The following is a 115,343-nucleotide window of genomic DNA, read 5'->3' as shown; positions in this document are numbered from 1 at the left end:
GTGACGATTGCATATCCAATACTATTGTAAAGGTTCAATGAATTCTTTGAATCTTTCTGTTTTTTTTGTTATTTATTATAAAAAGGAATTCTTCAAAGAAAAAGTTCACGAATACTTCTGAGCTTCCTGTTGGGCAGTGTAAACGACTTTTTATTTTCTAATCTCCCTGTTATTCAAACTAAACCAATTTAACCAAGCAAATCGTTCACCAACAACACAAATGTTTATGAGCAAACATTTTGGGTGTCTGCTTTTGGTGATTTTTTCTACGCGTTAGCCCGCAAGAAAAGGGTGGTTATGATTGCTACTCTTCGTCAGTATCGTAGCCCATTGAAGCGGCATACGTTCTGAGTTTGTCTTTGAGGAGATTCCGAGCACGGTGCAGACGAGAACGAACTGTACCAATAGGAATATCCAGAATCTTAGCCATCTCTTCGTAGGTAAACCCTTCGATGTCACAAAGGATAATAACCGTACGAAAATCGACGGGCAACGAATTAAGGGCCGTAGCCACTTCGTCGCCAATCATGTCTTGGACAGTCTCGACGCGCAAGTCGGTCGTATGGTCAACTTCTGCGGCTTCTTCCGAGTTGTAGGTAGTCTCTACTTCTTGGTAATCGACTTTAGAAGGTTCCTTACTACGCTTACGGTAGTCGTTGATAAAACTGTTTTTCAGGATTCTGAACAACCACGCTTTGGCATTAGTTCCCCGCTCGAAGGAAGAAATAAAACGGAAAGCTTTTAAATAGGTATCTTGGACAAGGTCGTTGGCATCGTCCTCGTCCATGGTTAGCCTAAAGGCAAAGTTGTACATGGAGTTTATGTGGGGCATAAACTCGCGGTTGAAGATGTCGTTGCGCTCTGTGTCGCTGTACGACGTTTCGGAGGCGGCTAAAGGTATTTCTTCGATTTCTTCTGACATAATGACTGACATGGCTGCCGTAAATTTACGAATTTTAACAAACCATCACCCTTCTCCGCAAATCATCTTTCTTCAATCAACAAAAACAATCCATGAAAGGTTATTTTTTTGTGATTAATTGTTGATAAATGTTCCCAGATTAGTTCGTACTAATATACGTCAAAAACTATTCCAATGGTTTTGGAAAATGAAAAGTGGGACAAAATGTCAGTGAAAAATAAACGAGGGTTAACGAGAAAAAAGGCGCGTTAGAATAATCGTCATTGTGGTAAACACAAGGCTACACACGATTTTTAAGAAGGTATAGGGGAATAAACGGAGGCTACCTGCTTCAACCAAAAACAACACCATGTGGTGAATCGAAATCAGCATCAGGATGTACGACAAGAAAGTGGGGAAGCCCAACTCTTTAATGGATAGCTGAAGGCGGCCTTCTGTAAGCTTTTGCCCAAGTTGATATTTAATAATAATAGGACGAAGGTAGGCGATTAGTACGGAGGCTGAAGTATGCAGCCCCAGGGTGTTGTCGAAGGTGTCGATAATAACCCCAGTAAAAAAACCAATGAACAATAACGCAGTGAGGTTGATTTCAATCGGTAAGAATAAAATAGCGCCTACGTAAATAAAACAGAACGCGTAGTCGAACAGCACCAAGTGACGTGCAACAAAAATGTGGAGCAACACGTACACGAGCCATCTGACGACAGTGCGAATGATTTCGGTTGGGTTCATTTGCGTTTTGGAGTGAGGCTTTCTTGAAGCGACTGTTGTTGTTCCAATAATTTGTTTTCTACCAAATACACGTACGAAATCTTCGAAAAGTCGGTAGAAAGTTTGAGGTCGATGTCAAAAAATGCTTGGTCAGACGCTACACGAAACGATTTTACAATACCAACGGCGATTCCAGGTGGAAAAACAATGTTTTGGTCAGAAGTTACGGCTGTATCGCCCTTCATGATTGTAGTATAACGAGAAATGTCCTTCAGCTGAATGAGGGAAGGGGTGGTATTATTTTCCCACTTGGCCGTTCCTTGGTCACCACTGCGGAGCAGCTTGGTAGAAACCATAAACTGCGAGTGCAGAATGGACGTGATGACTGAGAATTTTTTTTTGCAAATCTTGACCTTACCCACGACGCCTGTCGCCGATACCACGCCCATGCCTTCTTTGATGCCGTCGGCATAGCCTTTGTCGATGGTCAAGTAATTGTCAGCTCGGTGTGTACTATTTTCAATTACTTTGGCAATCGTCACAAATTTATACCGATTGGCAAAGGCAGAGTCTGCTTGATAGCCTACGGGGGCATTGGCGGGTTTTTGCTGTTGAAGCTTGGTAATCAGCTCGTTGAGGCGACGGTTTTCTTCGGCCAAGGCTGCGTTCACATTCCGTAAGTTGGTGTATTCGCGCGCTGCGTTAGACAATTCAAGGCTCCTAGCACTCAGGGTATTAGCTGTATTAAAGTACTCAACACTCCAGTAGTTGTTGTTATTGACAAGCAACCAAAAGCTAAACACCTCTAACAACACAAAGAGGATAAAATTGCGGTTACGCCCAATAAACTCAAATAGTTGGAGCATTTTTTTATTACATAGTCCACGGGCGATAGTACATAGTCCATGGTCGATAGTTTATAGTCCACAGTCGGTGGTCCACAGTCCATAGTAAGCATACCGTGGACTATCGACCATTGACTATCGACTATAAACCATCCGAATAATTACTGAATCAATACCGATTTATACAATTCTAAATTTTTCAGGATTTCACCTGTTCCTTTTACAACGGCCTTGAGTGGGTCATCGGCAACGTGAATAGGAAGTTTGGTTTTGGCCGCAAGGCGTTTGTCCAAACCATGCAATAATGCTCCACCTCCCGTGAGGTGAATACCGTTGGTATAAATATCGGCAGAAAGTTCTGGCGGCGAAATTTCAAGGGCTTTCATCACCGCTTCTTCGATTTTAGAAATCGACTTGTCGAGGGCGTAAGCAATTTCGCTGTAGGTTACTTTGATTTCTTTTGGAATACCCGTCATAAGGTCACGTCCACGAATCTCGAAGTCAGCTGGAGGGCTGTCTAATTCTGGCAAGGCCGAACCTACTTCGATTTTGATTTGCTCTGCCGAACGCTCTCCGATGAGAAGGTTGTGCTCGCGGCGCATGTAATCCACGATGTCTTTGGTGAAAACATCACCCGCAATACGAATCGACTGCTCGCACACGATACCCGAAAGGGCAATCACGGCGATTTCGGTCGTTCCACCACCAATATCGACAATCATGGTACCGTTGGGTTGTGTGATGTCGATACCGATACCAATAGAAGCTGCAATAGGTTCATGCACCATATATACCTCTTTGGCACCTGCGTGTTCGGCCGAATCTTTTACGGCCCGTTTTTCTACTTCGGTAATACCCGAAGGAATACAAATAACCATTCGATGCGAAGGCGTAAAGAAGCGATTGTTTGGAGCAATCATCTTAATCATCCCTCTAATCATCAATTCCGCGGCGGTAAAGTCGGCAATTACACCGTCTTTTAACGGGCGGATGGTTTTTATATTTTCGTTGGTTTTTTCGTGCATCTGCATCGCTTTGTGACCAATCGCCAGCACCTTCCCGTTGTTCTTGTCCAAAGCAATGATGGAAGGCTCATCCACCACAATTTTATCCTTATGGATAATCAGGGTATTGGCCGTTCCTAAGTCAATTGCAATCTCGCTCGTTAAAAAATCAAATAATGCCATATTGTTTGCTTTCGCAGAGTGACTAAAGTTTTATAAGCCGCAAAATTAAAGGATTTTATCGGCTTTTTGACAGAATATAAAACAAGTAATTTTTTTGATTAAGGTCTTGAAAATGAGTCGAACGTTTTCTGACCTTTGACAAAATAGCCCCAAATCACACTCTTGGGCGCAATAGGCAGGGAATGAGCCTCTTTTGGCTGTCCGATTTCTCGAATAATTTTTTCTCGCTTCTGCGATAAATTGCGCCCAATCCACCCATAAAACGCAAAATGAGCCCGAATGATAGCCCAAATGTTTGCCCATTCACCTTTTGGTATAAATCGAATGGCTGAAATTCCATCCACTACCAATCTCCAAAAAATAATGCCAAAGCGATTTTTAGAAGGCAAGTTTTTGTAGAGCATCGCAAGGCTATTGCGGTAGTTGAGGTAGGTTTTGAAGGGGTTGGAGGGCGGTAACGTGCCGCCACCTACGTGATAGACCGTCGATTGAGGAAGACAATAAATTTCGTGACCGCCCGTGTGCAGACGCCAGCAGAGGTCGATTTCTTCCATGTGGGCAAAAAAGTCCTCGTCGAAGCCGCCAAGTTCGTGGAATAAATGCCCCCGAATAAACAAACATGCCCCCGACGCCCAAAAAATGGGCATTGGGGTATCGTACTGGCCTTTGTCGGTCTCGCAATGGTCAAATATTCGCCCACGGCAGTAAGGAAAACCCAGCCAATCCATAAATCCACCCGCAGCTCCTGCGTATTCAAACTGCGTTTTATCGTGGTAAGCCAGCAATTTGGGTTGGCACGCGCCCACGTTGGGATGAGTGTCCAAAAACTGCACCATTGGAGCGAGCCAGTTGGCAGTGACTTCGACGTCAGAATTGAGCAAAACGTAATATTCGGCCTCAATTTGGCCCAAAGCAGCATTATAGCCACCCGCATAGCCTCGGTTTTGTGGAAGTTCTATCAACCGAACGCTGGGATAGTGCGCGCGCGTCCAAGCCACCGAATCGTCTTTCGAGGCACTGTCGGCTACGTAAATCGGATAGGATTCCGAATGCGCAATAACAGACGGGAGAAACTTTTCTAGAAAGTTTCTCCCGTTGTAGTTCAAAATAACAATGGCGATTTTATCCATTGCGTATTATTTCATGAATTTACTCAAGTCCAACCCTGGAATGTTGGGCAAAACGCCTTCGGTTGATTCTTGGATACGGACTTTGATTTTTTCTTCGATGTTTTCCATCGCCCGATTGACCGCCGCAATGATGAGGTCTTGTACGACTTCGGCGTCTTCAGGTTTCATCAAATCGGGGTCAATCGTCAAGTTAGTGATTTGTTTGCGGCCGTTTACGGTGACTTTCACCATACCCGCACCTGCTTCTGCCGACTCACTCAATTGGCCAAGGCTTTCTTGGGCTTCTTTCATTTTGGCTTGGAATTCTTTTACCTTTCCAAGCATTCCCATCATATCTCCAAACATAGTTTTTTCTGATTTTTAAGTGCGCAAAGATACACAATGTCGGTTTACCTTTGGGCGATAACGCAACGTTCTTTTTCCAACAAATGAAGGTTTTCTTCCACACTCAAGCGCGTTTTTTCGTTGTCAAACTCGTCGGCGTAGAGGTTTTTTAGCTCGCGGCGTTTGATGGCTTCCAAAAACCGTCGAATGTCTTCTTTGGAGTCCAACAACAACGGCGGAACTGCTGTAGGTTTGCCGTCATCGTCTTTGGCCACCATCGTAAAATACGAGGTATTGGTATGTTTTTGGGTGCCTGAGCGGACGTTTTCGGCAATAACCCGAATCCCGATGACCATCGAACTACGCCCCACATAGTTGACCGAGGCGTGCAACGAAACCAGTTCGCCGACTTCAATGGCTTGGAGAAAATTGACCCCGTCCACCGACACTGTCACCACATAAGTCCCCGCGTGCTTAGACGCACAGGCATAAGCGACTTTGTCCATGAGCGAAAGCAAAATACCTCCGTGGATTTTGCCTCCAAAATTGGCGTACGACGGAATCATCAACTCCGTAATGGTTGTTTGCGAGCTTGCGACTGATTTGGGCGTCATTATTTTTTGGCGTCTTTTAAGCTTACGTTTCCTTTGGCCAATTTTTCGGCTTCGTCAAAAAGGGTTGCCGCTTTGCGAATGCCTTCGTCCGTGTTGGACATGACTTGGTAGAATTCGTTGTTGAGGCCCCCTTTGTCGCGTTTTTGGTAAGCATAACGGGCAATAAGCGCCTTGAGGTACGTACGGATGTAAGGCTTAGAACGGCTAAACTCTTTTTCGTTGAACTTGATGTTATCAGCGGTCGCGTTTTTAACCACGCCGTTCAAATCAGCATCGGTGACATTATAGCTTTTCAAAAACTCGGCAAAAGTTTGTTTTTCAAACTGTTTGCGATTTTGGTTGACGTAGTTGAGGGCGTAGTCGCGTACGGTATTTTTGGCAAACAACTCGTACAAATACGGCGACATCATGCTGGTATCGCGCGGTACAAATACGTCGGGCGTAATGCCACCGCCACCGTACACAATGCGTCCAGCGTCGGTACGGTACTGAAGTTTAGGATTATTTTTGATGCTGTCAGAAACAAACAACTCGCCGTGTTCGAACCGATTTTTGATGTCTTTTTCGTAACCTTCCAAGTCACCCATTTTGTACGGTTTTTGGATGCTACGGCCGCTCGGGGTGTAGTAGCGCGAAATCGTCAGACGTAATTCAGAGCCGTCTGAAAGATTGACGGGCATTTGCACTAAGCCTTTTCCAAACGAACGGCGTCCGACGATGAGCGCGCGGTCATGGTCTTGGAGCGCTCCTGCCACAATTTCAGAAGCCGAAGCGCTGCTTTCGTCGATGAGAACAACCACGCTGCCGTTTTCAAACATTCCTGCATTTTTGGCGCGGGTTTGGCGGTCGTAGCGGTCGTCTTTGCCGTCGGTATAAACAATCAATTTATCCCCCGCCAACAATTCGTCCACCATGTTGGTGGCTCTATCCATGTATCCGCCAGGGTTGCCACGGAGGTCGAGCATGAGTTTTTTCATGCCTTGGGTTTTAAGCGAACTCACGGCGTTTTTAAACTCATCGTAGGTCGATTCGGAGAAACGAGTAACTTTGACGTAGCCCACTTCTTTGTCCATCATATAAGCGGCATCGACCGAGAAGGTAGGGATGCGGTCGCGGCGAAGCAAGAACGATAGGGGTTTGGGTACGCCACGGCGCAAAATTTCGATTTTAACCTCGCTACCGCGCGGCCCGCGGAGTTTGGAGAAAATGAAGGCATTGTCCACTTTTTTACCCGTAAAAATATCGCTATTTACCTTTAAAATTTTGTCCCCGCTCTGAATACCAGCAGCTTCCGACGGCCCGCCGACCAAAGGCGTGACTACGTAAACGGTATCTTTGTAGAGGTTAAACTCAATACCGATGCCATCAAAACCACTTTCGAGTTGTGAGCGAGCAGCTACGGCATCTTTGGGGTTAAAATAATAAGTGTGAGGGTCGAGTTTTTCGAGCATTTTGGTGATGGAATAATCCACCAACTCGTCGGTGTTGACGGTATCAACGTAGTTATTATCAATGAGTTGTAGTACTTCCTTGAACTTGGTATGTCCTCGGGCTACATCAGCAATTCCCTTGCTGCCACCAAAAAAAGTAGCACCTAACAACATGCCTGCGGCAAGGGTAACACTCAATAAAATGGGTAAACGAACTGTCCAACGGTCGTTTTGTATGGGATTTTCCATTTGCTTATTTTATCTTAAAAAACACCTAAAGTAACGAACAAAGGCAAAAGGTAGTTTACAAACTTCAAAAATCTCTCCAAACTTTGCGTTATTTGTAGCTAATATACATTCAAACACCCCATGAAACCCGAAAAAAAATTATTTCTCTTAGACGCTTTTGCCCTGATTTACCGTGCTCACTTTGCGTTTGTTAAAAATCCTCGAATTTCTTCTAAAGGGTTAAATACCAGTGCTATTTTTGGTTTTGCCAATACCTTATTGGAAGTATTAAAAGACGAAAAACCTACCCACCTTGGAGTGGCTTTTGATACACCGAAGCCCACATTTCGGCACGTGCAATTTGAAGCCTACAAAGCGCAGCGTCAAGAACAACCCGAGGACATTACAACGGCGGTTCCGTACGTAAAACAGCTACTGAAGGCAATGTGTATTCCTATCTTGGAAATGGAAGGATATGAAGCCGACGACGTGGTAGGGACGCTCGCCAAAAAAGCCGCCCGCGAAGGATTTGAAGTGTTTATGATGACCCCCGACAAGGACTACGGGCAGTTGGTCGAAGAGCACGTATATCTTTACAAACCAGCCATATCGGGAAAGGGAGTGGAGATTATGGGGCCAAAAGAAGTCTGCGAGCGTTGGGGAATCAGTGATATTAGTCAGGTGGTGGACATGTTGGGACTGCAAGGTGATGCGTCCGATAACATTCCTGGGATTCCTGGGGTCGGAGAAAAAACGGCGCAAAAACTGGTCGCTGAGTTTGGTTCGATTGAAAACCTGATTGTCAATACCGATAAGCTCGCAGGTAAACTCAAAGAGAAGGTCATTGAAGGAAAAGACTTGGCGGTGTTGTCGAAGCAATTGGCGACGATTGATATTAACGTGCCGATTGCCTTTGAAGAGGAAGATTTGCGCATGTGTGAGCCCAACCGCGAGCTACTTTCGTCGTTGTTGGATGAACTAGAGTTTAAAACCCTTAAAAAACGCCTTTTGGGCGAAACAGAAGCCCCCGTTGCTATTCCTGCGGCCAATAAAACGGGCCAATTGAACCTGTTTGGTGAAGCCCCAACGGCAGCTCCTTCGGTGAGTAAACAAAGCGAAGTGACTTCGGTAAGCACAGGTACCGAATCAGAAACGAGCAATGAGCGCCGTACGGTGGCTACCACGGCTCACCGCTATCATTTGGTGAATACCCCTGAGCTTCGTCAATCGCTGGCGTATTACTTGAGTTTGCAAGAATCTTTTTGTTTTGATACTGAAACCACGTCGGTGGATGCCATTGATGCTGAATTGGTGGGTTTGGCATTTGCTTACCGCGACGGCGAGGCGTTTTACGTACCCGTGCCAGCCGACCGTGCCGAAGCGCAAGCTATCGTGGAAGATTTTCGAGAAGTGCTTGAAAACGAAAAGATTGAAAAGATAGCGCAGAACCTCAAATACGATATGTTGATTCTGCAAAATTACGGGGTAGAGGTGCGCGGGCCGTTGTACGATACCATGTTGGCGCATTATCTTATCGAACCCGATAAGCGTCATAACATGGATGCGTTAGCCAATGCCTATCTCAACTACGAACCCGTGGCGATTGAGGCGCTTATTGGTAAAAAAGGCCCTAAACAATTGACGATGCGGGATGTGGCCATTGAGAAAGTGGTAGAATATGCCGCCGAGGATGCCGACATTACCCTCCAACTCAAGCATAAACTACAACCACTTTTGGTCGAAAACCAAGCCGAGAAATTATTCAAAGGCGTAGAAGTGCCGTTGGTGCCCGTTTTGGCCGCCATGGAACGTGAGGGGATAAGGGTTGATACCAACGTTTTATCCGAAATGTCGGGGGTGTTGGAAATCGACATGAAACAAGTGGAGCAAGAAATTTTTGGGCTGGCGGGAGAGGAATTTAATATTGGTTCTCCGAAACAACTGGGGGTGATTTTGTTTGAAAAAATGAAGTTGGTCAAAAACCCTAAGAAAACAGCAACGGGACAATACGCTACGGGAGAAGATATTTTGTCGGATTTGGAATCGGAACACGAAATCGCGCGTAAGATTTTGGACTACCGCGAGTTGCAGAAGTTAAAATCGACCTACGTGGATGCGTTGCCACAGCTTATTAACCCATCAACGGGACGAATTCATACGTCGTTTAATCAGGCCGTGGCAGCGACGGGGCGTTTGAGCAGTACCAATCCTAACCTTCAGAACATCCCGATTCGTACGCCTCGTGGACGAGAGATTCGGAAAGCGTTTATTCCTAGAAATGAAGATTATGTGATTTTATCGGCCGACTACTCCCAAATCGAACTTCGCATCATGGCCGCTTTCAGTCAAGATGCCACCATGCTCGAAGCCTTCAATAAAGGCATTGATATTCACGCCAGTACGGCCAGTAAAGTATTTAACGTAGCCCTCGAAGAAGTAACGTCGGACATGCGCCGAAAAGCCAAAATGGTCAATTTTGGTATCATTTATGGTATTTCGGCCTTTGGTTTAGCCCAACGCTTGGGGATTGCGCGGGGAGAAGCAAGTGAAATCATTAAAGCCTATTTCCAAGAATTTCCTGCCGTAAAAAGCTACATGGACATGGTGATTAACAAAGCCCGTGAACAAAAGTACGTTGAAACAATTTTGGGACGTCGGCGTTATTTGGCCGATATCGATTCTCAAAACCAAACGACGCGTGGTTTTGCCGAACGAAACGCCATCAACGCGCCGATTCAAGGCTCTGCGGCGGATATGATTAAGATAGCTATGATCAACATCCACGATTTTCTGAAACGCGAAAAACTACAGTCACGTATGCTTTTGCAGGTACATGACGAATTGGTGTTTGACGCGCACCGCGATGAAATCGAATTGTTGAGCCACCACGTAAATGAGTTGATGGTGAATGCCATTCCGCTGCCCGTAAAAATGGAAACGGGGATTGGAAAGGGGCTTAATTGGCTGGAAGCGCACTAGAGAAGTCAGTTTGTAAATGTGGGAAAAAATCGCGTACTTACTTTGGCATCGTGAAGAGGGTTGCTGAGCATTGTGAAGAGGGTTGCTCACAACCCGATGTATTGAGTGCTGTGAAGAGGGTTGCTCACAACCCGATGTATTGAGCATTGTGAAGAGGGTTGCTCACAACCCGATGTATTGAGTATTGTGAAGAGGGTTGCTCACAACCCGATGTATTGAGTGTTGTGGAAAGGGTTGCTCACAACCCGACGTATTGAGTGTTGTGGAAAGGGTTGCTCACAACCCGATGTATTCAGCAGTAGAATTTTAATTTTGTAAGAATGAATGCAAAAGGCTGGATAGTGGGTATGTTGTTGGTGATGATACAAACGGTGGGGCAAGCGCAGCAAGTATCGATGGTAAAATGGGCGGCGATGGATAGTCTTTTTGCTCAAAAAAGCGATACTACCTATGTATTGAACTTCTGGGCGACTTGGTGCAAGCCTTGTGTGACAGAATTGCCATATTTTGAACAAACCCAGCAAAAATACCTGAATCAGAAGCTCAAAGTGATTTTAGTTAGCATGGATTTTGCTAGAGAATTGACAACGAGAGTCGTTCCTTTTGTGACCGAACGAAAGCTAACATCGCACGTGTGGTTGCTCAATGAACCCGACGCCAATAGCTGGATTGAGAAGGTGAGTAAAGAATGGTCAGGTGCCATTCCTGCTACCCTGATTTTCAACAATGCCAAGGGAAAAAAAGTGTTTTTTGAACAAAAAATTGATGCCCTCCGTTTGCAAAAGGAACTCTCTGATTTTCTGTGACTTTTTAACTTGATTTCGTCAGAATGGCAAACATACCAACGACCATGAAAAATAAGTTTTGGGCGACATTATTCGCAGCGTTGACAGTGAGTATCGCAACGACGTTGTTGTTTCAGCAGCAACGCGCGCAGGCTTCTTCGGTGGGGTATCCAATCGGCGGGTCGGTAGCTGAGTTTAAGCTTCAAAATGCTAAAGGAGGAACCGTAAGTTTGTCGGATTACAAAGACAAAAAAGGCGTGATTGTGGTGTTCACCTGCAACCACTGTCCTTTTGCCAAAGCCTACGAAGAGCGCATCATTGCTTTGGATAAAAAATACGCCGCGCTCAATTTTCCCGTTGTGGCAATTAACTCCAACGATGCTTCTGATTACGAAGACGAGTCGATGGACAATATGAAGAAGCGAGCGACGGAGAAAGGCTATACTTTCCCTTATTTACAAGATGCAACGCAAGCCGTGGCCAAAGCTTTTGGCGCAACGCGTACGCCGCATGTTTTTGTTTTACGAAATGAAAATGCTAAATTCACGGTACAATACATTGGAACAATAGATGATAATTACCAAGACCCCGCAGGCGTCACCAAACGCTACGTGGAAGATGCAGTCAACAACATTTTGGCGGGTAAACCCGTCGTAGTGACCCAAACCAAAGCCGTAGGATGTGCGATTGGTTGGAAAGACGCTTAAAAACAATTGGTAGTCTATATTTTACAGTCGACAGTGAACAAAAAGGACAGCCCCAAGCTGCCCTTTTTTGTTTTTCAGGAAAAAACGCGGTCGCAAATTTCTCTGGTTGTGAGCAACCAGAGACACTCCTAATTCGTCATTCAAAATTCGTTCTTCGTCATTCGTTCTCGCTTAATCTAGCAAATTCCATTTCCATAGTCCAATTTTTGCCAAAAAGTAGCGGCTTGATACTCCCAAAACGCCAAAGCCGTATTTCATGCTTCGTTGGAAATTGATTGATGACGCTTCTTCAAAGTATTTGGTAGGACAGGTTACTTCACCAATTTCGTAGCCTTTCCAGAAAATTTGGGCAATCATTTCGTTGTCAAAAACAAAGTCGTCATTGCATTTCTGGAAAGGAACGCTTCGCAAAACTTCCCCCGAAAACGCGCGGTAGCCCGTGTGGTATTCGGAGAGTTTTTGGTTCATCAAAATGTTTTGAGTCAACGTCAAAATGCGGTTGGCGATGTATTTGTACATAGGCATTCCGCCTTTGAGAGCGCCTTTTCCTAAGATACGTGAGCCAAACACGACCTGATACAACCCATTGCCAATGATGGAAATCATGGCTGTTAATAACAGCGGAGTGTATTGATAATCAGGGTGAAGCATGATGACAATATCGCCGCCCAGTTCGAGGGCTTTGGTGTAGCACGTTTTTTGATTGCCGCCGTAGCCTTTGTTTTTATCGTGGCGAATGACATGTTTGATGCCCAGTCGCTCGGCTACTTCGACGGTGTTGTCTGGACTAGCATCATCGACCAAAATAATATCATCTACCAAGTCAAAGGGGATTTCTCGGTAGGTTTTTTCTAACGTTAGCGACGCTTTGTAAGCGGGCATGACGATGATTACTTTTTTTCCTTTATACATTAAAGAAATCTGTTTTCAGTTCTATAGCTCTTTTGAAACCTATGAGGTTTACCAGTGTCGTTTCTTAGCAAACCTCATAGGTTTGGAGTAAATAAGGCCGCAAAGTTACGATTAAAATGTCTCGGAGGGCTGATTCTCTAATTTTAGAAACGATTTTAAGCGACGAAATTGTTTTACTCCGTAAATAATCTAGCTAAAAATGTGCCAGCAAATGAGCGTTTTACGGTTAGAAATGCAGATATTTAAGAAAGATTAATCGAGAAGAATATGACAACGTACCAAGATATTCTCTTTTCGCAAGAAGCAGGAGTGGCCAAAGTAACGCTCAATCGTCCGTCGGTGTTGAACGCCCTCAGCCCCAATCTTATCGCTGAATTGGCAGATGTAGCGCGGAAAGTGTCGTTGGACGAATCTATTAAGGTGTTTGTCGTTACGGGGGCTGGACGGGCATGGTCGGCAGGAGTTGACCTGAAAGCGTTGAACGAAAGCATTGAAGGGGGGCACTTTTCTAACTTTGAAGTAATGGAAATGGGCGCGGCTTTTATTCTGACCTTACAGGCAATGCCACAAGTAACAATTGCCCAAGTCAATGGCTACTGTTACACGGGCGCTACCGAATTGATGCTTGCCTTTGACTTAGTGTATGCGGCCGACGAAGCCCAAATCGGGGACACGCACACCAAGTGGGGAATTGCGCCCAAATGGGGAATGACTCAGCGTCTGCAACAAAAAGTAGGACTGATGAAAGCGATGGAACTTTCGTTTACGGCCCAACCCGTGTCGGGCAAGGAGGCGGAGCGGATAGGGTTGGTAAATAAGTCAGTGCCTTTGGCAGAGTTAGAATCGACAGTAAACCAAGTCATTGAAAAAATAAAAGGCAACTCGGCGCAGACCATCGCCGCCATGAAAAATATGTATTATTTTGGTGCGCAGCACGGCCTTCACCGAGGCTTAGAATACGAATGGCAAGCCGATTTTAAAATCACTGACCGCGAGGAGTTTTTGAGGAATTTTGAGAAGAATAAGTAGTCCCAATTCACCACTCCAACGTCACCAATCCCACTCCTTGACGCTCCAAGGAAGTGGTAATAATCAGCTGATTATTTTGAACGGTTTGGGTTTGAGGTGCGCCTAGCTTCGCTAACTGCCCCGCTTTCTCCAGTTCCTTGATTTGTTCGGGAGTTGGACTGGCAGGAGAACCCATTTTTTTCCACACTTCGTAGCTGTTGCTGTGTTGGCTGTCGATGCGGTAGTGGGTGATTTTAACCTTTTTGGCAGGAAGGTGGTCAAGCGTTAACTGCACCGAAGAGGCGGCGGCAGAGACATCGTCGTCGTGGTAATTCCAAAAAAGTACGGTAGCTTTTCGTTGGTCTTTGGCGGCCAATCCACCCACGTCGGGGGTTGTTTTTCGTACGCTCGAATCCCGAACCGTCAAGGCAGGATACATTAGGTTGCCTTTGACTTCTACGCGTTGACCGCTCATTTTACCAAACATCCGAAATACGTTCAGTACGGGTTTGTCCACGCCGTTGGTGGCCAAATCACGAAATCCATAAAACCAAGGTTGGTCTTCAAACTCAAATGACCACGATACAGCGCCTTTAAAATTGACCTGATGGAGGTCGGCCAAGGCATATTTTCGGGCAAAAGACGCAGCGGTGTAGCTTGAGTACATCGTGCCATTGCGGTAGGCGTTTTGCGGGTCGGTTTTCATGCCACAGGCTGCACAGCCTTCGGGGTCAGACTCTCCGATGACGATGGGCAAGTGCTTTAATTCGGGAAAAGAGGCGACTATCTGGAAACCCGTCGAAATATCACGAAGCTGCGTTCCCATGTTCATTTGTACGTGCCCGTTGACGAGTTTAGGCGCTCCTTTGGCATGAAACGCAATAAAATCAAGGGGAGTACCAATTTTACCTGTTACGTAATTGGTATCAGAAACACAGTGTTTGAGGAATTTTTTCAGAAAATCACCACCACGGCGTCCAGCAGGGCCTGTGACGTGAGGGCCGCCGATTTTGGCCGTTGGCAATGCGCGCCGAACAGCATCAACTGAATAATCGTACAACTTGCAATATTCCTGCACTGTGCCGCCCCAGTAAGGGCTATCGGGTTCGTTCCATAACTCCCAGTACCAGCTCTCTACTTCTTTTTTGCCGTAACGTTCTACCGAATGTTTTACCCACTGATAGACCAATTCGGCCCATTTGGCGTAATCTTTAGGAGGGTGCGTCCAACCCGTGTAAATCGAAGTATAGTGCTGACCAGGCGCCCATTGGTGGCGATAAGGCTGGGGTTTGGTTGAAAGTGCCTCGGGCATAAATCCAATTTGAGCCATTGGCTTCATCCCTCGTTCGACGTACGTATCAAAAATTTTATCCACAATTGTCCAGTCATACACAGGATTTCCTTGGGCATCTTCGGTGTAAGCGTTGGTAGAACCCCACTTGAGCGCGGGAGTGCCGTCGCCTGTGGTTAGTAGGTTGTGGGCACGAACGTAAACAGGTACGGGGCTAAGCGCCGAAAGTTCGGACAGCAATTTTTTGCCGTCTTTCATGTAGGTATAATTTGGCTCATCGTACCCAAACCACGCCCATGCAGGGTGCATGGGGCCAATTTCTTTGTTAAGGTCGATTTGCAAAGTAGCATTTTGAGAAAAGGCCACTTGGCAGTATAAACACAGGGAGGCGACTGTTGCGTAAAGTATATCCTTCATGAATTATTGGAAGATTTCTATTCTCTAATTGCTAAACAGGTTTGAAATTTAGATTTGTTGGATTCCAGAAAACCCGAATATGACTTGTATCAACCTTGGGCCGTACTCTAGCGAGGTCGTAGTTTTCTTGTACTTTCAACCAAAATTCAGCACTTGTGTTTGGAAAAGCAGTACCCAATCGAATGGCCATTTCAGGACTAATACTTTGTTTGCCATTGATAATTGCCGATAGTGTTTTACGTGTTGTTCCTAAGCCTTCGGCTACCTCGGCGATAGTTAGTTTTTGTCCTGTTTCTTCGCGTAAGCCTTCTAATGTTTCTCGGATTAGTTCGCCAGGGTGGGCGGGGTCAAATAAAGCCATGTCTTCTTTGTTTAATGATAGTCTAAGTAATCTACATCCACTGCATTTTCGCCTTCAAAACGAAAAATGATGCGCCAATTTCCAGATACTTTTACCGCATAAAAGCCTTTCAAGTCCCCTTTCAAGGCATGAAATCCATACCCAACTTGATTCATCTGTTCAGGACTACTTGCGGCATCCAGACGCGTTAAAATCAGTCGAATTTTTGGAATATGTGCAGCAAGCAACTTGGAACGGTCACCTTTGGTTGCGTACAATTCTAGCCCTTTATGTCGGTAATTGATAATCATAGAACACAAATGTAACGTGAAACGTTGCGTGTTGCAATGATTTTGTGAAATAGTCTCATCTTAACCACAAAAAGTAAAATAGGAAAACCAAAACGCAAACTTTACCCTTCAGTTTTTGTTTTTCCAAGAAAAGGGCGCAACAAAGACCCTTTTTTTTGACTAATTTTGCGAAATCTTACACACAATAGACCGCTCTGATAAATCGGATGAAAATCAGTCTTCACCAACAAGAATCCTTTGAGCGCCGTCACCACGGCCAACGTCCCGAAGAGTTACAAGAAATGCTAAAGACCATCGGAGTAAGCACTGTCGATGAGTTGATTGAGCAAACCGTTCCTGCTGCTATTCGTTTAGCAAGACCGCTAGAGTTGCCTGCCCCTAAGTCGGAGTTTGAGTACCTCAACGACTTGAAAAAAGTCGCCCGCCTCAATCGCATTTACCAGTCATACATCGGTACGGGTTACTACGATACGATTGTCCCCAACGTGATTTTGCGTAACATTCTGGAGAATCCTGCATGGTACACGGCTTACACGCCGTATCAGGCAGAGATTGCGCAGGGACGCTTGGAGATGCTGCTCAACTTCCAAACAGCGGTGATTGATTTGACGGGAATGGAGATTGCTAATGCTTCGCTTTTGGACGAAGCAACGGCCGCTGCCGAAGCAATGACGATGCTTCATAGCTTGCGTACAGGAGCCAAAAAGAAAGCAGAAACGTTTTTTGTGTCGGAGCGTTGCCACCCACAAACCATTGATTTGATTTATACCCGTGCTACTCCGTTGGATATCAACGTCGTAGTGGGCGACCACTCTAAGGTTGATTTGACTGATCCTGCCATCTTTGGGGTGTTGGTGCAATACCCAGCCACCGACGGAGAGGTCATTGATTATACTGATTTTATTGCCGCTGCCCACGAACTGAACGTTTTTGTGGCAGTCGCTGCTGATTTGTTGAGCCTTACGTTGTTGAAAGCGCCTGGTGAAATGGGGGCAGACGTAGTAGTCGGTTCGGCACAACGTTTTGGCGTTCCAATGGGCTACGGCGGGCCACACGCGGCGTTTTTTGCCACTAAAGATGCTTACAAACGTCAGATTCCTGGACGTATCATTGGGGTGTCGGTAGATACTGAAGGAAACCGTGCCTTGCGTATGGCACTTCAAACGCGTGAGCAGCACATTCGTCGTGAAAAAGCTACCTCAAATATTTGTACTGCCCAAGTATTACTTTCGGTGATGGCTGCTGCTTATGCAGTTTATCACGGGCCAGAAGGTTTAAAAAGCATTGCTTCAAAAATCCAAGGCTTAACGAAAGCATTTGCAGATGCTATTTCAGAAATGGGTTACGAAGTAGCGACGCAAAATTACTTCGATACCGTGACGGTCAATGTTCGTAATGCGCAACAGCTGGAAGAAGAGTCTCGTAAGCGCGGTATCAATTTGCGTCACAATGCCAATGGTTCGGTAGGAGTATCGTTTGATGAAGCGAAAACATTTGCCAACTTGATTGAATTGTTGGATTTGTTTGCAACTGCATCGGGTGAAGGTATCGAAATGAGCATTCCTGACGAAGTAGAAGTATCGTTACCTGCCAACTTAGCGCGCGAATCGGCGTATTTGACGCATCCTGTTTTCAACAACTATCATACAGAGCACGACATGCTTCGATACTTGAAGTCGTTGGAAAACAAAGATTTATCGTTGGTTCACTCGATGATTTCCTTGGGAAGCTGTACGATGAAACTCAACGCTACGGCCGAGATGATTCCAGTGACTTGGCCAGAGTTTGGTAAAATGCACCCATTTGCTCCTACTTTCCAAACGGAAGGGTACCAGTTGTTGTTCAAGCACTTAAATGATTGGCTTTGCGAAATTACAGGTTTTGCCGCCATGTCGCTTCAGCCAAACTCAGGAGCACAAGGTGAATACGCTGGTCTGTTGACGATTCGTGCCTATCACGAAGCGCGCGGAGAAAGTCACCGCAACGTGGCCTTGATTCCGTCGTCGGCGCATGGTACCAATCCAGCCTCGGCAGTAATGGCAGGAATGAAGGTAGTCGTGACGAAGTGCGACGAGCGCGGAAACATTGACGTTGAAGACTTGAAAGCAAAAGCGGAACAATACAGCAACGAACTCTCGTGTTTGATGGTGACGTATCCGTCAACCCACGGGGTGTTTGAAGAAAGTATTATTGATATTTGTTCACTTATCCACAGTCATGGTGGACAAGTGTATATGGATGGTGCAAACATGAACGCCCAAGTAGGACTTACGAGTCCTGCGACTATCGGGGCTGATGTTTGCCACCTCAACTTACACAAAACATTCTGTATCCCTCACGGTGGTGGTGGCCCAGGGATGGGGCCTATTGGCGTAGCAGCACACTTAGTGCCGCATTTGCCAGGGCATGTCAACCTGACCGAGGGCCAGGGAGGGGTTCACGGCGCCGTCTCAGCAGCACCTTATGGCTCGGCAAGCATTCTGACCATCTCGCACGCTTACATCGCCATGATGGGAGGTGAAGGGTTGACGAATGCGACCAAAATGGCCATTACAAACGCCAACTACATCAAGCAACGCTTATCGGGTGAAGGGCAATTTGAGATTTTATACACGGGAAGCAATGGACGTTGTGCCCACGAAATGATTGTGGATTGCCGTCCTTTCAAAGCCGTAGGTATCGAAGCCGAAGACCTTGCCAAACGTTTGATGGATTATGGTTTCCACTCACCAACCTTGTCGTTCCCTGTGGCAGGTACATTGATGATTGAGCCGACCGAATCCGAATCAAAAGCGGAATTAGATCGTTTCTGCGACGCATTGTTGAGTATCCGTGCCGAAATCCGTGAAGTGGAAGAAGGTGTGGCTGACAAAGCAAATAACGTACTGAAAAATGCACCACACACGGCTCGTATTGTGTTGACCGAAAACTGGGACCGCCCGTACAGTCGTGAGAAAGCAGTTTTCCCATTGCCTCACTTGCGTTTCAATAAGTTTTGGCCAAGTGTAAGCCGTATTGATTCGGCTTATGGCGACCGTAACTTGATTTGTGCCTGTATTCCTGTAGAGGAATACGCACAAGCGGAGGTGTAAGAATAGCTGCCAACTACTTGAAAAATAGGGCTTTCGACTTGTTCGAAAGCCCTATTTTTTTGTTTGTGCTTGTTTTTGTTTAATTTTTTTTGGAAAAGGTTAAACAATTTGCCTTATACAAAAAGTTATATGGGTGTTTTTAAACAATTATCTACCCATTCCATTTTTAAACTTTTTTCAAACTATGAACATCTATTGGAAAACACTCAAAACAGTTTCACTGGCATTGACAGTTTTAGCAAGCAGCCTCTTCTTAATGAGCTGTGAGAAAGATGAACCTACTTCCAACACCATTACTGACGTAGTTCTTCAAAACAATGACTTCACAATCTTACGGGCAGCTGTGAGCCGTGCTGGACTAGCCGATGCGTTGCGGGCAGGTAGCTTGACTGTTTTTGCACCAAACGATGCAGCTTTTACGGCGTCTGGATTAGACCTTGCCACGGTTAATGGTTTGGACGTAAATACGCTTAAGGCGGTGTTACAGTACCACGTTTTAGCAACAAAAAACCTTTCAACCGACCTCCCAACGGCGAGTAACACGGAAGTGACTACGTTGAGTGGAGGAAAAGCGTACATTACGAAAGGCACGAGTGGGGTGTCAATCAACGGAGCTCGAGTAGTAGCCGCTGATGTCGCTGCTGACAACGGGGTTATCCATGTAATCAACCGCGTTTTGTTGCCACCTGCGGGCAACCTGCTCCAAGTGGCGCAAGGAAATGCCAACTTTACGTTTTTGGTGGCGGCGCTCAACAAAGTGATTCAAGCCAATCCAGCAGTGGGTGCAACAGTTACAGCGGTGTTAACAGGTAGCTCACCTTACACCGTATTTGCTCCTACTAATGCGGCCTTCCAAGCTACTCCTTTCAACAGCATTGATGCGATTAATGCTGCTAGTGGTGCAACTTTGACTACTTTGACCAACGTATTGCTTGCCCACGTTGTAGCGGGCCGAGTTTTTTCTACCAACCTTGTAGCAGGTACAGTTGCGTCGGCAGGCCAAGCACCACTTACCGTGACATTGGGTTCGACAGTACAAGTGCGTGGAGCTGGAAACGGAACCAACAATGCCACAGTTACTTCGGCTGATGTTGTTGCTACCAACGGCGTTATTCACGTCATCGACCGTGTGATACTACCATAAGCGATTTTTCGGAAACATGATTAAAAGCAGGGTAAAACGGTAGCATTGGTCATAAAGGTTCTGCCAGAAAGAGGGTACTATTGCTCATCACAATCAATCAATCCTCCCAATGAAAAGAAGAGAACCAATTTCGCACATCATGACCAAAAACGTAGCCACTGTTCAAGTTTCCGACGATTTGCATGATGTTATTGACTTAGTAAAGAAAAATCACATTCGACACGTTCCTGTGCTGGAAGGACACGACGTAGTGGGAATCATCAGCAGTACCGACATCAATCGTTTGACCTTCAGTTCGTTGTTTGAAAATCAAGAAGGCGCCGACGAAGCCATTTTGGAGATGTTGAGTATTTCGCAAGTAATGACCCAAAAACCTCGTACGGTAGAGGCAACTTTGAGTATTAAAGAAGTAGCAGAGATTCTAGCTTCGGAAGAATACCACGCCTTGCCCGTTATCGAAAATGGGCAACTCGCTGGAATTGTGACTACTACGGATGTCATTAAGTACTTATTGGAACAATACTAGCAGTCAATAAAACATTCTTTCAATCGGAGCAGTTTGTCAAGAGACAAATTGCTCCGATTTTTTGTTATAACCCCAAAACTCACCTCAGCGATTGTTAGTATATCGGAGCCGTTTTCCCTACTTTTGTGAGTTTTGCAAACCAGCCCAATGAATCAAACGACAAGTAATCCGACTGTATCTTCTTCTGATTTTGAAGGACTAGACCCCAAAAAATTTATCCTCATCAAAGGGGCGCGAGTCAATAACCTCAAAAATATTGATGTGGCCATTCCACGAAACAAACTCGTTGTCGTAACGGGCGTATCGGGGTCGGGCAAATCATCGTTGGCCTTTGATACGCTTTTTGCCGAAGGCCAGCGCATGTACGTCGAAAGCTTGAGCAGCTACGCCCGTCAGTTTTTGGGGAGAATGGAAAAACCCGAAGTGGATTACATCAAGGGAATTTCGCCTGCGGTAGCCATCGAACAAAAAGTCAATACCCGAAATCCACGCTCAACGGTGGGGACGACCACCGAAATCTACGATTATTTGAAATTACTTTTTGCCCGCATTGGGGTAACTCACTCGCCTGTTTCGGGGGAAGTGGTTCGCAAAGACACGGTGACCGACGTGGTCAATTACCTCATGGGCCACGAGGAAGGGACGCGGGCAATGGTTTTAGCGCCGCTTATCATCAAAGAAAATCGTACGCTCGAACAAGAATTAACCATTCTACTTTCCAAAGGCTACACGCGAATCGTAGTAAATGACGAAACACGTTCGATTGAGGAATTATTGGAAGAAGGCAACGTTGAAGGAGCTTTGGAGGGAGCGGAGTTATTTGTTTTGGTGGACCGAGCGGCCATTAAGCACGAGGACGAAGATACGCTATTCCGTCTTTCGGATTCGGTACAAACGGCTTTTTTTGAAGGAGAAGGGTTGTGTTGGATAAAAGTAGTCGGTGGAGAAAAACGTTCGTTTTCTGATAAGTTTGAATTGGATGGGTTAAAATTTGAAGAGCCGAGCGTCAACCTTTTTAGCTTTAATAACCCTTACGGAGCTTGCAAACGCTGCGAAGGCTTTGGAAAAGTACTGGGTTTAGACCCTGAGTTGGTTATCCCCGATAAAAATCTTTCGGTATTTGAGGGTGCAATTGCCCCTTGGCGTTCCGAAAAAATGAGCGAATGGCAGGCACCGTTGTTGCGTCATGGCATTCGTTTTGATTTTCCGATTCACCGCGCCTATAAAGATTTGACCGAAGATCAGAAAACGTTACTCTGGACGGGGAATAGCTATTTTGAAGGTCTAACGGCCTTTTTCGAGCATTTAGAATCGCAGACACATAAAGTACAATACCGTGTGATGTTGTCGCGGTACCGAGGCCGAACCAACTGCCCCGAATGCCGTGGATCGCGTTTGCGTCAGGATGCGAGTTACGTAAAAATAAAAGGCACTTCCATTACTGATTTGGTTTTGATGCCCATCTCGGAAGTGTTACAATTTTTCCAAAACCTCACGCTACCCGATTTTCAATACGGCGTGGCCAAACGCATTTTGATTGAAATTGAAAACCGTTTGGAATACATGAACCGCGTGGGGCTGGGTTATTTGACCCTCAACCGCTTGACTAATTCACTTTCAGGGGGAGAATTTCAACGGATTAAGTTGGCGACTTCGCTGGGGAGTGCCTTGGTAGGTTCAATGTACATTTTGGACGAACCAAGCATTGGTCTTCACCCGCGTGATACCCGAAAGCTGGTAAGCGTGTTGGAGTCGTTGCGCGACATGGGCAATACCGTAATTGTGGTTGAGCACGAAGAAGAAGTCATGCGCGCCGCCGATCAAATCATCGACATCGGCCCAGATGCAGGAAATTTGGGTGGAGCAGTGGTTTGGCAGGGGAGCTGGGAGGAGATTAATAATGACGAATTACGAGGACAGAATGACGACCAAGCATCTGTATCCCACACCATCGACTTCCTCACGGGCCGCGACCAAGTACCCGTCCCCACCTTCCGTCGGAAAGCGACACATTGGCTGGAGTTGACGGGTGCCAAAGAAAATAACTTGAAAGACGTGGACGTGAAATTTCCGTTGGGAACGCTTACGGTGGTGACAGGGGTGTCGGGTTCAGGAAAATCGACACTGATTCGGAAGATTTTATTCCCCGCCTTGGCTCGCGTAAAAGGTGAGTACAACGAAGATGCGGGCAAATACGCCAATTTGACGGGAAGCGTTGAGCGCATCGACAACCTAGAAATGGTGGACCAAAATCCCATCGGGAAATCGTCTCGTTCTAATCCCGTTACGTACATCAAAGCCTATGATTACATTCGCCAAATGATGAGCGATGTGCCTTTGGCTAAAGCCAGAGGATACAAACCTTCTCATTTCTCTTTCAATGTCGAAGGCGGGCGCTGTGAAACCTGCCAAGGCGAAGGTCAAGTGAAAATTGAAATGCAGTTCATGGCTGATATTTACCTCAAATGTGAAGGCTGCGGCGGAAAGCGTTTCAAACAAGAAGTACTCGATGTCCGTTATCAACGCCCCGATGGAAACTCGGCCGATATTTCGGATATTTTAAACATGACGATTGACGAAGCCATTGATTTCTTCCAGCAAGAAGAGCCTAAATTGGCTGAGCGCCTTCAACCGTTGAAAGATGTGGGGCTGGGATACATCAAGCTGGGGCAATCTTCTAATACCCTTTCAGGAGGCGAAGCCCAACGGGTAAAACTGGCGTTCTTCTTGAGTAAATCGAATCCTAATCAGGGCAAATCGCTCTTTATTTTTGACGAGCCAACCACGGGACTCCATTTTCACGACATTCAAAAATTGTTAAAATCCATCAATGCGCTGGTTAATCAGGGAGATACGGTGATTGTCATTGAACACAATGTCGAAGTGATAAAATCGGCCGATTGGATTATTGATTTGGGGCCTGAAGGGGGCGATAAGGGCGGTTACATTACGTTTGCGGGGACGCCCGAGAGTATGTTGGCGCTAGAAAATAACTACACAGCTGAGTTTTTGAAGCTGAAAATGAACCCATAAAACGGGCTACGGTTGTTTTTTAGCTTCTAACTGCTGGTAAACGCCTTGAAAGTTGCGTCCTTCACGAAGATGCTTGACCAGAACGGGGATGGCAGGTTGTCCTGCGGCGGCTAGCCAACGAGATACTTCCATTCCCGAAGTCATGTAAGCCAACATAACACGGCCTTCGGGACCCGTAAAAAATCCGCGCATTGAGCTAATCTCGGTAAGCGCGAGGGTTACTTGTCCACCGCTCGAAATGTAATCACATTCGTCTTTGTAATCTATGTAGCGCTGGGCGGGAGGTTTGTTTTCTACAAAACGATAATCAACCATCAAAGCAAGCCCTTCGTTGAACCACTGCGGAATTTGTTGGGTGGTTTTCCACCAACCGAGCCGCGTGAAAAGTTCATCGTGACACATTTCGTGCGCGATGACGTCGGTATTGATACCGTCCAAATTGAGCACCACGTAAGAAGCGCCCCACGGTGTTCCGATGCTACAGCCTGCTCCTTCGTCGCTGTGGCAATATTTTGCATATTCGTGCGGATCGTAGCAAACAATGATTGTCGGCTTTCCTTGTCGGCCACCCCAAAAGCTTTGGATTCGTTTTTCTGCCTCAGCCACTACTTTTTGGGCGTATTGGTGGTGTTTGGGAGAGGATTTGGGGCTGACGTAAAAGTGAGTATTGAGCGCTTTAAAATCAGAAAAACCGACCCATTGGCAATACCAAACCTGCGGAAATAAGACAAAATAACTGATAAGGCCAGCGGCCAGTCCCCCAATAATCCAGAATAAGTATCGCTTGAGCATATTAGACGTGGTTAGGGAGACAGGCTGTTAGCCAAAAGCCGAAATATCAATAGCAAGTGCCGAAGCAGCCTCGCGGATGATGGCTTGCTGAAACGACGGGCCAATGTCGGTCAGTTTTAATTCTCCCCCAATAAGGGTACTAATGACCTCATTGCTGAGAATGTACGGGACAAAAAGCGATCCGTATTTTTCTTCAATCCAACGCTTCATCGGTAGAAAGGTTCCTTCACGCAGGGCGTTGCTTCGGGCAGCGCGTTGCTGCATTTCGGCAAATTCTTGCGGAGATGGCTTCACCCGTTCGTGCAAAAGCTGGCGCTTCGTTCCCTCGGCTTTTGCTTGGTGAATGACTTGTTTGAGTTGATCCACTGCCCAAGGAGTTTGCATACGTGGATTTACGCCTTTTAACTGTAGCCAGTTGTTGAGTGTTGTTGGGTCAATGAGAATTTCGTGTACTTGCGCATTGGTCAGTATTTGGTAAGTTGGCTTGCCAAAACGACGCGCTTGTTCATCACGAAAACGATACAATTCACTTAAAATATGTTGGTCAAACGGGCTAAAATCGCGCTGTTCTTTGGGGCTCAAAAACGTATTGCGTGTTTTGGGAACGTAGCTTTTGTTTTCCAAAAACGCCATACTTTGTTGAAACCATTCCCAGCGTTCTTGCTGCTGAAGGCGTTCCGTTAATTTGTCACGAAGTTCAAGGAGATAAATGACATCATTGGCTGCGTAGTCAAGCTGCATATCGGAGAGCGGGCGTTTCAGCCAATTGCTCTGCTGCTTCTTCTTACTCGACTCAATACCCAGTACTTCACCCAATACACTTGCTAAACCAATTTTTTCAAAACAAAGCAGCTTCGTGGCCACACTGGTATCGAAGATATTGCGGGGAGAGCATCCGTGAAGATAAAGCAGACGAAAATCCTCGCCACTGTCGTGGATTACTTTTTCGACCGCTGGGTTTTCAATCACGCGCCATAGCGCCGACAAGTCTTTTACCTCAAAGGGGTCAATCAAATAACACGCATCGGAGGTAGCTACTTGAAACAAACAAAGGGTAAAGCCATAGGCATAATGATTGTTATCAAATTCAGTATCAATCGCTATGGCTGGGAAGTGGTTCAATCGTTCAACGACACGCTCAAACTCCGCTTGTGTATGAATAAAAATGGGACTCGACATAGTGCCAAAATTACGAATAAATCCGCCATTTTGTCTATGATTTTTGATTTAACGGGCAAAATGATGCCAAAATTTCCGCTTTTAGGCATCGGCATGAGAATTTTAAAATCAGTGTTAACAAACCAATTAACCAACAGCAGAACCCGTGCATAAGCACCGAAGCCATGAACTTTAATCAATATACCATCAAAGCCCAAGAAATTGTTCAGCACGCTGTGCAAATTGCTCAGGGCAAGCAGCAGCAAGTTGTTGAAACGGGACACATTCTAAAAGCGATTTTGGAAGAAGATCCCAACACGTCGCAGTTTTTAGCCAAAAAGCTGAATGTCGCACTCCCAAATGTTAATACAAGACTTGAAACCATCATCAACGGTTATCCGCGCGTAGCAGGCTCGGCCAATACCGAATACCTTAGCAACGACCTCAACGCCACGTTTCAAAAGGCACAAAGCTATCTGAAAGAATTTAATGACGAATATGTAAGCGTAGAACTCCTCCTAGTGGGTTTATCGGCGGGCAAAGACAGCACCGCTCAGCTCATGAAAGAGGTGGGATTAAAAGAAAAAGAATTAGTAGCAGCTATCAAAGAATTAAGAGGGAAGAATAATCCAGTGAAAGACCAAAATGCCGAAGCTAAGTACCGTTCGTTGGAACGATACAGCAAAAACTTAAATCAATTGGCACGCTCGGGCAAGATTGACCCCGTTATTGGGCGCGACGACGAAATCCGTCGGGTGCTTCAAATCTTGGCGCGTCGTACCAAAAACAACCCCATGCTTTTGGGGGAACCAGGAGTAGGAAAAACGGCCATCGTAGAGGGCCTAGCGCAACGGATTGTACAAGGCGACGTACCCGAGCAGTTGAAAGAAAAAGAAATTGTCTCGCTCGACATGGGCTTGCTCATTGCGGGGGCCAAATACAAAGGCGAATTTGAGGAGCGTTTGAAGGCGGTAATCAAAGAGGTGACCGATTCTGAAGGCCAAATTATCTTATTTATTGACGAAATCCACACGCTCATCGGGGCGGGGGCGGGCGGTGAGGGCGCGATGGACGCTGCCAACTTACTCAAGCCTGCCCTCGCGCGGGGCGAACTCCATACCATCGGTGCTACTACCATCAAAGAGTACCAAAAGTACATTGAGAAAGACAAAGCGCTGGAGCGCCGTTTTCAGGTAGTGACCGTCGATGAACCCAACGAGGCTGATGCGATTAGTATCTTGCGGGGTATCAAAGACAAGTACGAACTCCACCACGGAGTACGGATTCAGGACGATGCGGTCATTGCGGCCGTGGAGTTGTCGAGCCGTTATATTTCTGATCGTTTTTTGCCCGATAAAGCCATTGACCTAATGGATGAGGCGGCGGCAAAATTACGCTTAGAAATGGATTCGGTTCCCGAAGAGCTCGACGATTTGAACCGCCGTATCATGCAGTTAGAGATTGAGAGAGAGGCGATTCGACGGGAGAATGACAAAGAAAAAGAAGCCAGACTTAACAAAGAGTTGGCGGATTTAAACGAAGAACGAAGCGCTTTTAAAGCCCAATGGGAGTTGGAAAAAGGGAAAATCAGCGAACTCCGCGCGTTAAAAGAGCAATTGGAACAACTACGCCTCGAAGCAGAACAAGCCGAACGGGCGGGGGATTATGGAAAAGTAGCGGAACTTCGTTACGGTAAAATCCCTGAAATTGAAAAACGTTTGGGAGAAAGCGGCCAACAATCAATTAGCGGTGAGCAGTTGATTCAAGAGGAAGTAACGGCCGAAAATATTGCGGAAGTAGTTGCCAAATGGACGGGTATTCCAGTAAGTAAAATGCTGCAAAGCGAGCGTGAAAAATTACTCAACTTGGAATCCGAACTCCAAAAACGCGTAGCGGGTCAAGAGGAGGCCATTGAAGCGGTAGCTGATGCGGTGCGTCGTTCGAGAGCAGGTTTGCAAGACCCCAAACGCCCGATTGGTAGTTTCCTATTCCTTGGGCCGACAGGGGTTGGTAAAACAGAGTTAGCCAAGACGCTGGCAAATTACTTGTTCAACGACGACAATGCCATGGTGCGCATCGACATGAGCGAATACCAAGAGCGCCACGCTGTAAGCCGTTTGGTGGGAGCGCCTCCAGGCTACGTTGGCTACGATGAAGGTGGGCAGTTGACCGAAGCCGTGCGCCGTAAACCATACAGTGTGATTTTGCTGGACGAAATCGAAAAAGCACACCCCGACGTTTGGAACGTAATGTTGCAGGTTTTGGACGATGGGCGGTTGACGGACAACAAAGGTCGCTTGGCGAACTTCAAAAATACCATCATCATCATGACGTCGAACATTGGTAGCGATATCATCATGGAGAAGTTCAAAGAAGCGGGCAATAAGATTGAAAAAGGCTGGAAGCTGTACTTCAAAGAAGAAGCTAAAAACGATGTTTTAGGCTTGTTGAAACAGTCAGTTAGGCCAGAGTTTCTGAACCGTATTGACGAAATTGTGCTCTTTGACCCACTTGGACGGGATAATTTGAAACAAATTGTTCGGATTCAGTTCAACCACATCAAAGACTTGTTGGCCGAACAAGGAGTGACCTTGGATGCTACTGACGAAGCTTTGGTGAAACTCTCAGAAGAAGGATATGACCCTGCGTTTGGGGCAAGGCCACTCAAAAGAGTCTTACAGCGCCGAATTTTGAATGAGTTATCGAAACAGATTCTCTCGGGAAAAATTCAAAAAGACGCCGTCATCATGATGGAACTCAATGAAGAAGGCGAAGTAGCTTTTGAGAATATTTCGGAGGCAAAAATAGAGGTTTGATAATGACAAGGTGTAAATAAGGGACCCCTACTGAATCATTCAGTAGGGGTTTTTGTATAACTTTGCTGTATGGAAATAGCGAATGACAACGGAAGATTTATTTCAATTCTCTCGGATTATGGTTTTAAAGTGACCTTTGGAAATGAAGTGGATACTACTTTTTTAAAGAAAGCGCTTCAGGCACTCATAAATTCCTCTGTCCCCATTAGAGAGGTCTCCTTTATTAAAAACGAACTCACTGCTATAACGATTGACAGCCGAAGTGGAATTTATGATGTAGCTTGCATAGACGAGAATGACAATCATTTTATTGTCGAAATGCAATTGAGTGAGTATCCTGAATTTATTCAGCGTATGAAATTCTATGCTTTGCATCGTTTTAATACGCTTGTCAAAAAAGGGGAATATCGTTTTGAAAATTTGTCAAAAATATATTGTATTGGTATTCTAGCAAGGGTGATATTTACACAAATATCTGATTATCATAATGTTTCCTTTTTGCGAAATGCAAAAAACGAAACTATTGACGATCAAATGGTGTTTGTCACGGTAGAGTTGGATAAGTTTTCCAAAGAAAAAAATCAAGTACAAACCGATTTAGATAAACTGGTTTATACAATGAAAAATTTACACACAGTGACCGAAACTTCTCAATTCCCTGAATTTTGGAGTGAAGAATGGCTTAAAAAAGCTATTGCAGAAGTTGACTTGCGTAATATGACGGCGGAGCAAAAACTGGCTTACGAAATGGTACTTTCAGCTAATGCTTTAGCAGTAAAAAACGAAAATAAGAAAATTAAAGAAGCGCGTTTAGAAGAGAAGAAAAATGCAGTTATAAAAGCCTTGAAGGCAGGAAAACTGAGCAACGAAGAAATTGCGGATTACAATGACACAACAATTGAATTTGTATTTGCAGTCCAACAAGATTTGGTAAATGTAAAGTAGATATTTTGCTAGAGAACGCATAAAAAAGGGGCTTTCAAGCCCCTTTTTTATGAATTAGTATGTTTATCTGGATTAGAAACGTGTCCTTCCGCGAGGGGAGTTTCTGAAGTAGGCTGAACTTCTTCAGCTGGCTCAGAAGGAGTCTCTTGAGTGGGATTTTCGTTTTCGGTTAAATTGCTACTTTCAGGCTCTGAGCCTTCGCTGACCTCTGTAAGTTGTTCCGTGGCAATGGCATCGGTAGTCGCTACGACTGCTTCGTTCGTAGGATTTTCCATTGCGATAGCTTCCGTGGTTTCGTCGCTTTCTATTTCATCTTGCGGTTCGTCCAAACGTGGAAAGAAGGTGCCTTGGAAAATAAGGATGATACACACGCCAACGAAAATACAAGCATCGGCGAAGTTAAAAATAGGCGTTGTATAATATTGACCACCCCACACAGGTACCCACTCTGGTACAAAACCTTCCCAGAAATCGACAAAAACCATGTCAATTACTTGTCCGTGAAACCAAGGAGTAGGAGAACCGTAAGGCGCATTGCCGATAAGCACGCCGTAAAAAATACTATCAATCAGGTTGCCGATGGCTCCTGCTAAAATCATGGCCATAGCCCACAATAAACCACTCGCAGCACCGCGTACCGAGAGCCGAACAATGTACCAAGCAATAAACACCATTGCCCCCAAACGGAAAGTGGTTAAAAATAACTTGCCGTATTCGTGGTCGATTTGCATTCCAAAAGCCATGCCTGGATTGGTGACGTAATAAAGCTTAAACCAATCGCCAATGAGACGGACTTGACCTGCAAAACCAGGTGCCATGTAATGATGGACGAGCAACTTAGACGCTTGATCTACCGCAATCAGTAGAAGGGCAAACAAAAAAAACTTTAGTGGGTTTCTGGCGGTATGACTCGTCATTCAGCTATCAATTATCTAGTGTAACCTGTGTTGGGCAAATGGGTTGCGCTTGCAATTTACTGAGAAATTCGTTGTTGATGACGTCTTTCTACTTCGCGCTTTACTAATAAATACTCACGACTACTTTGGCCAGCTATTGATTTATTTTCTTCGGCACGGCGGAACAAGTAAGGCATGACGGTTTCTACAGGGCCATAAGGTACGTATTTGGCGACATTATACCCTGCATTGGCCAAATTGTAAGAAATATTGTCGCTCATGCCTAGGAGTTGCGCAAACCAAACGTGTGGGTCATTGTGCGGAATATGGAGTTTTTCCATTGATTCGATGCAAAGTTGGCAGCTATGTTCGTTGTGCGTTCCCAAACAAATGGAAATAACATCACGGTTTTCAAGACAAAATTCGAGCGCTTTGTTGTAGTCGCGATCGGTGTCTTCTTTGGTGGCGTGGATAGGATCTTGGTACTCATTTTCGTATGCACGCAGACGTTCTTTCTCAAAGTACGCACCTCTTACGAGTTTTACCCCCAACAAATAGCCCGCTGCTTTGGCTTCACGCGTAGCTTTTTTGAGGTTTTCAAGCATATCGTGGCGGTACATCTGAAACGTATTGTAAACGATGGGGGTCTGGGTGTTGTATTTTTTCATGCCATCGTAAGCCAGTTGGTCAATGACATTTTGAATCCAACTTTCTTCCGCATCCACAAAAATCTTAACGTTCAAGTCGGCTGCTTTCTTGCACAACACATCAACGCGTTGCTTAATGCGTTCAAAAGCCTGTTGTTCTGAGGAATGAAGCTCTTCGCCCGCCTGAATTTTTTCCATAAGTGGGGTTGAACCAACGCCAGTTACCTTGAAAACCGAGAACGGAATGGCTTTGTTATTTGATGCTTTTTCGATAGTTAGCGAAATTTCGTTAGCAGTTTTGTCAAAACTCTTTTCATCGTCTTCTCCCTCGACAGAGTAGTCTAAAATTGTGCCTACGTTCGATTTTGCCAAATATTGTATTGTTTTTTCGCATTCTTTAATATCTTCTCCACCACAAAATTGGTTGAATAAAGTAGTTTTTATGAGACCCTTCACGGGCAATCTCAACAAAAGAGAGAGTTTTATAAAAAAAGTTCCTAATTTTACAAGCCAAACCTGATTCATCATCGAGAATAACCAATAGGTTTTCTTGAGTTGGCCGTTGGACTTGGACGAAAATGCGACCGAAGTGTCATCAAATGAAACACCCGTTTTGGGTGATACAACACTTAAAGGCATAGTTGTAGTGTTTTGTTGATAAATGAAATTGTACGTTCCGAATCGTCGGATTTTCAGGGGATTATCCCTATGACGCGGCGGACTGTCAAAACGGTTGCAAAATTACGAAGATTTAATCGCTTTCAAATTGTTACTATAGATTGTTGTACTAATTAATTTTTTTCTCAGTTATGGGTGCCACCTTAGACATTTTACCAATGAGCTCGTGGGTTGATACGGGAGGAAAGCCGCTCGTTATCGCAGGACCATGTAGTGCCGAAACAGAAGACCAAGTACGTGATACCGTTCGTCAAATCAAAGCAGAAGGATATGCCAACGTAATCAGAGCGGGGGTTTGGAAACCTCGTACTCGTCCGGGCAGCTTTGAAGGAATGGGCGAAGCCGCGTTGCCTTGGTTGGTAGATGCTAAACAAGAAACTGGATTGCCTATTGCCGTTGAAGTAGCAACGCCTCAGCACATTGAGCTTGCACTGAAATACGGCGTCGATATTTTGTGGGTGGGTGCTCGTACCACCGTTAACCCATTCAACGTTCAAGACTTGGCCGATGCGCTTCAAGGAGTGGATGTACCTGTGCTTATCAAAAACCCAGTAAACCCTGACCTAGCGTTGTGGATTGGTGCGTTTGAGCGTATCAACCGTGCTGGTATCAAGAAATTGGGTGCTATTCACCGTGGTTTCTCAAATGCGCAAGAAACGAAATACCGTAACTCGCCTATGTGGAACATCGCCATCGAACTCAAAACTATGTTCCCTGAGCTTCCGATGATTGGTGACCCAAGCCACATGGCAGGTAAGCGTGCGTATTTGTTTGAGTTGGCACAACGTGCCTTAGACTTGAACTACGATGGTTTGATTATCGAGTCTCACCGTGACCCAGACAAAGCGTGGTCGGATGCTTCTCAGCAATTGACGCCACATGCGTTGGGCGAAATGTTGCACGAATTGCACGTTCGTAAAGCGGAGTACGGCACAGATTATCAAAACCAATTGGATACGTTGCGTAGCAAATTGGATAACCTTGACCGCGAATTGCTCGAAGCTTTGGGCACGCGTATGTCATTGGTAGAACAACTTGGCGAATACAAGCGTGATAACAACGTAGCCGTTCTTCAAATGGATCGTTGGAGACAGCTTCGCAAAAACCGCGCTGATTTGGGTAAACAACTTAACTTGTACCCAGATTTCGTAGAAGAGTTGTTTGAGTTGATTCACATGGCTTCTATCCGTAAGCAAACTGAAGTAATGAACAACGAACCAGCTGCTTAATACAGCTAGGTAAATCGTATATTTAGAAGCCTCTTCCCAAACAGGAAGGGGCTTTTTTATGCCAAAATAAAATGATTCATCGGCAAATCTGTGTGTTAAGTAGCATTATCTTCGTCAAATTAGCCCCTTTTTTGTATTTTTGAATGAAAACCAATTTTACTTTCTCATGAGAAAAATTTCCTTCATCATCTCACTATTTTATGCAGGGCTGACGTGGGCACAAGCACCCACCATGCCCAACTACCACGCCAACGACCGTTTTGAACAATTGGGTACGGCGCTGCCTACGCCCAATACTTACCGAACTGCTTCGGGAGCGCCTGGAAAAGATTATTGGCAACAACGCGCCGATTATGACATCAAGGTGGAATTGGACGAGGCCAATAACAAAATCATTGGTACCGAAACCATTACGTATTTTAATCAGTCGCCCGATGCGCTTCCTTACGTGTGGATTCAGCTCGACCAAAATTTGTTTGCCAAAAATTCTCCTGGGCCAATAACTAGAACTGGAGACTTAGGAAATCAAACAACGATGACGAGTCTTTCGACTATTACCGATATGAATTACTCAAATGCGGATTATGGGTATAATATTCAGTCGGTGAAAGATGCAAAAACGGGGAAACCGCTTCGCTATACCATCAATCAAACGATGATGCGGATTGATTTGCCGCAGCCGCTTTTGCCTAAACAAAGCTATTCATTTTCCATTGATTGGAATTACCGCATCGTTGAGGTTGCCAAAGGTGGACGCCGAACAGGTTTTGAGGTTTTCAAAGATGGCAATAACGTCTATGAAATTGCGCAGTTTTATCCTCGCCTTTGTGTGTATGACGATGTAACGGGCTGGCAACATAAGCAATATTACAGTCAGGGAGAGTTTGCATTGTCGTTCGGAAATTTCAAATTGGCCATTACTGTACCCGATGACCACGTTTTGGGAGCAACGGGTGAGTTGCAAAACGCCCCACAAGTATTGACGCCAACGCAACTGAAAAACTACGAAAAAGCGAAGACTTCCGACAAAGTAGTGGTGATTGCGTCGCAAGAGGAGCGCGAGAAAGCCGAAAAAGGAAAACCTTCGGGTAAAAAAACCTGGATTTTCAAAGCCGATAACGTGCGTGACGTAGCCTTTGCGACGTCCAGAAAGTACATTTGGGATGGTAAAATGCAGGAAGTAGCGGGCAAAAAAGTGTTGTGCATGTCGTTTTATCCAAAAGAAGGAAATCCACTTTGGGGTAAATATTCGACCGAAGTCGTGGCTCATACTGTTAAAACGTATTCAAAGTTCTCGGTAGATTACCCGTATCCCGTAGCGATTTCTTGTCATGGCCCCATCGGAGGGATGGAATACCCTATGCTTTCTTTCAATGGCGGTCGCCCTGAAGCAGATGGTACGTATTCGGAAGCGACCAAATACGGCATGATTGGGGTGATTATCCACGAAGTAGGTCACAATTTCTTCCCGATGATTGTCAACAACGACGAACGTCAATGGATGTGGATGGATGAAGGTTTGAATACCTTTGTGCAATATTTGACCGAAAAAGAGTGGGACAAAGACTACCCAACGCGCCGTGGCGAGCCTCAAATGATTGTGGATTACATGAAGCAAGATCCCAAAAATTTGGTACCTATCATGACCATGTCTGACAACCTCATCAATGCAGGGGCAAGTGCGTACGCAAAGCCAGCTACCGCCCTCAATATTTTGCGCGAAACGGTCATGGGGCGCGAGTTGTTTGATTATGCCTTCAAAGAATATAGCCGTCGTTGGGCGTTTAAGTCGCCTACACCTGCCGACTTGTTCCGTACCTTGGAGGATGCTTCGGGCGTGGATTTGGATTGGTTCTGGAAAGGTTGGTTCTACGGCGTAGAGCCCGTTGACCAAGATTTGGTAGAAGTTGAATGGTTTGCCCTTGACACCCAAAATCCTGAAATTACGAAGGCCGAACAGCGGGCAGCAGCTAGCAGTAAGCGAGAAACCGTTGCTCGTCAGCGCGATAAAGACTTCATCAAAGAGTCGGTGGTAGAGAAAAATCCTGACATGAAGGATTTCTACAACTCGTATGATCCCTACAAAGTAACGGATGCCGACAAGAAAAAATACGAAACGTATTTGGCAAGTTTGACCCCCGATGAGCGTAAATTGGTCGAATCAGGGTTGAATTTCTATACCTTGAAAGTAAAAAACAAAGGTGGTTTGCCAATGCCCGTGATTGTAAAGATGCAATTTGAAGACGGTACTGATTCGGTGGCGCGCTTCCCCGCAGAAATCTGGCGTTTGAACGACCAACAAGTATCGAAAGTCGTAACGACGAAGAAGAAAGTGGTGCAGTGGACACTGGATCCATTCCGTGAGATTGCCGACATCGACGAAGAGAGCAACAGCTTCCCACGTCAGCCGACGAAACCAACACGCTTCCAATTGTTTAAAGGCGGAGGTTTCCAACGTGGCAGCAACCCAATGCGCGAAGCCCAGCAAAGCCAACAGCCAAAAGCAGGGCAACAGGGCGGGGCTAAGAATTAGTATTTTTTTACCACTAAGGTACTAAGAAAAGAATACTCTTAGTGCCTTAGTGGTTCAATAATAAACGTACATGACTTCCAAAGTAGCTTACCGTTTTTATCCTTCGTTGCTCAACACCTACTCACGGTTTTTGCAGGGGAAAATCAGTGAGCAGGAAGTGCTAGACCGCATTAATCGGGTGCCTATCCCACAAACCGAAGCCCAGTTTAGGGGAGTATCATTTGAAGATGCGGTATTGAAAAAAATCGGCGAAGAGCAATTTGACCCTCAAATTATTGCAACCGTTCGCCAAAAACTCCCTTCTCCCATTGTAAAAACCCAAGCCTACTGCCAATACCAAGTAGGCGATGTGATTATTTATGGCTTTGTGGATGTATTGGGACGTAAAGAAGCCGTTGACATCAAAACTACGTCACACTACGAAACCCAACGGTTTCTACAAGACCACCAAAACTTCTATTTACCAGCTCTTTACGGCCGTGGGGTTCGTCAAATGCGCTATTTGATAACCGATTTTGTCGGCGTTTATGAAGAAATCTATCCCGCTTCTGCCGATTTTGAAGGGCAGTTGGAGGAATTGTATTCGTTTAAAATGTTTCTGGAAGAACACCGCGAGCAAATAACGGATGCAAAGATTTTTGCCAAAAAGAAGTAATTTTGACCCTTCTGAAAAATAAAACCACTAAGGCACTAAGAAGCACTAAGTGATGATGACTAAAAAAGAGGTCAATCAATTAGCATACGAAATTGTGGGATGCGCAATTGAGGTTCATAGACAGATTGGGCCAGGGCTGTTGGAGTCTGTTTATGAGACTTGTCTAGTTTATGAATTACAACTCAAAGGTTTTAAGGTAATTAGACAACTTACCGTGCCTGTTGTCTATAAAGAGGTGCGCTTAGAGGCAGATTTACGGTTGGATTTACTGGTGAATGATTGTGTTGTAGTAGAACTAAAAGCGGTAGAAAACCTCATTCCCCTTTTTGAAGCACAGTTATTGACGTACATGAAATTGTTGCAAAAACCTAAGGGGTTACTTATAAATTTTCATACAGAAAACATCACAAAAAGCATTAAGCCAATGGTAAATGAGCATTTTGCGGCATTGCCTTAGTGAAACTTAGTGCCTTAGTGGTTAAATATAATTCTCTCACAGAAAACATCACAAAAAGCATTAAGCCGACGGGAAACGAGTAGTTTGAGTCATTACCTTAGTGAAACTTAGTGTCTTAGTGGTAAAAAAAATGAAACTCTGGCAAAAAGAAACGACTTCCATCTCCGAAAAAATTGAGAAATTCACCGTCGGGCGTGACCGTGAAATGGACTTGTATTTGGCTCCTTACGATGTGCAAGGAAACATCGCACACGCTACCATGCTCGAAAGCGTAGGACTTCTGACGAATGACGAATTACGAATGTTGAATGACGAATTACGAATTATTTACCAAGAGATTCAACAGGGTAAATTTGAGATTGAGGAGGGGGTAGAGGATGTACACTCGCAAGTAGAGCTAATGCTCACGCGGAAATTGGGCGATGTCGGCAAAAAAATCCACAGCGGCCGCTCTCGTAATGACCAAGTATTGGTGGACATGAAGCTCTTTACGCGCAGTCGGTTAGAAGAAGTAGCGCTAGCTTCTAAAAAACTGTTTGATTTGCTTATCAAACGCTCAAATCAGCACAAAAACGACCTTTTGCCAGGTTATACGCACCTCCAAATCGCGATGCCATCGTCGTTTGGCCTTTGGTTTGGTGCTTACGGCGAAGCATTGGTGGACGACATGAGCATGATTCAAACGGCTTATAAGTTAGCCAATAAAAATCCACTTGGTTCGGGAGCTGGTTATGGTTCTTCATTTCCACTGAACCGCACGATGACCACCGAATTATTAGGTTTTGAAACCTTGCATTACAACGTGGTTTACGCCCAAATGTCACGCGGTAAAACCGAACAAACGGCTCTGACGGCTATTGCGGCGTTGTCGGCAACGTTGTCTCGGTTGGCAATGGACGTGTGCCTGTACAATAGCCAAAACTTTGCCTTTGTCACCCTGCCTGACGATTTAACAACGGGAAGCAGTATCATGCCGCACAAAAAGAACCCCGACGTAGCAGAGCTATTACGGGCAAAAACGAACCGTTTGAAGGCGCTGCCAACCGAACTCACGATGGTTATGAGCAACTTACCATCGGGTTATCACCGCGATATGCAGTTGTTGAAAGAATTGTTGATGCCTGCTTTTGAAGAAATTTTGGATTGTTTGGACATCACGCATTTTATGTTGGAACACTTGCAAGTAAAACCCAATTTGTTGGTCGATGCCAAATACGATTTGTTGTTTAGTGTAGAACGGGTCAACGAATTGGTGGTACAAGGAGTGCCTTTCCGCGATGCGTACCGTCAAGTGGGCAAAGAAATCAACGAAAATACGTACCACGCTTCCCGCGACCTCAAACACACTCACGAAGGAAGCATTGGAAATCTATGCAATGATCAAATTGTAGGCTTGATGGAAAACGAAATGCACCGATTTGGGTTTGAAAAAGTGCACGGAGCTGTGGAGAAGTTGTTGAAATAAAAACCTGCCGAAATAACTTTAAAACTCTTCAGGTTTTTGACGGGTATTGCGAATTGTGATGATTTCGATGCTTGTATCAAGCACACGATAGTAAAATACGACGTGCTTGTTCATCACACATTCGCGTATGTTAGCTTGTTTTTGAGAAACTTTATAGAGGTAGGGCATTTTGCTGATAAGTTTCATCTGATCGGTTAACGTCAACAAAAATTCTATTTTGCTGCGTTCTGACCAGGTTTTGGCTAAATAATCAGCAATTTGTTCTATGTCTCGGCGGGCGCGTTCTGAAAGTTCAACGGTTAATTCCATACTGCGACTTCATAAAATCAAAGAAATCGGTTTTACGCCCAGCGTTCAAGTCTTGAAGCCCTTCTTGGATTGCCGCTTGAGTAGGAGTATCCAGATTATCCCAAAAATCAGGCACTCCTTCAGCTTCGCGTGATAATAAAACAACATACGCCTGTAAGATGGCGTCATCATTAATCCGTTCGATGAGCGTATGAAGGGTAGATTTTAACTCTGTTGTATTCATTTTAAGTGAAGGCTTAATCTTTATGCACTTACATAAAAGTTATTCTACAAGTTTACTGTGTAAATTTTGTAAAATCAAGAATCGGTATTTATCATTTTCAATAATTCCCACACAATATCACTTTCAAAACCTCTACTGAGGGCAAAACGCACCAATTTTTGTTTGGTCGCCGTTGGCTCGCCTTTGAGGGTACGCGCCTTTTTGATGAGCAAGTCTTGTAAAACAGCTTCGTACTCATCGCCATCTATTTCGGTAATCCCCTTTTGAATCAAGTCATTCGACAAGCCACGAAGCTTCATTTCTTGGCGAATTTTCAAGCGTCCCCATTTTTTTACCCGAAATTTTCCCCTGGCAAAAGCCCGCGCAAACCGTTCTTCGTTGAGGTAATTTTGGGCAATCAACTCGTGAAGAATAGGTTCCATCTCATCGTCAATGATTTCGAGCTCGTGCAGCCGTTGTTTTACTTCTTTGGTACTACGTTCTTGGTAAGCACAAAAGGCCGCGGCTTTGACGAGGGCTTGTTTTTGGCGTTCAGTCATTTATGAATTGTTTTGGCAAAAATAACAATAGAACTTTTAGAACATAGTCCGTAAATTGCAGCGTTTTTCCAAACCCCTCTAACACCTTTTAAAATGCCTCCCCATAACTTCCGTTGGCGGATAGTGTTTCTTCTTTTCTTGATTACGACAATCAACTACGTTGACCGAAACGTTTTGTCGTTTTCGATGCTCGACGATGCGTTTCGGAAAGAGATGTTGGGGGTGCCGCTTTCATATACCCTCACCCAAGCCGATTTAGATGCGTTTAAGATTCAATATGGTTGGGTTGATACGGCCTTCAAATTGGCTTATGCGTTGGGTTTTATTATGATTGGTTGGCTCATCGACCGTCTCGGAACCCGCAAAGGTTTGTCGTTTGCCATTGGTTTGTGGAGCTTGGCGGGCGTAGCCACTGCTTACGTAGGCAGTTTTCGGGGTTTGTTGGGAGCGCGTTTTGCGCTTGGGATTGGAGAAGCGGGAAATTTTCCTTCGAGCATCAAGTCGATTGCCGAGTGGTTTCCCAAAAAAGAACGGGCGTTTGCCACTGGCTTGTTTAATGCAGGAACCAACGTTGGAATTATTCTAACAGCCGCCCTAATTCCATGGATGACCCTCAAGTACGGGTGGAGAATGTCGTTCATGACGACAGGGGTTTTGGGTTTTGTGGTGTTGGTATTTTGGTGGCTCAACTATCAAAAACCCGAAGACCATCCCAAGGTATCGACGCGAGAATTGCGGTACATCAAACAAGATAACCAGCCCGAAGAAATAGAAGGCCGAGTCACTTGGTGGCGATTGTTACGCTTTCGTCAAACGTGGGCGTTGATTGTCGGGAAGTTGATGGCGGACCCCATTTGGTGGTTTTATCTGACGTGGTTACCCGACTTTTTCAATTCTAGTGAAGCACTCACCCAGCGCCTTGACTTACAAAACATTGGTTTCCCTTTCATGGTTATTTATATTATTTCGGACGGCGGGAGCATATTTTTTGGGTGGCTTTCGTCACGATTAATGAAAATGGGCTGGTCGCTGAACCGCGCGCGTAAAACGACGATGCTTTTGTGCGCGCTTTGTGTTGTTCCGATTTTCTTTGCTGCCCAAACCCAAAATGTCTATATCGCAACGGTCTTGATAGCGATTGCCGCAGCGGGGCATTTAGGGTGGTCGGCCAATGTCTATACAATTGCCTCAGACCTCTACCCCAAAAGTGCGGTGGCGATGGTAACGGGGATTGGGGGATTTTCTGGGGCGGTAGGCGGCGCACTTTTAGCGGCGGTAATCGGGCCAATACGCGTTCAATGGGGCTATTTGCCATTATTTTTATTGGCGAGTTCCACTTATTTGATAGCGTTGCTCTTTATCCATTTGTTGATTCCTAAAATGAAACCCGTTGAGATGTAAAAAATAATCTTTTGTCTTTTTAACACAATTTCTTTATCAAAACGTTATAGCTTTGCATTTGCGTAAGATTCCTTTATTTTTCATTTTAAAAGTCCAACCTAGGCATGAAACGATTCACAAAAATGTTAGTAGCAGCGGGAGCTTTCTTGGCAGTATCGACTGCGGCAAACGCGCAAGTTAAAATTCCTGCAGACATTGAAGCTTTATTGACTAAAAATACGTGTTTGGCTTGCCACAAAGCCGATCAGAGATTGGTAGGCCCAGGCTACAAAGAAGTAATGGCGAAGAAAAAATATAAGCCAGAGCAAATCGTAGAGTTGATTGCTAACCCAAAACCAGCTAACTGGCCAGGGTATCCTCCAATGGCGCCACTTAATGTACCAAAGGACGAAGCTATGAAAATTGCTAAGTGGATTGTGTCTTTGGGTAAGAAATAATCCTGAGTAAAATACCACTCCCTAAAAGCCGATGTACTTGCATCGGCTTTTTTTGTAATTCTGTTGGCTTTTTTGCAACTTGGCCAAGCGTTATTCGTTTGTTTTCTATGTTTCTAAAAAGACTTTGTTTTGTTCTCTTGCTCTTGGGGCTTGGTTTGTTGGCAAATGCCCAAGAAGAGGGCAAATCCACGCCAAAAGACACGGTTAGCTTACCTGCGGCGCTGGACAATGCCACGATGACGCCTCGTTTGCCTTCTGACAAGCGTCTCGACGATTACCTTGCTAGTCGTGATTATAATTACGAACGCGACGCCCCTCCGCCCGATAATCCGCTCGCCCGTATTTGGAATTGGTTGAGCCAAAAAATCAATGATTTTTTGAGTAGTAGTGCTTACGAAAACTTTTGGCAGTACGTATTTTTGGTGGGTATTGCAGGGGTAGTGATATGGCTCTTGTACAAAGCTGAATTTATTGGTGGAATGTTTGCCAAAAAATCGGAGGAAGAGCTGGTCTATAATCGTATCACTGAAAATATTCATGAATTAGATTTTGCCAATTTGATTGAAGAAGCAATCGCTGCCCGAAACTATCGTCTCGCAACTCGGCTCTATTACCTCAATACACTCAAGCAATTGACCGATAAAAAGTTCATACATTGGCAGCCAACCAAAACCAACCGTAGTTACGTAGAAGAATTGCAAGAAACGAAATTTAAAAAGGATTTTGAGCAACTTACGTACCAGTTTGAGTACGTTTGGTATGGTGAATTTGGCGTGACCGAATCTCAATTTTTACGCTTGAAAGAAGAATTTCAAGCATTTTCAACCCGACTTTAATACAACACAATAACGAAGGTGAATTGGCGTAGTTACTACTTTTGGTTTTTATTGTTGACAGTCGTAGCCTACGGCCTGTTTGAATACTACCGTCCTAAACCCATTGATTGGACGCCGACCTATTCCAACAAAGACAAAATCCCTTTTGGCACAAAAGCTACCTATGAACTTTTGCCTGATGTCTTCAAAAATGAAAAAGTGACGCAGCTACGGGTGCCGATTTATAATTATCTTTCAGAAAACCCAACCCTGCCCAAAAGCAATTACATTTTTGTTTGTCGAGAGTTTACTATTGACAGAAACGACCAAAAACAGCTACTCAATTACGCAAAGCGAGGAAATAATGTCTTTATTTCGGCCTATTATTTTCCAGATACGTTGGTAAAAACGTTGGGAATAATAGCGACGCTCAAAGACCCAACGTTACGAGATACGGCCTTGGTGATGAATTTTGTGAACCCTGCTTTGTCCAAAAAAGGAGGATATGTGTTCGCACAAGACGATGGTCGCAATTATTTTTTGATAAAAAAGCCTGAAAACGTGACAATTTTGGCTAAAAACGCCCGAAATGAGCCTATTTTCCTAAAGATAAAGTACGGGAAAGGGGCTTTTTATCTGCATAACCTGCCGCTGGCTTTGACCAATTATTACGCTTTACCTTCCAAAACGTCTGATTTTGCGTTTAAATCGCTGTCTTATTTACCCGTCTTGCCTGTTTACTGGGATGAATACCTAAAACAAGGCCGTTTTGGGGATGATGAGCAGTCGATTTTTAGGTATATTATGACGCAGCCGCCACTGACATGGGCATATTACTTGATTTTGTTTGGCCTATTGCTGTATGCTATTTTTGCGGGAAAGCGCACCCAACGTGTCATTCCTGTGTTGCCTGTACCGAAGAATACGTCGCTAGAGTTTGTGCAAACGATTGGTAAAATGTACTTTCAGCAAGGTGACCACGATAACATTGCTGAAAAGAAAATTCAACATTTGCTGCTCTACATCCGCGAGCGATTTGGGCTGCGTACCCACGAAATTGACAAAGAATTTATAGAAGACCTTATCCAAAAAACGGGGCTTCCTCGGATGGATATTGAGTTGCTGTTCAGCGAAATAGCCCATGCCAAGCGCACTACGTCCTTGTCTGAATTTGCGCTCCTGAGTTTACATCACCGTATCGAAGATTTTTACGAACGCGTTAAATAACTGCCATTTTCTCTTATGGATTTTGAATCACGAATCGACTTACAAGACCTCAACGACGCGATAACAGCCATCAAAGCCGAAATCGGGAAAATTATAGTGGGGCAACAGCAAACGATTGACTTGTTGTTGACGGCAATTTTAGCCGACGGACACGTACTTATCGAAGGAGTGCCTGGGGTGGCAAAAACGCTGACGGCTAAACTATTAGCGCGCACTGTTGCTACTGAATTTAGCCGTATTCAATTCACGCCCGACTTGATGCCTTCGGATGTGTTGGGAACGTCGGTTTTTAACCCAAAACACACGGATTTTGAGTTTAGGAAAGGACCGATTTTTTCAAATATTGTTTTGGTCGATGAAATCAACCGTGCTCCTGCCAAAACCCAAGCGGCTTTGTTTGAAGTGATGGAAGAACGGCAAGCAACCGTTGACGGAACTACCTATCCCATGGGCAGCCCGTTTATTGTGATTGCGACCCAAAACCCAGTAGAACACGAAGGCACTTACCGTCTTCCCGAAGCGCAGTTAGACCGCTTTTTGTTTAAAATTGTGGTAAAATATCCTTCCCAAGAGCAGGAAGTAGAAGTGCTTCGTGGGCATCACTTACGGTTAAATATGGCCGAGGCGATTGCAAACGTACAGGCCATATTAACGCCTGAACAACTAGCAGAGCTGCGCCGTAAAACGCACCAAGTTCACGTGGAAGACAAACTGTTAGAATACATTGCGCAAGTGGTTGTGCAAACACGGAATAACAAATCGTTGTTTTTGGGGGCTTCGCCTAGGGCGTCGGTGGCATTGCTCAATAGCTCCAAAGCTTTGGCTGCCATTCGTGGAAGGGATTTTGTGACGCCAGAAGAAATTCAGCAATTGGCGCCGTCTGTGTTGCGTCACCGTATTGTTCTAACGCCCGAACGAGAAATGGAAGGAGCAACACCTGACGATGTTGTCGCTCAAATTTTACAAAAAATAGAAGTACCTCGATAGTCGATGGTCCATGGTCAATAGTCCACAGTCGATGGTTTTAATTACCGTGGACTATGGACCATGGACTATAAAACTATAAAACCTTCTTCACTCTTTCTTGAACACTTTCCAAATCGGCCTTGATTTTTTCGATGTTCGTTTTTATTTCTTTCTGAATTTCAATCATTTGTTCGCCCGAAACCTCAGGTGCTGGTTTGTGGTCGTGGTGGTGATGCTCTTCGCCTTCGTGGTGGTGGTGTTCGTGAGGAAGTCCTGGCACTTCAACCAAGTTTTCTTCCCATTCCTCAAACGATTTAGCTACAGCATCTAACTGCGCCACTGTCGAATCAATGCTCGCAATAGCTGCGGCATCAGTTAGGGATTTCTTTTTATCGTTCAAAACTACTTTCAACGAATCAATTCCCTCAATTTGTTCGTGCAGTGCTTCTTCAATTTCCATGGAAGCCAAGTGAATTTTACCTGCTTCTTCCATTTTTGGGTCTTTGTCTGGCCCACACGCCACAAACACGAAGCTACACGAGGCAAGTACACAGCCGTAAACAAACGTACGGTGGATGAATGTTTTCATTTTGAGGTTGGGAGTTATTGGTTAGTCAATTGTTGTCACTTCGTATCCTTGTTGACGAAGTGCAGCCAAGATAGTTTGTTCTGAGGTTTTTCCCAAATAATACCTGACCGACACCACTTCATCGTTAAGTTTTATTTGTGAAGGTACTACGCCTTCTACCGACTGCAAGGTTATGCTTAATTTTTCAACCGATTTGGGTGGTTTTTGTAACTCAAATTGCGCCACTCGTGTGCTACGAATACGCTCAAACTGTGCTTGCGCCAAGCGGCTATCTTCGGCTTGAAAATAACGGTGAGGGATGATGTTAAGCACCACAGTAAGAGCCACCGCAGTCCAAAAAACACGTTTTTCAAAAAGAGAAGCCACGTGAGAAGATCTTAGATAAAGATCGTAAAAAGACCAAGCCAACACGCTTAATTGGAGAACCATCAATGGAGCACGGTACTCGGCCAGCCATGCAATTGAAGCTCCGTTAAAAAGGACTACCACCAAAGGCAACCAGCAACACAGCAAGTGCACCAGCCCCGTTAAACCTACATTTAATGTAACAGAAATAATTCTCGACATATCTATTTGCAACTGTATTGCAAAAGTACTAACAAAAACTCATCATTAAAAAGTTTACTACAAATGCTTTTTTCTAAAACTTGTTTCTAATTATCAACAAATCAGATTGTATGCAAAAGATAGCCATGCTCGGTTCGGGGTTTATTGGGCGTTTTTATGCCGATTCTATTCATGGTCAGCGCAGCCGCGACCGTGTGGTAGCGATTTATGCGCGGAGTGAAGCCAACGCTAAAAAATTTGCGGAAGACTACCGCTGTTCTTTTTGGGCGACTGACATGGAAGAGGTTATTGCCCATCCTGAGGTGACAATGGTGTGCGTAGCATTGCCCAACAATCTCCATGAAGCTGCTGTCATGTTGTGTGTAAAACACAAAAAAGCAGTAGTATGTACCAAACCACTCGGGCGGACGGCCGAAGAAGCGCTACGGATGATGCAAGCAGTAGAAGAGGCGGGTGTATTTGGCGGGTATCTGGAAGACCTTTGCTATACCCCCAAATTTCTAAAAGCGTTGGCCAGCGTAAAAGAAGGAGCATTGGGGCGAATTCTATGGGCAAAATCCCGCGAGACGCACCCTGGCCCCCACAGCAATTGGTTCTGGGACAAAGAACAAGCGGGGGGAGGTTGTATCTTAGATTTGGGGTGCCACTGCATCGAAATCGCGCGAAACTTTATTGGTAAAGACGTCAAGCCCGTCGAAGTAATGTGCTGGGCAGCTACGCAAGTGAAGCCGATTGATGCCGAAGACCATGCAATCGCCCTTGTCAAATACGAAAACGGAGCCATAGGGCAGTTGGAAGTGAGTTGGACGTTTCGGGGAGGGATGGACTTACGGGACGAAGTGATGGGTACAGAAGGTACCATTTGGATTAATAATTTTTTGAGGACAGGATTTGAAATGTACACAAGCGGCTCAGGAGGAGAGTACGTAGCTGAAAAGGCAGAAAGTAATACTGGTTGGTTGTTTCCAGTAGGAGATGAAGTGAACGATTTAGGATATAACCACATGTTTACGGACATGTTTAATGCGTATGAAGAAGGCGCTGTACCTGCCGAGACATTTTATGATGGCTATGTCGTCAATGCGGTCATAGACGCCGCCTACCGGTCGGCACAAACAAAGCAGTGGGAGCCCGTCGTTTTGCCAGTTTGGCGTGGGCAAGAAGGGGTGTCCCAAAAAACTACGTTAGTAGAGTACGACGAGCATTATTACCTCATCAAAGAGGAAGTAACCCACGACGGGCGTCACAAAATCATTTTGAAGGACAAGCAGAGTCAACAAATTATTGAACGCGACCTCTGATACTTTGATTTATTTTTCCAAAAATTGAAGAGAGGCATAGAGTAAAATAATCCTCTGCTTTTCTTTGGTTTTAGCTTTTGTCTATTTATTGGCAGAGGTATAGTTATAGAAGTGATAAAATAGGGTAATGCTCTTTTTTTGAGCCTTTTAGGGGGTAGAAATAGCCCTTTTGAGCTACTCAAAAGAGAAGGAGGGGAGATTAAAATATCCACTCAAAAATCCCAAAAGGTGATATTTTTATGTATTTTTGGGAATCGTTCACCGCATTTTTTGTAACTATTTCAGAGAATCGCCAATAAAAATTTTCTTGGCGAACGCATTACCCATTTAATATTTTCGTTTTCTTTACAGCGCAAACACTTAAACTATTTTTTCAATTAAACCCTAAAAGTAAGTCTGATGGAAAAGAAGGCTACATCTCCAGCACCGGCCAAGGCGGCCGCTCCAAAAAAATCAGCAGGTGGTCTAAACCCAATTTTGGTTATCCCTGTGTTGCTAGTCATTGGTATTTTATCGTATCAGTACATTTGTGGTGATCCTAGCCACTTTGTTGACGGCGACCACGAGAAAGGTCCAAAGTCGGGAGACTACTTCGGTATCGTTTATGAAGGAGGCCCAATCGTACCGTTGTTGTTTACCTGTTTCCTAACCGTATTGGTTTTCTCAATTGAGCGTTTCTTCATCCTTGGCCGTGCAAATGGTTCAGGTTCAATCGATGAGTTCGTTCGCAAAGTAAAATCCCTACTTGACAAAAACGAAGTTGAAAGCGCTATCAAAGAGTGCGACAAACAAAAAGGTTCAGTAGGTAATGTTGTTAAAACAGCTCTTCACAAGTTCGTATCACTTCGTACAGAGACTGAATTGACAAAAGACCAAAAATTAGCTGCTCTTCAAAAAGAAGTTGAAGAAGCAACAAGCCTTGAGCTTCCTATGCTTGAGAAAAACCTTACTATCATTGCTACCTTGGCATCAGTTTCTACCTTGACGGCTCTTTTGGGTACGGTATTGGGTATGATTCGTGCGTTCGCGGCGATGGGTAACGCTGGTGCTCCTGATACAGGTGCTCTTGCAACTGGTATCTCGGAGGCCCTTGTAAACACGGCCCTTGGTATCGGTACTGCTGCGATTGCAACCATCATGTATAGCTATTTCACTAGCCGTATTGATACGTTGACGTACAAGATTGACGAAATCGGGTTGAGCATTCAACAAAACTTCTCTGCTCATAACTAATTATGGGCGAAACAAGGTAAATGTTATATATAAAAAAATTATATATAAATATTTGCTTTGTATTTGTTAATGTTCTACATTTGTATAGTCAATCAAACCATAACGTATTATGCCTGCTTTAAAACCCAAGCGGAATTATCCGATGATGGACATGACGGCGATGTGCGACGTGGCATTCCTTCTACTGACCTTCTTTATCTTGACGGCTCAGTTCAAATCTCAGGATGCTGCAACCATCGAAACTCCTTCGTCTATCTCGGCGATTAAAGTTCCCGATAAGGATCTTATGATTATTAGCATCGGTAAAGACGGTAAAGTTTACTTTGGTGTTGACAATCCAACGACTCGTATTGCCATGCTTGAGAATATTTCTCAAACAGAAGGTGTACAGTTTTCGGATAAGCAGAAAAAAATCTTCTCACTTCAAGCAAACTTTGGTGTACCCATCCGTGGATTATCTCAATGGTTGCAAGTTGGAGCTACTACTCCAGATAAGTTGAAGGAGATTAATCAACCAGGTATCCCTGTCGATTCAACCGCGCAAAACGAGTTAGCAAAATGGATTTATCAAGCCCGTCGCGCTAACAGTGGGCTTCGTATCGCCATCAAAGGTGATAACGTAGCTAAGTTCCCAGTATTTAAAGATGTAATGGGCTCATTGCAAGCACAAAACATCAACAAGTTTAACTTGATTACGGGAACGGAGGCACCTCCTCAAGGCTGGAAGGCTGACTAATTTGTACCACTTTTAAAATTCGTATAAGAAAATGGCAGAAATAGCACAAGGTGGTGGCGGACATGGTGATAAGAAAGTCCGCAGTAAAAAAGCCTCAACCCGTGTAGATATGACCCCGATGGTGGACTTAGGCTTCTTGCTTATTACGTTCTTCATCTTGGCCACTACTCTTAGCAAGCCTTCATCAATGTCGGTGGCAGTGCCTGACAAACAAACGGATGTTAAAAACCAAGAAACTGAGCCATTAAAAGCTTCTAAGGTATTGACCTTGTTTCTAGGTAAGGATAACACTGTGTGGGCATTAGATCGCCTAGCAGCGGATGATGATAAGGCAAAAGCAGAGCTTAAAAAAGTGTCTTATGGTCAAGATTTGCGTGGATTGATTTTTCAATCGCAGGCTCAAGTTGATCGTGAACACGGTAAAGATGACAAAGGGCTGAGTCAATTCGTCTGCGTTATCAAACCGTTGAAGAGTAGCACTTACAAAAATATGGTGGATGCCCTTGATGAAATGGCCGTCACTAAAAGTAAGCGTTATGCCCTTGTAGATGCTCTTACTGATAGTGAGAAGACACTCCTGGGCGACAAAGCGGATTAATTGTAACTTAAAAACTAACCAAACGCAATGGCTGAAAATAAATCAACCGCGATGACTCTCGATGATATAGTATTCGAGAATCGGAATAAAGCGTATGGTGCGTATGACCTCAGAAAAGTCTATCGTCCAACCCTCACTAAATCAGTATTGATTGGTGGTGCCATCTTTGTGTTGGCGATGCTTTCTCCTGCGTTGATTAGCTTGATTCCAAAGGAAGAAGAGGAACAATTCATGCAGGAAATTGACTTGATGAAAATACCACCTCCGCCAATTGACCCGAACGAACCGCCGCCGCCGCCACCTCCACCAATCGAGGTGCCAAAAGTGGCTACGATTAAGTTCCTTCCTCCTGAAGTAAAAAAGGATGAGGAGGTTCCCGAGGAAACACCACCACCAGTAGTGGAAGAATTGGAAAAAGCAGTTGTTGCTGATAAAACCCAAGAAGGAGATGAAAACGCTCAAGAAGCGATTGTAGCTCCCGAAGAAACAGCTCCTGTAAAGGAAGAGGTTAAGGTTGTTGAAGCAGCCCCTGTAGAAGAACAAATTTTCCAAGTGGTAGAGCAAAACCCAGAATTCCCAGGTGGGATGGCAGCATTAGGCCAGTATTTAGGTAAAAACCTTAAATACCCAGCCGCTGCTTCTCGCGCTAACGTGTCGGGAAGGGTATTCTTGACATTCGTTGTTAACACCGACGGTAGTATCCAAGATATCCAAGTGCTTAAAGGTCTAGGCTTTGGCTGCGACGAAGAAGCACAGCGCGTAGTAAAGGGTATGCCTAAGTGGAAACCAGGTAAACAATCGGGTCGTAACGTACGGGTAAAATATAACTTACCAATTAGCTTCGTCTTGGAATAATAGCACGTATGAAGCGTAAACCACTTCACCAGCAGCTGTCGTCATCACTCTCGATGGTTATAGGGCTGGCATATTTAGGAGGAGGCCTCTATTTAGTGGCCTCCTCCGCTACTTTTGGCGTACTCCCTTCTGGAGCACTGAGGTATCTTTTTGGCGCAATGTTAATTGTGTATGGAGGGTATCGGTTCTATCGTGGATATAGTCTTTATAAAAGTGAAAATGAATAGAGTTCTTATTGCTTTTTTGAGTGTGGTAGTGTGTATCATCACCACCTACTCGTGCAAACAAGCCAACGACTCCGCCTTTCATGGCACTGTAACGATTACATCGGATGAATCACTTCAACCAATGGTAGAACAACTGTGTCAAGGATATGTGGGAACCCACGCGGACACTAAGTTTAACGTGAACTACCTTCCCGAACATTTGGCAATTGCGAAAGTACTGGAAGACAGTAGCCGCTTGGCCTTTGTAACGCGTGAACTGACCACTTCCGAACAGAATGTCTTCAAAACCCGTGGGATTCGGTATAGCCCCCAATTTATTGCCATAGATGGCCTAGCATTGCTCACCAGTAGGGCCAATGAAGACAGCCTCATTACCTTGAAAGAAGTAGAAGGTATCTTCAAAGGACAGATTAAAAACTGGTCGCAGCTCGAAGGAAGTCAACAAACAAAAGACATTGTATTGGTATTTGATAATGCCAACTCCAGCAACCTTAACTTTGTGATGAACAAGTTTGGATTGACTGATTTGAAAGGCTTGCAGATTTTTTCGGCAGGCTCGAATAAAAAAGTCATTGATTACGTGCGCCAAAATCCCAATGCTTTAGGGTTTATTGGAGTTAACTGGATTAGCGACGGTGAAGTCCCCCTGACCGCCGAGCTGTCAAAAGGGTTGAGGGTATTGGCGGTGTCGGATAAAGAAAAGCCCACAAGGCAGGACTATTATCAACCATTCCAGCAAAATCTACGCTTTGGAAATTACCCATTGGCTCGCAAGGTATATATTATTAGTCGTGAGATGCACGCAGGATTAGGGAGCGGATTGCTGAACTACATCATGCGAGATGTCGGAAGTTTAATTATCGAAAAATGTGGTCTTTGGCCTGCAAAACCGTTTAATCGGGAAGTAATATTAAAGAAAGAGATATAATATTTTTCCGTTAAAGGACAATTTCATAGTTTTGTTTCCCGTTTAAAAGTCAAATTTTTCTAATCACCCCACATTACAACCTACTGAAAGATGAACATTAGATCCAAATCGTGGTTGGTAGCGTTTGCCGCAAGTGCGTTCGTTTACAGTCAGGCACTTGCCCAAGACATTGCCACTGGTTTAAAACAATTAGATGGAAACCAAGCGTGCTTGGCAAAAGAAACTTTTGAAAAGTTAGCAACATCTACACCATCAGCAGAAAATCAGTTCTACCTTGGTTACTATCATTTACGTACCAAACAACCTGATCTTGCCAAAGAAGCTTTTGACAAAGGATTAACGGCTGATCCTAAAAACCCACTTAACAAAGTAGGAATTGGCGCTGTTGCGCTTGCAAAAGGTGACCGTACCGCTGCTCAAACTACTTTTGCCGAAGTATTGAAATCGACAAAGAACAAAAATGTAGAAGTATTGCAGCGCATCAGTGAGGCTTATACTGGTTACATCGTTATTGATTCTTTGAAGCCTATTTACAAAACGACGGATCCTGCTGAATCTATCAGATTGGCTGATTTGGCGGTTGCCCTTATGTTGAAGAGCGGCGCTAAAAACCAAGAGGTTTATATGTCGAAAGGGGATGCTTTTTACCTCAAAGGGGAAGCAGGTCCTGCGGTATCGGCTTATGAAGATGCCATCAATGCCAACCCTAGCTTAGGAAAAGCATTTGCAAAAATTGCCAAAATCTATTGGGGAGGACGTAACTTGGAATTGGCTCAAACGAACTTTAAAAAGGCGATTGAAGTGGATCCTGAATACGGCCCAGCAAACAAAGAGTATGCTGAATTGTATTTCTACGTTCGTCAGTACAAACCAGCATCACGCTACATGGATGCGTACGTAGAGAAACTTGGCGTTTGTGCTACCGATGATGAATTGCTCCGCAGTGCGCAGTTTAACTTCGTGGCAGAAGAATTTGCCAAAGTAAATACAAAAATTGCCAAGGTAATGAGCAGTGGTCGTACAAGCGATGTGCTTTACCGTATGCAAGGATGGGCAGCGTACAAAGAAAATCAGTACGACAAAGCGATTCAAAACTTGAAGAAGTTTATCCAACAAGCTCCGCAAAAAGCGATTGACAATGACTATCGCTATTTGGGTAATGCCATGCTACGTATTTCACCAGCAGATACAGCAGCTGCGGTTGCTTACTTGGAAAAAGCGGCTGAAATAGATACTGTTGACAATGGCTACAAAGAAATTGCAGCAATGTACAACGGTGCCAAAAACTACGAGAAAGCAATTGAGTACTACGAAAAAGTAATCAAGAGAGAAAAAAATCCATCTCTTCAGGACCTTGTTAACCTTTCGTTACCACTTTACAACGTTGCTAACCGTATTTACCCAACAGGCGCTGATTCATCAGCATTGCGCCAAAAGAAACGTGACTATTTCATGAAAGCAGACGAGCTTTACAAGCAAATGCTTGAACGTAAGCCTGACTACTTGTATGCTCACGGGCAACGTGCCAAAGCAAATTACTACGCTTACACGCGTGAAGAAGCGATGGCCAATGGTTTGGCGATTCCTTTGATGGAAAATTACGTGAAACTTGCTGAAGAAGATAAAGCACCAATGGACGAAGCTAAGAAGGCTAACTTGAAGTCGTTCTACCAAATCTTGGGTGCTTATAGCGTTATTACGTTGAAAGACGACGCAAAAGCAAAAGAGTGGTTCACAAAATTGATTACAATTGATCCAGGTAATAAAGTAGCTGATGATTTCTTGAACCCAAAACCTGAAACACCAGCAGCACCTGCAACACCAGCTAAAACGCCTGCCAAAGCTCCTGTTAAGAAAGCATAGTAGTTTTAGTAGTTAGCACAACAAAAAAACCTCTCGTCATCCGAGAGGTTTTTTTGTTGTATCAAAGGTTACTTTTTAGGTTCCGAAATAACACCCAAATACCGTCCGAGCCAGTAGGGAAGTAGCCAAATATCTCCAGCACTGTGTTCTGAGGTGCCATTGCTGCCTTTTCGGTCGAGGTCAAACATATTGGCATTGTGGCGCTGTACGGGGCGCTCGTCGGGAGGAAGCACCTCTTTCGTGGTTTGACCACGGAAGTTGGGCGAAAGTTTTTCGATGTCTTTGCGGTGGCTGTTTGAAATGCTCCAGTCGATGAGGTCAAGTGGATGTTCTTGCAAATACCAAACCGACTCGTTTAAATCAAAGTCTTTAGCTCCTGTGAGTGCCGTAAAAATGTTCCAAGCACCTTCTTTCTCGGGGCGTTCGATTTGCCAGTGGTCAATGATTGCCTCTTTGAAATGGGTTTTGAGGGTATCGTTAAAGGCGTATCGGTACAAACCCCAATAACACACAAAGTACATCTCATCGTCGGAGTGGTTCCAGCCGTCCGATAGTACTTTGCTGAGGGCGTCGGCATCGTCGGCAGCGGAGCCAATTTCTTTCATTGGGCGCATCAAATTTTCAAAGTAGCCGTGTTTGTTCATCAGTTCAAAAGCCTTCTCCTTGTAGATTTCTTTCTTCGTAAAATGGTAGGCAGTTTGTAACATCGCTACGATGTTGGACGACGTAATTTTACGATCGCCCACGTTTTTGGGCATGGCATTTACGTACTCAGGACTCCAGCGCCCCCAAGTCGTGGGCTTCCCGTCAAAATCAATCAAATAATAATTGTTCTGAACAATGTGGCTCATCAAGCTGTCTATCAGTGTGATAGCGCGTTTTTTTAGAGATGGGTCATCAATCAACTCAGCCATCGTGCCAAAGGCAAAGATGTGTCCTACGGCCTCGTCACTGCTTGTGGTGGCTTTCCAGTCCCATTCAGGATCAGCGGAATGCTGCCAACGTTCGGGGTCGGATAACTGAGGAATGAAGCCACTGCGCTCATACGAGCGTGAAGGAAAGCCTTTCACAGGGTTGATGCTGTAAAGTCGCTCCATGGCCTCGAAAGCCTCACGGCAATTTTGAAGGGCTTCTGGGTCTTTGGTGACTGCATAACGGTAAACTTCCCCGCCCAAATACATGGAAGTCCAAAGGCCATCATTGTCAGAATCGGCCAAATAACCCGTGCCAATGTTGCCTTTTTCCATGTTGTCGAGCGAGGCGTTGAAGCCATTCCGAATGTGACGGCTGCGAACTTGTTGTTCGTAGTACATGGCTTTTTCGTGAAGGGTCATTTGCTTGAAACAAATTTGGCCGAGCCCGCCTTTGGTCAATACCAGTGCCGAGTTACTTGGGCCTTCCGAAATATGCACGACTTGGTTGCTTGGAAGCCAGCGCTCTCCGTTGTAGTAGTCAAACTTCCCGTCAGCACGTAGCGCAAAAGCACCGTCGGTGGTTCCAAACCAAATTTTGTCGCCAATGCTTTTGACGGCTGTGATGTCCGTCCAAGGCAATTTTTTGCGGATGTCTCCTACTTGTTTTTGCGTTGCCATATCCCATTCGATGTAACCGTCTGAAGTACCGATAAATATTTTTTTATTATCAGTCGAAACATCAAAGGCGGTCAGGTTAGCTCCGCTGAAAACTTTGTTTAGTTGGTTGTTTTTGAACGAATAAAGCCCTTGGCGGCTAAGAATCCAGTACGTACCGCTGCTGGCTTGGTAGCTCATTTGTAGTGCTTCATCCGATGACAAACTACCTTTCCAAAGAAGTTTGGAATCGTTGACGAGGTAAAGGGCTTTACCATCCGAAACCAAGAACTCAAAATTAGCACCACCCGCAAACAAACGAGCTGTAGGAAGTTGGTGTTTTGAAAAAAGCTTTCCTGCCCACGAGTTGCTCAGTACGGTCTTGTCGTCGAGATAAACAAACTGGCTTTCATAGACGCCAAGCGCGCTTATTCTTTTGTTTTTAAGCGGTCGATACGTCCCGTCGGGTTGCAACTTACCGTGGTACAAAAAATGTCCATCATAAGGTTGGGCAAGACCCTTGTCGGTCAAAACCTTAATGACGCCATTGCGGTCACTGTAGGCCGATAGCAGCGTGCCGTCGGTTGGTTGAGCGTAAAATTTGACACTATAATCTTGCCAAAATGGGGTGTCTTGGTGGACGGGTTGTTGCGTAGCTGTCGAGTTTTTGGGGCTGCACTTGGAAAAAAGCACAGCACAAAAACAGACAAAAAGTACGGTTTTGATGGTTGACATAAATGAAATATAAATAGTGAAACAGTTGTTGGTCTATCGAATCATCCCCAAATAGCGCCCCATCCAGTAGGGCAATTGCCAAAAGACAGGTTCGCGTTCGCGGTGCGGGTCGCCTCCAGCGGCAGTCCAGGGGTTTTTATCCCAGCGTACCGTCATTCGGATGCTGGGTGGTTGTAAAACATTGACTTGTTCGTCTTCCAAGACGGGCACCCTAACAATTGCGACGTCCTCACGTTGGCGGTGGTCGATGGGCCAATCAATAAGATCGAGTGGTGTATCAACCAGAAAGTCAACGGACGGCTTTAGCTCTACTTGCTTGTTACGGGCATAGCAGTAGATGAAGTTGATGAGCGGATTTTGGTCGCCTTTACGTTTTTCAAACCAGTCGTCCATGTGTTTTTGGTAAAAAGCGAGGCGAGTGGGGTCTTTTTCGCATTTGAGCAAAATGGGGTAAATATAGGCTTGTAAAACCACGTCAAAATAGATAAACCAAGCAGGATTTTGTTGAAGGACTTGGGCCATATTGTCGAGATAATGCTCTTTTTCGATAAGGCGAAGGTAATGTTGCTGGTAAAGGGGATTTTGGGTAATGTGGTAGGTAAACAAAAGAAATCCGAGCATTTCCATGGAGTTTTGCGCGCGGTCGGGTGCCCACTCGGGGTCGCGGTTGAGCTGGTCGGGCGACCATACCGACCAGCGAGTCGCTTTTCCGTCGATGTCAACAAAGTTGAAATTATGCTTAATAAGGTAGTCCATAATGCGCGCCACGTGGGTGCGAATGGTCTTTTTTTCTGCTTCGTCGGCCACCAGTTCATAATAAAAAAAATACCCAAAGAAGTGCCCACACATTTCGTCGCTACTGGTATCTCCCTTCCAAAGCCATTGCCCATCTTTTGATTTATGCCAGCGCGTTTCGACGGGCTTGAAACGGGGTTCTTTGACCAACTCATCGGCCAATTCCTGAGGAGTGTATTGGCGGTTGCCGTCGTGTACCCTCGTCCAATCGGCAGGCACAATAGTGCGCGCAAAAAAGCCATCGGTATCGGTGATTTGTTGTAGTTTTTGCAAGAAAAGAAACGCCTTTTTCGCGTTTTCTTTGGCGTCGGGTGCATGGGTAGTTGCGTAGCGAAAACTCTCCATTGCTAGGTAATTGCCAGTATATTCGCCGTCGTTGTCGTCATCTTCGGGTTTCCAGCTTGAAATATCTCCTGCTTTTTCGAGCCAACATTGCCCCGCAATCCAAGGGGCGCGAATATGGCGTTTGAGCAGTACGTCTTGAAAAAAATCGTTTTTGGAGGCCAAGGTCATTTGCTGTTTTTTGATGACACTAACCCCTTTTGGAGTGGCGAGGTAAGCATTGCCCACAGCATCAAAAGAAATGGCGTTGATGCGGTCATGGAGCAACCAACGCTGACTAAATAACAAAGAACCTTTGCTAGGATTGGTATATCGGACTATGCCTTTTTCGGTACCTACCCACATAGTACCATCGGGGGCTTTATTGAGGCAAGTGACATACACAGTCGGGAGGCTGTGTTGCGTGGTGATTTCTTGGGTTTTCTTGTAGTTGTTCAGAATACTAACCCCGCCAAGCCCCGCAGCCCAAAGCTGTTGTTGGGTATCCATCGCTACCCCTTTGATATACCCGCTCATGACTTCATCTTTTGCCTTCAAAATACGGGTAGATCCTACCTTATTAATATAATATAAGCCGACGTCGGTAGCGAGCCATACGTCTCCTTTCGCATCGCAGCTTGCCGCCCGAACCGAACGGGGGATTTGCACCTCTTTTTTGACAAAACTACGGCCGTCAAAACGCCACATACCCGCTGGGCCAATGGCATAGGTGCCTTCGGGAGAAGCACAAAAAACGGAGATGGGGCCTTCGGTACCCGAGAGTCGCTCCAGTTTGTGGTTGGAGTAGCGATAGGCACCGTTCCAAGTGCCCAACCAGAGCGTAGAAGGGGTGTCGGCAAAAACGGTGTAGGCGGGGCCATCGCCGATGACCGCTTCCCAGGCAGACTGGGAGGCACTTTTACGAAATACCCCACGTGGAGTAGCAATCCAAAGTTTGCCATCGGGAGTTGCCACTACGCTTCTCACTTCGTCGGTGGTAGGGTGGGCTTCGTGGGTTTCTTGCCAAAATGGACTGTCTGAATAAGGGCTATTTTGTGCGAGGGAAGTAACCCAGCTCCCCAAGAGACACCCAACGATTGACAAACAAGCGATGCAAAACTTCATGTTGTTGTGATTATGCTAAAAATAATACGCAACGCCAGAGAGCAAAGGCTATTACCTAACTGTTAAAATTTGAGCTTCATAAAAGAAGAAATGACATGTAAGTATAATCCTGTATTATGTTTTTATTATTATATTTTCACTTTGCGTGATTTGAGGATATATTTACGCAATTTGAGACGAAGTCTTCTAACCGATGACGTATCTTTACTTCACAAATCCACAAATAGTTCTGTATCTCATTTCCTCCCAAAACCCTGAAAAACCATGGCTTGTATTAATGAATACGTCTTACGGAAAGTAATCCAAGGAGACGAACTCGCTTTTACTCAATTGTATAATCACTACAAGACGCCAGCCACAAAATTTTGTGTTTCTCTGATCAAAGAAGAGGAAGAGGCGGAAAACATGGTACACGATGTTTTTATCAAAATTTGGGAAAAAAGAGGGCAAATCAACCCTGACCTGAATTTTAATTCTTATCTGTTTACGTGTCTTCGCAATTTGGCTTTCGACTATTTCAAGAAAGTAGAAAAGAACCAGACATTGAGACAAGAGTATTTTGATAGAATGGAAGAGGCGTACGAGATAGCCCCTGACACTGAAGAAGCTAAAATTGTACTGCTAAGGGCTGGGATTGAGGCACTGTCGGAGAAAAGAAAGCAAATCCTAAAGTTGAATGTGGAAGAAGGGAAATCGTACCAGGAGATTGCAGAATTGATGCGTATCTCAAAAAATACCGTTAAAAATCAGCTAGTTAAGGCAAAACAGTTTTTACGTGACCGCGTTGATTTAGCCGCGGCACTCTAATTTTATTCATTTATCGCACACTATTTCAGTGAAAAGCGAGGTCAGTGGATGCTACATCCATTGGCCTCGCTTTTTTATGCTTTAACCCTAAAAATATTACAAAAAGACATATTTATTAATTGTAATTTAATTCTGTTTTAATTTCGATTTAATGCAAATTAATAGAAGAAGCGTGCTTTTATACTTTATCTGCTATTTAATAAAATTCTGATAATCAAATAGATAGTAGTGAACTTGTTGCCAAAAGTCTTAACTAGCCGCCGAAAATGGTACCATTTTCGGCGGCTGCCTTTATAGGAAGTAAGTCAAATTGATTGACCAGAAACGAGGTATATTTTTTAATCGTATTTTAATCTCGTTTTTTAGCCTACCCAATGAGGTAGGGGGTATTTATGGGTACAATCAATTAAACAACTTACTAAAATGAAGGACAACTCTACTATGGGGCGAATGCTGAAGCGAATCCTACTGACGACGATGGTTGTGAGCGGATGCTTCGCGATGGTTTGGGCACAAACCAGAACCATTACGGGGAAAATTACCTCGAAAGAAGACGGGAACGCTATGCCGGGCGTGAATATCGTCTTGAAAGGCACCCAACGCGGTTCGAGCAGTAATGCTGCGGGAAACTTTTCAATCGAAGTTCCAAACAATAACGCAGTACTGGTATTCTCTTTTGTGGGATACAAAACCCAAGAAATCCCAGTGGCTTCGCGTAGCATCATTGAAATAGCATTGGAGCCAGGCGCAGAAAGCCTACAAGAAGTGGTGGTAACTGCCTTGGGGATTAACCGCGAAAAACGTTCATTGGCCTATTCGGTGGGAGAATTAAAATCAGAAGACATCGTAAAGGCATCTAACCCTAACTTGTTGAAAGCCCTAGACGGAAAAGTAAGTGGGGTAAACCTCACAAGCTTGAGTAGCGACCCTACGTCGTCGGTGTTGGTGAACATTCGTGGGTCGTCGGCGATGCCTACCTTGAGCGATGCCAACGTTTCGTTGAAAAGTCAGCCTTTGTACGTCATCAACGGTGTGCCAGTGGGTACGCAGTCGTTTACCAACAAAGACGGGGTTGATTTTGGAAACATTCTTTCGCAACTGAACCCTGAAGACATCGCCTCGGTAACCATCCTGAAAGGTGGAAGTGCTGGTGCGCTTTACGGCGCTGAAGGTGGTAATGGGGTGATTATGATTACGACCAAATCGGGCGTGGGATTGAAAAAAGGAATTGGGGTGAGCTTCACATCGGCGGCAACGACCGAAAAAGCCTACCAGTTTTTCCCCGAACAAACAGTATTTGGACAAGGAGAACGCGCCTATGAGTGGCAATATGACAATACCGATACTTGGGGGCCGATTCTTGATGGTTCCTATAAAGGGGATTATTGGGACGTAGCGGCCAAGCAATGGAAAAACGGCCCAATGGTATCGTCGGGCGAAGACCGCGTGAAAGAATACCTCCGAACAGGTAGTACACTGACCAACACCGTGGGTGTGACAGGCAACTACGATAAAGGGTCGTTCCGTTTTTCGATTTCGGACATGAACAACAGAGGCGTAATGCCTAACACCAAGACCGATCAGAAGTCGTTTACGTTGAATACCACGTACAATTTGACCAAAGACATTCGCGTATCGGTGAGCGGTAATTACATCAAAACTTTTACACCAAACAAAGCCAACGTTACTGGTTCTAACAGTGTATTGAATGATTTGTTGTTCAATTTGCCTACTAACCTACAGCCACTTTCACAAATGCGGGATTATTGGTTGACAGGTTTTGCGGGAGTTCGCCAAAACGGAGCCATTATGAAAGACAATGGCATTGATGTAGCTCAAAACAACCCTTGGTGGATTACCTATGAGAAAATCCACAAGTTTGCGCGGGACAATTACTTTGGCAAGGCGCAATTGGACTGGCAATTGTCGAAGCCATTTTCGTTGATGCTCCGTACGGGTATGCAAAACGTGAGAGAAAACTACGAATTGCGCCAATCTTGGGGAGCAAAAGGTGATGCCTACGGACAATACGTCGTGGGTAATAACAACAGCATGGAAGCCAATACGGATGCGATTTTGACCTACAACAACACATTTGGCAAAATGAACTTGTCGGTGTCGGGTGGGGGGAACTACCGCTTCACCAATGCCAGTACGCTCGAAATCACGGGAGGAGATTTGAGCTCGCCTAACTTGTTTACACTCGCCAACATCAAAGCAGGAACGCTGACAGTGAGCGGTACGGGTACTAACTTAGGTACAAACGTAGGTGCGCCGTATTTCAACGGAAAATCAGTAAGTGCGTACGGAACGGCGAACCTTAGCTACGATAACAAGTTGTTTTTGGAAGTAACTGGCCGCAACGATTGGAAAGGGGCGTACGCTCAAGAAAAAATCAGCTATTTCTACCCATCAGCTTCGTTGAGCTGGGTGGCTTCAGAATCATTTAAGTTGCCACAAGTAATTAACTATTTGAAAGCCCGCTTAAACTACGCCGACGTAGGAAACGGTTTGGTGCGTCGTCGTTCGATTGACACGTACAGTTTTGACGCCAGTCCTTGGGGTTCTATCAATACGGTTAGCTTGAATGCAACCATCGTTGACCCTGACTTGAAAGCGCAACACTCGATTTCTAAAGAAGCAGGTTTTGACCTTTGGATGTTTAGCAACCGTTTGAAGCTTGATTTCACTTACTTCGTGAAAGACCAAAAAGACCAAATCGACAACATTCCGTTGGTACAAGGAACAGGTTATACGGGCTTATTGACCAACATCGGCGACGTCCGGAACAAAGGGTTTGAATGGGGATTGAACTTTACACCTATCAAAACCAAAGATTTCACTTGGGATGTTTCGGCAAGTTTTACGCACTATAAAGCAACAATCACCCGCTTGTCTGACAAATTTGCGCCAGCAGGGTATGTGTTTGCCAGCTACGATGGTAAAACAAAAGTGAAGTTGGCCGAAGGTGAAGTAATCGGGAGTATCTACGAAGAAAACCCTATTTTGCGCGTAAAAACGGGTAAATACGCAGGAATGCCTTTGTTGGACAGCAAAGAAGGCAAAATCCAGAAATCAAGCGATGAGCGTGACCGTGGTAAACTCGGTAACTTCAACCCTGATTTTATCTTAGGCTTGAATACGACATTGAAGTACAAGCAATTTACGCTTGGGTTGGTAGGAAGCTTACGTAAAGGAGGTAAGTACGTATCGGTAAACCAGCAGTATGCGGAATCGAACGGGCGCGCCATGACCACTTTAGGGTCGGGCGACAACAACCCTTGGTGGGTAGGTGGACGTGACGCGGCGCACGGTGGCATGGTTTGGCCTGCTGAAAATGCCAGCGACTATGCGGCTATCAACTCAAATAACAACGACAAACGCTCTGATTTCCAAGATGCGAGTTACGTAAAAGGCGTTTTCTTGAATCCCAACTACAAAGGAGATCCTGCCGCTGCTACTGACGCCGACTACATTGTAAATGGGGCAAATCCTAAAAATACGTTCTACGATTTTCCTTACAACGGCTACGGTGACATCATCTGGAACTTCTCAGCCACCAGAACGTACGATGCGACCAACTTCAAAATGAGAGAAATCACGTTGGCATACACATTGCCCAAAAACCTGACCTCTAAGTATAACCTCAACAATGTGTCGTTGGCGTTTATTGGCCGTAACTTGTTCCAATGGAATGCTTCTGGACGCAATGAAGACCCTGAGTCAGCTTTTACGGGGGTAGGTACCAACCAAGGTATTTTGAGAGCAACTTTGCCAGCGATTCGTTCGTACGGATTGAAGCTTTCTCTTGATTTTTAAGCATTTACTATCACAGTACAATCAAGAACATGAAATCATACATAAAAATTTTCGCATTCTCAGCCTTACTGACAGGAATCACAACGTCTTGCAGTGAAGATGAATTACGGGTAGTGGACACCGTACAGCAGCTCGACGCGGTAGAATCGGTCAACGACCCGTTCTTGTTGGCGTCGGTCATTAAGCAAACGTCGCTTTTCTACCAAAACATGGGCTTTGATAACCGCCGCCTTCCTAGCGCGGTGCAACACATGCAAAGCAACTACCAGAGTGGCGACAACTTCTATTCAGGATTTAAGTCGCCGATTGACGACATGTACTCGGCCATGAACATCCTTAAACTGATTGACGGTTCGATTGGCTTAGCCGATAAACGGGCGTCGAAAGTACACAAGGGTATTTTTATCACGTTTCGGGTGATGTTGTTTTCGTACATGACCGATTTCTACGGCGATGTGTATTATACCCAAGCCTTGAAAGCACGCGAAGGGATTTTGTATCCCAAATACGACAAACAGTCGGATACTTACACGGGCTTGTTGAAAGAGTTGGACGATGCCACGGCGCTGATGAACTCAGGGACAGAACCCATCGACAAAAGTTATGACTTGATGTTTGGCGGGGATAAAACCAAGTGGCTCAAATTCGCTAACTCGCTCAAATTGCGCTTAATTATGCGTGCGTCGGGCAAATTGACAGATGCTGGTGCACGAATGACCGCCGTGCTTGCTTCTCCAGTTTTTACGGATGCTACCGAAAATGCCTCCATTGCTTACGTAGGAACAACGGCAGATAACTCGTGGAAAGGTGGTACAATCAACTGGGGTTCGGTCGATGAATTTAACAAACGTCGTCCTTGTAAAACATTGGTTGACAAGCTAGTAGAGTTAAAAGACCCGCGTTTGAATGTATGGGTAGCTCCCGTAGAAACTCCTTGGACTACCGATAAGTCAAAAGATGGACAAACGGTAGCAACAACCGATGCCAACGGCTTTACTTATACGTCAAAGTGGGAGTATTTGGACGTGAACAACAAAGACATGGCCGCGCAAGTATCCAATATCACCGATACCGACAAGCTATACGTAGGATTTATTGCGGGGATGTTGAGCGACTGGAAAAACGGAAACGGGCACTACAATACCGCCGCAGGTGGGGTCGTGGGTAACTTTAAAGTTTCGCAGTATTCGCAGTTGTTTCGCCAAAACAAGCATAATTTGCTCAAAGCCCAACTCATGAACAGCGACGAAGTGCAGTTCATTTTGGCCGAAGCTGCGGCTAAAGGTTTGATTTCGGGAAGTGCAGATACCTACTACCGCAAGGGCATCACCAACTCACTATTGCGTTGGGGAGTAAAACAAGCCGATGTGGATAAATACTTGGCACAAACCAGCATTGCTTTACCAGCTGATAAAGCAGGGCAGTTGGCCAAAATTGCAGAACAAAAATGGTTGGCTTTATTTACCGTTTCGACCGAAGCGTACTTGGATTTGCGTCGTACGGGCTTGCCAAACATCTTCAGTAATGGTCGCTTGACGGGTTATACATTCCCCGTTCGGTACCGCTATCCAGGCAATGAATTGGGGCAAAACCGCACGGCTTACGACTTGGGAGTAAGCACGTTATCTCCTGCAACAGATAACGAGTTTTCAAAAATGTGGTTATTGCAATAAACTAATTTATGTAGGTGAGGTAGATTTTTTTATTCCTCACCTACCTATTTTTTATGCGCAGGTAAATTGTTGATAATTAGAGAGTTAAAATATTTTTTGTCTATAAACGTTAATCGAACCTTTCCTTTTCTTTACCAAAAAATAATAAATCTGCAATAGTCTGAATATTTGGTTAGTACGTACCATTGGTACTAACTAATTAAACTTAGCAGACTATATGAAACACTTTTTTCCTTTAGAGCGGGTAACGAGGATGTTACTTGTAATAGGATTGGTATGGGGAGGCCTCTGTACTTCAGTGTACGCCCAACTTAGAACCATCACAGGTAAAGTAACGACTGGCGAAGACGGATCTGCCATGCCTGGCGTGAACGTCGTACTAAAGGGTACCCAAAAAGGGACCAGCACAAACGCATCAGGTAACTACTCAATTGAGGTAAACGGGGCTAATCCAGTCCTCGTTTTTTCGTTTGTTGGGTATGATCCAACGGAAGTTGCGGTAGGAAACCGTAACATGATTGACGTAAAATTGAACCCGGGTGCCGAAACACTCGGGGAAGTGGTAGTAACGGCCTTGGGTATCAAACGCGAAAAACGCGCCCTCGGTTACTCGGTAGGGGAAGTGTCTGGTAAAGACATCGTGAACGTACCGCAAGAAAACGTGTTGAACGCCCTTTCGGGGCGCGTGGCTGGGGTACAAATCAACCAGACCAGCGGCGTTGGTTCATCGGTAAGCATCATCATTCGTGGTGCAAAATCATTGAGCAATGATAACCAACCGCTTTTTGTGGTGGACGGTGTACCCATTGCCAACAGCTTGAACAACCTTCGTGCGATGGGAGACCGTAACAACGTTGACTACGGTAACGCCATCTCTGACCTTAACCCCGACGATGTAGAAAGTGTATCGGTCTTGAAAGGCCCAAGTGCAGCGGCATTGTACGGTTCACGCGCTGGAAACGGGGTGATTTTGATTACGACCAAGTCGGGCAAAAAAGGCAAAGGCTTGGGCGTTTCTTTCTCAACCAGCAACGTCTTCGAAACTCCTTACCGCTTCTTGGATTTTCACTACAAGTATGCCAACGGAAACCGCAATGCGCGCTTAGACGAAACGTCGGCGTATTGGGCGGGTCCAGAGTTGGATAAAGGTATCTTGGCAGCGCAGTGGAATAGCCCGTTGGATGCCAATGGTCAGAAAATTCCAACCGAGTTGAAGTCGTACAAAGACAACATGAAAAATTTCTTGGAAACGGGGATTACGACAACCAACAACTTGTCGATTTCGGGTTCGAGCGATAAGAGTACCTACCGCGTTTCGTACAACTACATGCAAAACAATGGCCCAATCCCTAACTCGGATTTGAAACGCCATACCTTATCAGCCGCAGGGACGTACGATATTAGCAACAAAGTTAAACTTAGCACTAACTTGAACTTCGTTCGCTCTTTCTCTAAAAACCGTCCATCGACCGCCAACCGTGGTGCTAACCCATTGGAAGCAGTGTACTTATGGCCACACGTGGACGTGAGAGATTTGAAAAATTACTGGGTACCTGGTAACGAGCAAATTCGCCAACTTTCTCCTTCAGCAAACGGTGACAACCCTTATTTCTTGGCGTACGGAATCAATAACGGTTTCAACCGTGACCGTGTGTATGGAAACATGAAGTTGGATTATAACATCACGCCAGAACTCTCGGCTTTTGCACGGGTATCGTACGATATGTTTACGGAAGACCGTGAAACCAAAATTCCTTGGAGCTACTCTCGTGTAAGAAACGGAGGTTACTACTTGCAAGGAATTGGTCGTAATGAAACAAACACAGATTTCTTATTGACTTACAAAAAAGCCATCAAATCGTTTGATGTGAGCGTGTCGGGTGGAGCAAACTACATGGTGCAGAACTACAAAGAAGACTACATGGGTGGTAGCATTCTGACTGTGCCAGGCTTGTACCGTATCTCAAACATTCCATTGGCGTCGTTGCAGGTGAGCAACGGAAGCAATAAGAAAGAGATTTATAGTGTCTATGGAATGGCATCGATGGGTTATAAAAACATGCTTTACTTAGACCTAACAGCTCGTAACGACTGGTCGAGTACACTTCCTGCCGAAAACCGTTCGTATTTCTACCCATCGGCTTCGTTGAGCTGGTTGGCCAATTATACCTTTAGCTTACCAAAATCAATTTCATTGTTGAAATTCAGAGCAGGTTGGGCACAAGTGGGTAACGACGCCGCTCCTTATCAGTTGGTACCAACGTTGGGTACAGGGACGTGGGGAAGCTTGATTACGACCAACGTACCAGGCACGTTGTTGAATGCCCAGTTGAAACCAGAAATCGCTACTTCAACGGAGTTTGGATTGGATTTTGGTTTGTTTGAAAACCGCATCCGTTTTGAAGGAACGTACTACTACGTAGAAAACAAAAACCAGATTTTGAGCATTACCACACCTTCTTCTTCAGGTTTTGGTAGCAAGCTTATCAACGCAGGTTTGTTGGCAAGTAAAGGTTGGGAAATCAACCTTGGTGGTAGCCCAATCCGCGATAAAAATGGCTGGAACTTAGACGTAAATGTAAACTTTACTCGTAACCGTACGCGTATCAAAGAGTTGACCGAAGGAATGGATTTCTACCAGCTTTGGGATGACAACAACGGTGGTGCCTTTACGTACGTAGGACAAGAAATTGGTGACATCTATAGCCGTGGCTACGCAACAGTGCAAGATGCGTCTTCGCCTTATTACCGTTGGCCTATTTTGGACAGAAATGGTAGCTGGATTCCTGTCAATGATCGGAATGCTCGGATGAAAGTAGGAAACTTCAACCCTAATTTTATCATGGGTATGCAAACCACGCTTTCGTATAAGCGCTTCTCATTGGCGGCTAGCTTTGACGCACGCATCGGCGGAAACTTCCAATCTTATACTTACCGCTACGGCGAGTCTGACTGGAAATCGCAACGCCAAATTAATAACCTAATTCCTGGTGGATTGTATTCGGAAGCTGAGCTAGTTGCTCTTCTTAAATCTAATCCAGAACAATACATCATTCCTGAAAACGGAAACTTCCCTCGCGTAGGTGGCTATACCAAAGCAACGGGTGGTATGGGTGCTGATGGCGATGGTGCTTTCGTACCAGGGGTAATTTTACAAGCTGATGGTACGTACAAGGAGCATTTGGGTGGTGCAGGTACTAACATTTTCCCTATTTCAAACACCTATCCTTGGAGCTACAACCAACAAATTACGTTTGACGCGTCTTTCTTGAAAATGAGAGAGCTTTCGTTGAGTTACAATATCCCTAACATTGGTGGGTTCCGTAATGCTAGTATCTCAATTTTTACCCGTAACCTCATGCTTTGGAACGCTGCAAAAATCGGAATCGACCCTGAAAGAGCATTCCAAGCAGACGGCGGCCGTTTCAGACAAGGTATTGAGTTGCAAAACGTAATGCCTTGGACCATGCCAATCGGGTTTAAGTTAAACTTCAATTTGTAATCAACTAACATTCATAGCGTACGATGAAAATGTTAAAAATCTTATCAAAATCGGCGTTGGCCTTGGCAATTGTGGTTGCCTCGTCGTGTAGCGATCGTTTGACGGAAACAAACGTAAACCCAAACGGGATTGACCCAGCTACTGCCAACCCCAACCTAATGATGCCTGAGGTAATGAACTCGGCGGCAAGAGCGTATTTGGAACTTGGCTACGGCGACGTAGCAGGGGTAGCCCAGCACATCCAACACGACGGCTGGTTTAGTGGCGTCAACCACTATGATTGGGGCCCGCAAGACTGGAGCGGCTGGTACAACATGCTTCGTAACAACGAGTTTATGTACAAGCGTTCGGTTGCGCTCAATTACAAGTTCCACCAAGGCGTGGCGCTGACAATGCGCTCGTTTATCTTTGGGGTTATCACGGATTTGTGGGGAGATGCTCCTTATACATCGGCAGTAAAAGGCGATCAATCTAACGAATTGTTGAAACCTGCTTTTGATAGCCAAGAAGTAATTTACAAAGGAATTATCGCTGATTTGAAGGCGGCTTCTGAGCTTTTTGGAACAAAAGATGCGACGGGTTATACGACAGGTTACGATTTGTTTTACGCAGGAAACCCTACCTCGTGGCAGAAATTTGCCAATACGTTGTTGTTGCGTTATTACATGCGTGTTTCTGAAAAAATGCCTGCTGAAGCAAAAGCTGGAATCGAAGCAATTTATAGCTCAGGTATTTACATCAAAACCCAAGCAGAAGACGCCACCATGGCTTACATCGGTGCAACTTCTGGAAACGCGTGGCCTGGCGCAGTAGCTTTTGACCAAGAACAGTCAAACTTTAGAAGAAAAAAACCTGCACAGGCGTTTGTAAATGCACTTGTGGCAACGGGCGACCCTCGTTTGAAAGTATGGCTTGCCCCCGTTCACGTTCGTTGGGTCGCTGACGAAACCCTCACAACCGATGTTGATAAGTTTATCCGTAAAGATGGGGTGATTCAACAAGGCGTAAGTTATTTGACAGACGTAGTGTTGCTCGCTGAGGTGAAAAAAGGGACAAAATATACGCGTCATTATAATCCTAAGTTGTATAAAGGTACGTTGGACACGGGCGAGTATGTGGGTGTACCTGCGGGGCTTATCCAGCCTGATACGTACAACAACAACCCAACGCCTGGCCAAACTGTACAAAACCAACACGTATCTCAGTTGGCAGAGGTATATCGTGGAAGCAGCGGTGGATTGTTGAAAGCGCGTTTGGCATCATCGGCCGAAGCGTCGTTTATTTTGGCCGAAGCAGCTTTGAAAGGCTGGTCGGTAGGAACGGCTCAGGCGAATTACAATGCGGGTGTCAAAAATTCTCTTGAAACTTGGGGAGTAGGTTCGCAGTATGATGCGTTTATAGCTAAACCAGGGGTTGCATTTAACAATACCTTGGCGCAAGTGATGGAGCAAAAGTGGCTTGCCAACTGGACAATGGCAACCGAAGCGTGGTTTGATTACCGCCGTACAGGTTTGCCAGCGTTGAAAGCAGGGCCTGCTTCGGCCGAGCCCGTTGTGGCAGTTCGTTTCAATTACGGAGACAATGAAGTAAACTTCAACCGTACCAACGCTGACGCAGCTATCAATAAATTAGAGGTAACAAAACATTCTGGTTTAAGAGGAAAAAATAGCCAATGGTCGAAACCTTGGGTTCTTCAAGGGACGAATAAGCCTTGGTAATTTTTTGGGTTAGTTGAACAAAAAAAGGGCAGAATATTTCTGCCCTTTTTTTTATCTAAATGTTTCCAAAATGGCTTTTATGTTACTTTATTTCAATTGGTTGTAAAAAAAGGTAAATGTGGATAGCCCTTTTTACTTTGGCATACGTAAAAGGGAATAATACAACTACTTAACCAATTAATGACATGATTAAAAACTCTACACCTTCTCAGATGCTGAGGTATTTGGGGATGATGATGTTGGTAGTTGGGCTATGTATTTCCCAAGCCATAGCTCAAACACGAACCGTCACTGGAAAAATTACTTCCAAAGAAGACGGTGCTCCTATGCCAGGAGTCAATGTAATCTTGAAAGGAACCCAAAAGGGTTCGACCAGTAACGCCACTGGAGCGTACAGCATCGAAGTCAGCGGCGCTAATCCAACGTTGGTATTTTCGTTTGTCGGTTATGATGCCTCAGAAGTAGTCGTCGGCAACCGAAATGTGGTGGACATTGTGCTCACGCCTGGGATTGAAAACCTGAAAGAAGTGGTCGTAACCGCCTTGGGTATCAAGCGCGAAGAAAAATCACTGGGGTATTCTGTGGGTAAAATCGACAGCAAAGACCTGAACCGCGTGGCCCAAGAAAACGTCTTGAACGCCATGGCAGGAAAAGTGGCTGGGGTGACTATCAGCTCAACGGGCGGTACGGGGTCATCGGTGAGTATGGTGATTCGCGGTGCTACTTCGTTGAGCAGCGACAACCAGCCTTTGTTTGTGGTTGATGGGGTGCCGTTGGCCAACACCCTCAACAACATTAGCCAAGTCGGGAACGATAACCGTGCTGACTTTGGGAACTCTATTTCGAGCCTTAACCCAGACGATATCGAAAGTGTGTCGATTTTGAAAGGGCCAAGTGCGGCGGCGTTGTATGGTTCGCGGGCAGGGAACGGCGTGGTGCTTATAACCACAAAAAGCGGCTCTAAAGCCAAAAAAATGACCGTTTCGATTACGTCTAATACGGTTTTTGACAAACCATTTAAGTATTTGAAATGGCAAACTCAGTTTGGAACAGGGCAGTTTTCGGCCATTCCACCTGCCATCAGTGGCACACCTTTGAGTAATCCATTTGGAGGTTTGATTCAAGAAAACGTTGCGGCTACTTACGGCGCAGCTTTGGACAAAGGCTACGAAGAAGTACAATGGAACAGCCCCATTGGCGCGGATGGAAAGCCCATGAAAATGCCGCTCGTGTCGCACCCAAATAACGTCAAAAACTTTGTGCAAACAGGGGTGACAACCACCAACGGCGTTTCGATTGCCAACAGCACCGATATGTTCAACTATCGCTTGTCGTATTCAAACATGCAGCACAAGGGCATTATCCCCAATTCTGATTTGTTTAGAAATACCATCAACTTAAATACATCGGTCAAAGTAAGCGACAAACTGCGGGTGAGTACCAACTTAGATTTGAGCCGCTCCAACTCAAACAACCGCCCCGCAGGAAACCGAGGTGCCAACCCGCTCCAATGGGCCTATGCTGTGTCGCCGCATACAGATATCCGTGACTTAGAAAACTACTGGTTGCCAGGGCAGGAAGGGTTGCAGCAGCGCTCGCAGTTTAAGGGTATTTGGAATAACCCGTACTTCTTAGCCTACGAAGTAAACAACAGTTTTGTGCGCGATCGTGCGTTTGGAAACATCAAAGCAGAATGGCAGATTACGCCCGAAATTAGTTTGATGGGCCGCTATGCCATAGATACTTACAACGAAAAACGCGAAATGAAGGTAGCCAATAGCTACACCAACGACCCGCGTGGTGCGTACGGAATCATCAACATCGCTAACTTTGAAAGCAATGCTGATTTCTTGGCGACTTACAAGAAAGACATCAAAGACATAAGCTTGTCGTTTTCGGTGGGTGGAAATGCCCGTTACCAAAAAGGCTCAAACGTCACCAATGCCACCAAAAGTGGGACAGGTTTGATTGTGCCAGGGGTTTACACCATCCAAAACATTGCCCCTGCTAACCTTGACTACAACAGTTCGTGGTTCCAAAGAGCTATTTATAGTGGCTACGGATTGGCAAACATTGGGTACAAAGACATGGTGTTTTTGGACGTAACTGCCCGCAACGACTGGTCAAGTACGCTCCCAGCGGCCAACCGCTCGTATTTCTATCCATCGGCTTCATTGAGCTTGTTGGTGAACGAAATGCTTCCGTTGACCAACCAAATCAGTATGTTGAAACTTCGTACAGGATTTGCTCAGGTAGGTAACGACGCCAACCCGTACCAGTTGCTCGGAACGCTGGGCAACGCTGGTACTTGGGATGGTGTGCCGCGCCTCAGTACGCCAGGTACGCTCCTAATTTCTGACCTCAAACCAGAAATTGTAACGTCGTACGAAAGTGGTATTGATCTCAATTTGTTCAAAAATCGTTTGCGCTTCTCTGGTACGTACTACATGGTAGAAAACCGCAACCAGATTCTAAGTACTAAGCTTCCGCCGTCGTCGGGTTATACCCTTAAAAACATCAATGCAGGACTTTTGGTGAGCAAAGGCTTTGAATTTGTGTTGGGTGGAACGCCCATCGACCGCAACAACTGGCGCTGGGACATCAATGCTAACTGGACCCGCAACCGTACCACCATCAAGCAACTTTCGGATGACTTGCCTTACTATACACTCTGGACAGATGCCAAAGGAGGTGCTTGGACGTACGTAGGTGAGCAGATTGGAGATATTTATGACGCCAAAGTAGTGACGGTTGAAAGCAAAGAATCGCCGTATTATGGCTACCCTATTTTGGATCAAACGGGCAAGTGGCAGTCGATTGATGCCATCAATACGAGAAACAAAATCGGGAACTTCAACCCCAAATTTATCATGGGCTTGCAGACCTCGATTTCGTACAAAGGCTTTAGCTTGAGTATGTCTTTCGACTGGCGTAATGGTGGCGACTTTGTGTCACAAACCTATCGCTTCGGGGAAGAAAACGGACAGTCGCAGTTGTTCTTGGATAAACTATTCAATCCTAATGGGTTGACGGGAAAAGCCCTCCGCGATTATTTGGTGGCAAACCAAGACAAAATGGTGCTCATCAACGGCAACAACTTCCCGTTGGTAGGTGGGCCAACGCCTGATTATGGTGGGTATCCGTTTAAGTATGGTCCTTACACGCTTCCTTACGGAGGAGTATTTATTCCTGGAGTAATAGCAACGGGCTACGATGCCAACGGAAATCCAACAGGTTTCAAAGAAAACTTGGGAGAAACAGGGACGTTGGTTTTACCATTTGCAGGAAGTACCGCTTGGTCGTTTACGAGAGCGTTTTTGTACGATGCCTCTTTCCTCAAGCTGCGTGAAATTACGCTTGGGTACGATTTGCCACAGAGCTGGTTGAAAAAAGTGGGTGTACAAAGTGCCAACTTCTCGGTCTATAGCCGTAACATCATTCTTTGGACAGCCGCCAAAATCAACATTGATCCAGAAATGGCATTCCAGCAAGAATCAGGTGTACAAGGCGGCGGAAGCCAGTTTAAACAAGGTATCGAACGCTACAACGTCAATCCTTGGGTTATTCCAGTCGGTTTTAAATTGGGTCTCACATTCTAAGAAAACATAAACAATAGTAAGGCAATGAAAATCAAGAACTTTAAATCAACTTGCTTGGTGCTTTTGTTTTCTTGTACGGTATTTTCTTGTAAAGATTTAACTGTACTCAACGAAAACCCCAACGGCGTCAACCCCGCTAATGCCAATCCAAACTTGGTGTTATCAACCGTTTTGACCGAAAGCGGAAAAGCGTTTGTCAACTTGGGCTACCAAGACATTGCAGGCGTGATGCAGCATACCCAAAAAGACGGCTGGAGTAGCGGCCACAACGAGTACGATTGGGGCGGAAGCCAAAGCTGGGCGGGCTACTACGATATTTTGCGTAACAACCAATACGTCTATGACCGTGCCATTGCTACCAACTCAGAGTTGCACCAAGGCATCGCGCTGGTGATGAAATCTATGATGTTTGGGTTGATTACCGACCTTTGGGGGGATGCGCCTTACACTTCGGCTTTGAAAGGAGCCGATGGCGGTGCTGCCAATACGTTCCCTTCGTACGATTCGCAAGAGGCGATTTACACGGGAATTTTGGCCGACCTTGAGAAAGCAAACACCTTGCTCTCCAAAAATGCGACAGACTATCCCGTAACTGTTGGTACAGCCGATGTTTATTATGCGGGAGCGCCTGCCAAATGGCGTAAGTTAGCCAACTCCTTGGCGTTGCGTTATTACATGCGTATTTCGAGCAAAAAACCTGATGTAGCCAAAGCAGGTATTGAAAAAATTGTAGGAAATGCGACGCAGTACCCCATTATCACGGCTATTGCTGACGACTGCGCCATGCCTTTTGCGGGAAATAGCAACGACGATTCTTGGCCTGCCAACGCCATTTATGATGCCAGCGAAAGTAACTACCGTCGTATCAAAATGGCGGCTACGTTTGTAGATAGATTGTTGGCAATCAAAGACCCGCGCCTGGGAGTTTGGGCCAATAAGGTGAAAATTCAGTTGGTAGTGGATCCGTCTTTGCCCAAAGGAACGGACAAAATCGACGGTAGCAAACGCTATTTGTCGCCCGATAAAGTGGCTGGAAAAGACTATAATACCAACGAGTACGTGGGTCTTCCAACGGCGATTGTGGGGGGAGCTTCTTACAACCTCAGCCCAACCGCCGAACAAGCGGCCAATAACCCGCACGTATCGTGGTTGAACGACATTTACAAACAAGCGAAAGGAACACTTTTGAAGTCGCGTTTGATGTCGGCTGCCGAAATACGGTTTATTTTGGCCGAAGCTGCGCTGAAAGGCTGGGCGGTAGGCGATGCCAAAACGCATTATGAAGCAGGAGTAAAAGCCTCTTTAGATACTTGGGGCGTAGGAAGCAGCTATGCTACTTACATTGCAGGAGATGGGGTGAAATACGACGGCACGTTGAAACAAATCATCGAGCAAAAATGGATTTCGAGTTGGACGGCGGCGCAAGAAGCATGGTTTGACTACCGCAGAACAGGGTTTCCTGCGTTGGTAGCAGGGCCACAAGCCAAGCGCAAAGTATTGCCAGTTCGGTTTTTCTACATGCTCGACGAACGTAATTTGAACAAGGTGAATACCGAAAGTGCGATGAGTAAACTAGAACAAACCGAGTTTTCGGCGGCAGATGGTAAAAATAGCCCATGGTCGAAGCCTTGGGTAGCCCAAGGAACAAGCAAACCTTGGTAAGAATAAGAGTTGAAGAGAATAAAAAAAGGTGGAAAACTTTCCACCTTTTTTTGCACATACCTTTATTCAATAGTCCACAAATGTAAGTTTACCGTATGCTCTTTAGGAGAGTTTCAGTGAGAAGGTTGCTTACTCAGTGCGGAGGGCTGCTGTCTTCATTCAGTGCAGAGGGTTGCTCACAACCCGACGAGTTTGCGAATGTCGAATGACAGTGAGGAGGGTTGCTCACAACCCGACCAGCGAAGAAGAAGCAACTTTAAACCCCAAACAGAAAACAACATGAAAAAACGAATAATACTTGGCGTAATCGCTTGGAGTTGGTTGGCAGTGGCGAGCATAGCGCAGGATCTGCGCGTGGGAGCGGCGTTGCGGGTCATCACGCCCAATCCACTGCTTCCTGCCTCGGGAGGAATAGGTACGCCTAAGCCCACCACGGAGAAAAAAGGTGACTTATTTGCCCGCGTGATGGTACTCGAAAAAGGGGGAACGCGCGTGGCAATTGTGGGCGTCGATAACCTTGGCTGGTCGTCGGTGTTGGGCAATAAATCACGGGCGCTCATCAAAGGCATTCCTCCCGAAAATGTGTTGATTGGCTGCACCCACACCCACAGTGGCCCCGATGCGTACGCGTTTCCTGACCAGACGGGCAAGTCGTCGGCCGATTTGAAGTACTTGGACGATTGTGTCAAAAAAATCGCCGATGCCGTCAATGAGGCAGTTTCAAAATTGGAACCTGCCACGCTGAAAATTGCGGTGGGGGAAGCCAAAGGCCAAATTGCGTACAATTATTACGCTCCGCAGCTATACGACCCGCGTTGTGGCGTGATTCAGGCGACCAATAAACAAGGTAAAACGATTGCAACGTTGGTCAACTACGCCATCCACCCCGAAATCATTGGGTCAGGAAGAGGAATTATGAGTCCCGATATGTGCGGGCCGTTGTACGATCGTATCGAATCAAAAGTGGGCGGAATAGCCTTGTTTATGAACAGTGCCCAAGGAGGAATGGTCACGGCTGATAACCGTCGCGAGTCGAACAACGAAGCCAATACGTGGGAAGAATGTATCCGAATCGGCGAGCTGCTGGCCGACGAAGCCCTGCGTATTGTTACTCCCGCACCTGCCCTCGAAAATGCTGCTCTATACTGCACGGCGCGCACGGTAGAGTTTCCTGTAGAGTCTGAATTGATGCGCTATATTCTTAAAAACTCACCCCTCAAACACCCCAACGCGAAAGACGCCAGCGTGAGTACGCAGGTGAATTTATTGAACATTGGCCCTGCCCAAATCCTGACCATTCCAGGAGAAGCTTTGCCCAACATTGGCTATTACCTAAAGCGAAACATGAATACTAAATTGCCGTTTTTGTTTGGCCTTACCAACGACGCCTTTGGGTACATGCTCACCAAAGTGGATTTCAATAGTTTCAAACGCTATGAGTACGTGAGCCGAACCAGTTTGGGAGAAATGACTGCCGAAATTTACATGGAACAAGCCTTAAAACTCGTCAAAGAGAGTCCAAAGGCGCAATAATTGAACGATAAAATGATGAAAAAACAGTGGCTCTGGTGGAGTATAATGGGGTTGTCGATAGGGACGGCTTGGGGACAACGAAACGTCAAAGACATCAAAAAAGATTTCTTGAACCCAAAATCGACTACCGTACTGGTGGCCTCGCACCGAGCAGCGCACAACCAATTTCCCGAAAACTCCATTCCCGCCATCAAAGAAGCGATACGGCTAGGGGTAGATATTTTGGAGATTGACGTAAAAGTAACTTCCGACGGTGTACCCGTCATTATGCACGACGGGACGGTCAATCGCACCACAACGGGCAAGGGAAAGTTAGAAGAAATGACTTTTGCGCAGCTTAATCAGCTTTTTTTGGTTGAAAATGGCAAAGCAACCACTGAAAAAATTCCGACGCTGGAAGAAGCGCTTTTGTTGGCAAAAGGCCATATTTTAGTCGATTTAGACCTGAAAACTGACAAAATGGACGCGGTTTTGGAGGTAATACAAAAAACCAAGACCGAAGATATTGTCATTTTCTTTGATAGTGATTACGAAATCCTGAAGTACGTTGACAAGAAAAACAAACGCTACATGATGATGCCACGGGCACATTCGCTGTCCGAAGCCGATTCGGCCATTGCGTTGTTTGAGCCCGAAATTGTCCACATCGACTTCTCGTTTTATACCCCCGAAGTGGTGGGAACCATCAAAAAACATTCGTCGCGGGTTTGGATAAATGCACTGGGTCCCGTGGATGCGGCGCTTCGGGCAGGCAAAACTGACGAGGCACTGGGGCAGCTTCTCAAACACGGAGCAAACGTGGTGCAAACCGACGAGCCCGAGTTGTTGTTGAAATTGCTCAAAGAACGAAAAATTCATTTATAACCCTAAAACTCTCTAACTCCAATCATAATGCGTAAGCCATTTTTTAAACTCTTTTTGATAGCGGCCATCGTTTGGGTTGCTACGCCGCTACTTCGGGCCCAACAAGCAAACGTTACCCCCGAAACTGCTCTAAAAAGTTACATCAACAACGGTGACGATACCTTTACGTGGGAATTGAAAGACTCGTTTCCGATGGGTGACGTGACGGGCTATAACCTTCTCTTGACTTCCCAAAAATGGCGAGGAATTACGTGGCGTCACCAGCTTACGGTGTTTGTTCCCAAAGAAAATACCCACGATGGCGCGCTGTTGTTTATTACGGGTGGTTCCAATAAAGACGAGCAACCCAACTGGAGTACCAAAGACAAGCTTTGGTTGCCGCTGGCGGGGATTTCTTCCAAAAATAAAGCCATTGTAGTATTGTTGAAACAAGCGCCTAACCAACCACTTTATGGCAAATTGACCGAAGATGCGCTCATTTCTTACACCTTGCACAACTTCAAAAAGGACGGCGATTATACCTGGCCGTTGTTGTTTCCGATGGTGAAAAGTGCGGTAAAAACCATGGACGCCGTGCAGGCATTTTCAAAACAAAAACTCAACCACGAGGTTAATAGCTTTGTAGTGACAGGCGCTTCAAAACGTGGATGGACAACGTGGCTGTCGGCAGCGATTGACGATGCGCGTGTAAAGGCCATCGGGCCGATGGTGATTGACATGCTCAACATGCCAGCAACGCTTGATTATCAGCTCAAAAGCTACGGTGAGTATAGTGTTCAAATCGAAGATTACGTAAAGTTGGAGATTCCCCAAACGGCCAATACGCCCAAAGGAGCCGCCATTACGACGATGATTGACCCGTATTCGTACCGTGCAAAGTTGACAGTGCCCAAAATCATTTTCATTGGCACCAACGACGAATACTGGACGGTGGATGCCATCAAACATTACTATGACCAGATTCCTGGACAAAACATGATTCACTACGTACCCAACGCAGGGCACGATTTGGGTGGAGGAGCGCAAGCATTGGAAGCATTGAGCGCCTTTTTTGGAACGACCATCAACAACCGTGCGTATCCAACCCCAAAATGGAAGGCGTCGTCGAGCCGTAAAGGCGTGAAATTGAGTATAAATACGGCAAGTGATGGTTTAGTCGATGCGATTGTATGGTCGGCTACTTCGGCAGACAAAGATTTTAGAAACGAGAAGTGGACAAGTCAGTCGTTGGGAGTCTCGAATACGTCAAAAATCAAGCTAAAAGAAAACTACCCAAGCAGCGGCTACAAAGCGTTTTACGTTGACTTAAAATATAAAAACCCAGAGGGAGGAACCTACACGGTAAGTACCCGTGTATTTCTGACAGACCAGAAAAAGGTGCTTTAAAGTAGTCTTTTGGGTAGTCTTTGGCGTACTTTAGATATACTGTATAAACAAATGACCATGGAACACTCCCGTCCAGAGTACCTAGTCGATAAGCTATTAAGCAACAAGCTATCGAAAGAGGAATTTGACGAATTGTTGGTAGGACTGGGAGCAACTGAAATGGCTCCAGAGTACTCTGTCATTCTGGAAGAGTATTTCAATAAGCTCATGTCAGAACATGATGCAAAGACGCCCTTTCAACTGAGATAGTTAATTCGTTTTTCTATGAAATATGCCCAAAGGTATGCGATAACACTGCTTATCGCGCTACTTAGCATTTTTACGGGAGTTGCTCAAACAGCTCCCGTTCTTCCTACCTCCAAGAATAAATTGGTGGTCATTGCTCACCGAGGCAACCACGTCAATGTTCCCGAAAATAGCTTGGCGTCTTACGAAGAAGCCATCAAAAGCGGCGCTGATTACGTTGAAATTGACCTACGGACGAGCAAAGATGGTATTTTGATGATTCACCACGATGCCACCGTTGACCGCATGACCAATGGAAAAGGCAACGTATCGGACAAAACGTGGGCCGAACTTCAATCGCTTCAACTCAAAAATCCCAAAGCCGACGACCCAACGGCCTACCGAATCCCTGAGTTTCGGGAGGTGTTGCGTTTGTGCAAAAACCGCATTCATATCTACCTCGATTTTAAAAATGCGGACGTAGCCGAAACCTGGAAACAGATTCAGGCGGAGGGAATGGAAAATCAAATAGTGGTCTATTTGAACAAAGTCCCCGACTACAAAAAATGGCGAAGCGTGGCTCCCCAAATGCCGTTGATGACGAGCTTGTTTGACGAGGTGAAAAACAAAGACCAACTGCGGTATTTTCTGGGACAAGTCAAAATCGAGGCGCTTGATAACATCTATGACAAAGAAATGGTGCAAGCCGCCCAAAGTGAGGGCGTGAGCGTTTGGTTAGATGTTCAAAGCCCTTCGGAAGGCCCCGAAGCATGGAACAATGCGCTTCAGAAAGGCGTCAATGGCATTCAAACCGACCAGCCCGAAGCATTGGTAAAGTACTTAAATGCCAACGGCTGGCGAAATGGACTGAGCCAAAATGCGGCCTCGTTGCCCAAGAAACCAAGCTATCAGTCGCTGTTGGATGTGGCGTATGGTGATGCTGAAGGAAAACAGAATTTGCTTGATGCGTTTTATCCCGATAATCACAACAGCAACACCAAGCTGATTGTCTATATTCACGGAGGGTCGTGGAGCCGAGGAGATAAAAGCGAGTTTCCCAAACAGTTGATTGAAGAGTTGGTCGGGAATCGGGGTTACATGGTGGTTTCTATCAATTATCGTTTGGTAAAAGAGGGTCAAAACCTTTTCCCTGCTCAAATTGAAGATGTCAAAAAAGCACTTGAATTTTTGTCGAGCAAGGCAAAACGGTACGGTTTTAACGGCAACGAATTTGCCCTCATGGGCGGCAGCGCAGGGGCGCATTTGGCAATGCTGTACGCTTACAAACACGACGCGAAAAAACAGGTAAAAACCGTCGTCAATTTGTGGGGGCCTACCGACTTGACGGACAAAACCATCCGTCCCGACGGCAGCGATGCCGACAATACCGTCATTCGCTTTCTGGGAACACCCGACCACAAAGCCCAAATCTGCGTTGATGCAAGTCCGTTATTACATTTGACCAAAGAAACATCGGTGCCTACCATTTCTTTCCACGGGGTTGAAGACCCGTTGGTAAATGTCAGTCAGGCCGAAAATCTCCATAAAAAACTACAATCGCTGGGAACACTTTCTCAGTTAGAGCTTTACCCAAAAGAAAAACACGGGATGAGTGCATCGGCGGCGGTAGATGTGTTTTCAAAAATCGTTGCTTGGCTCGAAAAGCAGTATCCTGCGAAGTAGGAACTATTACCTTCCCGAAAGTTTTAAACTTTCGGGAAGGTGGTAACTTTCGGGAAGATATAGATAAGTTTTAATTAATTGATTTTTATGCGATTACGTTTTCTCACACCATTCGTTTTTCTTGCTTTTTTTACGTTCAAACTCCAAGCCCAAACCACGGTCAAAGAAGTACTCGACGGCGCGGTGACGCGCTTGTACCAACAATTGACTCCCGCTCAGTTAGACACAATTTCGGACGAATACATTCTTGATTTTTTGTCGGCAAAAGAACGCCAAATTTTAGCGACGCGCTATTGGACGTTTGAGGTAAACGTGCCCGTGGTGGTTTCGCTCATGCGCGACCAAGCCCAGAAAGTTCCTCCGTTTTGGTTGGCAAAAAGTGGTTTCCAAAAAACTACCATGCAAGTCAAAAACGAAGAATATACCTACGAAGTTTGGCAAAAGAAGTTTAACAAGGGAACTGTTCAGTTGGGAATAAACGGATTTGATAAACACCGTCCAGTCTATTTTATCAGTGTCGGTCCCCAAAAAAAGGGTGAGAAAGTAAAGATTTCGCGGGTATCGCCAGCCAATCAACAGTTCCACGAAATGAAAGTAGGCGCGTTTACTTACCACGATTGGGACGATTTGGTACTGGAAGAAGTCCCTGAAGCATTGAAAGGCCAAATACTCTTTACGACGATTCGGGGACGGGCGCGGGAAGCCCATTTAAAAAACGCATTTCGACAGACGCCTTACCCGTCGCAGTCGCATCCTGACCAAGTAGTGCTCAACCTCAGCGGCGATCCCAAAACGACGATGGACGTGCAGTGGCGCACGCGACCTAACGTAACAAAAGGGCAAGTAATTTACTGGAAAGCCCAAACAACAGATACGCTGCGGACAGAAGCCTCAATGATAACGATTGAAGACCGACTTCTTCGCAACGACCGTTACATCAATCATTTTTCGGCGCATTTGAAAGGATTGCAACCCGCCACTACGTATCACTATCGCGTAGGTTCGGCGAGCGGTGGCTGGTCGGATGTAGCGTCGTTTAAAACCCAAGCTGCGACACCCGAAGGCTTTTCGTTCATTTGGTTTGGCGATACCCACAAGTCGCCCGATTGGGGAGCAATGGCGCAAAAAACGTTAGCCCGCCACCCCGAAATTTCGTTTTATTCTATCATCGGAGATTTGGTCAGTACGGGCCTGAACCGCGACGAATGGGACGAGTTTTTTCATCATTCAGGCAATGTTTTGAGTTACAAACCGCTGATGCCCATTCCAGGCAACCACGATAGCCAAGACGGCCTTGGGGCAGCGATGTACCAACAACTTTTTAGCTTGCCTACCAACGGGCCTGCGCAGTTGCCCAAAGAGCGCACGTATTCGTTTGAGTACCAAAATGCCCTTTTTGTGATGATTGACGGGACGTTTTTGAACCACGAACAAACGGCTTGGATAGAACAGCAATTGGCCAATTCAAAAGCCAAATGGAAGTTTGTGATGCTGCATTTTCCGCCGTATAATTTTGAAGAAGACTATTCGCAAATCCGCAAAGAGTGGGGCGTTCTTTTTGACCGTTACCACGTGGACATGGTCATGAGCGGGCACGTGCATTATTACATGCGCAGCAAGCCTATGAAGGCAGAAAAAATAGTAGAAACCCCAAAAAACGGGACGATTTATACCATTTCCATTAGCATTCCAAGCCAGCACAAAGAATGGCCCGAGGAGCCCTATGCAGCGGCGCGTTTTCAAAGCGGCCCTGTGTATCAGCACATCCGCATCGACGGCAACCGCCTCGTGTATCGTTGCCTCGACCCAGATGGGAAGGTAAAAGATGAATTGACGATTGAGCATTAACGAGGCAAAGCCCCCCACCATTGCAAGAGTTTGTTTTTTAACGGTTCGGTGATGGTTTGGTTTTCTGCTGCTACGTTTTGGCGTTCAGCACTATCTGTTTTAAGGTTATAGAGCTGGACGTCACTGCCGTTGGCATTCATCAATAGTTTCCAATTTCCTTCTCGCACCGCTAACTGAGGACTACGGTCTTTCCCTTCGGGATACCGAAAAGACGTTTCGTTGCGGCCATATTCCCAGAATAGCGTGCGTGCTTCTTTGGAGGGTTGACCAAGCAAGGTTTTTAGCTTGTCTTTGCCATCAACTTTAGCGTCGGTTTTTACCCCAGCCAAAGCGCAAAGAGAGGGAAATAAATCGTTGGCATGAAGCACCGACAAGGAATCCACTTTGCCTTTCTTGATTTTAGCGGGATAGTGCACAAGAAACGGCATTCGAATGCCTCCTTCGTACAGAGAAAGTTTTGAGCCCCTGAAATTGACCGAACGTGCGCCATCGAAGGTAGGTAATGCGCCGTTGTCGCTTGTGAAAATAACGAGGGTGTTTTGATCAATACCCAATTTTTTTAACCCTTCCATAAGTCGGCCAATTTCGCGGTCATATACCTCCATGACAGCCTTGAAATTGCGCTCGTCGGCAGGGCCGTCTGGGTATTTGGCCACGTCATCTTTAAATGGTACCCAAGGCGTATGAACATCATCAGGCCAAAGATTGATAAAACAAGGTTGGCCCTTGTGTTTTTGTAAAAATGCCAACGTTTTATCAACAAAATAGGCCGTCCGACTCCAACGCTTCACGCTGTCAGAATCAGCCCAAATCCAGTTGGTAGAGGTTATTATTGGGTCGGGATTGGGGCTTTCCCAGGTGCTACTCCATTCGTCAAAACCATATTGAGGGATGGTTGGAGCATTTTTTACATCTCTTCCTCCTCCCATGTGCCATTTGCCAAAATGCCCCGTTTTATAACCACTTTTTTGTAAAATCTTAGCAATAGAGGGCGCTTCAAGGGTCAAAAAATCGGCTTGTTGGCATTCAGCATTCCCTTTTTTTGTCTGTAAAAAGCTCGTAATCTTCCATTTGGCGGGGTGCGAACCTGTAAGAATGCCCGTACGTGACGGAGAGCAAATAGGAGATGCACTGTAATAGTTGGTAAACTGAATACTGTTTCGCGCTAAGTTGTCTAAGTGTGGGGTCGGGAGTACCTTGCCACCGTAGCAAGCGAGGTCACCAACTCCCATATCGTCGGTCAAAATAACAATGATGTTGGGCTTTTGGGCATACGTGTGGTATGTACAGACGAGAAGCAAAAGAATAGACCAGATTTTCTTCACAATGAACTGATGTGTTTTAAGGAATGGAAGTAGTATTTGAAAAAAGGGGGAGAAGGGGGGATTCTAATGAAGTAATTCGATAATTGCTAATTATAGCAGTGGCAGTGTACTCTTTGGGTCAGCCTTTGTACCTTTGCGGCAAAGATTACGAGTTGTATGTCAAAGCCCATCTTAGTTTTAAAATTCGGAAGTGCAGCCATCACCAAAGCGAACGGAGAACTCAATCAGCTTGTGATGGTGGAAATTGCCCGCCAAGTAGCGCAGTTATACACCGACTACCACGTCGTTATTGTGTCGTCGGGAGCCGTGGCGGCGGGGAAACAATACATCCGCAGTTACGCGGGAGAAATCACCCAACGCAAAGCGGCAGCGGCCATCGGTAACTTATTGTTGTTGAACAAATACGCGCAGTTTTTCTCGCCTTATGATATTCCCGTAGCGCAAAGCCTGTGCGAACGCGGACACTTTGCCAACCGCGACCAGTTTTTACAAATGAAAGATACCTTTCAAGAACTGTGGGAAAACGGCATCATTCCAATCGTCAACGAAAACGACGTGGTCAGTAGCCACGAGTTAAAATTTTCGGACAATGACGAACTCGCGACGCTTATCGCCGTAGGGTTTGGGGCAGATACCCTGATGCTTTGTACGTCGGTAGGAGGTTTGCTGGATGATAAAGGCCAAGTGATTCCGCGCGTGTCGCAGGTCAATGACGTGTTTCAGTTTGTGCGAAGCGATAAATCAAGTGTAGGCTTAGGAGGGATGACGTCGAAACTGACGTTTGCCAAGTTGGCGACGCGTATGGGTATTCGTACCATTATTTTTGGAATGAACGAACCCGATGGCATTTTGCACGCGATTCGTGAAGAAACAGGAACCGTTTTTGCTCCTCAAGACAATAGCCTTTCGGCGCGTAATCGCTGGTTGGGCAGTGGGAGTTTGGTGGCGGGCCGTATTACCATCGACGATGGCGCTGCTCAAGCCCTTCAAAATCGGAAAAGCCTTTTGGCCGTTGGGATTAAAAACGTAGCGGGCGATTTTGAAGCGGGCGAAGTGGTGGAGTTGCTTAATTCGGAAGGGAATTTGGTAGCAGTGGCCAAAGCCCGTGAATCTTCTGTGGTGATTGTCCAAAATCTACGTACCCAAAACTTTGAAGTCGCCAACGCCAACGATATAGTCTTGTTATAAAAAAAACGTCGGGGTATGAGTACCCCGACGCACATTCTAATTTGTGTATCGCGGTATGAGTACCGCGATATACATTCGACCCCAACCTACAAACGTACTTACGCAATTTCAATCAAGCGAGGAGTTTTCTTCGCTTCTTCTTTTTTAGGAAGCTCTACGTTCAACACCCCGTCGGTATAAGTAGCTACGATTTTCTCGCCGTCGATGGTATTCGGCAACGTGAAAGAGCGGCGGAAGCTGTTAAAGCTAAACTCTTTGCGCGTATATTTTTCGGTGTTTTCTTCGGTTTTTTGCTCTTTTTGAGCCGAAATGCTCAGCACATTATTTTCCAAGTTGATTTTAAAATCTTCCTTCTTCAAACCTGGAGCAGCTACCTCAAGACGGAATCCGCTTTCGCCTTCAACGATGTTTACGGCAGGGACACCGTAGTTTGTCAAGTTAGCGGGAGCAAAAAGCTCGTTAAAATCTTTTCCGAATACGTTGCCGAACAAAGTGGGGAAGTTGCCGTTGGTTTTTACTAAAGTTGCCATGGTTGCTAGTAGTTTTAAGTTTTTATGTTGTTTGTAATTGAGTTGTGCTAGTTATTGACTTTTTTTACTGCATCAACGCCTTACTAAGGTCAAATCCTGTACCACGCGATTTTTTTGATAATTTTAATGACAAAATGTCGCAATTGGCGAAATTTTCATTTTTTATTAATGACAAAATGTCTTAAATTACTGCAAATACCCCTATGCTTCCCCTTCAACCCAACTCCTTTATTGACGCTTCCAAGCAAGGCGACAACCGCCTTGGCCTTTACGTAGCGTTTTTTTTGCTGGTAGTTATTGCCAACGTCGTTGGGTCTATCCCAGGCGCTTGGGCAATGGTCGAATTGCGCTCAAACGAGCTATCTTTGCCTATTTACTTGGTGATGGCGTTGGTTTTTCTCTCCTTCGTCGTAGCCTTGGGTACACTTTGGTTTTGTGTACAGTACATTCACAAGCGCTCACCGTTTACGATGATTGTCCCGTCGGGGCAAGTCAACTGGAAACGCGTGGCGGCGTCGGGTGGACTCTGGCTTGGCTGTTCAGTAGCTGTGGAGCTAGTTACTTATTTACTTTTTCCTGATAAATACCGTTTAAGCCTCAACTGGTCGGAGTTTTTGCCATCGTTGATTGTGGGGCTGCTTTTTATTCCTTTTCAAACCTCTTTTGAGGAATTGTTTTTTCGGGGGTATTTGATGCAGGGCATTGGTTCCTGGAATTTTTGGGTAGGAGTGACCATTCCCGCTATCTTGTTTGGACTGGCGCACAGTTTCAACGATGAAGTAGAAGCGGCAGGTTCATTGGGCATTGCCATGATTTACTACATTGGCGTAGGGGTGTTTTTTGGCCTTCTTACGGTGTATGACCGAAGTCTGGAATTGCCTTTGGGGGTTCATGCGGCTAATAATTTGTACGCGTTTTTGGTCGTGGGCTATCCGAGTAGCTCTATTCCTACGGCGACCATTTGGATGATGAACGAGCTCAATTTCCCCTTGATGATTGGACAATGGTTGCTGACGTTAGGATTGTACCTTTTGTTGCGCAAACGATTGGTGAAGTGAGAGGTGTTTTTAGCTTAGGGTTTACGGTTTCCAGTTTAGGTTTTTTCTTTCGTTTCATTACTCATTGGATTATGATTTACGCTCAATATATTCGACATTCTGCACGTTCGCAGCAGTCGTCGGGTTGTGAGCAACCCTCCCCACGGAAATGATTTACGCTCAATATATTCGACATTCTGCATCGCTCGGGCGACCCCGTCTTCACTCGACATTCCCAGCAGTCGTTGGTTGTGAGCAACCCTCCCCACGGCTGGCTTTGCTCCTTGTTCTTTGCCTTTTTTCCCTTTGCTCCTTGGCGCAGCAGGTAGGAAAACCATTGCCGAAGTGGAAAGAAGGTGGGTTAGATATTCACCACATCAACACAGGACAAGGTAGTGCTACGCTGCTGGTATTTCCCGACGGAACAACCTTGCTGGTGGATGCGGGCGCTATTAATTCGCGAGATTGGCGGACGAATAAGCCCCGAAATATCCCAACAAAACCCTCCAACGAACGACAGGCAGGGGAGTGGATAGCGCGCTATGTTCAGAAAGCATTGGCGCACCAGACCTCGCCCGCTATTGACTACGCCCTAATTTCTCATTTCCACGACGACCACATGGGCACACCTCTCAATGTTGCCAAGCAATCGAGTGCTGGATATACCTTGGCTGGAATTACAGAAGTGGGAGAACTAATTCCAATTCGAAAAATCATTGACCGAGGTTGGCCTGATTACTCGTATCCTACTCCCATGACGGCCGATTCGATGGTGAGTAATTATCGGCGGTTTTTGCAATGGCAACAGCAGCACAAAGGGATGGCTATTGAGCGTTTTCGGGCAGGAAGTAACGACCAACTTGTGCTTTTGAAGAGCAAAAAATACCCTTTTGAGGTGCGAAACATTGCCGTTAATGGGGAAATGTGGACGGGGTCAGGTAATCAAACGACGCCGCTTTTTCCACCGCTGCCTTCGCTAAAATCGGCTGATTTTCCCAACGAAAATATGTGCAGTGCCGTATTTCAGATTCGCTATGGGAAGTTCGATTATTTCTCGGGGGGAGATTTACAAGGGGTGATTCGATTTGGTGCACCCGCGTGGCACGATGTAGAAACGCCGATTGCGCAAGTGGTAGGGCCAGTAGAGGTACAACTCGTTGACCACCACGGTTATCCTGATTCCCAAAATGGGACGTTGTTGACCCGTTTGCAGCCGCGTGTAATGGTGGTGCCGAGCTGGGCATCGTCGCATCCAGGGAAGGATGTGCTTGAGCGGATGTTTTCGGAAGAGTATTACAAAGGCCCGCGCGATGTATTTATGACCAACCTGCTTCCAGAAGCCAAAACGGCCATTGCTGACCTATTGCCTCGCCTCCAAAGCGAAGGTGGACACGTGGTGATACGGGTCGAAAAAGGCGGCAAAAAGTACCAAATAATGGTGCTGGACGATACCGCCGAATCGTTTCGTGTCAAGGCGGTGTATGGCCCCTACCAGTCGAAGTAAACCTACCTAAAGACGAAAACTAATAAGGCTAAAACCCCTCTATAAGATCATCTAGGTTACCTTTATTCATTTGATGAAACTTCTGAAATTCGTTTGTCCCTCCAAACCACTCTACTACTTCATCGCGCTTTAGTTTTGTGCTCTTTTGCGAGAGAAAAGCATGGTACGAAGAATGCTCCCAGTCATAAGGATGTGATACAAATCCATGATTGACGGGGTTTTGATGAATATAATTCACTGCCGCGGTAAAGTACTCCTCATTATCTACTTCAAATCGTTTGGTGTAATCGATAAAAAGAGCGCCCTTCCTTTCGTATTTAATATTGTATGCTCTCGCATACCCATTGAGCCAATTACTTATTTTTTGCATTACAAATTTGTGTACGTCGCCTTTAAATTTCGGGGTTTTTTCAAGTTCGTCCCAAGAGCATACACGAACTAATAAATGGAAATGATTGGGCATTAGGCAGTACGCATACGTCTTTAATACCTCCTGCGTGTGATAGGCATACCGATTTAGAAAATAATAGTAGTTATCGGTACATCGAAAAAGATTCTCGCTGCCAACAGCGTGATTTACCAAATGATAAAATTTATCTGGCTCAAATAACCCTAATCCTTTCATATAAGTTTTAGGGTTTAGACTTGTTGCTCTGCATGAAGTTACAAACCAGACCAGACCTATAAGGTTTTTGAAACCTTATAGGTCTAAAACCTTATACATCTTCCAGCAACTTAAACCCTTCGCCGTGGAGGTTCATAATTTGAAGCGCAGGGTCGTCTTTGAGGTATTTTCGTAGCTTGGTAATATAGACATCCATGCTTCGGGCATTGAAGTAAGAATCATCTCCCCAAATCAATTTTAACGCAAAACTGCGGTTGATGGGTTGGTTTTTATTTTCGCAAAACAACTTCAATAAACCCGATTCTTTGCTAGTCAGCTTCTGAGGAACGCCGTTTCTCGTGAGTAATTGATGGTCTGCGTCGAACGTATAACTTCCCAGTTGAAACACACTCGGCTGAGCCTCCAACGTAAAAGTTGTTTTTTGATAACGACGCAGTACTGCCTGAATCCGAAGCAGCAATTCTTCCATACTAAATGGCTTGGTGATGTAGTCGTCGGCGCCTACTTTAAAACCCTGAATCGTATCTTCTTTCATGCTTTTGGCCGTCAGAAAAATGATGGGCACGTCTTTGTCGGTCAGGCGAATTTCTTTGGCCAATGAAAACCCGTCTTTTTTGGGCATCATTACATCAAACAAACATAAATCGTACGTCCCGTCTAAAAATGCCTTTAACCCCGCATTCCCGTCGGTGGCTAATTCTGTTTTATAGCCTTTACTGATGAGGTATTCTTGTAAAAGTTGCCCCAAATTCGGGTCATCTTCGGCCAAAAGAATGCGGGTGATGGGTGGTTTAGTCATGTTTCAATGGCAATTTTACAGTAAATGTACTTCCTTTTCCTAGTTTACTTTCCACGTCGATAGCTCCACCGTGCGCTTCCACCATCTTTTTGACGTAGCTCAGGCCAAGGCCAAAGCCTTTTACATCGTGAATATTTCCCGTCGGAACGCGGTAGAAAGGGTCAAAAATTTTGGTTTGTTGCTCTTTGGTCATTCCGCGCCCCTGGTCGCTTACGCTTACATAGACAAAATCATCGTCGTTGTGGGTGCCAACAGCAATGTGAGGCGCTTCGGGCGAGTACTTGTTGGCGTTATCCAGCAGGTTGGTCAAAATATTGGTCAGGTGCAGCTCGTCGGCTTCTACCAGTTCGTTGGTGGCCTCAAAACTCAGTTCGATTTCGCCCTCTCGTTGCTCTAATTGTACACCCAAATTGTTGAGCACTTTTTCAATCACGTCATGGATGTTTACTTCGGTAGGTTTGAGTTTGATTTCGCCACGGTCGAGGAGCGCCATTTGTAATACCTTCTCTACGTGCCCACCTAAGCGCTGCGTTTCGTCTCGAATGATGCCCAAATACCGCTGGATTTTGGCTTTTTCACTTTGCGGCGTTTCTACTTGTTCGCGGGCCATGCTCACGGCCAACGAAATCGTCGAAAGCGGTGTTTTGAACTCGTGGGTCATGTTGTTGATAAAATCATTTTTGACATCCGAGAGTTTTTTCTGCTTCAAAATGGTCGTCACGGCCACGTAAAAACATCCCAAAATCACCAATAATAACAACGCGGAGCTAATCAGCGTAAAGCTCATGTTTTGTAAAATAAACGCTTGCCGTTCGGGAAAATAAACCAGTAGCTGACTCGGCAGCGTATTGATTTCGTTGGGAAATAAACTCGCCCGAAACAGCTCGCTCCCCGTCGTGTCGGGGCGGTAAGCAACGGTTGAGAACAGCACATTCGACTGATTGTTGTTTTGAATCGCAAATTCATAAGGCAGCCCAATGCCGCGTTCGGCCAACGATTTTTTCAACAACGAATCAATCATCAAACGGTTTACGCGCTGCTCCATCGGGCGTTTGCTAAACAGCAGGTCTTTGAATACATCTTTCAGCAAATCAGTCTGCGAAGCCAGCGTTTTTGATTTTGCCTCGTTTTCGTCACGTATTGCCCTTTTTTCGAGGGGGTGACGGGCTTTTTGCACCGACGAACGCACCGTCATCATCACCGAGCTATTGCCGAGCGTATCAGCGGGTATTAGTACCCGCCCCATTTGGTCAAACCACGCTTCAAACATTCGTTCTTGTTCGGCGTGAATCCGCAAAAACCGCTCAATATGCGGCAATTCGTCGTTGCGTTGTCGTAAAATTTCATTGATAAGATTGGCCTGAAAATCAGTCATCGACCGATTGCGCGGCGTCAGTGCGTCGGTCGGGTTGGTGCCCGTCAGGTTGCCATCTCGCCCCGCCGAGGCCGTGTATTCGTCGGGCAGTCGGTGCTTGGGTGTTTGGGTTTTTTGGGCCAAACGGTTCTTATTCAGCGCTTCCAGTTTACGCTGCTGCTGTTCGATTTCCTCGCGTTGTCGAATCAAATAAATGATTTCCTGTTTTTCCAATTTACGGACGACATCCTGCAACGCATCCGAGACTTTGAGCTCAAACTGCTCATTGCGCAACGCCAACGCACTCGTAATCCAATACCATTGAAACCCCATCAGACTGAGCGCCGCCAGCCCCATCAGAGAAATCAATAAGCGTATTTTTTGTTTCGTCATCATTTTTTTTCCAACTCATGCAACGTTTCGTTTCCCAACCCCGACCTTCTAAACGTATCCGTCGATTGTGCATTCAAAATAACGCAATTCGGTCAACCCTTTAACACATTTTAAGAAACTTTAACACGGTCAACGTCTGAAAGTTGCCGAACTTTCGGAGCCAATTCACCAATTAACAACCAAGCAATCCTATGAAAACAAACATGACTTTTTTTGCGCTGGTAGTAGGGCTGGGAGTAGCCACTACGGCAATGTCGCAAGACGTTAAGAAAGAAGAAAAAGCCGCCGACAAAGACAAAGTGACGATTCGCGTGCGGATGTCGGAGGAGAAAGACGGTAAAGTAGAAACGTTTGAGCGGACTTATACGTACAACGGTCTTTCGGAAGAAGAACGTGAGAAGAAAGTGAAAACCATCATGGATTCGCTTCGCAACGACAGCAAAGCCGCCGCTAATCGCCGTTTAAGCGTTGAAATTGAGGAGGGTTCGAGCGTGTTACGTGACAGAGAGCGTTGGGGCAACCAAGAACAGATTACCGTTATCCCAAAAGATGGCCGCAAACGCGACGTGCAAATTTATCGCTACGAGCAGCCGTCTGACCGACGCGAGCGCAATGGTGATCGCAAAAGCGAACGTACGTACGAGTTTAAGTTTGACGACGAAGCCTTTGCCGACCGTATGCAGCGGGTTGAAAAGCGGATTGAGCCTCAGATGCGTAAACTAGAGCGTAACATGGAAGAATGGAGCCGCGATTTTGAACCCAAATTCAAGGAGTTTTGGCACGGCGACATCAACATCAGCGGTGCAGGAAAACCTGCTTCCATCCGTGGCCTAGAGGCGTATCCTAATAACCCCGAAAAAAATGAATTGAACGTTCGTTTTTACGCCCCCGCTAAAGGCGACGTGACCATCTCGGTAACTGACACCAAAGGCAAACAAATCGCTAAAAAAGAAGTGAAAGATTTTACGGGCGATTACGTAGGTCAATTGGATTTGGGGAAAAACGTGAAGGGTACTTATTTTATTAGTGTTGTTCAGAACGAAGACGGTACTGTGAAGCGTATTGTGGTAGAGTAAAAAAATAACTATTATAATGGCTATATGAAAAGGCGATTCCTCAAAAGAATCGTCTTTTTTATGTAAACTAAAAATATTATTTAATAATCGAAAACTTCCTCGGGATGATTTCTTTTGGAGTCTCCATTCGGACGGAAGTACTGAACAGTTACTTTTCTTCCAGTTGGATTGGGGTACAATTCATAAGATATTGGGCGCGCAATCTGAACCTAAATTCGGGCTTCTTTTTTGAATTCTATCCAACCTTCATTGGTCAATCGTTGAGCATCGGCCTGAAGTTTTAAGTTCTTATCTTTTAAATACACAGGCTCATACTTAGCTTTCTTAGCATATAGAAACCCTGAAAATAAAAGAAAATAACATATTGAATATAAGTATTTTATGTTGAAATATGTGGACATCTCAGTGAAATTTATAAGTGAAACAAAAATTAAGGATAGCTACGAATAGCCGTTAATTCAATATGGAAGGAAGGAATAATAGGCTGTATTCCATCTGGGAGACAGGGAGCTTTAAGTAATCCACTTATCTGATAATTACCAGTATCAGGAGGAGAGGCCGCCAAACCATTTAGAAGTGTTCTGTCACAAGCACTCGCAAAGTAACTTACATAATTAGGGTCGCGATTTACAAAAAATACAAAATCGCCTAAGAACTGTACTGGTACATCTCGAATTTCCCTTATAACGGGGGAGTCACACCCACAATCAGGCTCGGGGTCTTCCTTCTTACAACTCACGCTCATCAGCAGCACAGCAGCGGCGTATAAAAATGGTTTGACTAATCGTTTCATGTTCATACGTTGTTTTTTAGTGTGAATTTTTTGTTACTAGAATGAAGGGTGTTTCATAGGCAGCAGCATGTAAAAGGGTGGATGGATGGCCAAAGGTACGTACTATGTTTTTAAAGTCAATATTATTTTTTTAATGATTTAATAAACGGTAATTGTGTAAGTATATAAAAAGATAAGTATTTGGCTGTGAGGGGTAATTAGTTTTCTTACATGCTAGATAAGTTAAAGGGAGTGTTGGGCACTATTTTACGGTTTTGAAGATTTAGTTGACTTTCTCGATTTTGTGAATTTGAACATAATATACATGCATGCCAACCGCGATAACAGGGCAGTTGATGCATTCAAACACTTTACCCCAAACACGGTATTTGAAAAGCTGGGGTTGCCCATCAATATAGGTTGACTCCAAATTTTCTATGTGTGGCAAATCGCTTTGCAGCACACAAAATCCAGCATAACCAAAATTTTCAATCAGTAAACCTGCCGGCTGTTGAACATCCGCCTTGACATTATCTAATGATCTAATAAAAACCAATTTTTGCGGAGATGGGCCACAACAAGAGCCGTCGTCGCAGGGGTCTTTTCGTTCGCAACTCACGCTCACGAGCATCACTGCCGTGGCGTATAAAAATGGTTTGACTAATCGTTTCATGTTCATACGTTATTTTTTTAGTGTGAAATTTTTTGTTACTAGAATGAAGGGTGTTTCATAGGCAGCAGCGTGTAAAAGGGTGAATGATCAATTGATATGCTCGTCTATCTGCTTTTGGTAGGTATCTTTGTCTTTTTGAGCCGAAGCTGACACCATAGATATAAAAGACAGCCCAATAAGGAGAAGGGTATTAACAACTCGCAATGAATTTTTAAATACTTTTTTCATAACATTGAAATTTAAAATTTGATTTTATTTGGGAAGCATCATGAAATCGTACTGCGTTTTTGAACCAATTTCTGCAGGACAACAATAATCTATTCGATTGCGGTCTTTGTAAGAAAAATAACCACGGTATTTCAAAGTGTACTTTAATTTATCAAAATACCTATTTAGTACAGTTATTTTGTGATAACTATTAGGAACATCAATCGTGGTATAGTAGTAGCCTTGTTTATCAGTATAAATTATCTTGAGTTCATCGGCATTAGAAGCAACTCCCCCTTTTCCTCCAGTAATCATAATTTGCACACTATCTACAGGCAATTTAGTATCGTTATCGGTCACTGTACCAAAGACGGTGGTTGTTCGGCTTTTAAAGGGGCTGGAAAAGCAGCCTTCTGTCAGGAGTAGCACAGCGGCGGCGTAGAGGAGCCCCTTAGCCCCTAAGGAGGGAATAACTAATCGTTTCATGTTCATACGTTGTTTTTTTAGTGTGAAATTTTTTGTTACTAGAATGAGGGATGTTTCATAGGCAGCAGCGTGTAAAAGGGTGGATGGATGGCCAAAGGTACGTACTATGTTTTTAAAGTAAATATTGTTTTTTTTAATGATTTAGTAAACGGTAATTGTGTAAGTATATAAAAAGCTAAGTGTTTGATTGTGAGTGGTAATTAGTTTTCTTACATACTAGATAAGTTAAAGGGGGGATTGGGTACTATTTCACGGTTTTGAAGATTTAGTTGACTTTCTCAATTTTGTCAATATGGAAATATTTCAATGTCCCTATTACAGCACTAGGACAGCTATCACAACTATACAATCTCCCCCAAACTCGGTATTTGAAGGGCTGAGGATTTCCTGTATAAAAATTATAGCTTTGTTGTAACTTACCGTCATACAGAGATTGTTGCTGATAACAAATTAGAGGTTCACCTTCTACATTTTCAATAATTAAACCGCTAAAACCTACATCAGCCCGTGCATTTTCTACAGTTTTGATGTAGCTTAGTTTTTGGCCAGTGGAACCGCAGCAAGAGCCGTCGTTGCAGGGGTCTTTTCGTTCGCAACTCACGCTCATCAGCATTACTACCGTGGCGTATAGAAATGGTTTGACTAATCGTTTCATGTTCATACGTTGTTTTTTAGTGTGAAGTTACTTCACCGTATAACTCCAACTGTGCTTGATGACTTTAAGTGAAAAGGTACTATTGAGCGTACCTATATTTTCAATTTTTGATAATTTGTTTCGGACAAAGTTATGGTATTCGTCCAAACTCCCTACGTTGATTTTTAACAAGAAATCCACTTGCCCCGCCATGTGGTAACATTCCTGTACTTCTTCTAATTTTTGAATTTCTTCTTCAAAACTCTCAATAAACGCCTTGTCGTGGTAGCGCATTGATACTTGGCAAAAGATGGTAATCGGCTGCCCGAGCAAGTCTTTGTCCAAAATAGCCACGTACTGTTTGATAAACCCAAGCTGCTCCAAACGCCTGATTCGTTCATAAACGGGCGACAAGGTAAGGCCCAATCGGGCGGCCAATTCTTTGGTTGTGAGCTTGGCGTCGGCCTGCAAAAGCCGTAGAAGTTTTTTGTCAATATCATCGAGCGATTCGAGTGCCATAAAATTTTCTTTTTATCCTATCTCAATTAAATCCTGTTTAGCGAAATTTTCTTTAAAAATAATAATATTCAGTAAAATTAATGGATTTTATTGGAATATATACGTCAATAGTAGTGTCTGTATAACTTTGTGCCGTTAATTATACTTCATCAAAAGTTAAAAATCAGCTAAAACGCCACAGTTATGAAACAGGAAACGATTTTAGTGATTGGCGCAAATGGTCAGATTGGAACGGCATTGTTGCCTCATTTACAACGCCTCTACGGCTGGGAGAATGTCATCGCAAGCGACCTCCGAGCGGGAGAAAACCAACAAGCGATTTTTGAACGCCTAGACGCCACCGACGCCACGATGCTCGCCAGCGTTGTGCAGCGTTACCGCGTTACTCAAATCTATCATTTGGCGGCGATTCTTTCGGCCAAAGGCGAGGCCGACCCGCTTTGGGCGTGGAACCTCAACATGCAAACCCTGCTCAACGTGCTGGAAGTAGCTCGCCTCCACCAAGTCAACAAAGTATTTGTGCCGAGTTCTATTGCGGCTTTTGGCACGCAAGCCCCCAAGTACGAAACGCCTCAATCGGCCCTTCTCGACCCCTCGACGGTGTATGGCATCAGCAAAGTGGCCGCCGAAAACTGGTCGGTTTATTACCACAAACGCTATGGCCTCGATGTTCGCTCGTTGCGCTACCCAGGCGTCATTAGCTACCAATCCATGCCAGGAGGAGGCACTACCGACTACGCCGTTGCCATTTACCACGAAGCCATTCAAGGCAACCGCTTCGAGTGTTTTTTAGCCGCCGACACGTTGTTGCCCATGATTTACATGGACGATGCCCTCCGCGCTACGTTGGAACTGATGGAAGCGCCCGAAGCGGCCATCACGGTACGGACGTCGTACAATTTGGCGGGAATGAGCTTTACCCCCGCCCAAGTAGCCGCTTCTATTCAGACGTATTTTCCTGATTTTCAGGTTGACTACAAACCCGATTTCCGTCAAGCGATTGCCGATTCGTGGCCCAAAACCATTGATGATTCGGTCGCGCGGCGCGATTGGGGCTGGAAACCCCGCTTCGATTTGCCCAAAATGACGAAAGAAATGATTACCCACCTCACCGAAAAAGTTATCTAAACGTATGTACGCAAGCATCAAAAACGAACTCCAACAGGAACTAAACGCCCTCAAAGAAGCAGGGCTTTATAAATCAGAGCGAATCATTGTATCGCCCCAATCGGCCGAAATTACTGTTCAGAATGGCCGCGAAGTACTGAATTTTTGCGCCAACAATTACTTGGGTTTGTCGTCTCATCCAGAGGTGATTAAGGCCGCTCACGAAGCCCTCGAAACCCACGGTTTTGGCCTTTCGTCGGTACGGTTTATTTGTGGGACGCAAGACATTCACAAAGAACTTGAGCGCCAAACGGCGGCTTTTGTGGGAGCCGAAGATTGTATTTTGTACGCCGCCGCGTTTGATGCCAACGGTGGGGTTTTTGAGCCGTTGTTGGGAGAAGAAGACGCCATCATCTCCGACGAACTCAACCACGCATCCATCATCGACGGGATTCGTTTGTGCAAAGCCAAACGTTTCCGCTATCAGCACAACAACATGGAGGATTTGGAGGCACAACTCCGCGCCAGTGCCTCGTGCCGCCGCCGATTGATTGTCACCGATGGCGTGTTTTCGATGGATGGCACCATTGCGCAATTGGATAAAATCTGCGACTTAGCCGACCAATACCACGCATTGGTGATGGTGGACGAATGCCACGCCAGCGGTTTTATGGGCAAAACTGGTCGCGGAACGCCCGAACACAAAGGTGTGTTAGGTCGTATCGACATCATCACTGGCACCTACGGCAAAGCCTTGGGGGGCGCGTCGGGCGGCTTTACGGCGGCTCGTAAAGAAATCGTTGAGTTGTTGCGTCAGCGTTCGCGGCCGTATTTGTTTTCCAATACCCTCGCGCCATCCATTGTGGGTGCTTCGCTCAAAGTATTAGAATTGTTGCGCCAATCGACGGCCCTGCGTGATAAACTCGAAGCCAATACCCGTTATTTCAGAGAGGCCATGACGGCCGCAGGTTTTGATATTTTGCCAGGCGAACACCCCATCGTGCCCATTATGTTGTACGATGCACCCTTGGCGCAGGAGTTTGCCAAGCAGCTATTGGAAGAAGGCATTTACGTCATCGGCTTTTTCTATCCCGTCGTTCCCAAAGGCAAAGCGCGGATTCGGGTACAGATTTCGGCAGGCCACGAGCCAGAGCACTTGCAGCGCGCCGTCGAAGCGTTCGTGAAAGTGGGTCGGCGTTTGGGCGTTATTGCTGGCTAAACTTTTCCCCGCAGATGCACGCAGATTTAAAACCGCAGATGGTCGCAGACTACTATCAGCGCTATTCTGCGGGTATTCCATCTGCGCCAATCTGCGGGGAAAAAATGGATAAAAAAAGCAATTCAACGTAAAGTACTCATCTGAGCCCGAAATTCCCTGGGCGTACGTTGGTGTATTTTTTTGAACGAACGGTTGAAATACGACACGTTACTGTAACCACTCTCAAAAGCTACTTGCGTAATCGGCAAGTCAGTTTGTTGTAAAAGCTGACAGGCAAAGGCGATGCGTACTTCGTTTAAAAAATCTGAAAAAGTGCGGTAAGTAAGGTTTTTGAAAAAACGGCAAAACGAATGCAATTGTAACCCTGCCACCGAAGCAGCCTGCTCAATGGTGAGGTCTTCTCTGAAATTCTGTTGAATGTACTCCATCAATCGCGAAACGCGGTTCTGATTTTTATCCGTAAAAGTAGAAAGCAAAGGGGCTCTATTGAGCCAAATCATGTCTTCGGGGTCAAGCAAAAGCACCATAATCTGTAAGAAAGAGGCCAACAACTGCATATTCTTGCTGTTTACCATGTCCTGTAAATAGCCAATAATAAGCTCCTTTTTCTTCCCAGAAAAGCTAATTCCTTTTTTAGACTGCACAAAAAACTCTTCCAACAACTTTGTGTCCACAAAAGGCTTCAGGTATTCCGTCAGTGTAGTGGGGTTGATGTACAAAGCCACTGACACCGCAGGCTCGTGCTCGCTTGCAGCGTTAAATTCACTGTACCATACGTGAGGGACATTGGGGCCAACAAAAGTTAAATCTCCGCACTCAAAACGTTCGATGGTTCCCCCAATAATCCGAGTACCAGCACCCGATAAAATATAAACCAGCTGACATTCATTGTGAAAGTGGAAGTCGGTAGCAAACGACGACCGTACAATTTGCTTCACTACAAAGGGCTTTTGAGCCGTAGTAAAATCGGGCAAAAGGGTGTAAGTAGCTTTCATTTTTGCAGGGGTGGTTGGTTTTTGCAAATATAGTATTGATAAATAGCAACCAAAAATAGGTTTTTGCCAAAAATCGCCCATTATTTTGTGCAATTCCTTTGACTTACCTATTCTCATTTTCAATGAAAAAGCTTTTTATCATCCTTTGCCTATTTGCCCATGTACAAGTCTCGGCACAACAGTTGGCTAAACCTTCTGCTGTTCAGTATAAATGGCAGGAACAAGGACGCATTATGTTTGTCCACTTTGGGGTGGCAACTTGGCTCGGTCAAGAATACGACGAAACGGGCGAATTTGACATTTCCCGCATCAACCCCACCCAACTCGACACCGACCAATGGTGCCGTGTGGCCAAATCGTGGGGCGCTAAAGAAATCATTTTTGTGGCCAAACATGCGGGTAGTTTTTGCTGGTGGCCTACCCATACCACCGAGTATTGCGTCAGGAATATTCCGTGGAAAAATGGCAAAGGGGATTTGATAAAAGACTTGGCAAGTTCCTGTAAAAAAGCGGGGTTAAACTTGGGCATTTACATTTATCCTGGCGACATCAAATGGGGCGCAGGGCTCGGAAGTGGAGGAATCACCAAAGACCCGTCCAAACAGGAAGCGTACAATAAAATTTTCAGACAACAACTTACCGAGGTATTGGCCAATTATGGCGAGATGCTCGAAGTATGGTTTGATGGCTCGTGTAAGGTGCCCGTGAGCGATATTTTACAAAAATATGCCTCCAAAGCGGTCATTTTTCAGGGCTCAGATGCCACCATCCGCTGGCCAGGCACCGAAAGCGGCATCCTTCATTATCCCGTTTGGAACTCCCTCCAAGGAAAGGTTTTAAGGTCGGGGGTAGCAACCCAATACGACGATGACCCCGACGGCGATGTTTGGGCGCCTTTGGAGGCCGATGTCACTTTGTACAACCATAATTGGTTTTGGTCGCCCAAAAACGAAGCCAAACGCCGCTCGGTGGACGAGTTGATGGAGATTTTTTACAAATCGGTTGGCCACGGAGGTACGTTACTGCTCAACTCTAACCCCGATACAACGGGGCTTATCCCAGCGGGAGATGTAAAAAGATATGCTGAATTTGGGGCAGAAATCAACCGTAGGTTTGAGCGTCCCTTGGCGGAAGTAAACAACAAAGCCGCGAAAGAAGCCGTCTTGTCGCTCGAAAAACCAACGAAAATCAATCACTTGCTATTAAAAGAAGACTACCGACAAGGCCACCGAATCAGAAAATACGAAGTGTGGGGACTTGTCAAAAACAAGTGGGAGAAACTGACCACAGGTAGCTCAATCGGGGTGACTAAAATTGATTATTTCGACGATGTTGAAGTCACGGCGATAAAACTAAAAGTAACCGAACACAAAGGCACTCCCCTGATTCGGAGTTTGGCGGTCTATTACGTAACTGGCTTTGAACTCCCAAAAGCGGAGAAAGAAGCCAAAGAGTACACCATTTTGCAAGAATGGGATACCAAAGATTTTGTCAACGGTAAAGGCCAAATGAGTATTGATTTAGGAAAGTACATTACCGCCCCAGGCCAATACGAAGTAAGTTTTACCAATGCCGTTAGCGTGACGGGGATGTGGGTAGAAAAAGCGGAAATTATTTTTGATAAAGACCCCAATACATTGCAGGAATTTATCCAACGAAAACCCAAAGAGAACGTGTTTTTTATCAACCGAACAGGTCAGATTGATAAAGGAACAAGCTCCATCCTAAAAGTAGAAATGCGTTCAGACAACAAGTCGTTTCAGAATAAAGGCTTTGTCAAAATCAGAAAACGTTGAGAAGGAAGTAATTCGTTAAAGAAATAGAAACCACTATATCCTCACAACAGTTATGGTTATCTCTGCGATTCAGGTACTTGACCGACGTTTCGACCTCCCCAATGGGTCGGGTTCCGATGCAACCCACACCAATCCCCAATATGCCTATGCGGTTTGTGTGTTAAAAACCGATACCTCTCTGGAAGGAATAGGGTTGGCTTTTACCTTGGGGGCGGGCACTGAGTTGGTTTGCCAAGCCATTCAATTTTTATCCGAAAAACTGGTAGGTCAGGAGATTGAAGCCTTAATGGCCAACTTCGGGACGACCTATCGCTCACTGGTTGACTCCCCTTCTTACCGTTGGTTGGGGCCGCACAAAGGCGTTGTTCATTTGGCATTGGCTGCGATTGTCAACGCGTGCTACGACCTTTGGGCCAAATCGCGTCAGGTTCCTCTTTGGAAACTATTGCTGGACTTATCGCCCGAAGAGCTTGTCAATACACTGGATTTGAGTTATTTAGAAGACGAGCTTACGCGCGAGCAAGCTATTCAATTACTCAATGAACAGTATAAAACGAGAGAAAATAGAAATTCGGTACTCACGACTGGCTACAAAGGCTACGATACGTCGGTCGGTTGGTTTAATTTTTCGGATGAACTTATCGTTGAAAAAACCAAACAGGCCCTCGACAAAGGTTTTACGGCGCTTAAACTCAAAGTAGGTTCTGATGACCCCCTCCGTGACCTCCGCCGAGCCGCGTTGATTCGGCAAACGGCGGGAGAGGCCGCCACCATCATGCTGGATGCCAACCAAAAATGGAATGTACCGCAAGCCTTGGATATTTGTCAGCGGCTGGGCAGTATCAACCCGTATTGGATTGAAGAACCTACGCACCCTGATGATGTTTTTGGGCACCAAGCCATTGCCCGAGCCATCGCCCCTTTCAAAGTAGCCACGGGTGAGCATATTCCCAACAAGGTGATTTTTAAGAACTTTCTGCAAGCCAAAGCCATGGATTTTTGTCAAGTAGATGCCGTGCGCGTAGGGGGTATTTCGGAGTTTTTGACGATTAGTTTATTGGCCAAAAAATTCAATATCCCAGTGTTGCCACACGTCGGAGATATGGGGCAGATTCATCAGCATTTGGTGCTTTTTAATCACATCGGAATGGGGCACGAAAACCTGTTTTTAGAGCATATTCCGCATTTACGCTCCTATTTTGTGCATCCTGCCAACATCGTTGAAGGCTATTATCAAGTGCCGCAGGAAGCAGGCAGCAGCAGTGATTTGAAACCCTAAGCCACCAAAAACATGACACTATTGACCCATAAAGTAATTTTTCTCACGGGAGGTGCTTCGGGCATTGGCGAAGCTTGTGCTGAAGCGTATGTAAAGGCGGGTGCTCGGGTTTTGGTGATGGACAAAAACGAGACTTCTTTGAATCAGTTAATGAGCCGTTTAGGAAATGAACACGCTGGTTTTGTGGGAGACGTGCAACGGGAAGCAGACGTAAAATCAGCGATTGAAACGGCCCTTGCTCGGTTTGGAAAAATAGATGTGATACATAACAATGCTGGGATTGCCAGTCCTTCAAAACCGCTCGACCAAACCACCGAAAACGAATGGGATAGCTTGTTTTCCATCAACCTGAAAAGTGTGTATTGGACGACCCGTTATGGCATCGAAGCCCTGAAAGCGACCAAGGGCTGTATTTTAAACACCTCCAGCATGGTGGGAACGATGGGGCAGGAAAATCACGCGGCGTACGTGGCTACCAAAGGCGGTATGAGTGCCCTGACCAAAGCCATGGCCTTGGATTATGCTCCTTTTGGCATTAGGGTCAACGCCATTTGTCCTGCGGGTGTATGGACGCCCATGCTGCGAGATTGGGCAACCCAACAGCCTAATCCAGTGGCCATTGAGAATTATTTGGACAACATTCACGCCCTTGGCTACTGCCCCGAAGGCGACGTCATTGCGGATGTGGCGGTGTTTTTGGTTTCTGAGGCCGCTCGGTTTGTAACGGGCTGTATCATGCCCGTAAGCGGGGGAGCTGAGTTGGGCTATAAAAAATAACGAAGATGAACACACACAGAACTTGTTTGGCGCTCGATTTGAAAGACGACGACGAACTCATTGCACAATACGAACACTTTCATCAGCCCGAACACATTTGGCCCGAAATTCCCCGAGGAATCAGGGCGGGCGGAATTGTGGACATGCAAATCTATCGCATCGGGACGCGGCTGTTTATGATTGTCGAAACCGAAGAAGGCATTGACGTGAATACGGCGTTTGAAGCCATTGGTAAAATGCCTCGACAGCCAGAGTGGGCGGCTTTTATGGGGGGCTTTCAACAACGGTTGGCCGATGCGAAACCCCACGAGCATTGGGCGGAAATGAAACCTATTTTTATGTTAAATGAAGTTAGCTGAGTAGGTTTATTTTTTTACCCGCAGATAACCGCAGAATTACAAACGCAGATTTCCGCTGAAAAAGGACTGAAAGAAGCCATTATTCTGCGCCCATCTGCGACTTTCAATCTGCGCTCATCTGCGGGCAAATTTCAAAGAAACTTACCTGACACTATAATGAATGCCTAAAGTGAAAAATCGCAATCAATTTCTGGTGCCACTTTTGGTGGTCATGAGCCTGATGTTTATCTGGAATTTAAGCCGAAACATCAACGATGTGCTTATTCCGCACCTCAAAAGAGCTTGTCAATTGACTGATTTTCAGTCGTCGCTGGTGCAGTCGGCTTTTTTTGGCGGGTATTTTTTGTTGGCCTTACCCGTGGGCCAATACATCCGTCGGTTTGGGTATCGGGCAGGCATGATTACGGGGCTTTTCATGGCGGCATTGGGCGCATTTTTATTTTTCCCAGCGGCCGAAACCCGCTTTTATCCGCTTTTTTTGGCCGCTTTGTTTATCATGGCCGCAGGTTTCACCTTTCTGGAAGTGACCGCCACACCTTATGTCTCGGTTTTGGGTGATCCCGAAAAAGCCTCGGGTCGGCTGAGTTTGGCGGCGGCCGTGGGTTCGGTTGGTGCAACCATCGGCCCCTACATTGGGGCGGTGTTTTTGCTTCATGCCACTGATACGCCCGAAACGGCGGTTCAGCAATTTAGCCCGAGCCAATTAGCCGATTATCTCAACGCCGAAGCCCAATTGGTCAAAATGCCTTACCTAAGTTTGGGGGCTTTGTTTATGGTATTGGGGGGAGTGTTATTTTTTATCAAAATGCCCGCCATTCATGAAGAAGGAGAAGAAAATGTGCAGTTAAAATCCATTTTTAAGTTTAAACATACGGTGCTGGGCGCACTGGGCGTATTTTGTTATTTGGGTGCCGAAGTCGGGATTGTCAGTTTTCTAATTCGTTATTCCAAATCACTGAATATTGAGGGAGTAGGGGAACAGAAAGCCGCGTTGTTTATTACCTTATTTATGGCGCTGGTCTTGGTGGGGCGCTTGGCAGGGGCGTATTTTCTGCAAAAAGTAAATCCCTCCAAAGCGTTGATGGCCTGTGCGTTGGGAGCAATTACGCTGGTTACAGTCGCTATTTTGAGTACTGGTTATGTTTCGATTTTTTCTCTTTCCATCGTGGGGCTTTGCACGTCGGTGATGTACCCCATCTTGTTTACGTTAAGCATCAAAAATTTGGGGGCTTATACCAAAACAGGTTCGTCGTTGATTATCATGAGCATTGTAGGGGGAGCCATTGTACCTCCGCTTATGGGACTCATTTCTGATATGTACAGCATTCGCTTTGCCTTTGTGCTACCCATTTTGTGTTATGCTTACATTTTATACTACGCCCAAAAAGGTCATATTATCCGATAGTTAAACGCCATTTTCAATGAAAAAAACATCCGTCATTCTCCTGCTTTTTCTAATTGCTTTTAACGGTATTGCTCAAAAAAACAGTTCAAAAGAGCAGCGCCTAAAGTGGTGGCAAGATGCCAAAATGGGCTTGTTTGTCCACTGGGGGCCTGTGTCACTGATTGGGAAAGAAATCAGTTGGTCGCGCAATGGCTACGGTAAAAGCAAGTACGATTCGTTGTATTTGAGATTTAACCCCAAGCAATTCAACGCCAAAGAATGGGTGAAGCTGGCCCAGGCAGGGGGGATGAAGTACTTGGTTTTGACGTCAAAGCACCACGACGGTTTTTGCCTTTTTAATACCAAAACCACGTCTTACAATAGCATGAACAGCCCTTTTGGAAGGGATGTTTGCAAAGAACTTGCCCAAGCTGCCCACGAAGCAGGAATGCCCATTGGCTGGTATTTTTCGGTGGCCGACTGGAAAGACCCCGATTGTCGTAACCCCAAAACCAACGATATTTTTGCCGATCGGGTGGAGGAACAAGTTCGTGAATTGTTGACCAACTACGGAAAAATTAGCTTGTTATGGATAGATTACGAAGGCTCGCCCAGCCCAATTCACCCCAAAAGAGTGTTTGATTTGGCGCGTACGTTACAGCCAGAAATCATCATCAACAATCGGCTCGAACCTTTCAATCCCGACGAGTCGCACGCTCGGGTAGGGCCTTACGCCGACTATGCTACGCCCGAAGGTTTTGTGGCTGGCTATGGTGCTGTGCCTTGGGAAACCTGCACCAACATGGGGCATCAATGGGCGTGGCGGTTCAACGATACGCCGCGCAGTTTGAAGGAATCACTGCACACGTTGCTTCGATGCGTGGGTGGAAACGGCAACCTTTTGTTCAACATCGGCCCCGACAGTTTGGGCGTTTTTCCCAAAAACTTTGTCGCACGGGCAACCGAAATGGGCAATTGGCTAAACAAAAATGCGGAAGCCGTTTACCAAACCAAAGGGGGGATTTATACGCCGTCAAAAGACTACGTGAGTTCGTACCGAGGAAATAAATTGTATTTGCATGTATTGAACAACACGGGCGACGAAATCAAACTCCCGCCCATGACCGCCAACGTCAAAAAAGCCTCTTTATTAGACGGAAGCACTGTTTCATTCGTACAAACCAAAACCGACGTTACCCTGAAACTCCCCCAAAAGGGACGCGATTCCATTGCTACCATTGTGACGCTTTTGTTGGATAAACCCGCTTCGCAATTGGGGCAAATTATTCCTTTTACAACCACTCATTCATTGGCGTACGGCAAAAAGGCAACGGCTTCGAGCGCGTTGGGGGCTTTTTTGCACGACCCTTCGGCGGCTTTTGATGACAACCCTGCCACGCACTGGAAAATGGGGCGACGTACCGACGTTGATTTTGAGGCGTATTATGGAAAAGACGTACATTATCAGTCAGAAGCGGCTTTCAATTTATTTCAGAACAAAGGGTGGCTGGAAGTTGATTTGGGTACTAAACAAACGGTTAAACAGCTTAAAGTGAGTGAAGCGGTGTATCAAAAGTCTCAAATTAAAGGCTTTGAAATTCAGTACGAAAAAGACGGTCAATGGCTGACGCTGGCCCAAGATGAAAAAATGGGCAATTGGAGTAAAGATATTAGCCCCGTGGTTGCGCAAAAGTTTCGGTTGGTGATTTTAGATTCCTACGGTTTTGCAGGAGTTAGGGAGTTTCAACTGTTTTGAAAAGCATATTGTAGAGAATTATGTTTTCCCCGCAGACTTTCGCAGATTTTAAAACCGCAGATTTACGCAGAACTACCATCTGCGCCATTCTGCGAGTTAAATCTGCGCCAATCTGCGGGGGAAAAAACCTCAACAATTCACAGAAGACCCGCGCACAACCAACCTTGTAGGCAACTGATAGGTTTCGATGCGGGGGTTTTCCATTTGTTCCAACAAAATCCGCGCGGCTTGTCGCCCCATCTCCCAAACGGGCTGCTCGACGGTCGTAAGTGGCGGCTCAATGATGGCCGAAATGGGGTCGTTGCTAAAACCGACAATGCCTAGTTCTTGCGGAATTTTAACGCCACGGCTTTTAGCCACCAACATGATTTCGATGGCCGTAGGGTCATTGATGGCAAAAATCGCGTCGGGGGGCTGCGGAAGACTCAACAGGTAATTGGCATAAATCCGCGCTTTTTCTTCGGTCAAGTCGTAGTGAATAATCAACTCATTGTCCACGGGCAGGCCGTGTTTTTGCAGGGCATCCAAGTAGCCTTTCATCCGTAATCGGCTGACCAACAACGACACGGGCCCCGCCAAATGCGCAATGCGTTGATAGCCTTGCTGTACCAAATGCTCCACCGCCTGAAACGCTCCCGCATAATCGTCCACGATGACTTGGGGCGTATCCAGTTCAGGGCAAACACGGTTAAAAAACACCAAAGGCACTTCTTTCCGAAGCACCGTCCGAAAATGATCCACGTTGTTGGTTTGGGTAGTGACCGACACCAGTAAACCGTCCACACGGCTGTTCATCAAGGCTTTAACATTGGCTACTTCGGTGTCGTACGACTCATCTGATTGGCAAATCATCACGTTATACCCTGCTTTTGACAAAATTTCTTGCGCTCCCATGATGACGGTGGGAAAGAAGTAATGCCGAAATTCTGGCACAAGAATCCCTACGATGTTTGTCCGACTTTTCAGAAGTGCATTGGCCAAAGGATTAGGCTGATACTCCAATTGTTGGGCCAAATCCAGAATCATTTTGCGCGTTCCTTCGTGTATGTCCGTATGCCCCCGCAGCGCCCGCGACACCGTCGATTTTGAAATTCCTAACTCATTGGCAATATCAATAATCGTGACTTGATGCCGAGGTTTATTTTTGCGATTTTCGACGGCTTCGGGTAGCGTAAAATGATAATCGCATGCCTTACAAAAGTAACGTTGCTTTCCTCGCACAATCCCCGATTTTTGAACAAAATCTATTTGTCGGCATTTTGCGCATTTAATCATAACTTCTTGTACTTTTTTAATTTTTTGCTTCTTCTTCCCAAATCTATCTCTGCATCGGGATACTCCCAAACAAAGACGTATAGGTAGTTCAATTACTACTATCGCTACCAGTTTCGGGAAAGTTCCCGATAGTTTTTGTGGTTAAAATTCAATTTTTTCTGTTGATTATTTAAAATCACCTCCTAATTTCCCTCAAAATCGTCATTTCAATAGCTCATAGGGCATTTTGATAGCCGATGATTCAAACCCTTAAAAATTGTATATTTTCAATTTATTAAAACATTCAAATCCTATGCTGGGAAAATTACGAATATGGTTGCTTGTAGTAGGTCTTGTGACCCATGCTTACGCCCAAGACCTGACCATCAAAGGAAAAATCACCGACAATTCGGGAGATGGACTTCCAGGAGTAAATGTGACGGTAAAAGGTACGCAGAAAGGAATTGTTTCTGATGCTGAAGGCAAGTACCAACTCAGTGGGGTTCCTACCAAAGCAACGTTGGTGTTTTCGTTTATTGGTTACCTCAAACAAGAAATTGAGGTAAATAATCGGACTGTGATAGACGTGGTACTTGAAGCCGACGTCAAGTCCATCAATGAAGTGGTTGTAGTAGGATATGGTACGCAGCGAAAAATCGAAACTACGGGTTCGATTGCCTCCGTTAAATCTTCGGATTTAGTGCAAACACCCGTTGCCAACGTGGCACAGGGGCTACAAGCGCGCGTATCGGGGATTCAGATTAACCAAAACTCAGGCTCTCCAGGCGGAAATGTCAGCGTCCGAATTCGCGGTACCAACTCCATCAACGGAACTTCTGAGCCGCTTTACGTGGTGGACGGAATTCAGATTTCTAACGGTGGAGGTATCAACGACGTGAGTCCGCTTTCGACCATCAACCCCAATGATATTGAGAGCGTAGAAGTGTTGAAAGACGCCTCCGCATCGGCTATTTACGGAGCTCGTGCGGCCAACGGCGTGGTACTAATCACCACCAAACGCGGTAAAAGCGGCGGAACGCGCGTGACGCTTGATAGCTATTTTGGGGTTCAAAAAGTAACCAAAATGCTGCCCGTGCTCAATGCCGCCGAATTTGCCCAGCTAGAAAATGAAGTGTTCAAAAATAGCTATTACAAAGACCCTGCGTCGTTGGGGGAAGGTGTCAATTGGCAAAACCTCATTTTCCGTGAAGCGCCCATTCAAAACCATCAATTATCCATCAATGGCGGTAATGAAAAAACCCAAGTAGCGCTTTCGGCCAATTATTTTGACCAAGATGGAATTATCATTAGTTCCAATTTCAAACGGTACTCGTATCGACTAAACCTCGACCATAAAATCAGCAATCGCGTCAAAGTCGGGACGAGTATTTTGGGCAGTTATTCGGTCAACTCGGGGATTCAGACGGGTTCGACCAGCCAAGGTGATGCCGACGTCGTAACGGGTACCATCTTGGGTGCGGCCATCGGTGCACCGCCCACCTTGAAACCTTATCGCTCCGACGGCAGCATTTTTCCCTTTGGCGAGCAAGAAGACGGGCGGTATCGTGAGGTGACGAATCCGCTTGGACTTGCAGCGGTGTTGAACAAAACCGCCCTCAAACGGACATTGGTGAATCTTTACGGTGAAGCTACTATTTTGAAAGGATTGACGTATCGGGCGTCTTTTAACGTGGATTTACAGAACAATATCAACGACCGCTATTCACCGCGTTCAATCGTTAGTTTGAGAGACTTAAACGACAATTCTGGTTCGGGTTCAAAATCCAATAGCAATTTCTTGGGACTATTGCACGAAAGCATTTTGACCTATTCGCAAACCATTGCCACAAACCATAGCCTGAAGTTTACGGGAGTTTTTGCCTCGCAAGCCGAGTTTTCTAATGCCAATTCTATTAGTGCTTCGGGTTTTCCCAACGACGCTACCCAAAACGAAGCGTTGCAACTCGCCCTCAACCGCACCGTCAGCAGTAGCCGTAGCAAGCAACGTTTGGACTCGTACATGGGTCGGGTAAACTATGGTTACAAAGACAAGTATTTCTTGGATTTGACCGCCCGCGTGGATGGTTCAAGCCGCTTTGGAGCCAACAATAAATACGGATTTTTTCCTGCCGTATCAGCCGCTTGGCGCTTGATTGAAGAGCCATTTTTGAAAAGCGCAACTTGGCTTTCTGACCTCAAACTACGGGCAAGCTACGGAATCACGGGGAACGCTGGCGGCATTTCGCCGTATCAGTCGCTAAGTACAGTAGCCGCTACGGGAAGCGATTATGTTTTTAACAACGCTTACGTGACGGGCATCAACCCAACGGGTATTGCTAACCCTGACTTGCGTTGGGAAAAATCAACCCAAGCCAACGTCGGATTGGATGTGAGTATCCTCAACAACCGCTTTAGCTTGATTGTGGATGTATATGATAAAATTACCCGCGACTTGCTGTATATCAAAACGTTACCACTTTCTTCGGGTTATGCAAGCATTACGGGAAATTATGCTTCGTTGGAAAACAAAGGGGTTGAGTTTGCGGCCAATGCGCGCATTTTGGACGGGCCACTCAAGTGGAACGTATCGGCCAATTTGACCCGCAATCGCAACAAAGTACTCGACCTCGACGGAGGTACCACCACGGAGCGTTTTATCACGAGCTACACTATTTTGAAAGTTGGGGAACCGTTGGGATTAATCAAATCGTATATGTTCGACGGCATTAATCAAACGGGCGAAACCATCTTGCCAGGCTACGACGGGCGTTTGGGTGGTCATAAAGTCAAAGACCTCAACGGAGACGGCACCATCACTTCTGCCGACCAAACCATTACGGGGAACCCTAATCCCAACTTTATTTTTGGTTTCTCTACCAATTTGTCATTCAAAGGCTTTGATTTGAGCGCTTTCTTGTCGGGTTCGCAAGGCAACGATATTTACAACCTCAGCCGTTTGTCGTTCGAAAACCCACTCGGACAGCGCAACTTGTTGAAAGGCGTTGTCAATCGCTGGTCGCCCACCAATCCAAGCAACCAGTACGTCAGTGCTGCGCAAGGAGGACGTTTGCCCGTGAGCAGTTATTACGTAGAAGACGGTTCGTACATTCGTTGCAAAAACCTTACCCTTGGCTACACGCTTCCTGCCATCAAAGGCGTACAAAATATTCGGGTGTATGTCTCTGGAAATAACTTATTTACCCTTACCAACTACAGTGGGTTTGATCCCGAAGTAAATACGTTTGCAGGTTCTAATACCGTCATTGGTATCGACAACTTTGTGTATCCACAAGCGCGTTCGTTCTTGGGCGGTATTCAAGTTACGTTTTAAGTATCAGGTCTTAAGTGAGTTGACGAAATCCAACCGAATAGGCTAATGCTTTAACCCCATGCCTTTAGGCTGGGGACTATTAATAGAGTATTAGTAGGGCTTTAGCCCTGATTTTTGACATCTTACAACAAAAGAGTCAAGGCTAAAGCCGAGAAGGTTGCGGAGATATTTACCCCAGCCTAAAGGCGTGGGGTTTCAGGAGATTCGTGTTCATTTACCAATAAAATTCAGCGTGATTGACTATTTAACAATCACCTATTAATTGAACTAAAAAACTTCGTACAAGACATATGAAATCAGTAACCAAAAAGCTCTTCTTTTTACTCCCTCTTTTGGGGCTGGGGAGCTGTAGCTTAGACGAAACCATTTATTCCTCCATCTATACCGAGGCTTTTTATAAAACGGCCGCCGATGCCGAAAAAGGGCTTGTCGCTGTCTATGACCCTTTGGGTGACATGGGCGTTGGGCCTGCGCTCACCATTGTGTCCGATTTTAGCGCCGACCAGTCGTATCCACGGGCGGTAGTAGGTCGCAATACCCTGACGCTTTTTGCTTATGACGCCAATTACACCACCCAACGCACGGCAGGACGTACCAACGAATCGCCACAGCAAATTTGGGCGTCGTGTTACGATGGCATCGAAAAAGCCAATTGGATTATCGAAAAAGTGCCCGCAGCGGTCATGGACGAAACCCGCAAAAAACAAATCATTGGAGAAGCCTATTTTATGCGGGCGTTTTACCACTGGAATTTGGCCAAGAACTTTGGAGACGTTCCTGTCAAAACAAAACCAAGTACATCCGAAGCCGAAGCAACCATTCCCAAAAGCGCCAAGGCCGATGTATATAAGCAGATTTACAGCGACTTAGACCAAGCCCTCGCCGCAGGACTGCTCTCATATCCTGCTGTGGAAAAAGGTCGTCCTTCAAAGGAAGTTGTCAACGCCCTGTATGCGAAAGCGGCGCTGTACAACGAAGATTGGCAAAAAGCAATGCAAAAAGCCCAAGAAGTCATTAATTCGGGCAAGTACTCACTTATGCCCGATGTACGCGACGTGTATCGTTATGACAAAGAAGATGCGGCGCGGGTTGAAAACATGTGGGCGTTTGAAGTGGCACCCATTTCACCAGGGCGCGCTCACCAGCTGACGGGTCTTTGTGGCCCTCCAGGCAATGCGGGAGCAGATTACGCTCGCACGTCGTTTGGGTCGATGTTTGCGTATCAGTCATTCTTTGATTCGTTTGACCCCGCCGATAAGCGTCGCCAATTGCTAGACACAACGTACTTGGATAGAAGCGGTAAAACCGTGCCTCAACGCAGTATTACGCCGATTACGACGCAAGGGGTATTAATCAAAAAATACCAAGACCCGAACACCATCGTCGGACAGATACCGAACATTCCGATTTTGCGTCTGCCCGATATGTACCTGATTGCGGCCGAAGCTGAGGCTCGATTGAACGGAGCAACTGCTGTGGCGTATGGCTTTGTAAACATCATTAGAAAACGCGCAGGCTTACCCGATTTGAAAGCAGGATTGAGTAAAGATGCGTTCATTGATGCGGTGTTGCAAGAGCGTTCGTGGGAGTTTTTTGCCGAAGGTGATCGCTGGTATGACCTAACCCGCACCGACAAATTCATGAATGTCATTCCGAAAGCGGTGAACAACGTCTATCCAACGCGTACGCCAACGGCCAAAAACAAGTATTTCCCAATTCCATTAGACGAGATAAATGCCAATCCTAAGTTGGAACAAAACCCCGCTTGGAAGTAGTAAGTAGCGAAGCAATTGAAAAATGGACGTATGGAGTTATTAATCCGCGTCCATCTGCGTGGATTTAATCTGTGCCATCTGCGGGTAAAATTTAAAGCAACATTGAAAATGAAAAAGAAGCGTATCCTGTGTTTGTTGTACCTTATTGGCTGGGGGCTTATGAGCTATCCTCAAGCATTTGCCCAGATTTTGGTCAACCAAGCGGGGTATAATCGCGGAGAAGCAAAGCATTTTGTATGCTTAGGAGCCAAAGATGGAGCGAAGTTTAAAATTGTGAATACCGCTTCTGGTCGTGTCGAATTTCAAGGCGAAATTATCAACCAAGAAGGCTGGTTTACGGCTTTTAACCCCGTCTCCAAAGACGAATTTCAGGTCGAAATCGAAGGCTATAATGCCTCTGTTCCTTTTTGGATTGCCGACCACCTCATCGAAAAACTGTCGTCAAAACTAGGCTACGAGTTTTTTATTGATGTACGCGGTTCCGAAGACCCTATCAACGCCAATTTGCCCAAAGTCTATGGTGGAGGCCCTTCGCGCGACGGGGGAGCGTATGGCCTAGAAACGATTTTTGAATGCCTCCAGTACGCCTCCAATCCTTCGTTGTACGACCGTTGGAAAACCGAATTTGGGGACAAAAATACGCCCGATTTGATTGACTTGATTTTGTGGCACGCGGAGTTTGCCTATGCCCACGTGGCGTACCAAGGCCCTGTGGGCACTCGCCACGGCTCACTCGGCTACGAAGGACAACCGCGCATGAATTACGATTATTGGAACTTGCTCGACCAACTTTCGGTCGTTTGTGCCGCTTACCATGATTTTCTAAAGCCCTATTTGCCCCGCGAAAAATACCTCAAGTACCGACAAGTTTGCCATGAAAAATGGACGCAGTACGACCGCCACAAAGTGGTTCGCTACTGGACGTACAGCAACAAATGGGTGGATGCAGGTTTTCAGGAATTTAATGAAATGGGCAATGCCTACGGGCAGTCGGTGTTCAGCAATTTGTTCATGTATTTGTGCGAAAAAAACGAACCCGATGGCAAGCCGCAACAGTACCTCGCGTGGGCGCAAGAAAGTGCCAAAGACATCATCCAACACTGGGATTTCAACAACCCCCGCCACATGTGGTGGATTCGGAACGCCGAGCATATCACGCCGCAATCGTTGGCCTATTTTTTACTGATTGCTCCCGAGAAAGCTCCCCAAGGCACAAAGGAAAAATTGCAGGCTTGGGCTACGCACATGCACCAAAAAACCAATAATTTTTGGAAGTACCGCGTCCACAGCGAAACCGAATGGGCTCACCCCAAAACCAAAGAATTGGGCGGTGCTCCTGCCTTGGGTGGGTCGATGTTTGCCGTGGCGCATTTGCTCAACGACCGCCGCTTGCGCGACATCGGGTGGGCACAAGTCGATTTTGTGTTTGGGGTAAATCCCGTAGGTGCGCATTTGAGTAACAAAAGTCCCGAACGACTAGCTATCAATGGTTATTGGGAAGGCGTCGAGAAAGGTTGGCCGTCGGCTCATCCTAATGGCTACGGGATGCTGGGCAAAGTGCGCGGCACGCTTGATGGCTCACCGCTCGACAAAGATTTTCAGAAATCAGCCAGTACCACTCCGACGGGCAACGACCCCAAAGACTTGATTGGCAAAGATGCTTATGCCACCGAAGGCTGGTGTGTTTCGAACCGAGGCTGGCAGGCCACCCTGACGTTTTCGACGCTGGGTAGTCACCGAGTGACCCTTTTGGATGCTTCCGAAAAAGAAATCAAGCAAACCAAGGCGGAACAAACGGTAACTATTGAGCTAAAAGCCGCTTTGAACATGGACTGGAACAAGGTAGAAAAAGGGCTTGTCACGTTGAAAATAAACGGCAAAAAAAACGATACGTTAGAGGTAACCGAAACGGGTGAAAACACGGGTATTTTTAGGGCTACCTACAAAATCCCAACCGATTGTCGTTCGTTGGAGGTCGCCTACGGAACATTGGGTTTTGCCCAAAACGCAGCGCTTTTAATCAAATGAATTAAACAAAGTTGAGTGACAAAAAACAATACGATGACCAAAACAATACGCACCTTATTGGCAGTGGTTTTCTCAATGATGTATGGGGAAATATGGGCTCAGAAAGCCTTGGTTTTAGAAAATTCATCGGTAAAAATTCGCTGGGAAAACAGCGCGGTGGGTTGGCAAATCAAAGCGTTGTCCGTTAAAAAAGGCAGTAAGTGGGTACCATTAAAAACGCCTTCGGGAGAAGGCACGTTGCTATTCAGCACCGAAAAACCCAAGCTAGAGTCAGACTCCGTTTTTAAGAGTATTACGGGTAATAAGTTTCCCGAAGATGCCTATCATTACCAAACCAAACAGTGGGCAGAAAGTACCAACCCCGTTTCGCTCAATACGGCAGGAACTGCGACTCATTTTTACCCTAAAAAAGGAACACAAAACGCACCCAATCAGCTGACGTTTGAGCACGAAACCGAAAAGGCACGCGTGCGCTCTACCTGGCGTTTTGACCCTAAATTTCCCAACGACGTCCTCGTCACGCAAACGCTCACGTCCAAGCAAGCGGGCTATTTTTCGTTGGCTACCCCAACGTTGAGCTCCATCAGCGAGGCTGACATGGTCTGGGCGGCCGTTCCTGGGTATTTTCAGGGAAACTACATGCAACCCAATTTTGCCTTGGCGTATGCCTACGGGCATGGGGTGCCGACGTTGCCCGTGGTCTATCGCGAGCGCTCGGCCAGTACGCTTAGCCCACTCGTCACGACCAAAACAGGCATTACGGTTTCGGTCATTCCTGACCCCGATTATTGTCGTGATCCTTGGGCCAAAGACAAGCTGACCCTCCACGATTGGAACATTGGGCTTTCCCACAAAAACCGCAAAGCGCAGTTAGCGCCTACGTTGTACTATCCCGTTTTGGGCGAGCCGAAATCCGACCTAAAAGCAGGAGAAACCGTCACCTTTTCATTTCGCTATAGCCTGTCGGAAGGCGATTGGTTTCGCATGATTAATCACGCCGCCTACGACATTTACCAACTCAAACAAACCTTGGAGCTTCGCCAAAGTAAGCAGTCGCTGACCGACCGTATCCAAAAAATGCACCATTACTTGACCAATCCGAAAACAGCACTTTGGAACATTGAAGAATACAAGGGATTGAAAATTGGGGCGCAGTCGTACTTGGGGGGCGTGGTAGGTTCGCAGCGCGATGCCATGAAAAACTCCGACTACGGCGCTATGTGGATGCTGGCCAACGCTACCAAAGACACCCTGCTCACCAAAAACGTACTGCCCTA

94 protein-coding genes (2 of these 94 running past the window's edge) are annotated in these 115,343 nt (G+C 45.6%); 56 read left to right on the top strand and 38 right to left on the bottom strand.

The genetic code is table 11. From position 1 onward, the window contains the following. The 9 genes from AC23N5_RS02985 to AC23N5_RS02945 all read right to left on the bottom strand — a co-directional run. Positions 1 to 13, bottom strand: the start of a protein-coding gene (locus AC23N5_RS02985) for a hypothetical protein (RefSeq protein ID WP_221225696.1). The gene continues 263 nt to the left of window position 1, outside the view; the window shows 13 of its 276 coding nt (coding positions 1–13); its start codon is at positions 11 to 13; its stop codon lies off the left edge, out of view. 291 nt (positions 14 to 304) lie between these two features. Beyond that, positions 305 to 934: a sigma-70 family RNA polymerase sigma factor gene (locus tag AC23N5_RS02980; protein ID WP_183977498.1), complete on the bottom strand. Its 630-nt coding sequence runs from the start codon at positions 932 to 934 to the stop codon at positions 305 to 307. A gap of 216 nt (positions 935 to 1,150) precedes the next feature. Then, positions 1,151 to 1,654 carry a hypothetical protein gene (locus tag AC23N5_RS02975; RefSeq protein WP_028523754.1) on the bottom strand — a complete coding sequence of 168 codons (504 nt, stop codon included), beginning with the start codon at positions 1,652 to 1,654 and terminating at the stop codon, positions 1,151 to 1,153. Next, the gene (gene mreC / locus AC23N5_RS02970; RefSeq protein ID WP_487754416.1) at positions 1,651 to 2,499 is read right to left on the bottom strand and encodes a rod shape-determining protein MreC; all 849 of its coding nucleotides are present in this window, start codon (positions 2,497 to 2,499) and stop codon (positions 1,651 to 1,653) included. The genes AC23N5_RS02975 and mreC overlap by 4 nt, the downstream gene beginning before the upstream one ends. A gap of 140 nt (positions 2,500 to 2,639) precedes the next feature. Further along, positions 2,640 to 3,665 carry a rod shape-determining protein gene (locus AC23N5_RS02965; protein WP_028523756.1) on the bottom strand — a complete coding sequence of 342 codons (1,026 nt, stop codon included), beginning with the start codon at positions 3,663 to 3,665 and terminating at the stop codon, positions 2,640 to 2,642. A 98-nt stretch (positions 3,666 to 3,763) separates the two neighbouring features. Then, positions 3,764 to 4,795 (bottom strand): glycosyltransferase family 2 protein, encoded by a 1,032-nt coding sequence (locus tag AC23N5_RS02960; RefSeq protein WP_183977494.1) that lies wholly within the window; start codon positions 4,793 to 4,795, stop codon positions 3,764 to 3,766. Between the two features lie 6 nt (positions 4,796 to 4,801). Continuing rightward, positions 4,802 to 5,140, bottom strand: a complete 339-nt coding sequence (locus AC23N5_RS02955; RefSeq protein WP_183977492.1) for a YbaB/EbfC family nucleoid-associated protein — start codon at positions 5,138 to 5,140, stop codon at positions 4,802 to 4,804. Between the two features lie 44 nt (positions 5,141 to 5,184). Further along, a complete protein-coding gene (locus AC23N5_RS02950; RefSeq protein ID WP_183977489.1) occupies positions 5,185 to 5,733 on the bottom strand; it encodes an acyl-CoA thioesterase in 549 nt (182 codons plus the stop codon). Then, complete coding sequence (locus AC23N5_RS02945) at positions 5,733 to 7,412, bottom strand: S41 family peptidase (protein WP_122932680.1); 1,680 nt, start codon at positions 7,410 to 7,412, stop codon at positions 5,733 to 5,735. The genes AC23N5_RS02950 and AC23N5_RS02945 overlap by 1 nt, the downstream gene beginning before the upstream one ends. Positions 7,413 to 7,532: 120 nt before the next feature. On the opposite strand from AC23N5_RS02945, the gene polA reads away from it, so the two are divergent. The 3 genes from polA to AC23N5_RS02930 all read left to right on the top strand — a co-directional run bounded on the left by polA (position 7,533) and on the right by AC23N5_RS02930 (position 11,862). Then, positions 7,533 to 10,370 (top strand): DNA polymerase I, encoded by a 2,838-nt coding sequence (gene polA / locus AC23N5_RS02940; RefSeq protein ID WP_487754415.1) that lies wholly within the window; start codon positions 7,533 to 7,535, stop codon positions 10,368 to 10,370. Between the two features lie 320 nt (positions 10,371 to 10,690). Continuing rightward, positions 10,691 to 11,176: a TlpA disulfide reductase family protein gene (locus tag AC23N5_RS02935; protein ID WP_183977483.1), complete on the top strand. Its 486-nt coding sequence runs from the start codon at positions 10,691 to 10,693 to the stop codon at positions 11,174 to 11,176. Between the two features lie 44 nt (positions 11,177 to 11,220). After that, entirely contained in the window at positions 11,221 to 11,862 is a 642-nt protein-coding gene (locus AC23N5_RS02930; RefSeq protein ID WP_487754414.1) for a thioredoxin family protein, read from the top strand. 171 nt (positions 11,863 to 12,033) lie between these two features. On the opposite strand, the gene AC23N5_RS02925 is transcribed toward AC23N5_RS02930, so the two are convergent. Further along, positions 12,034 to 12,774 carry a glycosyltransferase family 2 protein gene (locus AC23N5_RS02925; protein ID WP_183977479.1) on the bottom strand — a complete coding sequence of 247 codons (741 nt, stop codon included), beginning with the start codon at positions 12,772 to 12,774 and terminating at the stop codon, positions 12,034 to 12,036. A gap of 267 nt (positions 12,775 to 13,041) precedes the next feature. Here AC23N5_RS02925 and AC23N5_RS02920 point away from each other — a divergent pair, with 267 nt between their 5' ends. After that, positions 13,042 to 13,803 (top strand): enoyl-CoA hydratase/isomerase family protein, encoded by a 762-nt coding sequence (locus AC23N5_RS02920; protein WP_487754413.1) that lies wholly within the window; start codon positions 13,042 to 13,044, stop codon positions 13,801 to 13,803. Between the two features lie 7 nt (positions 13,804 to 13,810). Here the strand turns inward: AC23N5_RS02920 and AC23N5_RS02915 are convergent, their stop codons facing one another. The 3 genes from AC23N5_RS02915 to AC23N5_RS02905 are packed head-to-tail and all read right to left on the bottom strand — an operon-like array spanning position 13,811 to position 16,141. After that, positions 13,811 to 15,490, bottom strand: a complete 1,680-nt coding sequence (locus AC23N5_RS02915) for a GH39 family glycosyl hydrolase (RefSeq protein WP_487754412.1) — start codon at positions 15,488 to 15,490, stop codon at positions 13,811 to 13,813. A gap of 31 nt (positions 15,491 to 15,521) precedes the next feature. Continuing rightward, positions 15,522 to 15,851, bottom strand: coding sequence for a HigA family addiction module antitoxin (locus AC23N5_RS02910; RefSeq protein ID WP_487754411.1), 330 nt, complete (start codon positions 15,849 to 15,851; stop codon positions 15,522 to 15,524). Positions 15,852 to 15,862: 11 nt separating this feature from the next. After that, a complete protein-coding gene (locus AC23N5_RS02905) occupies positions 15,863 to 16,141 on the bottom strand; it encodes a type II toxin-antitoxin system RelE/ParE family toxin (RefSeq protein WP_487754410.1) in 279 nt (92 codons plus the stop codon). Positions 16,142 to 16,347: 206 nt separating this feature from the next. Between AC23N5_RS02905 and gcvP the strand changes: the two genes are divergently transcribed. The 4 genes from gcvP to uvrA all read left to right on the top strand — a co-directional run bounded on the left by gcvP (position 16,348) and on the right by uvrA (position 23,936). Then, complete coding sequence (gcvP, locus tag AC23N5_RS02900) at positions 16,348 to 19,233, top strand: aminomethyl-transferring glycine dehydrogenase (RefSeq protein WP_487754409.1); 2,886 nt, start codon at positions 16,348 to 16,350, stop codon at positions 19,231 to 19,233. A gap of 184 nt (positions 19,234 to 19,417) precedes the next feature. Further along, positions 19,418 to 20,377, top strand: coding sequence for a fasciclin domain-containing protein (locus tag AC23N5_RS02895; protein ID WP_487754408.1), 960 nt, complete (start codon positions 19,418 to 19,420; stop codon positions 20,375 to 20,377). Between the two features lie 109 nt (positions 20,378 to 20,486). Then, positions 20,487 to 20,903 (top strand): CBS domain-containing protein, encoded by a 417-nt coding sequence (locus AC23N5_RS02890; RefSeq protein WP_183977471.1) that lies wholly within the window; start codon positions 20,487 to 20,489, stop codon positions 20,901 to 20,903. 147 nt (positions 20,904 to 21,050) lie between these two features. Continuing rightward, the gene (uvrA, locus tag AC23N5_RS02885) at positions 21,051 to 23,936 is read left to right on the top strand and encodes an excinuclease ABC subunit UvrA (RefSeq protein ID WP_487754407.1); all 2,886 of its coding nucleotides are present in this window, start codon (positions 21,051 to 21,053) and stop codon (positions 23,934 to 23,936) included. 6 nt (positions 23,937 to 23,942) lie between these two features. On the opposite strand, the gene AC23N5_RS02880 is transcribed toward uvrA, so the two are convergent. Further along, positions 23,943 to 24,728: a hypothetical protein gene (locus AC23N5_RS02880; RefSeq protein WP_487754406.1), complete on the bottom strand. Its 786-nt coding sequence runs from the start codon at positions 24,726 to 24,728 to the stop codon at positions 23,943 to 23,945. A gap of 27 nt (positions 24,729 to 24,755) precedes the next feature. Continuing rightward, positions 24,756 to 25,907 (bottom strand): ribonuclease D, encoded by a 1,152-nt coding sequence (locus AC23N5_RS02875; protein ID WP_487754405.1) that lies wholly within the window; start codon positions 25,905 to 25,907, stop codon positions 24,756 to 24,758. 164 nt (positions 25,908 to 26,071) lie between these two features. Here AC23N5_RS02875 and clpB point away from each other — a divergent pair, with 164 nt between their 5' ends. Next, on the top strand, positions 26,072 to 28,702 hold the full coding sequence (gene clpB / locus AC23N5_RS02870) for an ATP-dependent chaperone ClpB (protein WP_487754404.1): 2,631 nt from the start codon (positions 26,072 to 26,074) through the stop codon (positions 28,700 to 28,702). A 69-nt stretch (positions 28,703 to 28,771) separates the two neighbouring features. Next, positions 28,772 to 29,647 (top strand): Rpn family recombination-promoting nuclease/putative transposase, encoded by an 876-nt coding sequence (locus tag AC23N5_RS02865; RefSeq protein WP_183977462.1) that lies wholly within the window; start codon positions 28,772 to 28,774, stop codon positions 29,645 to 29,647. A gap of 47 nt (positions 29,648 to 29,694) precedes the next feature. Here the strand turns inward: AC23N5_RS02865 and AC23N5_RS02860 are convergent, their stop codons facing one another. Together AC23N5_RS02860 and AC23N5_RS02855 are read right to left on the bottom strand one after the other, a co-directional pair. Then, positions 29,695 to 30,564, bottom strand: coding sequence for a lipoprotein signal peptidase (locus tag AC23N5_RS02860; RefSeq protein WP_487754403.1), 870 nt, complete (start codon positions 30,562 to 30,564; stop codon positions 29,695 to 29,697). 56 nt (positions 30,565 to 30,620) lie between these two features. Beyond that, positions 30,621 to 31,829 (bottom strand): proline dehydrogenase family protein, encoded by a 1,209-nt coding sequence (locus AC23N5_RS02855; RefSeq protein WP_487754402.1) that lies wholly within the window; start codon positions 31,827 to 31,829, stop codon positions 30,621 to 30,623. A gap of 170 nt (positions 31,830 to 31,999) precedes the next feature. On the opposite strand from AC23N5_RS02855, the gene AC23N5_RS02850 reads away from it, so the two are divergent. The 5 genes from AC23N5_RS02850 (at position 32,000) to argH (ending at position 38,207) form a co-directional block, all read left to right on the top strand. Beyond that, positions 32,000 to 33,097 carry a chorismate mutase gene (locus AC23N5_RS02850; RefSeq protein ID WP_183977459.1) on the top strand — a complete coding sequence of 366 codons (1,098 nt, stop codon included), beginning with the start codon at positions 32,000 to 32,002 and terminating at the stop codon, positions 33,095 to 33,097. 166 nt (positions 33,098 to 33,263) lie between these two features. Next, positions 33,264 to 35,630 carry a M1 family metallopeptidase gene (locus AC23N5_RS02845; RefSeq protein WP_487754401.1) on the top strand — a complete coding sequence of 789 codons (2,367 nt, stop codon included), beginning with the start codon at positions 33,264 to 33,266 and terminating at the stop codon, positions 35,628 to 35,630. Between the two features lie 70 nt (positions 35,631 to 35,700). After that, entirely contained in the window at positions 35,701 to 36,285 is a 585-nt protein-coding gene (locus AC23N5_RS02840; RefSeq protein WP_183977457.1) for a hypothetical protein, read from the top strand. Positions 36,286 to 36,337: 52 nt separating this feature from the next. Further along, positions 36,338 to 36,742: a GxxExxY protein gene (locus AC23N5_RS02835; RefSeq protein ID WP_310587013.1), complete on the top strand. Its 405-nt coding sequence runs from the start codon at positions 36,338 to 36,340 to the stop codon at positions 36,740 to 36,742. Positions 36,743 to 36,872: 130 nt separating this feature from the next. Then, positions 36,873 to 38,207 carry an argininosuccinate lyase gene (argH, locus tag AC23N5_RS02830; protein WP_183977456.1) on the top strand — a complete coding sequence of 445 codons (1,335 nt, stop codon included), beginning with the start codon at positions 36,873 to 36,875 and terminating at the stop codon, positions 38,205 to 38,207. 18 nt (positions 38,208 to 38,225) lie between these two features. On the opposite strand, the gene AC23N5_RS02825 is transcribed toward argH, so the two are convergent. From AC23N5_RS02825 to AC23N5_RS02815, 3 genes are all read right to left on the bottom strand, one after another. Further along, on the bottom strand, positions 38,226 to 38,516 hold the full coding sequence (locus AC23N5_RS02825) for a type II toxin-antitoxin system RelE/ParE family toxin (protein ID WP_487754400.1): 291 nt from the start codon (positions 38,514 to 38,516) through the stop codon (positions 38,226 to 38,228). Further along, positions 38,500 to 38,739, bottom strand: a complete 240-nt coding sequence (locus tag AC23N5_RS02820; protein ID WP_183977452.1) for a hypothetical protein — start codon at positions 38,737 to 38,739, stop codon at positions 38,500 to 38,502. Before AC23N5_RS02820 ends, AC23N5_RS02825 begins: the two co-directional genes overlap by 17 nt. 74 nt (positions 38,740 to 38,813) lie before the next feature. Further along, entirely contained in the window at positions 38,814 to 39,278 is a 465-nt protein-coding gene (locus AC23N5_RS02815) for a regulatory protein RecX (protein ID WP_487754399.1), read from the bottom strand. A 93-nt stretch (positions 39,279 to 39,371) separates the two neighbouring features. Between AC23N5_RS02815 and AC23N5_RS02810 the strand changes: the two genes are divergently transcribed. The 5 genes from AC23N5_RS02810 to AC23N5_RS02790 all read left to right on the top strand — a co-directional run bounded on the left by AC23N5_RS02810 (position 39,372) and on the right by AC23N5_RS02790 (position 44,145). Then, positions 39,372 to 40,679 (top strand): MFS transporter, encoded by a 1,308-nt coding sequence (locus AC23N5_RS02810; protein WP_183977448.1) that lies wholly within the window; start codon positions 39,372 to 39,374, stop codon positions 40,677 to 40,679. Between the two features lie 104 nt (positions 40,680 to 40,783). After that, positions 40,784 to 41,116: a c-type cytochrome gene (locus tag AC23N5_RS02805; RefSeq protein WP_183977447.1), complete on the top strand. Its 333-nt coding sequence runs from the start codon at positions 40,784 to 40,786 to the stop codon at positions 41,114 to 41,116. A gap of 107 nt (positions 41,117 to 41,223) precedes the next feature. Continuing rightward, positions 41,224 to 41,952 carry a DUF4129 domain-containing protein gene (locus AC23N5_RS02800; protein WP_487754398.1) on the top strand — a complete coding sequence of 243 codons (729 nt, stop codon included), beginning with the start codon at positions 41,224 to 41,226 and terminating at the stop codon, positions 41,950 to 41,952. An 18-nt stretch (positions 41,953 to 41,970) separates the two neighbouring features. Further along, positions 41,971 to 43,158 carry a DUF4350 domain-containing protein gene (locus tag AC23N5_RS02795; RefSeq protein WP_487754397.1) on the top strand — a complete coding sequence of 396 codons (1,188 nt, stop codon included), beginning with the start codon at positions 41,971 to 41,973 and terminating at the stop codon, positions 43,156 to 43,158. A 15-nt stretch (positions 43,159 to 43,173) separates the two neighbouring features. Then, positions 43,174 to 44,145: an AAA family ATPase gene (locus AC23N5_RS02790; protein WP_487754396.1), complete on the top strand. Its 972-nt coding sequence runs from the start codon at positions 43,174 to 43,176 to the stop codon at positions 44,143 to 44,145. A gap of 73 nt (positions 44,146 to 44,218) precedes the next feature. On the opposite strand, the gene AC23N5_RS02785 is transcribed toward AC23N5_RS02790, so the two are convergent. Both AC23N5_RS02785 and AC23N5_RS02780 read right to left on the bottom strand, forming a co-directional pair. Then, positions 44,219 to 44,713: a hypothetical protein gene (locus AC23N5_RS02785; RefSeq protein WP_183977443.1), complete on the bottom strand. Its 495-nt coding sequence runs from the start codon at positions 44,711 to 44,713 to the stop codon at positions 44,219 to 44,221. A 21-nt stretch (positions 44,714 to 44,734) separates the two neighbouring features. Continuing rightward, positions 44,735 to 45,280, bottom strand: a complete 546-nt coding sequence (locus AC23N5_RS02780) for a heavy-metal-associated domain-containing protein (RefSeq protein ID WP_487754395.1) — start codon at positions 45,278 to 45,280, stop codon at positions 44,735 to 44,737. 110 nt (positions 45,281 to 45,390) lie between these two features. On the opposite strand from AC23N5_RS02780, the gene AC23N5_RS02775 reads away from it, so the two are divergent. The 7 genes from AC23N5_RS02775 (at position 45,391) to AC23N5_RS02745 (ending at position 53,021) form a co-directional block, all read left to right on the top strand. Continuing rightward, complete coding sequence (locus AC23N5_RS02775; RefSeq protein ID WP_183977441.1) at positions 45,391 to 46,581, top strand: Gfo/Idh/MocA family protein; 1,191 nt, start codon at positions 45,391 to 45,393, stop codon at positions 46,579 to 46,581. A 399-nt stretch (positions 46,582 to 46,980) separates the two neighbouring features. Then, positions 46,981 to 47,814 (top strand): MotA/TolQ/ExbB proton channel family protein, encoded by an 834-nt coding sequence (locus tag AC23N5_RS02770; protein ID WP_183977439.1) that lies wholly within the window; start codon positions 46,981 to 46,983, stop codon positions 47,812 to 47,814. A gap of 109 nt (positions 47,815 to 47,923) precedes the next feature. Then, positions 47,924 to 48,550 carry an ExbD/TolR family protein gene (locus AC23N5_RS02765; protein ID WP_183977437.1) on the top strand — a complete coding sequence of 209 codons (627 nt, stop codon included), beginning with the start codon at positions 47,924 to 47,926 and terminating at the stop codon, positions 48,548 to 48,550. Between the two features lie 31 nt (positions 48,551 to 48,581). Continuing rightward, complete coding sequence (locus AC23N5_RS02760; protein WP_028523793.1) at positions 48,582 to 49,148, top strand: ExbD/TolR family protein; 567 nt, start codon at positions 48,582 to 48,584, stop codon at positions 49,146 to 49,148. A gap of 27 nt (positions 49,149 to 49,175) precedes the next feature. Beyond that, positions 49,176 to 50,003, top strand: coding sequence for an energy transducer TonB (locus tag AC23N5_RS02755; protein ID WP_183977435.1), 828 nt, complete (start codon positions 49,176 to 49,178; stop codon positions 50,001 to 50,003). Between the two features lie 219 nt (positions 50,004 to 50,222). Beyond that, positions 50,223 to 51,158: a PstS family phosphate ABC transporter substrate-binding protein gene (locus tag AC23N5_RS02750; RefSeq protein WP_229601417.1), complete on the top strand. Its 936-nt coding sequence runs from the start codon at positions 50,223 to 50,225 to the stop codon at positions 51,156 to 51,158. 90 nt (positions 51,159 to 51,248) lie between these two features. Beyond that, complete coding sequence (locus tag AC23N5_RS02745) at positions 51,249 to 53,021, top strand: tetratricopeptide repeat protein (RefSeq protein ID WP_487754394.1); 1,773 nt, start codon at positions 51,249 to 51,251, stop codon at positions 53,019 to 53,021. Between the two features lie 68 nt (positions 53,022 to 53,089). Here the strand turns inward: AC23N5_RS02745 and AC23N5_RS02740 are convergent, their stop codons facing one another. Together AC23N5_RS02740 and AC23N5_RS02735 are read right to left on the bottom strand one after the other, a co-directional pair. Beyond that, entirely contained in the window at positions 53,090 to 55,324 is a 2,235-nt protein-coding gene (locus tag AC23N5_RS02740; RefSeq protein ID WP_487754393.1) for a hypothetical protein, read from the bottom strand. A gap of 33 nt (positions 55,325 to 55,357) precedes the next feature. Then, complete coding sequence (locus AC23N5_RS02735) at positions 55,358 to 57,565, bottom strand: two-component regulator propeller domain-containing protein (RefSeq protein ID WP_487754392.1); 2,208 nt, start codon at positions 57,563 to 57,565, stop codon at positions 55,358 to 55,360. A 264-nt stretch (positions 57,566 to 57,829) separates the two neighbouring features. Between AC23N5_RS02735 and AC23N5_RS02730 the strand changes: the two genes are divergently transcribed. The 13 genes from AC23N5_RS02730 to AC23N5_RS02670 all read left to right on the top strand — a co-directional run bounded on the left by AC23N5_RS02730 (position 57,830) and on the right by AC23N5_RS02670 (position 81,884). After that, complete coding sequence (locus AC23N5_RS02730) at positions 57,830 to 58,372, top strand: RNA polymerase sigma factor (RefSeq protein ID WP_028523799.1); 543 nt, start codon at positions 57,830 to 57,832, stop codon at positions 58,370 to 58,372. Positions 58,373 to 58,795: 423 nt separating this feature from the next. Next, positions 58,796 to 62,191, top strand: a complete 3,396-nt coding sequence (locus tag AC23N5_RS02725; RefSeq protein ID WP_487754391.1) for a SusC/RagA family TonB-linked outer membrane protein — start codon at positions 58,796 to 58,798, stop codon at positions 62,189 to 62,191. A gap of 29 nt (positions 62,192 to 62,220) precedes the next feature. Then, the gene (locus AC23N5_RS02720) at positions 62,221 to 63,864 is read left to right on the top strand and encodes a SusD/RagB family nutrient-binding outer membrane lipoprotein (RefSeq protein WP_487754390.1); all 1,644 of its coding nucleotides are present in this window, start codon (positions 62,221 to 62,223) and stop codon (positions 63,862 to 63,864) included. A 217-nt stretch (positions 63,865 to 64,081) separates the two neighbouring features. Then, a complete protein-coding gene (locus AC23N5_RS02715; protein ID WP_487754389.1) occupies positions 64,082 to 67,366 on the top strand; it encodes a SusC/RagA family TonB-linked outer membrane protein in 3,285 nt (1,094 codons plus the stop codon). A 29-nt stretch (positions 67,367 to 67,395) separates the two neighbouring features. Then, positions 67,396 to 69,084, top strand: coding sequence for a SusD/RagB family nutrient-binding outer membrane lipoprotein (locus AC23N5_RS02710; protein WP_487754388.1), 1,689 nt, complete (start codon positions 67,396 to 67,398; stop codon positions 69,082 to 69,084). Positions 69,085 to 69,269: 185 nt separating this feature from the next. Then, positions 69,270 to 72,683, top strand: coding sequence for a SusC/RagA family TonB-linked outer membrane protein (locus AC23N5_RS02705; protein ID WP_487754387.1), 3,414 nt, complete (start codon positions 69,270 to 69,272; stop codon positions 72,681 to 72,683). A 24-nt stretch (positions 72,684 to 72,707) separates the two neighbouring features. Next, positions 72,708 to 74,345 (top strand): SusD/RagB family nutrient-binding outer membrane lipoprotein, encoded by a 1,638-nt coding sequence (locus AC23N5_RS02700; protein WP_183977417.1) that lies wholly within the window; start codon positions 72,708 to 72,710, stop codon positions 74,343 to 74,345. A gap of 279 nt (positions 74,346 to 74,624) precedes the next feature. Further along, a complete protein-coding gene (locus AC23N5_RS02695) occupies positions 74,625 to 75,878 on the top strand; it encodes a hypothetical protein (protein ID WP_487754386.1) in 1,254 nt (417 codons plus the stop codon). A gap of 12 nt (positions 75,879 to 75,890) precedes the next feature. Then, positions 75,891 to 76,742 carry a glycerophosphodiester phosphodiesterase family protein gene (locus AC23N5_RS02690; RefSeq protein ID WP_487754385.1) on the top strand — a complete coding sequence of 284 codons (852 nt, stop codon included), beginning with the start codon at positions 75,891 to 75,893 and terminating at the stop codon, positions 76,740 to 76,742. 27 nt (positions 76,743 to 76,769) lie between these two features. Further along, positions 76,770 to 78,128 carry a PhoPQ-activated pathogenicity-related family protein gene (locus tag AC23N5_RS02685; RefSeq protein WP_487754384.1) on the top strand — a complete coding sequence of 453 codons (1,359 nt, stop codon included), beginning with the start codon at positions 76,770 to 76,772 and terminating at the stop codon, positions 78,126 to 78,128. 57 nt (positions 78,129 to 78,185) lie between these two features. Further along, complete coding sequence (locus AC23N5_RS02680) at positions 78,186 to 78,377, top strand: hypothetical protein (RefSeq protein WP_183977410.1); 192 nt, start codon at positions 78,186 to 78,188, stop codon at positions 78,375 to 78,377. A 15-nt stretch (positions 78,378 to 78,392) separates the two neighbouring features. After that, positions 78,393 to 80,036 carry a glycerophosphodiester phosphodiesterase family protein gene (locus tag AC23N5_RS02675; protein WP_487754383.1) on the top strand — a complete coding sequence of 548 codons (1,644 nt, stop codon included), beginning with the start codon at positions 78,393 to 78,395 and terminating at the stop codon, positions 80,034 to 80,036. 87 nt (positions 80,037 to 80,123) lie between these two features. After that, positions 80,124 to 81,884: a purple acid phosphatase family protein gene (locus AC23N5_RS02670; protein ID WP_487754382.1), complete on the top strand. Its 1,761-nt coding sequence runs from the start codon at positions 80,124 to 80,126 to the stop codon at positions 81,882 to 81,884. Here AC23N5_RS02670 and AC23N5_RS02665 read toward each other — a convergent pair. Further along, positions 81,881 to 83,209 (bottom strand): sulfatase family protein, encoded by a 1,329-nt coding sequence (locus AC23N5_RS02665; protein ID WP_487754381.1) that lies wholly within the window; start codon positions 83,207 to 83,209, stop codon positions 81,881 to 81,883. The two genes, AC23N5_RS02670 and AC23N5_RS02665, sit on opposite strands and share 4 nt — an antisense overlap. Positions 83,210 to 83,365: 156 nt before the next feature. On the opposite strand from AC23N5_RS02665, the gene proB reads away from it, so the two are divergent. After that, positions 83,366 to 84,397, top strand: a complete 1,032-nt coding sequence (proB, locus tag AC23N5_RS02660; RefSeq protein ID WP_122932630.1) for a glutamate 5-kinase — start codon at positions 83,366 to 83,368, stop codon at positions 84,395 to 84,397. Between the two features lie 98 nt (positions 84,398 to 84,495). Here proB and AC23N5_RS02655 read toward each other — a convergent pair whose 3' ends face one another. Next, complete coding sequence (locus AC23N5_RS02655) at positions 84,496 to 84,927, bottom strand: Hsp20/alpha crystallin family protein (RefSeq protein ID WP_487754380.1); 432 nt, start codon at positions 84,925 to 84,927, stop codon at positions 84,496 to 84,498. Between the two features lie 203 nt (positions 84,928 to 85,130). Here AC23N5_RS02655 and AC23N5_RS02650 point away from each other — a divergent pair, with 203 nt between their 5' ends. Further along, a complete protein-coding gene (locus AC23N5_RS02650; RefSeq protein ID WP_487754379.1) occupies positions 85,131 to 85,985 on the top strand; it encodes a CPBP family intramembrane glutamic endopeptidase in 855 nt (284 codons plus the stop codon). 35 nt (positions 85,986 to 86,020) lie between these two features. Here AC23N5_RS02650 and AC23N5_RS02645 read toward each other — a convergent pair whose 3' ends face one another. Further along, positions 86,021 to 86,302 (bottom strand): hypothetical protein, encoded by a 282-nt coding sequence (locus AC23N5_RS02645; RefSeq protein WP_487754378.1) that lies wholly within the window; start codon positions 86,300 to 86,302, stop codon positions 86,021 to 86,023. Here AC23N5_RS02645 and AC23N5_RS02640 point away from each other — a divergent pair. Beyond that, positions 86,302 to 87,468, top strand: a complete 1,167-nt coding sequence (locus tag AC23N5_RS02640) for a ComEC/Rec2 family competence protein (protein ID WP_487754377.1) — start codon at positions 86,302 to 86,304, stop codon at positions 87,466 to 87,468. The genes AC23N5_RS02645 and AC23N5_RS02640 overlap by 1 nt on opposite strands. Positions 87,469 to 87,496: 28 nt before the next feature. On the opposite strand, the gene AC23N5_RS02635 is transcribed toward AC23N5_RS02640, so the two are convergent. From AC23N5_RS02635 to AC23N5_RS02625, 3 genes are all read right to left on the bottom strand, one after another. Beyond that, the gene (locus AC23N5_RS02635; RefSeq protein ID WP_487754376.1) at positions 87,497 to 88,093 is read right to left on the bottom strand and encodes a transposase; all 597 of its coding nucleotides are present in this window, start codon (positions 88,091 to 88,093) and stop codon (positions 87,497 to 87,499) included. Positions 88,094 to 88,184: 91 nt separating this feature from the next. Beyond that, positions 88,185 to 88,877: a response regulator transcription factor gene (locus AC23N5_RS02630; RefSeq protein WP_487754670.1), complete on the bottom strand. Its 693-nt coding sequence runs from the start codon at positions 88,875 to 88,877 to the stop codon at positions 88,185 to 88,187. Between the two features lie 7 nt (positions 88,878 to 88,884). Continuing rightward, the gene (locus AC23N5_RS02625; protein ID WP_487754375.1) at positions 88,885 to 90,642 is read right to left on the bottom strand and encodes a sensor histidine kinase; all 1,758 of its coding nucleotides are present in this window, start codon (positions 90,640 to 90,642) and stop codon (positions 88,885 to 88,887) included. Between the two features lie 188 nt (positions 90,643 to 90,830). Between AC23N5_RS02625 and AC23N5_RS02620 the strand changes: the two genes are divergently transcribed. Then, positions 90,831 to 91,715 carry a T9SS type A sorting domain-containing protein gene (locus tag AC23N5_RS02620; protein WP_183978130.1) on the top strand — a complete coding sequence of 295 codons (885 nt, stop codon included), beginning with the start codon at positions 90,831 to 90,833 and terminating at the stop codon, positions 91,713 to 91,715. Between the two features lie 430 nt (positions 91,716 to 92,145). Here AC23N5_RS02620 and AC23N5_RS02615 read toward each other — a convergent pair whose 3' ends face one another. The 6 genes from AC23N5_RS02615 to AC23N5_RS02590 form a co-directional block, all read right to left on the bottom strand. After that, complete coding sequence (locus AC23N5_RS02615) at positions 92,146 to 92,508, bottom strand: hypothetical protein (protein WP_487754374.1); 363 nt, start codon at positions 92,506 to 92,508, stop codon at positions 92,146 to 92,148. A 262-nt stretch (positions 92,509 to 92,770) separates the two neighbouring features. After that, on the bottom strand, positions 92,771 to 93,160 hold the full coding sequence (locus tag AC23N5_RS02610; protein WP_487754373.1) for a hypothetical protein: 390 nt from the start codon (positions 93,158 to 93,160) through the stop codon (positions 92,771 to 92,773). Positions 93,161 to 93,247: 87 nt separating this feature from the next. Further along, positions 93,248 to 93,388, bottom strand: coding sequence for a hypothetical protein (locus AC23N5_RS02605; RefSeq protein ID WP_164490139.1), 141 nt, complete (start codon positions 93,386 to 93,388; stop codon positions 93,248 to 93,250). Between the two features lie 24 nt (positions 93,389 to 93,412). After that, positions 93,413 to 93,853 (bottom strand): hypothetical protein, encoded by a 441-nt coding sequence (locus AC23N5_RS02600; RefSeq protein WP_487754372.1) that lies wholly within the window; start codon positions 93,851 to 93,853, stop codon positions 93,413 to 93,415. Between the two features lie 265 nt (positions 93,854 to 94,118). Beyond that, positions 94,119 to 94,508 (bottom strand): hypothetical protein, encoded by a 390-nt coding sequence (locus tag AC23N5_RS02595; RefSeq protein WP_487754371.1) that lies wholly within the window; start codon positions 94,506 to 94,508, stop codon positions 94,119 to 94,121. A gap of 27 nt (positions 94,509 to 94,535) precedes the next feature. Next, positions 94,536 to 95,006, bottom strand: coding sequence for an Lrp/AsnC family transcriptional regulator (locus tag AC23N5_RS02590; protein ID WP_122932620.1), 471 nt, complete (start codon positions 95,004 to 95,006; stop codon positions 94,536 to 94,538). 183 nt (positions 95,007 to 95,189) lie between these two features. On the opposite strand from AC23N5_RS02590, the gene AC23N5_RS02585 reads away from it, so the two are divergent. Next, a complete protein-coding gene (locus AC23N5_RS02585) occupies positions 95,190 to 96,134 on the top strand; it encodes an NAD-dependent epimerase/dehydratase family protein (RefSeq protein WP_183978138.1) in 945 nt (314 codons plus the stop codon). 4 nt (positions 96,135 to 96,138) lie between these two features. Further along, positions 96,139 to 97,332 (top strand): glycine C-acetyltransferase, encoded by a 1,194-nt coding sequence (gene kbl / locus AC23N5_RS02580; protein ID WP_487754370.1) that lies wholly within the window; start codon positions 96,139 to 96,141, stop codon positions 97,330 to 97,332. 122 nt (positions 97,333 to 97,454) lie between these two features. On the opposite strand, the gene AC23N5_RS02575 is transcribed toward kbl, so the two are convergent. After that, positions 97,455 to 98,327, bottom strand: coding sequence for a helix-turn-helix domain-containing protein (locus AC23N5_RS02575; protein WP_487754369.1), 873 nt, complete (start codon positions 98,325 to 98,327; stop codon positions 97,455 to 97,457). 122 nt (positions 98,328 to 98,449) lie between these two features. Between AC23N5_RS02575 and AC23N5_RS02570 the strand changes: the two genes are divergently transcribed. The 6 genes from AC23N5_RS02570 to AC23N5_RS02545 all read left to right on the top strand — a co-directional run bounded on the left by AC23N5_RS02570 (position 98,450) and on the right by AC23N5_RS02545 (position 105,678). Continuing rightward, positions 98,450 to 100,123 (top strand): alpha-L-fucosidase, encoded by a 1,674-nt coding sequence (locus tag AC23N5_RS02570; protein ID WP_487754368.1) that lies wholly within the window; start codon positions 98,450 to 98,452, stop codon positions 100,121 to 100,123. Positions 100,124 to 100,175: 52 nt separating this feature from the next. After that, positions 100,176 to 101,402: an enolase C-terminal domain-like protein gene (locus tag AC23N5_RS02565; protein WP_487754367.1), complete on the top strand. Its 1,227-nt coding sequence runs from the start codon at positions 100,176 to 100,178 to the stop codon at positions 101,400 to 101,402. A gap of 12 nt (positions 101,403 to 101,414) precedes the next feature. Continuing rightward, positions 101,415 to 102,179, top strand: coding sequence for an SDR family NAD(P)-dependent oxidoreductase (locus AC23N5_RS02560; protein ID WP_487754366.1), 765 nt, complete (start codon positions 101,415 to 101,417; stop codon positions 102,177 to 102,179). A gap of 5 nt (positions 102,180 to 102,184) precedes the next feature. Further along, on the top strand, positions 102,185 to 102,538 hold the full coding sequence (locus AC23N5_RS02555) for an L-rhamnose mutarotase (protein ID WP_487754365.1): 354 nt from the start codon (positions 102,185 to 102,187) through the stop codon (positions 102,536 to 102,538). Between the two features lie 160 nt (positions 102,539 to 102,698). Further along, positions 102,699 to 103,943, top strand: coding sequence for an L-fucose:H+ symporter permease (gene fucP / locus AC23N5_RS02550; RefSeq protein ID WP_487754364.1), 1,245 nt, complete (start codon positions 102,699 to 102,701; stop codon positions 103,941 to 103,943). 16 nt (positions 103,944 to 103,959) lie between these two features. Further along, positions 103,960 to 105,678, top strand: a complete 1,719-nt coding sequence (locus AC23N5_RS02545) for an alpha-L-fucosidase (protein ID WP_487754363.1) — start codon at positions 103,960 to 103,962, stop codon at positions 105,676 to 105,678. A 129-nt stretch (positions 105,679 to 105,807) separates the two neighbouring features. Here AC23N5_RS02545 and AC23N5_RS02540 read toward each other — a convergent pair whose 3' ends face one another. Then, positions 105,808 to 106,953: a LacI family DNA-binding transcriptional regulator gene (locus AC23N5_RS02540; RefSeq protein WP_487754362.1), complete on the bottom strand. Its 1,146-nt coding sequence runs from the start codon at positions 106,951 to 106,953 to the stop codon at positions 105,808 to 105,810. Between the two features lie 292 nt (positions 106,954 to 107,245). Between AC23N5_RS02540 and AC23N5_RS02535 the strand changes: the two genes are divergently transcribed. From AC23N5_RS02535 to AC23N5_RS02520, 4 genes are all read left to right on the top strand, one after another. After that, positions 107,246 to 110,263, top strand: a complete 3,018-nt coding sequence (locus AC23N5_RS02535) for a SusC/RagA family TonB-linked outer membrane protein (RefSeq protein WP_487754361.1) — start codon at positions 107,246 to 107,248, stop codon at positions 110,261 to 110,263. A gap of 290 nt (positions 110,264 to 110,553) precedes the next feature. Then, entirely contained in the window at positions 110,554 to 112,038 is a 1,485-nt protein-coding gene (locus AC23N5_RS02530; protein WP_487754360.1) for a RagB/SusD family nutrient uptake outer membrane protein, read from the top strand. Between the two features lie 108 nt (positions 112,039 to 112,146). Then, positions 112,147 to 114,066, top strand: a complete 1,920-nt coding sequence (locus tag AC23N5_RS02525) for a cellulase N-terminal Ig-like domain-containing protein (protein ID WP_487754359.1) — start codon at positions 112,147 to 112,149, stop codon at positions 114,064 to 114,066. A 75-nt stretch (positions 114,067 to 114,141) separates the two neighbouring features. Beyond that, positions 114,142 to 115,343, top strand: the 5' portion of a protein-coding gene (locus tag AC23N5_RS02520) for a glycoside hydrolase family protein (RefSeq protein ID WP_487754669.1). The gene runs 1,267 nt beyond the window's last position; 1,202 of the gene's 2,469 nt are visible here — the first part of the coding sequence; the start codon lies at positions 114,142 to 114,144; its stop codon lies beyond the right edge, outside the window.

This window comes from Runella sp. R5_40, from assembly GCF_057652295.1.
The sequence above is the reverse complement of the archived record's forward strand: the minus strand, read 5'-3'. Positions and strand labels throughout refer to the sequence as shown.

Coding starts and splice junctions, on each gene's coding strand:
- kbl (WP_487754370.1), top strand. CDS start 96,139: ATGTACGCAAGCATCAAAAACGAACTCCAACAGGAACTAAACGCCCTC.
- AC23N5_RS02525 (WP_487754359.1), top strand. CDS start 112,147: ATGAAAAAGAAGCGTATCCTGTGTTTGTTGTACCTTATTGGCTGGGGG.
- AC23N5_RS02605 (WP_164490139.1), bottom strand. CDS start 93,388: ATGAAAAAAGTATTTAAAAATTCATTGCGAGTTGTTAATACCCTTCTC.
- AC23N5_RS02905 (WP_487754410.1), bottom strand. CDS start 16,141: ATGATTATCAATTACCGACATAAAGGGCTAGAATTGTACGCAACCAAA.
- AC23N5_RS02750 (WP_229601417.1), top strand. CDS start 50,223: ATGAATAGAGTTCTTATTGCTTTTTTGAGTGTGGTAGTGTGTATCATC.
- uvrA (WP_487754407.1), top strand. CDS start 21,051: ATGAATCAAACGACAAGTAATCCGACTGTATCTTCTTCTGATTTTGAA.
- AC23N5_RS02620 (WP_183978130.1), top strand. CDS start 90,831: ATGAAAACAAACATGACTTTTTTTGCGCTGGTAGTAGGGCTGGGAGTA.
- AC23N5_RS02670 (WP_487754382.1), top strand. CDS start 80,124: ATGCGATTACGTTTTCTCACACCATTCGTTTTTCTTGCTTTTTTTACG.
- mreC (WP_487754416.1), bottom strand. CDS start 2,499: ATGCTCCAACTATTTGAGTTTATTGGGCGTAACCGCAATTTTATCCTC.
- AC23N5_RS02805 (WP_183977447.1), top strand. CDS start 40,784: ATGAAACGATTCACAAAAATGTTAGTAGCAGCGGGAGCTTTCTTGGCA.
- AC23N5_RS02685 (WP_487754384.1), top strand. CDS start 76,770: ATGCGTAAGCCATTTTTTAAACTCTTTTTGATAGCGGCCATCGTTTGG.
- fucP (WP_487754364.1), top strand. CDS start 102,699: ATGCCTAAAGTGAAAAATCGCAATCAATTTCTGGTGCCACTTTTGGTG.
- AC23N5_RS02780 (WP_487754395.1), bottom strand. CDS start 45,280: ATGTCGAGAATTATTTCTGTTACATTAAATGTAGGTTTAACGGGGCTG.
- AC23N5_RS02625 (WP_487754375.1), bottom strand. CDS start 90,642: ATGATGACGAAACAAAAAATACGCTTATTGATTTCTCTGATGGGGCTG.
- AC23N5_RS02570 (WP_487754368.1), top strand. CDS start 98,450: ATGAAAAAGCTTTTTATCATCCTTTGCCTATTTGCCCATGTACAAGTC.
- AC23N5_RS02785 (WP_183977443.1), bottom strand. CDS start 44,713: ATGAAAACATTCATCCACCGTACGTTTGTTTACGGCTGTGTACTTGCC.
- AC23N5_RS02790 (WP_487754396.1), top strand. CDS start 43,174: ATGGATTTTGAATCACGAATCGACTTACAAGACCTCAACGACGCGATA.
- AC23N5_RS02610 (WP_487754373.1), bottom strand. CDS start 93,160: ATGAAACGATTAGTCAAACCATTTTTATACGCCACGGCAGTGATGCTC.
- AC23N5_RS02650 (WP_487754379.1), top strand. CDS start 85,131: ATGCTTCCCCTTCAACCCAACTCCTTTATTGACGCTTCCAAGCAAGGC.
- AC23N5_RS02755 (WP_183977435.1), top strand. CDS start 49,176: ATGGCTGAAAATAAATCAACCGCGATGACTCTCGATGATATAGTATTC.
- polA (WP_487754415.1), top strand. CDS start 7,533: ATGAAACCCGAAAAAAAATTATTTCTCTTAGACGCTTTTGCCCTGATT.
- AC23N5_RS02775 (WP_183977441.1), top strand. CDS start 45,391: ATGCAAAAGATAGCCATGCTCGGTTCGGGGTTTATTGGGCGTTTTTAT.
- AC23N5_RS02930 (WP_487754414.1), top strand. CDS start 11,221: ATGAAAAATAAGTTTTGGGCGACATTATTCGCAGCGTTGACAGTGAGT.
- AC23N5_RS02965 (WP_028523756.1), bottom strand. CDS start 3,665: ATGGCATTATTTGATTTTTTAACGAGCGAGATTGCAATTGACTTAGGA.
- AC23N5_RS02950 (WP_183977489.1), bottom strand. CDS start 5,733: ATGACGCCCAAATCAGTCGCAAGCTCGCAAACAACCATTACGGAGTTG.
- AC23N5_RS02530 (WP_487754360.1), top strand. CDS start 110,554: ATGAAATCAGTAACCAAAAAGCTCTTCTTTTTACTCCCTCTTTTGGGG.
- gcvP (WP_487754409.1), top strand. CDS start 16,348: ATGAAAATCAGTCTTCACCAACAAGAATCCTTTGAGCGCCGTCACCAC.
- AC23N5_RS02695 (WP_487754386.1), top strand. CDS start 74,625: ATGAAAAAACGAATAATACTTGGCGTAATCGCTTGGAGTTGGTTGGCA.
- AC23N5_RS02680 (WP_183977410.1), top strand. CDS start 78,186: ATGGAACACTCCCGTCCAGAGTACCTAGTCGATAAGCTATTAAGCAAC.
- AC23N5_RS02840 (WP_183977457.1), top strand. CDS start 35,701: ATGACTTCCAAAGTAGCTTACCGTTTTTATCCTTCGTTGCTCAACACC.
- AC23N5_RS02845 (WP_487754401.1), top strand. CDS start 33,264: ATGAGAAAAATTTCCTTCATCATCTCACTATTTTATGCAGGGCTGACG.
- AC23N5_RS02835 (WP_310587013.1), top strand. CDS start 36,338: ATGATGACTAAAAAAGAGGTCAATCAATTAGCATACGAAATTGTGGGA.
- AC23N5_RS02875 (WP_487754405.1), bottom strand. CDS start 25,907: ATGTCGAGTCCCATTTTTATTCATACACAAGCGGAGTTTGAGCGTGTC.
- AC23N5_RS02585 (WP_183978138.1), top strand. CDS start 95,190: ATGAAACAGGAAACGATTTTAGTGATTGGCGCAAATGGTCAGATTGGA.
- AC23N5_RS02535 (WP_487754361.1), top strand. CDS start 107,246: ATGCTGGGAAAATTACGAATATGGTTGCTTGTAGTAGGTCTTGTGACC.
- AC23N5_RS02915 (WP_487754412.1), bottom strand. CDS start 15,490: ATGAAGGATATACTTTACGCAACAGTCGCCTCCCTGTGTTTATACTGC.
- proB (WP_122932630.1), top strand. CDS start 83,366: ATGTCAAAGCCCATCTTAGTTTTAAAATTCGGAAGTGCAGCCATCACC.
- AC23N5_RS02855 (WP_487754402.1), bottom strand. CDS start 31,829: ATGCCTTTAAGTGTTGTATCACCCAAAACGGGTGTTTCATTTGATGAC.
- AC23N5_RS02545 (WP_487754363.1), top strand. CDS start 103,960: ATGAAAAAAACATCCGTCATTCTCCTGCTTTTTCTAATTGCTTTTAAC.
- clpB (WP_487754404.1), top strand. CDS start 26,072: ATGAACTTTAATCAATATACCATCAAAGCCCAAGAAATTGTTCAGCAC.
- AC23N5_RS02975 (WP_028523754.1), bottom strand. CDS start 1,654: ATGAACCCAACCGAAATCATTCGCACTGTCGTCAGATGGCTCGTGTAC.
- AC23N5_RS02860 (WP_487754403.1), bottom strand. CDS start 30,564: ATGACGAGTCATACCGCCAGAAACCCACTAAAGTTTTTTTTGTTTGCC.
- AC23N5_RS02815 (WP_487754399.1), bottom strand. CDS start 39,278: ATGACTGAACGCCAAAAACAAGCCCTCGTCAAAGCCGCGGCCTTTTGT.
- AC23N5_RS02600 (WP_487754372.1), bottom strand. CDS start 93,853: ATGAAACGATTAGTTATTCCCTCCTTAGGGGCTAAGGGGCTCCTCTAC.
- AC23N5_RS02800 (WP_487754398.1), top strand. CDS start 41,224: ATGTTTCTAAAAAGACTTTGTTTTGTTCTCTTGCTCTTGGGGCTTGGT.
- AC23N5_RS02760 (WP_028523793.1), top strand. CDS start 48,582: ATGGCAGAAATAGCACAAGGTGGTGGCGGACATGGTGATAAGAAAGTC.
- AC23N5_RS02725 (WP_487754391.1), top strand. CDS start 58,796: ATGAAGGACAACTCTACTATGGGGCGAATGCTGAAGCGAATCCTACTG.
- AC23N5_RS02935 (WP_183977483.1), top strand. CDS start 10,691: ATGAATGCAAAAGGCTGGATAGTGGGTATGTTGTTGGTGATGATACAA.
- AC23N5_RS02615 (WP_487754374.1), bottom strand. CDS start 92,508: ATGAAACGATTAGTCAAACCATTTTTATACGCCGCTGCTGTGCTGCTG.
- AC23N5_RS02555 (WP_487754365.1), top strand. CDS start 102,185: ATGAACACACACAGAACTTGTTTGGCGCTCGATTTGAAAGACGACGAC.
- AC23N5_RS02765 (WP_183977437.1), top strand. CDS start 47,924: ATGCCTGCTTTAAAACCCAAGCGGAATTATCCGATGATGGACATGACG.
- AC23N5_RS02745 (WP_487754394.1), top strand. CDS start 51,249: ATGAACATTAGATCCAAATCGTGGTTGGTAGCGTTTGCCGCAAGTGCG.
- AC23N5_RS02715 (WP_487754389.1), top strand. CDS start 64,082: ATGAAACACTTTTTTCCTTTAGAGCGGGTAACGAGGATGTTACTTGTA.
- AC23N5_RS02705 (WP_487754387.1), top strand. CDS start 69,270: ATGATTAAAAACTCTACACCTTCTCAGATGCTGAGGTATTTGGGGATG.
- AC23N5_RS02890 (WP_183977471.1), top strand. CDS start 20,487: ATGAAAAGAAGAGAACCAATTTCGCACATCATGACCAAAAACGTAGCC.
- AC23N5_RS02730 (WP_028523799.1), top strand. CDS start 57,830: ATGGCTTGTATTAATGAATACGTCTTACGGAAAGTAATCCAAGGAGAC.
- AC23N5_RS02645 (WP_487754378.1), bottom strand. CDS start 86,302: ATGGTTTTCCTACCTGCTGCGCCAAGGAGCAAAGGGAAAAAAGGCAAA.
- AC23N5_RS02910 (WP_487754411.1), bottom strand. CDS start 15,851: ATGGCTTTATTTGACCCCGCCCACCCTGGCGAACTAATCCGAGAAACA.
- AC23N5_RS02540 (WP_487754362.1), bottom strand. CDS start 106,953: ATGATTAAATGCGCAAAATGCCGACAAATAGATTTTGTTCAAAAATCG.
- AC23N5_RS02560 (WP_487754366.1), top strand. CDS start 101,415: ATGACACTATTGACCCATAAAGTAATTTTTCTCACGGGAGGTGCTTCG.
- AC23N5_RS02655 (WP_487754380.1), bottom strand. CDS start 84,927: ATGGCAACTTTAGTAAAAACCAACGGCAACTTCCCCACTTTGTTCGGC.
- AC23N5_RS02690 (WP_487754385.1), top strand. CDS start 75,891: ATGATGAAAAAACAGTGGCTCTGGTGGAGTATAATGGGGTTGTCGATA.
- AC23N5_RS02735 (WP_487754392.1), bottom strand. CDS start 57,565: ATGAAGTTTTGCATCGCTTGTTTGTCAATCGTTGGGTGTCTCTTGGGG.
- AC23N5_RS02720 (WP_487754390.1), top strand. CDS start 62,221: ATGAAATCATACATAAAAATTTTCGCATTCTCAGCCTTACTGACAGGA.
- AC23N5_RS02820 (WP_183977452.1), bottom strand. CDS start 38,739: ATGAATACAACAGAGTTAAAATCTACCCTTCATACGCTCATCGAACGG.
- AC23N5_RS02955 (WP_183977492.1), bottom strand. CDS start 5,140: ATGTTTGGAGATATGATGGGAATGCTTGGAAAGGTAAAAGAATTCCAA.
- AC23N5_RS02825 (WP_487754400.1), bottom strand. CDS start 38,516: ATGGAATTAACCGTTGAACTTTCAGAACGCGCCCGCCGAGACATAGAA.
- AC23N5_RS02710 (WP_487754388.1), top strand. CDS start 67,396: ATGTTAAAAATCTTATCAAAATCGGCGTTGGCCTTGGCAATTGTGGTT.
- argH (WP_183977456.1), top strand. CDS start 36,873: ATGAAACTCTGGCAAAAAGAAACGACTTCCATCTCCGAAAAAATTGAG.
- AC23N5_RS02850 (WP_183977459.1), top strand. CDS start 32,000: ATGGGTGCCACCTTAGACATTTTACCAATGAGCTCGTGGGTTGATACG.
- AC23N5_RS02770 (WP_183977439.1), top strand. CDS start 46,981: ATGGAAAAGAAGGCTACATCTCCAGCACCGGCCAAGGCGGCCGCTCCA.
- AC23N5_RS02960 (WP_183977494.1), bottom strand. CDS start 4,795: ATGGATAAAATCGCCATTGTTATTTTGAACTACAACGGGAGAAACTTT.
- AC23N5_RS02575 (WP_487754369.1), bottom strand. CDS start 98,327: ATGAAAGCTACTTACACCCTTTTGCCCGATTTTACTACGGCTCAAAAG.
- AC23N5_RS02595 (WP_487754371.1), bottom strand. CDS start 94,508: ATGAAACGATTAGTCAAACCATTTCTATACGCCACGGTAGTAATGCTG.
- AC23N5_RS02925 (WP_183977479.1), bottom strand. CDS start 12,774: ATGTATAAAGGAAAAAAAGTAATCATCGTCATGCCCGCTTACAAAGCG.
- AC23N5_RS02740 (WP_487754393.1), bottom strand. CDS start 55,324: ATGTCAACCATCAAAACCGTACTTTTTGTCTGTTTTTGTGCTGTGCTT.
- AC23N5_RS02945 (WP_122932680.1), bottom strand. CDS start 7,412: ATGGAAAATCCCATACAAAACGACCGTTGGACAGTTCGTTTACCCATT.
- AC23N5_RS02590 (WP_122932620.1), bottom strand. CDS start 95,006: ATGGCACTCGAATCGCTCGATGATATTGACAAAAAACTTCTACGGCTT.
- AC23N5_RS02980 (WP_183977498.1), bottom strand. CDS start 934: ATGTCAGTCATTATGTCAGAAGAAATCGAAGAAATACCTTTAGCCGCC.
- AC23N5_RS02635 (WP_487754376.1), bottom strand. CDS start 88,093: ATGAAAGGATTAGGGTTATTTGAGCCAGATAAATTTTATCATTTGGTA.
- AC23N5_RS02920 (WP_487754413.1), top strand. CDS start 13,042: ATGACAACGTACCAAGATATTCTCTTTTCGCAAGAAGCAGGAGTGGCC.
- AC23N5_RS02880 (WP_487754406.1), bottom strand. CDS start 24,728: ATGCTCAAGCGATACTTATTCTGGATTATTGGGGGACTGGCCGCTGGC.
- AC23N5_RS02565 (WP_487754367.1), top strand. CDS start 100,176: ATGGTTATCTCTGCGATTCAGGTACTTGACCGACGTTTCGACCTCCCC.
- AC23N5_RS02675 (WP_487754383.1), top strand. CDS start 78,393: ATGAAATATGCCCAAAGGTATGCGATAACACTGCTTATCGCGCTACTT.
- AC23N5_RS02810 (WP_183977448.1), top strand. CDS start 39,372: ATGCCTCCCCATAACTTCCGTTGGCGGATAGTGTTTCTTCTTTTCTTG.
- AC23N5_RS02895 (WP_487754408.1), top strand. CDS start 19,418: ATGAACATCTATTGGAAAACACTCAAAACAGTTTCACTGGCATTGACA.
- AC23N5_RS02700 (WP_183977417.1), top strand. CDS start 72,708: ATGAAAATCAAGAACTTTAAATCAACTTGCTTGGTGCTTTTGTTTTCT.
- AC23N5_RS02865 (WP_183977462.1), top strand. CDS start 28,772: ATGGAAATAGCGAATGACAACGGAAGATTTATTTCAATTCTCTCGGAT.